The organism is Emergencia timonensis (genome assembly GCF_900086585.1).
In the GTDB taxonomy this organism is placed as follows: Bacteria; Bacillota; Clostridia; order Peptostreptococcales; family Anaerovoracaceae; genus Senimuribacter; species Senimuribacter timonensis.
Window position 1 is genome coordinate 1,439,724 of the sequence record NZ_FLKM01000008.1, and the last position, 115,343, is coordinate 1,555,066.

Sequence of the window (115,343 nt, forward strand, 5' to 3'; positions counted from 1 at the left end):
GTTAGCGAAGCTGGCCCTGCGAAATGTAAGAAGACAGATGAGCAATTACTTCGTTTACTTTATGACAGTGATTTTGACTGTGGCTTTGTTATTCGCCTTGTGCAACATGATTTTCAGTCCTCAGCTGAATCTGGATGCGGAGAGTAACAGCGGCATGAAGAATGGCTTGATGGTGCTGATTGCCTTTGTCTTCGTCATCGTAACCTTTGTACTGGGGTATGCTGCGTCCTTCCTGCTCAAATTCCGCAAACAGGAGTTTGGCATGTATCTGACCCTTGGCATGACGAGAAATAATATCCTTCTGATTTTTTTGACAGAGACTTTGATCATGGGCATCGTTGCGCTGGGGACGGGCATCCTGCTGGGATTATTTTTCTATCAGGGTATGGTGGCGATCATGATGAAGCTGATGCAGCTGGAACTCACCTTTGCGTCGTATTCTGCCAAAGGCCTTTTGGTCACCATCGGACTTGTCATCGCGATTTTCCTGCTTTCCGCATTTACCTCTTTCGTCTATTTGGAAGTCGTCAACATTTACGACTTACTGCACGGAGCGCAAAAAAGTGAAAAGAAGAGCCGTCATCCAAAGGTTTGGGTCTTCATCATGGCGGCATCTCTATTGATAATGATCGGGGCGGCCATGGATTTCATTGGATTAATTGAAATTCGGTATTCCAGCAGTAAGGGAAACCTGGATACCGAAATCATGCTGGACCTGCTTATCATAGCCATTGCTCTGATTTTCCTCCATATAGGCGTTGCAAAGAGTCTGATTCCGTTTCTGTTTAAGAAAAAAACCTTTTGCGGCAGAGGCACGAACACCTTCACCCTGAGGCAGCTCAGCGGCACCCTCAGCGTCAATTCTGTCATGGTCGGATTGATGGCATTCCTTCTGACAGCGGCAATCTTCGTCTCTAACTGCGCATTTTTCTTAAAAATACTGGAAAGAACAGGGCACGAAAGATCTAACCCCTTTGACGTAACCTATGTTGAAAACAACGATACAGACAGAAAGACTGATCAGGCCATCCTGCCGGAGGAGGCAGAGCCCATCATCGACAACTACGCAAAAATAGAAAAGAAGTGCACCTATACCACCTATAGAGATGAAACCAACGAGCTAGCAGAACCTTTGGACACCTGGTATGAGAAAAACGTCCTCTATGTGTGTACGAATATCTCGCAGTCTGACTTCAATGCACTCTGCAGAGCACTGGGATATCCGACAGTGAATCTGGGCGGACGGTTTCTGGTAGTGACAAATTCGACGCTCGCCGCTGAGACAGATTATTCTTCTGTCACCTTACATTTCGGCAGCAAAGATTACCCTTATGGCGGCAAAAGGGAAGGGCAGTCGCCTCTGCCTGATTCCATTTATACTGTGGTGCCTGATGAGGCGGTGGAGTCTTTGGAGGGGCAGGAGAAAAAAGTCGTCTATGTCTTAGAGCAAAAACAATACGACGCAGAGGGTCTTCAAGAAGATCTGACTTATCATTATACATACACAGATGAATATGGAGAAAATACAAATGATACCTGTGACTACAGGCTGAAAGAAATGGATCGGCAGGTGGGGGACAGTGAAATTGCTATCTTCATCATCGGCGCCCTTTACATCGGCATTGTGTTTCTGCTCATGGTCATGGCGATTCTGGCGCTGAAGATCATGTCGGGATTGACGGAGGACAAGCGCAGATACCGGATGCTCTCCTGCCTGGGGGTCAGTGAAGGTGAACAGAGGCAGACGCTGCTGCGCCAGACGGCCGGCTTCTTTTTCCAGCCACTGATACTGCCCGTTTTGTCCAGCGTCCCCATGGGATGGCTGTTCGGCAGGCTGCTGCAGCTGCACGGCTGCGCAGGACAAGTGGGAGAAATGTATCTTACAACTTTTCTCATCGCTCTGGTCATCACGATCCTCTACCTATTATATTTCATCGCCATCTATCAGATTGCCAAGCGAACTGTGGTGCAGAAAACAAAATGCTGAAATTACATAAGAATAATTGCTATTTCATCGGAATATTGTTAAAATTAAGACAAGCGAACAAATTAAGGAAGGAGATGTTCCTATGAAATACGCATTTACCCACGCCAATTTGCTGGATGGCAGCAGGGATATGGAGGTGCGCCCGTCCATGACGGTGCTCGTAGAAAACGACAAAATCGTATCCCTGAAGGAGAAGGGCAGCGTGCCGGAGGGGTTCGAAGAAATCGACTTACAGGGCAGATACCTGATGCCAGGTCTGATCAACGCCCACGTCCATCTGCCGGGAACCGGGAAACCGACCAATGCCAGCGAAGCGTCTGACTTGGCGGCAAAGGTGGACAAATCCAAGCTGATGCAGACGGTGCTCAGTTCCGTAGTGAAGAAGAATATCCTCACTTCTCTCAATGCAGGGATTACGACCATCCGCTCCGTGGGTGAAGTCAGTTATCGAGATCTGGCGAACAGAGATATGATCAACATCGGGAAATATGTCGGACCGCGGGTTCTGGCCTGTGGCTACGGCGTGACAGTCCACGGCGGCCACACGGATGGCCTGATGGGGATTCCCTGTGAAACGCCGGAAGAGTGTGTCAAAGTCATCCGAGACAATGCGGCCAAGGGGGCGGACTGGATCAAAATCTTCGTCACCGGCGGGGGCTTTGATGCAGCCGTAAAAGGGGAGCCAGGCGTGGTCAGAATGCCTTATGAACTGGCAAAGGCCTCTTGTGATGAAGCCCACAAGCTGGGATTCAAGGTTGCATCCCATACAGAGAGCACAGAAGGGGTGCGCATTGCCCTGAAGGCAGGTGTGGATACCATCGAACACGGTGCACGGATGGACGAGGAAATCATCCGTCTTTATAAAGAAAACGGCTCCGCAGTGATCTGCACCATCATTCCGGCTCTGGCCATTGCCAGACTGCCGGGAGAGATGACCAAGATGACAGAGGTGAATCAGTATAACGCAGAGGTGGTCATGGAGAATATCATCGAAAGCGCCAAACAGGCTTTGGCAAATGATATTCCTGTGGGTCTGGGCACCGATGCCTCCTGCCCGTACATTACCCACTATGCTCTGTGGCGGGAGGTGTACTACTTTGCCAAATTCTGCGGCGTGTCAAACGCTTTTGCCTTGCACACCGTGACCCTCAGAAACGCCGAAATCCTGGGACTCTCTGAAATCACAGGTTCTATTGAAGACGGCAAGTGTGCGGATCTGATTGTGACAGAACAAAATCCTCTGGAAGACCTGACTGCCTTGAAAGACGTATCTCTAGTCATGGCCCGCGGGCATTTCATCAGAGAACCGAAGGTGAAGCGGATAGATTACATAGATCAGGAACTGGATAAATTGCTTTAAAAAGACCAATACTGAATAACGGAAAGGCGGTGCGTGTGCGCCGCCTTTGATATTGCGTCAAAAGTCAGTCTTTACTTGCGTGAAATAGAAACGTATAATAGAAAGTAGACTAGGGTACCAGGGGGAGGATTTATGATTACGGATTCATTTATTCGTGCTTTAACAATAGATAAGACCTATCGAAAGGGCATGCAGATTTTTCTGGAAAAAGACAGGATTTTGGAGTTCAATACCGAAGCAGATGAGGAAGATCCTGATCGCAAGCATATTGATGCATTGGTCAGGGGATCAGACAGGCGGTACTACGACGTCAGTTTAACCTATAACGAAAGAACTGACCAGTTGGAAGAGGAATTTTGTGAATGTCCGGCATTTTCTAATTATGACGGCATCTGCAAGCACTGTGTGGCAGTTCTCAGAGAGTATATGAATCATCAGCAGGGAACCACCCGTCTGGCATCTAAGGTCAGGCAGACATCCTGGGATGGCAGCCGCAGCAATTTTGCTGTCCATAAGCCCCAGACGACTTATGCCATCAAAAACCTTCTCAATATGCAGATTCAAAAAAAGACCGCGCCGATCTTACAAAAAGATGCTTTTGGACGCGTGCGCCTGCTGCCGTCCTTTAAGGTGAATAGGGAGAATCTGGAGACAAAGATTCAGGTTTCCTTTAAAATCGGCATTGACCACATGTATGTTCTGAAGGACGTTTCTGAATTTGCTGAGAATATGGAGGCAGCCGCCAACTTTGCCTATGGCAAGAGATTGCAGTTTATCCATTCTGTAGAGAGTTTTGATCGGGAATCCCAGCCGTTGGCAGAGTTTTTGGTAAAGTGGGTCAAAGATTGGGAGAAAAAAGAACAGGGGAATTCTGTTCTTTACTATACACGGACGATTCCCAAGGTAAGGGAACTATCCATCAGTGGAGCAGAGCTGGAAACCCTTCTGGATATCATGGGAGAGGATACTTTTGAGCTGGAACTGAGCGATTCTGCGGTCAGAGAATGGCGTGTCAGTGAGAAGATTCCGGAGATGGATCTATATATTACAGGCAAAGAAGGCGGCATCGAAGTCGCTACCGATGCCAATCCTCTGGTGAGGGGGCGGGAGCATTATCTCTATTTTGCAGAGGGCGAGATTTTCAAGGTGCCGATCAAAGATGTGAAAGCGATTGACCGCCTGCTTTTCTGCATGGAGAGAAAAGTGAACAATCCGTTCTTTGTCGCAGAAGACGACATCCCTATTTTCTGCCGGGAACTGTATCCCACTCTGAAGCAGCAGTTTCTCTGCCATATAGAGAACTTTGTTGAAGAGGACTACGGCATCGCAGAGGCAGAATTTAAGATTTACCTGGATGCACCGGAGAAAAACGTGGTAACAGGGAAGATTGAAGCTGTTTACGGGGACAAAAAATACAACGTTTATGACCGGCAGACTGATTACGAGAGCCGGGATTTTGTGAAGGAAATTGAGACTGCCGCTCAGATTGTCCCTTATTTTGAGCGCATAGACGAAAGCAGACAGGAACTGGTCATCAGTAAGGATGAGGATACTCTTTACAGCCTGCTGACAGAGGGAATTGACGAAATACAGCAGTTAGGCCAGGTCTATGTCTCGGAAAGCCTCAAAAGAGTCAATATCAGATCGACGCCGACGGTATCCATCGGCATTTCGTTATCCGGCGATTTGCTGGAGCTGTCGTTGACAGCAGGCGATATCTCGCGGGAAGATTTGATCGATATTTTGGGAAGATACAACAAAAAGAAAAAATTTTACCGCTTGAAGAACGGAGATTTTGTACAGATAGAAGACGATGGGATCACCACCTTGGCAGAACTGCGGGAAGGGCTGAACCTGACTGCAAAGCAGCTCCGGCAGGAGACGGTGCTGCTGCCCAAGTACCGTGCACTTTACTTGGACAGTGAATTGCAGGCAAAGACCTCTCTTTCGGTGGATCGCAGCAGAGATTTCCGCGCTTTGATCCGCGACATGAAGACGGTGGACGACAATGATTTCGAGGTGCCGGCGACCTTGTCGAAGACCTTGAGAGAATATCAGAAGAAGGGCTTCCTGTGGCTGAAAACTTTGGCGCACAATGGATTTGGCGGAATTCTGGCTGACGATATGGGGCTTGGGAAGACGCTGCAGATTATCGCCTATCTGCTGTCAGAACAGGAAGAGAAGGAAACTGCAGACAGCCGCCCATCGCTGATCGTCTGTCCGGCATCCCTGGTGTACAACTGGGAGAGTGAAATCCATCGGTTTGCACCTGCCCTAAAGACGCGGTTGATCATCGGAACTGCGGCGGGACGCCAGACTTTGATCGAGGCCATAGAAGCCGGGGAGGTTTGCATCACGTCTTACGAACTGCTGAAGCGGGATATCAAGATTTATCAAGAGGTCGCCTTTGGCTGCCAGGTCATCGACGAAGCGCAGTATATCAAGAACCACAATACCCAGGCGGCAAAGTCTGTAAAGTCAATTCACGCTGGCTTCCGCGTGGCACTGACGGGGACGCCTGTTGAAAACAGACTCAGCGAGCTTTGGAGTATTTTCGATTTCCTGATGCCGGGTTTCTTACATTCCTACGACCGATTCCGCAAGGAAATGGAAAACCCTATCATCCAAGGGCAGGACGAAGAAGCGATGGAGCGGCTTCGCAAGATGACCCATCCCTTTATCCTGCGGCGGCTGAAAAAGGATGTGCTCAAAGATCTGCCGGATAAGATTGAAAAGAATATGTTCACCAGAATGGACGGCGAGCAGCAGAAGTTATATGACGCCCACGTGAAGCAGCTGCAGATGTTCTTAGACGGGGCCAGCGACGAGGAGCTTTCAATGTCGAAGATCCAAATTCTCTCGCAGCTGACCAGGCTGCGCCAAATCTGTTGTGACCCGGCTCTCGTCTATGAAAATTATCAGGGAGTATCGGCCAAGACCCAGATGTGCATCGAACTGATCAGCAATGCAGTCAGCGCAGGACATAAGATTTTATTGTTTTCACAGTTTACCACCATGCTCAGCGATTTGGAAGGGAGACTTGAGCAGGAGGGCATCTCCTACTACATTTTGACAGGAGCGACCAGCAAAGAGAAACGGAGCAGAATGGTGAAAGCTTTTAACGAGGACGATACCTCTGTCTTCTTAATTTCCCTCAAAGCAGGGGGCACCGGATTGAACCTGACGGCCGCAGACATGGTCATTCACTTTGATCCTTGGTGGAACCTGGCGGTGCAGAATCAGGCGACGGACAGAGCCCACCGCATCGGTCAGAAAAATGTGGTGACCGTCTATAAGCTGATTGCGCAGGATACCATCGAGGACAAAATTTTGGAACTGCAGGAGCGCAAGAAGGATCTGGCTGATCAGATTCTCACTGGCAGGGCTATGGAGAGTGTTGACTTTAACCGAGAAGAACTGATGGATTTATTGCGAAAATCATAAGGAGGAACGATATGAGCATTGTTAAGAATGAACCGAAGATTAAGTTTGCACTGATTGCAGCGATTCGCGAACAGTTGGAACAGAGAGCAGCCTGGCTTTATCTTCTCTGCGACGAGGCGCGTAAGAAGGGGCTTCAGCCCATGGACTTTGCACCGGAAGCCATCCGCCGCTGTGGAATTGGCGAAGGCAAGTTTTTGATTAAGAAAGGTAAGACCGATAGTCTGAAAGGCCTTCGCAAGACGTTGTTTTCTCTGCCCGCCAGAAAAGTCTTTGAAATGGATGTGATCAAAAGCACCGATGATGAGCTGGAGCTGCATTTTCATTACTGCCCGCTGGTCAAGGCCTGGCAGAAATGCGGCTGCTCTGACGAGGAAATCGCCATGCTCTGTGACATCGCCATGTGTGGCGATCGGGGTATCGGTGAGGCCTACGGCTGTGAGCTGGAGCTGACAAAGACTATTGCAGGCGGAGATGATATCTGCCATCTGAGATATCACAAATAGAATTAGTGTGGCAGGAATGGGCGGAAAATGTTATAATAGTTTCACAATCTTACGACGTTGCCGTTTTGCCCCAAGCTTGCTTGGCTAGGCAAAACGGACAGCGGAGTGAGTGAAACGAGCGTAGGAGTATTGCGTAAGCAATACGTTGTCGCAAAGAAGAAACCATTGAATCATGAATTTCGATTGAATTTTTAAAGGAATATTCATGATATAATGAGGATAGATTTTACGAGACGAGAAAGGAAGAGATAAGATGATTCAGATTGAAATGTTAAATGTAAAAGGCCAGCCGGTTCAGGGCGTGCGTATTGTAGCACCTGGCGGAGAAGGGCATCCGAATATGCTGGTTCTTCTCTGCAAGAAAGGTTACATCATGTGCGGCTATTTAAATCAGGGAACAGCAGAAGCTGTTAAGGATGCGGCAGCCGTTGTTGGCGGAAGCACTTTTGATGAAATTCTGGCTAATCCGGTCAAGAGCGTTTCTCCTGAGGCAGAAGCTCTCGGCGTCGCTGTCGGTATGACTGGTGCAGAGGCTTGCGAGAAGCTTAACGCATAACAAATCTTAGCTGCCTGCTGGAATCAGTGTGGCAGCTTTTTTTAATAGGAAATATCGATTTCCTATTAAAAAAAAGGGTGTGCAGAGGGGAATCCCCTCGCCGCCCTCAGGAGGGTGCTCAGCCTGAGTAGCAGGCGCCGAAGGGAACCTAGGGTTCCCTAGCGGAGTGGTGCAGCCACTTTTTTTGTATACTAAGATAGAATGGAAAGAGGTGAGCCTGAAGTGAAACTGGTAATTGCTGAAGCTCCATGCAAGGTCTGTTAGGGCAAAACTGCATGGAGTGAATCGATGATTTGCCCAAACGACTTTGCATTTTAATTGAATGATACTAAATTAAAAGGAGCAAAGTCAAAATGAAAAATATCAATTTAATAATGAAAGAACTTCACAATTTTCTGATTTTGTGGTCGACACAATCATTGTCACTGCTCGGAAGTTCGATGACCAATTTTGCGCTTGTGATGTGGACCTATCAGGAAAAGGGTTCAGCTTTAACGACGGCGCTTTTATCCGTCTGTTCCTACGCGCCTTATATCGTGATGAGTATCTTCGCAGGTGCACTGAGCGACACATGGAATAAAAAAGTGACCATGCTGGTCAGCGACAGTTTTGCCGCTCTTTGCACAGTAATGGTCCTCGTATTGCTGAAGTCTGGACAACTGGAAATCTGGCACCTCTATTGCCTCAATGCCTTGAACGGATTGATGGGCACGGTACAGCAGCCGGCTGGAGATGTGGCGATCAGTTTGATCACACCGAGGGAACATTATCAAAAAGTGAGCGGACTGCGTTCCTTCTCAAACTCACTGGTTAACATTCTGTCGCCTGTGGCAGCGACGTCTATTTTCGCAGCTTTTGGGCTAGATGCAGTGATCTACTTTGATTTGTCTACCTTTACTGTAGCCTTTATAGCGCTCTGCTTCTTTGTGGATATTCCCATAGTACAGGAAATAAAGGACAAAGGGAATTCTTTGATTGAGTCGGCAAAGGATGGACTGCGATACCTGAAAGAACACCGCGGGATTTTGGACTTGATTCTCTTTCTGGCAGGCATTAATCTGACAGCGTCTATGTACAACGCAGCTTTTCCCGCCATGCTTCTCTCACGGAGCGGGGGAGGAGAAAGGGCACTGGCCATTGTCAACGCATCGGTGGGAATCGCCATGCTTGTAGGAAGCCTCGCTGCATCTGTGCTGCCAGAACCTAAGAGCAGGGTTCGCATTATTTGCAACACCTTATTCTTGTCCATGAGCACGGAGAACTTCTTTTTGGCCTTTGGCAGTTCGGTTCCTGTCTGGTGTCTGGGTGCAATCTTAGGCTGGATCTGGGTTCCGATTATGAACGCAAACATGGACGTGCTCTTTCGCAGCTATATCCCGGTGGCAATGCAGGGACGAGTCTATTCGACCAGAAATACACTGCAGTTTTTTACCATCCCGGTGGGATACCTTTTTGGCGGTGTACTGGTTGACAAGGTTTTCGAGCCGTTCATGGCCATGCAGCAGCCAGACAGTCTATGGCTTACTGCATTTGGCAGCGGCAAAGGTTCCGGTGCGGCCATGTTCTTTATGATCATCGGCATTCTCGGTGTTGTGACTTGTCTTATTTTTCGAAATGACAGTCATATTTGGAAACTGGAAGAGTGAATAAATATAGGAGCGCCTGCTTGCAGGATGCTCCTTTTTTCATTCATAGAAAATTGCGTTTTTATAATTTCTTATAAATTGAAAAGTGGTTTATGCAGAGGGGAATCCCCTGGCCGCCCTAAGGAGGGTGCTCAGCCTGCAAAGCAGGCACCGAAGGGAACCCTAGGTTCCCTAGCGGAGTGGCGTCAGCCACTTTTTTATGTCAGAAATTAGTATAATAATTTCACGGTGTATCCCTAGAAAGACTTGACAAGTATGGTAAAATAGAAGGGCTGAAATGAAAAAAACGGAGGTTAGGATGAAATTGACAAATCTGCAAGGGGCGGAGCTTATAAATGTTTTAAAAAGTACGATGGGGTCTTTATGGTTGATCACTCTCGAGAGTCAGGAAGTTGAAATTCTGCAGAATGTCATGATACCGGAATTAACCGGCAGAGTGATGGATTACAAAGAGTTAATTGCCATTTATCTGCAGGAATATGTTTACCCTTCAGATAAGGAAAAATGGCAGGCGTGTATGTCTCTGTCGGCTTTAAAAGAGATGTGTCAGTCTGCGTGCAGGGAAAAGGTCTTTGAGATGCGGTTTCGGAATCAATCTTTTGGATTTGAATGGCACCAGGCTTTCTTACACGTATTTGAAGACGAGAGCGGAAAGCCGGATCGTATACTGCTGTCAAGCAGATATATCAATGAATTCAAGAGAGGCGAAATCATTGCCAAAGCTGTCGAGACCGAGTACGATTATGTCAATTACATAGATGCAGATACGAACAGCTATGTGATGTACGCTTCGAATGTGCAGTCGGGAACACCGATGCCTCCGATCACGAGTAACGATTATGAAATGGAAGTGCAGACCTATAACCGCATCTATGTTCCCGCAGAGCAGCAGGAGGAACTGACTGAGAAAATGATGCTTGCAAACATTTTGCCAATTATTGAGGAAAAGGGAGAATGTATCATATATGGTAATATGCTGGAAGATGGCGTTTTAAAAGACAAAAAAATGCGCTACAGCTATTTTGACCGAGAAAATAACATCCTGGTAATGACGAGAACGGATATCACAGAAATCAAAGAAGAAAAACGTCAGAAGCAGCTTTTGCAGGATGCGCTGAACGCTGCTTCTGCCGCCAACAAGGCAAAGTCAGAGTTCCTATCGCGGATGAGCCACGACATCAGAACGCCCATGAACGCCATCATTGGAATGACGGCGATTGCAGGCGCACATATTGAGGAACAGGATCGGGTTGCAGACTGCCTTGCAAAGATTACTTCCTCATCAAGGCTTTTGCTGGGACTGATTAATGAAGTTCTCGATATGGCAAAGGTGGAAAGCGGCAATATTGTTTTGGCGGAAGAAAAGATCGACATGGCTGGCATGACGCAAAGCATTATTAACATGATTCAGCCGATGATTGACAGAAAGAAACAATTTTTTGAAGCCCATATCGAAGATGTGAAGGATGAAATGGTCATTGGAGATTTGCAGCGTTTGCAGCAGGTGCTTCTCAATCTGCTCTCCAATGCGACAAAGTACACGCCGGAAGGCGGCCATATTCTCTTTGAAATTAAGGAAAAGCCTTCTATGCAGAGAGGAATGGGCTGTTATGAATTTTCCGTATCTGACGATGGTATCGGCATGACTCAGGATTTTTTGGAAAGGATATTTGAACCCTTTGAAAGAGCTGATGACGAAGCAATTCGTTCCATTCCGGGAACTGGTCTGGGTATGGCAATCAGCAAAAATATTGTGGAAATGCTGGATGGTACAATTCAGGTTGAAAGTACCTATGGAAAAGGGTCAAAATTTACAGCCACTTTCTGTCTCAGACTGCAGGAGCAGCCAGAGTGGAATACGGCATCCCTGGCCGGGCTTCCAATTTTGGTAGTGGATGATGATGAAATCGTCTGTGTGGATGTATGTGAAAGACTTGAAAAAATGGGCATGGACGGCGAATATACTCTTTGCGGAAGAGATGCGGTAGAGAAGGTGGTGTCCGCGCATTACAAGGGCAGAGACTACTTTGCCGTTATTATAGATTTGAGGATGCCAGGGATGGACGGCATAGAAACCACGAGACGAATACGCGCACAAGTGGGTAAAGAGGTGCCGATCATCATGATTTCGGCCTATGATTGGTCAGAATTCGAGGATGAAGCCGTTAAAGCCGGGGTCAACGACTTTATCGTCAAACCTTTGTTCCAGTCCAGATTGGTTTACAAGCTGAATCAACTCGTTTCCAAACAGTCAGAGCCTATTTCAAAGGGATTTAATTCTTTGCCGCAAGGCGAGTATGGCGGAAAGCGAATCCTCTTGGCAGAAGACAATGCTCTGAACCGCGAAATCGCTACAGAACTGCTCTCTGCTGTCAATCTCGATGTAGAGGTAGCGGAGAATGGTCAGATTGCCGTGAATATGGTGCAGGAGAAACCAGAGGATTACTACGATTTGATCTTCATGGATATGCAGATGCCTGTTATGGACGGCTGCGATGCTGTGAGAAATATTCGAGGATTGAACCGCAAAGATGTGAAGCGGATGCCCATCATCGCTATGACCGCCAACGCTTTTTCTGACGACGTCGAAAAGACAAAGGCAGCGGGAATGAATGAACATTTGTCAAAACCAATCGATATGGAAGTGTTGAGCCAGACATTGGCTAAGTGGCTGTTGTAAAGGATATGGGGTGAAAATACAACTGGTAAGAATTTCTTACCAGTTGTTTGTTTATTCCATAGGAAATATCGTCCGTAGGACGTATTTCCGCGTTGCTTATATTAATCTAGTAATTGCCCTTTTCTATAAGACTATTCTAAATAATCGGGGTTCTGGTAGTAAACGCCGATTTTGAAGTTGGAAATCTCATCGCTGATAAAGGATTTGAAGATTTTGATCATTTGCTGACTTCTTCACCAGGCTTTGCGCAGTCTTCGATCATAATGGAGTAGAGTCTGCCAATATCCATGAAACCAGGAATCCTATATTTGCTATTTGTTATGGTATCAAACTCACCAGGTTTGATGCCATAGATTTCTATGATTTCATCGCTGACCTGTTCGAAGGAGAGGCAGTGGTTGACCTCTGCATCCTACAGCTGCTTGAGTACGCCGTCCTTTCCAAGGGCATCGATAATCGCACCTCTTTGGTTATTCGTTCTACGTGCCGTGTCCTCGATGAGAGAGCATACGTAGAAAAAATCATTTTGCTGTTTGTCAGTCATAGATTATCTCGCTTTCTTTGAAGGTAAGGCAGTCAAGTGCTGCTAGCGTGTAGAAGCTGATTTGATGGGTAGGATATCGAAATTCTGCAAGTGCTCAAAATTGTTTTTTTTGATTTTACCAAATATGAAATCGTTCACATAATTCCATATGGTATCATTGGCCATGGGGCCTTCTACGATGTCATGACGATGGGTTTCTCTACTTCTGCAATGAGCTACAAAATCTAACCATTCATCTGTCAACTGATCAAATCTCAAAATATTTAATGAATTGTCAGGCTCATAATCATATGAATTGATAATGGGCGTGCCGTCACTGCGGTTGGCGCAGCGTATGGCCTGATCAAGCTTGTTGGTGCAGTAAAAACCCACGAGGAATCTTTTGTGTATTTTGTATAACGGATTTTAGGAATTTCAACGATTTTCTTACTGGCGTGGTATAGGATCATTAAATTGACTCCTTTCAAATATCATGAATTTGAGTATATTATACCAAATTAACAGTCTATAAAAAAGTTTCATAGTATTATATGTAAAGAAGCGAATATAAAATATTCGTTGACAAATATGTGAAGGAGTGCTATGATAAAAATATGAAAAGTCTGAAAATTAAAAAAGGGATTGATAATGACAATCCCTCCTTCTTTACAGTATAAAACTATTTTTCAATCCACTAAGTGAGGCACCTAGACACAGTTATCATACCATATAATTAATTTGCAACGCAAGTGGAAGATATTGGAGGAATCAATGAGGCAGAAATCCCATCTCGCACATATCGCAAATATTGACGGAAAACGAGTAGAACAGACAGTTAAAGAGCACTCCCTACAAACAGCTGCATATACTGCCAAGTGCTTAAAATCAGCAGGGCTATATTACACTGGCCTCTTTGCAGGATTGCTACACGATTGCGGAAAGACAAAGATAGCTATGACCGAATACCTTGAGGCATCATTCGAGGGTAAAGGACCGCGGCGTGGAAGCGTAAATCACACCTTTGCGGCGGCAAAGCTTATTATGCAGCGCTATTGGGAAAAAGCAAAGACGCCGCATGAGAAACTAGCCTGTGAGATTCTTGCAGTCGCAATAGGATCACATCATGGTCTCTACGATATAGAAGATTCCACGGGTCTTAAAGAGGAGAACGGTCTTTCCCATAGAGCAGATTGTGATGATGAGGAAATCAGTTATGTAGAGACAATCAATAATTTCTTTCAAGAAGTAGCGGATCAAGAAACAATAGATGATTATTTTGCTAAAGCTTGTGAAGAAATCCTCGCTTTTGTTAAGAAAATGGAAATTTATGCTTCAGAATATGAAGCATCTGGTATGTCTTTTATGTTTGGACTTCTCGCACGATTGATTACATCAGCTGTGATAGAAGGAGACCGCCGCGATACCGCTGAATTTATGAATGGTAAATCAATCGACTTGCTTCAAGCAGATCAGAAGTTCTGGCAGAGACAAATAGAATATATGGAAGGACAGTTGAAAAATTTCCATTCGGACACTCCATTGAATAAAGTGCGTTCAGACATTTCTAATCAGTGCAAAATTTTTGCAAAAGAAAAAGGCGGTATCCATAGACTGACCGTACAGACGGGTTCTGGGAAAACTCTAGCATCGCTCAGATATGCACTGGCTCACGCTGCAGAGTATAACAAAGAGCGGATCATTTACATTATTCCCTTGCTTAGCGTCCTAGATCAAAATAGCAAGGACATACATACATATATAAAAGATAATCAGTGTATTCTCGAACATCATTCTAACCTTGTTAAAACGATAGAGGATCAGGAAGAATTGGACAAGCGAGAATTAATGACTGAAACTTGGGATGCGCCTGTGATAATTTCAACGTTAGTACAGCTTTTAAATATCCTGTTTTCACATAAGTCTACAGCAATTAGGAGAATGAATTCGCTATGTAACAGTGTGATTATCATTGATGAGGTTCAATCTCTTCCACTGAAATTTGGAGAATTGTTTAACATGGTTCTGAATTTTCTGGCAGAGCATTGTGGCGTAACCATTATTCTCTGTTCAGCCACACAACCGGCATTTGAACAATTTAAGTGGTCATTACATTTAGCAGAAAACATCGATCTGGTTAAAATTAAACCAGAATATGAACAAGTTTTCAGAAGAACCTCAATCATAAACAAAATTACGCCACAAGGAATGACTCTTGATGAATTATCTGACTTTGCGGTGGAAAACGTAGAAAATAAGGATTCCCTCTTAATCATCTGCAATACAAAAAAGACTGCGAGGGAACTGTACAAAAAACTCAAATTGGTGAAGCAGGATGACTGGGATATTTGCCATCTTTCGACCTCCATGTGTAAGGAACACAGAAATAAGGTGCTGAATCGGATCGGTAAGACACCTGGACTTAATGAAGAACGTAAGGTAATCTGCATCTCAACACAGTTGGTGGAGGCGGGCATAGATTTTTCCTTTGAAAGTGTTATTAGAATTTGGGCAGGACTTGATAGTATTGTTCAGGCGGCTGGAAGATGTAATCGTAATAATGATTGGGAAAAAATCTGTCCAGTATATATCGTCAACTTGCAAAATGAATCCCTTGGATCTCTGGAATACATCAAGGAAGGACAGAAGACCTTAGAATCGGTTCTTCATGAAGTGGAAAATCAGAGAAATCAAGATTACTTATCTCCAGCCTTTACAGAAAGATATTTTAAACGTTTGTATTCGTCTGTTTATAGTGAAAAAGAAACCCAATTTATTGTAAAGGTACATAATCAACCACTTTCCATCCGCACCATGCTTTCAACAAATGGAGGTCTAAAATGTAACAAGCACTATTATTTAAAACAAGCTTTTAAAACAGCTGGTGAAAACTGCAAAGTCTTTGATGATGATAAATCAGATGTCATCGTTGCTTACGATGAAAAAGCTAAGGAATATCAACTCAACCTTACATCAGCGAAAGCAGAGAATGACATACAATATGTTAAGGAACAGCTCAAAAACTTGAAACCGTATACTGTGAGCTTATTTGAAAATGAACTACGGGCATTACGGGAAGACAATAAACTGGAAGAAGTGATTTTTCCTGGTGTGATTTTCTTAGATAAATCGGCTTATTCAGACGAATTAGGAGTTTGTATAGGTGAGTATTTTATAGATGATGGTATTTTAATGAGTTAGTGAAAGGAGGAGTTATATGATCCATGATAATTTTGTGGAATTTAAGGTTACGGGAGAATATGCACTTTTCTCCGATCCTGTAAATCGGGTTGGGGGAGAAAAGTTTACCTATCAAGTACCTACTTATGAGGCGCTGAAAGGTATTATGCACAGCATCTACTGGAAACCGACAATCATTTGGATTATCGATTCTGTTCGAGTTATGAATCAAATTCAAACAGAGTCTAAGGGAATCAGGCCTATTAAATACAGTAGCAATAAAAATGATCTTTCATATTATACATACCTGAAAGATTGCTGTTATCAAGTAAAGGCTCATTTTATTTGGAATGAGAACAGACCTGAACTTGCAAATGATCGAAATGAAAATAAACACCACATGATAGCAAAGAGGATGATTGAAAGAGGAGGGCGTCGTGACATCTATCTAGGTACCCGTGAATGCCAAGGGTATGTAGAGCCATGCCGATTTGGTGAGGACAGGAGTGCTTATGATGAAACAACAGAGTTGGATTTTGGCATGATGTATCATGGCATAACCTATGCCGATGAGGCATATTCGGAAGAAACGAAAGGGAAATTATCCGTTAGGCTTTGGCATGCTGTCATGCGCAATGGAATCATCAATTTTGACCGGCCAGAAGACTGCCTGCATCGTCAAATAAAGGAAATGGATATGAAACCTTTTGGAGAGGAATACGACAATTTTGTGAGTGTCGATGTGACAGGAGGTGAGTGCGGTGTCCTGGATGAAGATGCTCTATGATACTTATGATCAAAATGAAGGCGAGATAGCTAACTTCAAGAGAGAAAACTATCTGTGCCCAATTGCACATATGACAGCGAGTTCTCAAATAGAAATTACTGTAGATATACAGGGGGAATTTCATAGCGCAAGGCAAATAACAGATAGAGGAGATGCAGAGACTATTATACCTGTTACGGATGAGTCAGCGGGAAGAGCTAGTGGTATCGCCCCACATCCGCTGTGCGATAATCTGACTTATGTAGCTGGCGATTATGTAGAGTATATAAGTGTTAAAAAAGATGTCGAATCTAGTAAAGGAAGGTTTGAGGAGTACATCAAAGCTTTAGAAAAATGGCAGCAATCACCTTACACATGTAAGAAAATCCAAGGCATCTATCAATATGTGACCAAAAAGTCAATGATAAAAGACCTGATTGGCGCTGGAATTATCGTCCTTGATGAGACTGGACAGCTATCAAAAGAGAAAATTGCAGGGAGATCTTACGACAAATGTATTGTGCGTTTTCGTATTCTAGGATCAGGGCAGCCAGAAGAATGCTGGCAGGATAAATCGCTTTTTCAAGCATATCAGACATACTATCTGGAACAGAGGAAGGAGTATGGCAGGTCGGATATCTGCTATCTGACGGGAAAGCAGGCTGTTACATCTGAGAATCATCCGAAAGGGATTCTGCCGGCGAGTTACGGTGCGAAACTTGTCTCTGCCAATGACAATACAGACTTTACTTTTAGAGGGCGTTTTAGAACAGGCGAAGAAGCATATGCCGTCAGCTACGAGGCAACGCAGAAAGCACACAATGCTCTGAAATGGCTGGCAAAAATACAAGGGTATATTGTAGGTATGCAGGATAAGAGAACTTATATTTGCTGGAACACCAAAGGGAAAAAAGTCGTACAAATTGATGAATTAGGCTATTTGACGGATGATGAAGATGATCGGCCATCGACCATGCCGGAGTATAAGCAAAAATTGCAAGAACTTATCGAGGGATATCGTGATCAATTTGATGACACAGATGAAGTTGCTTTGATGGCTCTTGAAGCGGCAACCACGGGACGGCTATCCATCGTATACTACAATCAGTTGTTAGCTAATGATTACTTTGAGCGAATTAGAGATTGGCATGAGCACTGCTGCTGGCAATTCACAACCTTTGATCAAGCGGGAAATCCAAAACAGGAGATTAAAACGCCAACCATTAAAAGAATGGTGGAATACACCTTTGGCGTTCAGCAGGGAGACTTTGTAAAGGTTAGTGATAAATTGATGATCATGCAGTATCAAAGACTTTTTCACTGTATTGTTGATAAGCAAAGCATTCCACATGATTTTGTCGAAGCAATTTTCCATCGTGCGTGTCAGCCACTGGGATACTCTTTTGGCAATAGAGAGCGACTGCTTTCAATAGCTTGCGCAATGATTGCAAAGTACTATTATGATAAGAACGATAAGGAGGGAATAAACATGGAAGTCGATAAAAACATAAATGATCGGGACTATCTCTATGGCAGACTTTTGGCAGTATACGAGAAGCTGGAAAGAAGCACATATGGAAAGGATGAGAAAAGAGAGCCTAATGCGATTCGCTTGCAGACAGTTTATGCGCAGCATCCTGCTTCTACCAGGCTGATTATTGAGAATGCATTGAATCCGTATTTTCAGAGGCTGAGTCCTCAGTCCAGGGAATTTTATAGAAAGGAAATCGAAGAGATTTCTAATAAGATTTCCCTGGATATGGAGAATAAGCAACTTGGCTATAAATATCTGATCGGCTATTGGGCTGAACGAGCAGATTTACGAAAAAAGAATGATGACGCGAAGAAAGTTGAGGAGGAGTAAAAATGAGTATTTTAGAGAACAAGATTGATTTTATCGTTTTAGCTGCAGTAAAAGACGCAAATCCTAACGGTGATCCGTTAAATGGCAACAGACCGAGAAGTACATATGACGGCTTTGGAGAAATTTCCGATGTCTGCATCAAAAGAAAATTGCGTAATCGTCTTCAGGATGAAGGGCAAAGAATTTTTGTGCAGTCAGAAGAGCGTTGCGACGATGGATTTACCAGTCTTAGTGACAGGGCTAAGAAAAGCTTGCCAGAAAAACTCTCTAAGGATGAATTTGCACAGAAAGCTTGTGAAGCATGGTACGATGTTAGAGCTTTTGGACAAGTTTTCGCATTCAAAGGTGCGGGACCAAAAGAAGGTGTTTCTGTAGGCGTTCGTGGACCCGTATCCATACATCAGGCGAAAAGTATCACTCCTGTGGAAATCATCAGCCAGCAAATTACGAAGAGCGTTAACAGTGAATCTGGTGACAAAAAAGGTGCAGATACTATGGGGATGAAACACAGGGTGAATTTTGGACTCTATGAAATAAAAGGCTCTATTAATGTGCAGTTAGCCGAAAAAACGGGATTTACGGAGGAAGATGCGGATCTGCTGAAGCAGTGCTTACGTTCGCTATTTATCAATGATGCTTCCTCAGCCCGACCGGATGGCAGCATGGAAGTGATAAGTGTTTACTGGTGGAAACACAATAATAAAATAGGACAGTATTCATCAGCAAAAGTACACCGCTCTTTGGAAGTTAAACTGGTGGACGAGATGTCGATACCAACTTCAATTAATGATTATGAAATTAAGTTGGAACCTTTAGAAGGGCTAGAACCTGAAATTATAGAAGGTATGTAATATGGCTTACAACGAATCTGACTATCTCATGCTTTCTGGCATCCAGCACTTTGAATTCTGCCGCAGACAGTGGGCTTTGATTCACATCGAGCAGCAGTGGGCAGAGAACTACCGAACCACTGCCGGTGAATTGATGCATAAACGGGCTCATGAGGAAATATCTGTGGAGAAGCGGGGCAAGCTTTTGATCATGAGAGGGCTTCGCATCGCCTCGGCAGAGTTAGGTGTATCAGGCCAATGTGATATTGTGGAGTTTCATCAAGTGAAGTCAGGTATCACGATTTCGGGGTACGATGGCAATTGGGATGTGATGCCTGTAGAGTACAAGCGCGGCACAGAAAAAGAAGGGCGTGAAGATGAGGTTCAGCTTTGCGCCCAGGCCATGTGCCTGGAGGAGATGTTTCTGACTGAAATCCCCAAAGGCTATTTATATTACGGGGAAAATAAACGGCGGACTGAGGTTCTATTTGATGAAGAACTGCGGCTACATGTGAAAGAAATCTGTCACGAGATGCACGGGTTATATCAAAAAGGTTATACACCAAAGGTAAAGACCAATAAAAAATGCCGATCCTGTTCGCTAAAAGACCTTTGTCTGCCGAAACTGAACAAAACGCTTAGCGTGGAAGAATATATCAAGGAAAGGCTTACTGGAACGGGTGGCGGAGAATGAGAAAACTGTTGAATACGCTTTATGTAATGTCAGAGGACGTTTACCTTGCTTTAGATGGAGAAAATATAGTCATCCTGCGTGATGAAGAGACCGTTGGCAGGTTCCCGTTACATACTTTGGAGAATATCGTAAGCTTTTCTTACAAAGGTGCTTCGCCTTATTTGATGGGTGCATGTGCAGAGAAGGGAATTGATCTCAGCTTTTATTCTCCGAGAGGACGATTTCTGGCGAGAGCTTCGGGGCGGTCATATGGCAATGTACTGCTTCGAAAAGAGCAATATCGAATATCTGATGATTTGAATCGAAGTGTGCTATATGCGAGGAACATGATCTTAGGGAAAGTTTTTAATTGCAGATGGAGTTTGGAACGTACAATCCGAGACAATGGAATGAGAGTGGATGCGGAACGTATCAAAGAGGTTTCCCAAGAATTGAACGAGGGTCTGGAACAAATCAGAACTTGTGAAGATTTGGATACCCTTAGAGGAATTGAGGGTGAATTAGCCTCTCGCTATTTCTGTGTGTTTGATGAGTTGATTATCAATCAGAAATCGGATTTTGTATTCCGTGGACGCAATCGGAGACCACCGCTGGACAACATCAATGCGCTGCTTTCTTTTGGATACACTGTTCTTGGCAATGAATGTGCAGCGGCGCTGGAAAGCGTGGGTCTCGATCCATATGTTGGATTTTTGCATCGGGACAGGCCGGGCAGACAATCGCTGTCATTAGATTTAATGGAAGAGCTGCGTGGTATCATGGCTGACCGATTTGCTCTAACTTTGATCAATAAAAAGATAATTAAAGGAGAGCATTTTGATTATCAAGGTGATAGTGCCGTTTTGCTAAGTGATGAAGGAAGAAAGCAGTTTTTTGCAGCATGGCACCAGCGTAAAAAGGAAACGATTACGCATCCGTTCCTCAATGAAAAGATCCCCTGGGGGTTGGTGCCATATGTACAGGCGATGCTTTTGGCACGAACAATTCGAGGCGATTTGGAGAGCTATCCGCCGTTTTTGTGGAAGTAAGGAGGGGGTTATGTTAGTCTTAATTACCTATGACGTGTCTACGCAGGATGGTGCCGGAAAGAAAAGGCTGCGTAAAGTTGCCAAGGAGTGCGTGAACTATGGTCAAAGAGTGCAAAACTCAGTATTTGAGTGCATACTTGATGCATCACAAGCCTTACTGCTGAAAGACAAGCTTTTGTCAATTATTGATGAGACGCAGGATAGCCTCAGGTTTTATAATCTCGGAAACAATTACGAGACAAAAGTGGAACATTATGGAGCTAAAGAAAGTTATAAAGCAGAAGGCGTTTTGATGGTATAACCTAGGTGCGAAAGGCAAGTGAACATGAAATCCCTGGGTCTTTCGCACCTGTATTCTTGTAAGTTTAATTCCATATGTGGAAATATATGTTACATATGGTTTGTCCAAATCTAAAAGTAATACAAATTAATGGGAATTTCTTTAGGAGATTGGCGTTAATTTGCAGTCGCACTCCGCATGGAGTGCGTGGATTGAAATCAGATTCCAAAAGCGAGACTTTTATCAAAAGTCATGGTCGCACTCCGCATGGAGTGCGTGGATTGAAATTCCCAATTACTGGAAACTACCCTAAAAGGTGTAGTAGTCGCACTCCGCATGGAGTGCGTGGATTGAAATACCAAAACTGATTAGGACAATTAGACAAAGTATGTCGCACTCCGCATGGAGTGCGTGGATTGAAATCAATATTTTTTGACCTGCCCATAACCATACATCTAGTCGCACTCCGCATGGAGTGCGTGGATTGAAATTGAGTTTAAATCGTCGCTCATTGCAATCATTGATGTCGCACTCCGCATGGAGTGCGTGGATTGAAATAAAAACCCACTTAAAAAACTCATTAAATGTGTCTTGTCGCACTCCGCATGGAGTGCGTGGATTGAAATATAATTTCCCTCCTTTTAGGCTCCTGCCCTTACTACGTCGCACTCCGCATGGAGTGCGTGGATTGAAATATGAAGCTGATGGGGCTTGGCACTTTGACATTGACGTCGCACTCCGCATGGAGTGCGTGGATTGAAATAGCGTTGCCATCGTATGAGAAGAAGGAGGTAAAAGTGTCGCACTCCGCATGGAGTGCGTGGATTGAAATCATGATTTTACCAAACCGCAACCCAATCCGATATGGTCGCACTCCGCATGGAGTGCGTGGATTGAAATGACCTCATTTTCAATCTTTAACAGGTATTTAATCGTCGCACTCCGCATGGAGTGCGTGGATTGAAATCATTGATGGTTTATCAAAAGAAACGGCTGCAAGTGGTCGCACTCCGCATGGAGTGCGTGGATTGAAATTTTGGTGCCCAGACGGTAGCCGCCAACTTTTGAGTCGCACTCCGCATGGAGTGCGTGGATTGAAATTTAAGCAGCATGGACTCTATGTTGTCTACCTTTACCTGGGTCGCACTCCGCATGGAGTGCGTGGATTGAAATCATTTCTTCCAGCAATTGTTCGATTTGTGCCTCATAGTCGCACTCCGCATGGAGTGCGTGGATTGAAATTACGGCTAATGCTCCCGCCTTTTTTACACGCTGGTCGCACTCCGCATGGAGTGCGTGGATTGAAATATTTCTGAGGAAGAAAAAGTGGAATTTACAATGCACGTCGCACTCCGCATGGAGTGCGTGGATTGAAATATTTAAATCGTTAAAATATCCTGCATCAAACTTATGTCGCACTCCGCATGGAGTGCGTGGATTGAAATACGTCTATTCTTTAGCATATCATCAACGAGAGGGTCGCACTCCGCATGGAGTGCGTGGATTGAAATACCTGCTTATACAGATATTGGACATATCCGCAGACTAGTCGCACTCCGCATGGAGTGCGTGGATTGAAATAGTGCCAGCCCGCTCATGTCTCCGTAGTAGATGGGTCGCACTCCGCATGGAGTGCGTGGATTGAAATGTTGTAGTATGTAACGCCTCCATTATCGTGGATCATTGTCGCACTCCGCATGGAGTGCGTGGATTGAAATCGCTCCAACTGTGCGTGCCTGCCAGCTTCCTGCATGTCGCACTCCGCATGGAGTGCGTGGATTGAAATCTCCATAGTCCAGCTTCAGCGGAATTCTCCCTTGGTCGCACTCCGCATGGAGTGCGTGGATTGAAATGGTATTAAAATTGGTAAGTTCAAGAACTGAGGCTTTGTCGCACTCCGCATGGAGTGCGTGGATTGAAATCTAATCTGTGACAATGCACTTAGACCTATATATGTCGCACTCCGCATGGAGTGCGTGGATTGAAATCCAACCGTCCATTAATACAGATGGGGCACCTCCCCTGTCGCACTCCGCATGGAGTGCGTGGATTGAAATCCGAAGCATCTGAAAATGAATCTTGGGAACTCGTAGGTCGCACTCCGCATGGAGTGCATGGATTGAAATCCACTACGGAAATAGGCTGGCTTGAAAAGCTGTGGGGTCGCACTCCGCATGGAGTGCGTGGATTGAAATGTTTCCGTAGTTAAAGGCTTACTTGCAGTATTCGCTGGAGTCGCACTCCGCATGGAGTGCGTGGATTAAAATTTTTGTATAGCAATATTTAAACGGTACGATTGTGTGTCGCACTCCGCTTGGATTGAAATATCATCCAGTTTATACAGCAGCACCAAATCACCTTTGCTACACTCTGCGCAGAGCAGAAGCATACATACCACCATATTGTGCTATATTAGAATACGAAATAGAAGGCATGGTATTAACTAACTGTTGGAACAAAATAGACACGCCTTTCACCAGATTTTCTTGCGTTTTTAAAAAATCTTTTTAAAGATGAATTGATTTTATGATCAATTCTTTTTCTATATCCAGTGACTTTCCTCTATCTCTTCCGCATGAAATCCTCATGTTTTGTAAACACTATCCATACGACAAATTTCGACAGCGTAGATTGTTTGGCATTTACGGTTGATGACAGGCTTGAGCTGTTCAATTGTCGTATTGGGCAAACTTTTTCTGCAATTATCTAAATGAAATGCAGACGAATGTCAATAAGCGTGCCTATTAGTTCAATTTTATCATTACGATCAAAATTGTATTGTTTTATGTATGAGAGGTGCATGGTATACGTATTGTTCCCCTTGTACAAGCGAGATAATCAAATTTTATTATTAAAATTATGGAGGTATGTATTTTGAAGATACAAGGAATAACAGAAAACGTCGTCACTGCAGGCGTTTCAGATTTACAGGAACCGAAAACAGAAGGGATTCCGGCGCTGCAGGGTGATTTCAAGCAGCCGGGCAATGCGGGGATAGCGCAAAACAATCAGTCAAAATTAGCACAATTGCAGAACAGTGATATTCCAGCAGGTCTATTTGAAATGCTGCAGAACAAGCAGAATCAGGCAGGCTTACAGGAATTCGAGACATTACAAAGCAGTCCGCAGGTTGATATGGGTAATATCAAATCCAGGGATTTGGGAAACATGCTTTCAGGAGAATTAGTGCGTTTAGGTGAAGCCGTAGCAAAAGCACAGAATCCTAATGTGGACTTTGGTGATCTGCCGTCCAGGGCTTTGACAGAGATGGGCAAAGACGTCATCAAATCAGAGTAGAGGCATCAATATGAAAAAAACGGGATTCCATTATTGCTGGCTGGTATTGGCTGGTATCATTTTAATACGAGGATTTGCAGGCGGCGGTATCAACATGACCTCGGGGCTGTTTTTAGCTCCAGTAGCGGCAGACATCGGAGTTGGAATCGGCAGCTTATCAATTTATCTTAGCATTACGTCCATCGTCATGGTATTATGGCTGCCTACGGCAGGCAAGTTAATCAATAAATACGACATACGCATTATGGCCGTAATCGGAGCTGTTCTACAGGCTTTGTCCTTTGCGGCTATGGGTTTGATGCATCATGTTTACGCCTGGTATCTTTTGGCCGTTCCTGGCGCTATGGGTGCATCCATTCTAGTCAGTCTGCTGGGTCCGATTTTAATTAACCGTTGGTTTACCAAAAATGCAGGCCTGATGCTGGGTATTCAGATGGCGTTTGTTGGACTTTTTGGCGCAGTGCTGCAGCCGTTTACGTCGGTGCTCATCGCTGCCGATGGCTGGAGATATTCCTATTTCATAATCGGCGGACTGACTTTCGTCGTCGTCATTGCTGCGGCAATATTGCTTTTGAGGAATAAACCGGAAGACAAAGGCTTGCTGCCCTATGGAGCGGAGATTGAAGATGGCAGTACTGGTGCCGAAGTGAAAGTCAGTAATCAGGCTGCAATCGAAATTTCCGAGAAAGAAGCAATCCATTCCGCATCCTTTTTCCTGCTTCTATTCTTTATGATTGCCATTACCGGAGTCGGTGTATTCACGCAGCACATTCCGACCTTTGGGGGAACGAGAGGATTGACCATAGAAGAGACCGGTCGGGCGCTGGCCTTCGCATCCGTTGGGAACGCCATCGGTTCTGTGGCTATTGGTGTAATCTGTGACCGCATCGGCAGTCTGAAGACCTGCTTTGGCATCATCGGTCTGGGCTTGATTACAGTAGTTGGCTTTTTAATCAGCGGTCATAGTTTCTTCATCTTTGGACTGCTGACCTTTATTCACGGCCTGGTGACATCAGGAATCATGGTTCTGGCGCCGATTCTGACAATTACGTTCTATGGGAAAAAGGACTATGAGAAAATCTATGCCAAAGTCTCCATGGGCGCACCGCTGGCCTCAATTATACTCATTCCGGTCTATGGCTTTATCTATGATTTGACCAAAAATTATACGATGGTCTTGATTGGTATGATTGTTCTGCTCCTTCTGGCGGCGTTCTGTATTGCGCTGGGGTGGAAAAAACGATGCACCTCTGCAGGATGTCCTGCTTTTAGAACAAAGTAATCCTTTTCAATGTGGTTTAGATTCTCCTAAAAATGGTATATATCATACAGCAAATTATCAAAATTTACTAGTTCCATCCATGGGTCAGCGGAAAACTGCCTCGTGGAGGGAACTTTTATATCCTCGATTGGGCAGGACTGGTTGGAATGCTATGCGGTTGAGCAGCTATATTCAATTACTAAACCAGATACGTCAAGGGAGGGTTACCAACAAAATCAGGAGAGGAACTGAGGAGGAATAGTATGCTCACATTGAACAATGTATGCTGGAAGCCGGAAGATGGCGAAGCAGTTTTAAAAGGAATCGATCTAAAGATTCCTGCCGGAAAGCTGACCGTGGTGACGGGACCAAATGGAGGAGGGAAAACTTCCCTGGCAAAAGTGATTGCAGGTCTCAATGCAGTCACTGAGGGGACCATTTTGCTGGACGATATAGATATAACAGATAAAGATATCACAGAGAGAGCACAGCTGGGCGTCAGCTACGCGTTTCAGCAGCCAGTAAGATTTAAGGGCGTTGCCGTTAGAGACCTTTTGGAACTGGCAGCAGGCGGAACCATCAACGAAGAAAATGTCTGTAGCATCCTGGCGAAAGTCGGGCTTTGTACAAAGGACTATATCGACAGGGAGGTCAACGCCAGCCTGTCAGGCGGCGAGATCAAACGTATCGAGATTGCATCAGTTTTGGCCAGAAAGAACAGCAGGCTTTTGATCTTTGACGAACCGGAAGCAGGTATCGACTTGTGGAGTTTTTCCGGTCTCATCGATACCTTCGAAGAGTTAAAAAAGGAAAAAGATAAGTCTCTTCTAGTCATTTCGCACCAGGAAAGACTTCTGGAAATCGCAGACGAAATCGCAGTTATTGTAGACGGAAAAGTGCGCATTGCAGGGCCAGGAAAAGAAATCATGCCGCAGCTCATGGAGGGCGAAAAATCAGGATCATGCCCGATGGGAAAGGAGTGGTAATCATGGATAAATTGACAGTAGATCTATTAAAGGCAGTATCAGAATACGTAGACGGCGGTTATACCGGCGCCTTTAACATACGTGAAAATGGAGGCTGTGCAGGCAGACAGTCCACCGATAATATTTTGATAGAGGGAAAAAAAGACGGCAGCGGATTGGATATCTACATCAAAGCAGGCACGAAGGGGGAAAAGGTCTTTATCCCGGCATGTGTGACGAGGGGCAGCGTCAGCGATTTGGTGTACAACGATTTTCATGTAGGGGAAGATGCTGATGTGACCATCATTGCAGGCTGCGGCGTACACACTGATGATGAAGGAGAAGCGGTTCACAACGGAATACATAGGTTTTATCTGGAAAAAGGCGCCCATGTACTTTACGAAGAAAAACATCTGGGAACTGGAGAGGGCAGCGGCCAGAAAAAAATCGATCCGGTGACTCATGTGGAGCTGGCGGAAGATGCAGTTCTGGAGATGAATACCATTCAGCTGGGCGGCGTGGACCACTCGACCCGAACCACCGGCGGCAGTCTCGCCGATCGAGCGAAGCTGCTGATACACGAAAGCATTATGACCGACGGCGATGAATACGCCATGACTGATTTTGACGTAGATATGAACGGAGAAGATTGTGCGGTAGATCTGATATCCAGATCCGTCGCCAAAGGCAATTCCTATCAGGAATACCATTCCCGCATCAAAGGCAATAACCGCTGCAGCGGTCACTCCGAATGCGACGCTATCCTCGTAGGAAAAGGCAGAGTCAATGCGGCGCCGGAACTTTACGCAGGACATTTGGACGCTTCGCTGATTCATGAGGCCGCCATCGGCAAGGTGGCCGGCGAACAGATTCTCAAGCTGCGTACCCTAGGGCTGACAGAAGAGGAAGCGGAGAAAAAGATCATAGAAGGGTTCTTAAAGGGATAATGACAAAAGAATTGGATTTGACTTTTACCAAAGTGATGACAGACTGGTATGCAGAAAATAAAAGAGACCTGCCCTGGCGCATAGACAAGAACCCTTATCACGTTTGGGTTTCAGAGATTATGCTGCAGCAGACCAGGGTAGAGGCGGTGCGGGACTATTACATTCGTTTTATGAACGAACTGCCTGCTGTCAAAGACTTGGCGCAGGCTGATGAACAGACTCTTCTGAAACTTTGGCAGGGCTTGGGTTATTACAATCGCATCCGCAATATGCACAAGGCTGCCACCGTGATTGAGCAGGATTTCGGCGGGGTTTTCCCTAAAACCTACGAAGATATTAAAGCCCTGCCAGGCATCGGCGATTATACGGCTGGAGCCATTGCCTCTATCTGCTTTGACAGAAAGGTTGCTGCAGTGGACGGCAACGTACTAAGAGTGATGAGTCGACTCTGTGAAGATTACGAGGACATCAAAAACGCCGCCATGAAAAAGCGAATGGCAGCTTATCTGCAGGCTCTTTATCCCAAAGAGAACTGCGGCGATTTTACCCAGGGGCTCATTGAGCTGGGTGCTTTGATTTGCGTACCCAATGGGCAGCCAAAGTGTCACGCCTGTCCGGTCAGTGGCTACTGCAAAGCGCGGGCAAATGGTACGATCAGCCAGCTTCCTGTCAAGAGCAGCAAAAAAGAACGCAAGAAGATCAAAAAGATTGTTTTTATCCTGCAATGCGGTGATAAAATCGCAGTCCGGAAACGCGATAAAAAAGGCCTTTTGGCTGGCTTATACGAATTCCCAAATGTAGACCAGGAACTGACGGCTGAGCAGGCTGTAAAACAAGTGGAAGATTGGGGCTGCCGACCGCGGGATTTGCAGCGAAAAGCAGAATACAAACACATCTTTACCCATGTGGAGTGGGAGATGACAGGCTATTATTTTTCCTGCGACAGCGAAAATGAGGATTTTCAATGGGCAAACCAAAAAGAAATGGCAGAGGAGATTCCTCTGCCCTCCGCATTTGGATATTTCATTTGACTTGTGCATAGACATAGAATAGACAAATGTTCTGCACAAATTGATTTAATGGGAGTCCGTTATGACAAAAAAACAAAGAATCATGTTCATTACTGCAGGCGCAATTCTATTGCTGGCCTGCAGTTTTTGGCAGATAAATAAAATAAATGAATACAGCAGTCAATATTTTCTCGACCACACGATAATCAACGGCGTCAATTGTTCCAACATGACGTTGACGGAGGCGAAGGAAACTTTGACAGAGCGTTGGAATGGACATAATTTTAAGATTATGAAAAACGGTGAGACCCTTGGCGAGATACAGGATCTCAATCTGACTTATGCTATAGATCAGCAGCTGAAACGAGCGATGAACGAGCCGCTGTTTAAACGTGTTTTTCACTATGTGACGAAAAAGAAAGAAGTGATTTCAATCACAATGACAGTGGCGGCAGAGAATGATCACTTTAGGAAACAAATAGAGGAGATGGATTTTCTTAATCGAAAGAGCACGGTTAAGACCAAAGACGCCCACGTCGACTTGTCCAATCGAAAGTTCGAAATTGTCAAAGAAGTGCAGGGGGACAATATCGACAAGAGCAGATTTAAAAGAGCGGTTTTGAAAGCCATCGCCGCTGGCAATTTTACTTTAGAATACAACGCGTCTGACTATTATCAGCAGCCCAAGATTTACAGTACAGATCCGGCTCTGAATGATTACAAGGCATATTGCGAAAAGAATTATTCCCAGATCATTACTTATCGCTTTTACAATAAAGGTTATACGGTGACGCCGGCGGAGCTGAAATCTATGATTACTATTAAAGAGGGAAAACGGCAGGTGGACGAAAAAGCAGTTGAGAAATTTGTTTCTCATCTGGCCATCACCTACGACACCCTGGGAACTGCCAGAAAGTTTCAGTCTACATATAAAGGAACGATAAGTGTAACAGGCGGCAGTTATGGTTATCTCATCGATCAAAAGAAGGAATGTCAGGCGCTGATCAAAGATTTAAAAAGTGAAAAGGATGTAAGCAGAAAACCGATATACAGCCAGATACCATATTATACTGGCGGCGGTACCAACGATATCGGCTCCAGCTACGTAGAAATCGACATTTCCAATCAGCATCTGTGGCTCTATCAAAAAGGCCGTGTCGTGATAGAAAGCCCCATTGTCACCGGAAGTCTGGCCGGCGGTTATGCGACGCCAAAAGGTGTCTACTATCTGGTCTATAAGGCAGAAGGCGTTAATCTGCGGGGACGGAACAGCGACGGCACAGCTTATAACTCGCCTGTAAAATACTGGATGCCTTTTTATCAGGACTACGGCATGCACGATGCGTCCTGGCGGGGAGATTTTGGAGGAGACATCTACCGTACCAGCGGTTCACATGGCTGTGTCAATATGCCCAGCAACTCTGCCGCCATCCTGTATGCGAGGATCACGGCTGGATACCCAGTGGTTGTTCATTGACAGAATGAGGGGATATGCATTTCACAATAATTTATTTGCATAATATGGCTTTCTTGATTATAATGAACGCATCGATCATACGGCTTTGCCGCAAGGAAGCGTTCATTGAAACATGTGCTTAGATGTTATGTTCAAAGGAATGCACATGTTATAATAGTTCCACGATCTTACGACGTTGTCGAGCGGTAGGAACTATTGAATCATGAATTTCAATTCTATTCTCAAAGGAAGATTCATGTTATAATAAACGCATCGATCTTACGACGTCGTCGCAAGGAAGCGTTCATTGAAACATGTGCTTCGATGCTATGTTCAAAGGAATGCACATGTTATAATAGTTCCACGATCTTACGACGTTGTCGAGCGGTAGGAACTATTGAAACATGAATTTCAATTATAAATTTAAAGGAAGATTCATGTTATAATCAATATATACAAAAGGACAAGGGGAGAGGGAATATGAGAAAAAAGTTTATCGCATTAGTATTGATTGTCGTCTTTATGTTTACCGTGACAGGTTGTGGCTCGATCAGAACGGTAGAAGGACCGGATCTGAAGAAACCGGTCTTTGTCAAGGAACTCATTTACACTGACGAGATGAATGTGGATTTGTCCTATATACAAGACTACAACTGGGACAAAGAAATTTCCAAGGTTTCCATTGTCGACGGACCAAAGGGAGTGACCTGCAAGGTCTATGACAACGAGGAGTATCAGGAGGACGAGAAATACACCCTGATAACAGTCCATCTGGGCATAAACAGCAACCGGACTGATGACGAGGGAAATTTGCCAGAGGATATTGCCTTCAACAAGGTAAATATCACTTGGGACGATGGAAGCGAAAGCATTGAGGACGTGGGGTCGATTGTCATATCCTCAGATGATTTTGATTCCGATATGGTCGATGAAAGCGGCGGCAGCGAAATGGGCGAGAGTTATATCAGTTTAGAACCGGCAGAAAGAGATGTAAAGATTACAGGCTTGAAATTTAGGGTAAAGGATGCCGAGCAATATTTTACAGATATTACTTTCAACGAAACGCCGCTAAAAGAAATCAGCATTAGACGTCCTTTGGAGTTATATGAAGGGGAATCGACAGATATCTCCGTAAATACTGGCAGCAATATGGACTATGGAAATATTTCGGTGGCGGCAGACGTCATGGAAAAGACAGAAAAGGGAGAGAAAGTCTACACTACCATTTTCCTGGGTTGGAACTTATGGAGTGACGGAACGATCAGAGCGTACTTAAAGTCGGTATTAGATTAGCAATTTAGAGACTGGATGAAAAGAAATCCAGTCTTTTTTGTGCAAAAAGTAAAACTGCCATTGACATAGTAAAACACATTCATATATTATATTCTATGTGTCGAAAGTGAACTAGTTATAGAAAGAACTAAAAAGTAGTAAAGGTAGGAGTAACGAATGAAACAAAAGCAAAACCGAATTTGGAACGGAATTGAGAAATTTGGCAACAGCCTTCCTCATCCCGTCTACATCTTCATTATTTTGACTGCCGTCGTGTTTGTCGTGTCAGCTCTATGTTCCAGTATAGAGTTTCCACATCCAAACACCGGCGAAGAACAGCACATCAGCAACCTGATGAGCAAAGACGGCCTGGTCTGGTTCTTACAATCCATGGTCGAGAATTTTGTAACCTTCAGTCCCCTTGGCGTAACTTTGGTAGCCATGTTGGGCATCGGTATTGCGGAGGAGACTGGCCTTGTAAAAACTGTCATCAAATCCAGCATCGCAGGGGCGCCCAAGTTTTTGGTCACAGCCATCGTCCTGCTGGTAGGCATCATGGGCAGTCTGGCCGGATCAGCAACCTTCGTCATCATACCGCCACTGGGCGCCATGATTTTCAGAGGGATGGATCGTCATCCAATTGCAGGACTTGCCACCGGGTTTGCCGGCGTTGCAGCAGGGCTTTCTGCCAACCTGATGGTTACGCAGACCGATATTCTGCTCTCTGGTATTACAGAATCCGCTGCGCAGATATATGATCCGAATTATACAGTAAACCCTACAGTGAACTGGTACTTCATGGCAGCTTCTACTATCATGCTGACCATCGTGGGAACTTTCGTAGTAGAGAAAATCATCGAACCGAGACTTGGCGAATACAAACGCGAAGAAGGGGAACCCGGTGCGATTGAGACAGAAGATACCACCCTGGCTGACGTAACAGCAGAAGAAAAATCCGGCATGAAGTGGGCCGGCATCGCAGTACTGGTATATCTGGCTGTCCTGGCAATTACCATCGTGCCGACAAACGGCATTCTCAGAGGAGAAGATGGCGCAATTATTGATTCACCGTTTTTCAGCAGCATGGTGCCAATCCTGACCATCTTTTTCCTGGTCGCTGGACTTGCCTATGGCATCAAGACCAAGGTGATTCAAAAGTCGGCTGACGTCGTACAGCTTTGGGGGAAATCCATGGCTGGACTGGCAGGCTTTGTCGTGCTCTGCTTCTTTGCAGGTCAATTCGTCAAAGCGTTTGCCCAATCCAATTTAGGGTTATACTTATCCGTAAAGGGATCTGAATTCCTCAGCGGAAGCAGTCTGACCGGAGCGCCTCTGATTGTAGGCTTTATCTGTATCACTATGCTGATCAACTTCATGATTGGCAGTGCGTCGGCAAAATGGGCGCTGATGGCGCCGATCTTTGTACCGATGTTCATGAAGCTGGGTTTCACTCCGGCCTTTACACAGGCGGCTTTCCGTATCGCGGATTCCGTAACCAATGCTGTTTCACCTCTTGAGCCGTTCATGCCGTTTATCATCATGACCGCGCTGAAGTACGACAGAAAGTCAGGCCTTGGTTCCATTATTGCAACCATGCTTCCGTTGGTAATATCCTTTGCAATCAGCTGGATCATCTTGATTTTGATCTGGTACAAGCTGAACCTGCCATTGGGACCGGGAAGCAGCATCTTGATGTAAGGAGTTAGAAATGTTAGCAGAGAAATATATTGAGACTTTAACAAAAGAATTAGAGAGCAGACGAGACGCTTTGACTGCCATGAGCCGCACGATCTGGGAGAATCCGGAAATCGGTCATCAGGAATACACAGCCTCAAAGCTTCTGACAGAAATGCTGGAAGACAATGGCTTTACAGTAGAAAAGGGCGTTTGCGAGATGGAGACAGCCTTTTCTGCCGTGAAGAAGTCTGGCAAGCCGGGTCCTGTCATCGCCTTCGTAGCTGAATATGACGCTTTGCCGCAGATTGGACATGCCTGCGGGCACAATCTGTTCTGTTGTTCAGCAGTCGGCGCGGGCATCGTACTTTCGCAGCTCCAGGAAGAACTGGGCGGGGAAGTCCGCGTTCTGGGCACGCCGGCAGAAGAGGGGACAGTACCAAACTACGGTGCTAAAGTTGTTTTTGTAGAAAAAGGTTACTTTGACGATGTGGATGCCGTGTTCACCGCTCACGGTGAAGGTGAAACGGTAATTGAACGTTCTCTGGTCGCAGCCACTATGATAAAAATAAAGTTCAAAGGTGTGGCAATCCATGCAGGCGGCGATCAAGTACACGGCAAAAACGCTCTGACTGCTGGAATGCTCTGTATCAATAATATGAACGCCATCCGCCAGCAGAACAGACCTTGCGACGTGGTCAACTCCATCGTCACTGACGGCGGACTTGCCGCCAATACCATTCCGGACAACTGTGAACTGCAGTTCAGTGTTCGTTCTGATACTTCGGAACATTTGAAGAGAGTATTGACCAATTTAGAGCATTCTGTGCAGGCCGCCGCCCTGGTCACAGGCTGTGAATACGAGATGGAAGCCGTTAAGAATCCGATGAGGGATACCAAATCCAATCACCAGCTGGGTATGGTGCTGGCAGAGTATCTTGACAGCATTGGAGCGCCTTATGTGCAGGCGGATTCCAGAAACTTCGCTTGGGATGTGGGCGATATCACTTATGTGTGCCCAACCTTGGGCTCATACTTCAAGATGGGTCCGGAAGAAATCATCTGCCATACCCCAGGCTTCCGGGAAGCGGCAGGCTCCCAGCTGGGCTTTGACGGCATGATGCTGGCCGCCAAGGGCATGAGCGTCGTAGCCTGCGAATATCTGGTCAATCCAGAGCTTCGTGAACAGGCTTGGAAAGAATTTGAAGCAACACGTAAATAATATAGAAACCGCAGAAGATGTTTCAACTGTGAGAGGAAATCTCCACAGGTGAGACATCTTTTTCTTTGCGCTCAGCAGATTCTATTTGCTGAGCGATGGGATTGTATGGACGTGTTTCATGAAATTGTCCCAGGATTCTGTTCATTCATTGTCAATCTAACCTTTCTGATATTAACCACCTCCAAAGAGACAATCTGCTATATTCGCATGGGATTTTTGAAGACCCCCCCGGATATTTTCCACGGCAAAGGGATGAAACCATCTTCCGCCTTCATTTTCATTTTTTTGCTTGTTATCGGCACATTTTTTGATTATTGTAAACCAATCCGCCTTCATTTTTGAATTCCGGCGTCCTGCCTGCGCAAAGGCGACGAATCTGGCTGATATCAAGGGCATTTGCAAAGGGAGTCATGCAGATAAATTCATAAAAATCAAAAATGAAGGCGGAAATGCACGCTTAAACAGCATTTTATGCCGTCACGCCCTGCTTTTTTGAAAAGTGAAGGCGCGCTATTTTATCTTCATGCATCTGTCGTGGAGAAGCTTATTGAAGCATGTGATGCAACTTTGAAAGTGTCCATCATCTCCTATGATGCGATTCCCTGAAGAATTTACGAATATGCTGCTCCCGGTTGCTTTTGTGGATTGTGGACGTCTTTGCGGTGGAGAAATTGATAAAAAAGTAACCGGAATCAGATATACCCCCTTGAAGCCTTTTGACAGTGAGCCGGTTACGCGAGTTCGCTTACTTAAGACATCATCATTTTTGAATCAGAGCGCCACAACGTAAAAAAATTAAGTGTTGACAATAATCCGAAATCGGATTATAATGATTTTTGTCCGAAATCGGATTATTGAAAGGTGAAGTGAATGGAAGATAAAATAACAGGAAAAATGATATTATACAATCAGTTTAGTAAAGAACTAGACGGCCTCTATCATCTCTATGCGCGAAAAAGCGGACTTTCAGATACGGCTTTTTGGATTCTCTACAGCGTAGAGGAAAGTCAGTCCGTTTATACGCAGAAGGAACTTTGTGAGGATTGGTCTTACAGTCGCCAGACCGTCAACTCCGCTCTGAAAAAGCTGGTGGAACAGGAAATTATAGAGCTGAGACCGTTACCGGGCAATCGCAAGAATAAGCAGATTGTTTTGACTGCCTCTGGCAAAGCCCTTGTGGCAGAGATTATTTCGCCGCTGATCGAAGCAGAGAGAAACAGCTTTCTCAAGTTAGGCGAAGAAGACGGAGAAGAATTCCTGAGACTGACCAAAAGCCATTTGGAATTATTTCACAGAGAAATTGAACAGATATTAAAATAGATGTCAAGCGTCTGCGACAAAGGCGCTGACACATAAAAGGAGAAGGGAAATGGAGAAAAAAAGAGAATACAGCTATCAGATCATTTTACTTATAAACGGCTGCTCCGCTTTGTAATATCACCGATTCTGATGATGATTTGCACCTCGTTATATAGCATCGTGGACGGATTTTTTGTTTCAAATTTCGTGGGCAAGACGCCCTTTGCTGCGGTAAATTTAATCATGCCCATCGCCATGGGTGTGGCAGCCATCGGCTTTATGATTGGCACAGGAGGAAGCGCCATCGTATCAAAGACTTTGGGGGAGGGGAAGCCGGATAAGGCCAATGAATATTTTTCCCTATTGATTTACACGGCAATCGGCATTTCGGTGACATTGTCGATTTTGGGCTTTATCTTTATCAAGCCGATTTCTGTTATGCTGGGCGCCAGTGGAGAATTGCTGGAAAACTGCATCGTCTATGGCAGGATTTTGTTTGTCTCAATGCCGGCTTTTATTTTGATGAACATCTTTCAAAACTTCTTTATTGCTGCAGAAAAGCCTTCTCTGAGCCTGAAGGTGTCCCTGCTAGCGGGAATTACCAATGTCATCTTGGACTTTATATTTATCGTCGTGCTGAAATGGGGCATCGCAGGGGCTGCATGGGCAACTGCCGCAGGAGAATTTCTCGGCGGTGTGATTCCAATGATCTACTTTCTTAGAAAGAACGACAGCCTCCTGCAGTTAACGAAGACGACCTTCAACGGCAGAATATTGTTAAAGGCGTTCACTAACGGCTCATCGGAGATGGTGACCAATCTTTCTCTCTCCATCGTAGGCGTATTGTACAATTTCCAGCTGATGAGGCTGGCGGGAGAGGATGGCGTTGCGGCCTATGGCATCATCATGTATGTGAACTTTATCTTCATGGCCATTTTCTTTGGATATTCTATCGGTACAGGTCCAATCGTTGCCTACCAATATGGCGCAGGCAACCACGATGAGTTGAAAAACGTCTTCCGAAAGAGTATAAAACTGGTGATTTCAACAGGTATTGTTTTGACACTGCTGGCAGAAATCTTAAACGTTCCATTGATTAAAATCTTTGCCAGCTATGATCAGGACATGTTCAATATGACCAGCCACGGCTTTCGAATTTATGCCATCGCTTTTTTAGTCATCGGTGTCAACGTGTGGGGTTCGGCCTTTTTTACAGCACTGAACAACGGTGTCGTATCGGCGGCCATTTCTTTTTTAAGAACGCTGATCTTCCAGGTAACTGCTATCCTGCTTTTGCCGGCAGTTTTCGGTATCGACGGCGTTTGGTTTGCTGTTGTGGCCGCGGAGATGCTGGCGTTATTGGTGACGACGACCTTCTTGGTTAAGAACAAAGATAAATATCAGTACAGCTGAATGAAGAGCGGCATTTGATATAAACCAGATAACCGCGCAAAAGAAAAGAGGATGTCTCTGCAGTCGAATTACGGCTAACTACAGACATCCTCTTCGTATGTTTTTGTCAGTTGTTTTCTGCTTCTGCTGCTTCTCTGAGGCGTTTTTTGGTTTCGCATTCAATCGGTGTAAAAGTGCCGTCCTCATTAGGGGTGAACACATAATGTTCTTTGAGGAAAATGATGTCCTCTCGGTAAACAGAGTCCAACTCCGCCAGAACTGCGGCACGAGCGACCACTTTTGCACCAGCCTCTTCTGCCAGCTTTTCCAAAGCATTGAGAGATTCTCCAGTTGCGATGACATCGTCGATGATGGCAACGCGTTTTCCTTTGATCTTCTCCACATCACAGCCGTCTAAATACAGAGTTTGTTTCTTCTGGGTTGTGATGGAATAGACGACTGCTTCTAAAACGTTCTGCATGTAAGGCTTCTTGGTCTTGCGGGCTACGACAAATTCTTTGCCGAGCAGACGGCTCATCTCATAGGTGAGGATGATGCCCTTGGCTTCTGCCGTCAGCAAAATATCGACTTCCGGTAACTTTTCGGCTAATTTTGGCGCTACAGCTTGTACTAATTCCGTGTCTGACACGATGCAGAAGCTGGCTAAGGCCATATTGTCTTTAATCTTTACAAAAGGCAGCTGCCTCTTGACTCCGCAGATTTCAAAATCAAAATGTGGGGGATGGTATCGCATGTTGAATCCTTTCTAACGTGAATGAATTTGTTTCGGGATTATTCTACCATATTTTCATCTTTTCGGCAATGGGTCATTGAGTTCTTTCATGACCGTGAGACGCATGGTGATATAACAGGCGAGTCCGCCTAATAGATTAGAAATCGGTTCTGCCAGGAACACGCCTTTGACTCCCAGACCGGCAATGTGAGGCAGCAAAAAGGTCAGCGGTGCCACGATTATCGCCTTTCTGAGGATGGAGAAGAATACAGCGTAACCAGCTCGATTGAGAGATTTAAAGGTGGCCTGACCTGCAAACTGGAAAGCCATCATGACGAAACCGAAGAAGTAGATATGCATTGAGGGGATAGCTGCCTTGACAAGATCTGTTTCCTGAGTAAAGATATGAATGAAAAACTGGGGAAAAAGAAAAAGCAGACCCCAGACGATCATAGTATAGAAAAAACCAGATCGGGTCATAAATTTGACAGCCTCTCGTACCTTGTCATATTTCTTTGCACCATAGTTATAGCTGATCACTGGTGCAGCACCGTCAGTTAGTGCGCCTACTGGCGTTTGGGCAATTTGACGGATAGAATTGATGACGGTCATAACGCCGATATAGATGTCGCCGCCAAAGGACTGCAGCATGGCATTACAGGCGACTTGTACCAGACTGTCGGTAAAAGACATCATGAAACTGGCCGTGCCCAGGAAAGATATTTTTCTGATACAGGCAAAATCCGCACGAAATCCTCTAAAATCCAGCTTTAGTTCAGCCTTTTTCGTAAGAAACCGCAGTACCCAGGCAGCGGAAAGAAACTGAGAGAGGACCGTGGCAATGGCAGCCCCTTTGACACCTAGGCGGAAGACAAAGATAAAGACGGGATCGAGGACGATATTGCTGACCGCGCCCAGAAGTACGGTCAGCATGCCGATTTTGGCAAAACCCTGGCTGTTAATATACGGGTTAAGTCCCAGCGAAGTCATGACAAATACGGTCCCCAGAAGATAGATGGTCATGTAGCCGGCGGCGTAAGGATAAGTTTCACCGCTGGCTCCGAACAGGTAGAGCAGGGGCCGCTGAAAGGTGATGCCGAGGATTGTCAGCAGGATACCTGTCCCCAGCAGCATGAAATAAGCGTTTATAATGATTTTTTTGGCCTCAGCAGTATCTTTTCGTCCCATGGCGATACTGCAAAGGGGTGCGCCCCCAATGCCGAAGAGGTTAGAAAAGGCTGCTATCATTGTGATGATCGGAAAACAAAGCCCCAGGCCTGCCAAGGCGACCGTACCTTCTCCCGGAATTTTACCGATGTAAATCCGATCGATGATATTATATAAGAGATTCAAGATCTGCGCTGCCAGCATAGGTGATGCGGCAGCGACGATATTTTGACGAACCTGACCGCCGGAAAAATCTATCTGTTTTGCTTTCAACATACCCATCTCCCTTCAAAACAGTTTTATCTTGCAGCCATATATTATATCACTTCTCATGTAGGAAAAGCAAATCGAGGACTCTTTATGTCCTGCTTCATAGGCCTCATAGCCGTTCCCATAGGAGAAAAGCCGTTGTCAATGGGACAATGCAGTGATAAGATTGAAGTAACATATTAGAAAAGAGGGTGTACCTATGAACAACGAACTGAAAATTGGATTTATCGGATTTGGCAATATGGCGCAGGCCATGGCAAAGGGACTGCTTGCAATGGACGTCTGTCAGAGCAGTCAGATCTTCGCCTGTGCAGCGCATTTTGACAAGCTGCAGAAGAACACGGAGGCGCTCGGCGTTACGGCGCTGCAGACGGCGGCAGAGGTGGCGGAAAAGGCGGATTACGTCATTCTGGCAGTGAAGCCCAATATGATAGAATCGGTCGTCGCACCGGTCGTAGATCTGCTGCAGAAAAAAGTGGTCATTTCAGTGGCGGCGGGTTTTGACTTTGGCAGGTACGAAGAAATCCTCAAGGCAGGGACGCATCATATCAGCACCATACCTAACACGCCGATTTCAGTAGGCGAAGGAATCATGATCTGCGAAGACAGACATTCTCTCAGCCAGGCGGAACTGGAAGACTTTGTGCGTATCTTCGGCAAAATCGCTCTGGTAGAAATGGTAAAACCTGCGCAGCTTTCTATTGCAGGCACTTTGAGCGGCTGTTCGCCTGCCTTTACTGCTATGTACTTGGAAGCCCTGGCGGATGCAGGCGTTCAGTACGGGTTGACCAGGGATGCCGCTTATCGTCTGGGAGCCAAAATGATCTGCGGCACCGGCAAACTGTATTTGGAGAACGGAACCCATCCAGGCGTTATGAAAGATGCGGTCTGTTCCCCGGGCGGTACGACTATCAGAGGGGTCGCCTCTTTGGAAAAAGACGGGTTCAGAGGCGCCGTTATCGGGGCCATTGATGCTATCGAGGGCTGATTGGCAGATAGAATGAAGCGTTGATAATATACATACAGAAAGTTACGATTCACGTCACAGTCATTTCTACCGCCACGGTGATTTTATACTTTTTGTGGGTAAAAATCCACTATTGGGATAATTTGCAAGGCCATTCTTGTGCAGAATAAGGGAAAGGGGTTTAAAAAGTACAAAACTATCGTGAAGGGTATTCTGAAAAACTTCTATTATTGACAAGAAGCACAAAAAAAGATAGTATGAAATTGGCGGAGATAAAAACACATCCCGGTAGGTAGTCCGGGAGCAGCTATTGGGGTATATAATCCAAAAGCTGTCAGTAACCTTCCTTCCAGGTCGTCCATTCTCACTTGCGCCACTTAAGGGAGGAATTTGTATGGACAATGTAACACTGCGCTTGAACGTGTTTTTTGAGGACCCCTTTTGGGTCGGCGTCGTTGAAAAGGTGGAGGATGGGAAACTGTCTGTCAGTAAGGTCGTTTTTGGCCCCGAACCGAAATCCTACCAAGTATATGATTACTTCATCAAAAATTACGATCAGCTAAAGTTCAGTCCAGCTGTGGAAACTGATGTAAAAGAGAAGCGGGTGAACCCAAAGCGTATGCAGAGGGAAGTGCATAAGAGCGTCGCAGTAAGCGGCATCGGCACCAAATCACAGCAGGCTTTGAAGTTGCAGCAGGAGCAGATGAAAACCAAGCGTAAGGCTAAAAGCCGTGAGCTAAAAGAGGCAGAGAAACAGCGCCGGTTTGACTTGAAACAGCAAAAGAAGAAAGAGAAGCACAGGGGCAGATAATGCCCCTGTCTCTATATGCAGAAAAGGAGGATTCATATGGGAGAGTTATCGAAACTTCCGAACATCGGAAAAGTGGTGGAGGAACAGTTAAACCAAGTAGGAATTACGACTGTAGATCAGTTGATAGATTTGGGCAGCAAAGAGGCTTGGCTGCGCATTAAGGCTATAGATGATTCTGCGTGTATCAACCGTTTACAGGGACTTGAGGGGGCGATTCAAGGAATCAAGAAGAACGACCTGCCAGAAAAGACAAAGGAAGATTTAAAAGAATTCTATCGAGAACACAAATAAAAATGGAATAAAACGACAGTTTACGCCAACTTCTGCCTGGGTAAAATATATAATATAAGGAAAAGAAAGGGCAGGAATTGGAAGATGAGAAGAGAAATGAACGCAAAATCCTGGGACCGCTTTGCTAAGATTTACGACGGTTTTATGGCAAAAGATGCGCTTGCCTATGAGCAGATGTATGATTTGATTCGCAGGAAAGTGAAGGATAAAACTGTGCTGGAATTGGCGACGGGTACGGGCCTGATTGCTGGACATATCGTAAAGAAGGCTACGCACATTGAAGCGACGGATTTTTCTGCTGAAATGATAGAAAAGGCCAAGAAAAATTACAACTCCACAAAGCTTCATTTTTCTGTGCAGGATGCCAGAACCCTGCCTTATGCCGATCAGTCCTTCGACGTTGTCATCATTGCTAATGCGCTTCACATTATGCCGGAACCAGAAAAAGCGTTAAGCGAAATCAAACGAGTGCTGAAGGATGATGGTATTTTGATCGCCCCTAATTTTACTGATGCAGACAGCAGTTTTAAGACTCGGCTCAGGCTGCGGTTCATGAGCGCCGCTGGCTTTAAACTGACGAGCAAATGGTCGGGAGATGCTTACATCGCTTTCTTGAGAAAGAATGGCTGGCTTATTGAATCAGCCAAGACGTTAAAAGCCGCCTTTCCGTTGACCTATGTAGAATGCAAAAAAGAAATGAATTCTTAATATAAAAAAGAAGTTGACATACATACTAGCGGTATGTATAATAAACATACCGCTAGTATGTAAAAGGAGGGTGTCAAGTGGCGAGGAATAAATATCCAGAAGCAACGAAGAAATTGATTATAGAGACTGCCGGCCGGCTGTTCCTTGAAAAGGGGTACGAACATACATCGATTCAGGATATCATTGATAACCTTGGAGGCTTGAGCAAAGGGGCGATTTACCATCATTTCAAATCAAAAGAAGAAATTATGATGGCAGTAGGCGACACATTTTATGCCAACTCAGAAATGAGAATGAAAGAGGTCTGTGATCGAACAGATCTTAACGGTAAGGAGAAACTGCAGGAAATCTTCAGAGTTTCTTTAGACACGCCGGCCCAGGTGGAGATGGCTACGATAGCGCCCGATATGCTGAAAAATCCACAGCTTCTCGTCATGTTTCTGAAGGATTCTGTACAGCGGGAAGCACCTGATTTGCTGACGCCGATTATAGAAGAGGGGATTCGAGACGGCTCCATTCAGTCAGAATACCCTAGGGAATTAGCTGAAGTGCTCATGCTGATTGGAAACCTTTGGATTAACCCGATGATTTATCCTGGCAGCACAGAAGAAGTTATCAAGAAGGTAGAATTTTTCAGATATTTAACTGATAAATTGGGACTTGAGGTCATCACTGATGACATAATTATTAAAATTAAAAACTTCTCTGAGGTCTTTCATGGGAATAAGGCCAAACAGTAAACAATCTGCCTTGTTCAACAGGGCAGAATCATTTTTAATTTAATACATACCGACGGTCGGTATTATTCGAGAAAGGAATTATGATATGGAACAAAACAAATTTTCTAAGGACTTTATTTTAGTAGTGATAGGTCAGATTATCTCACTCTTCGGCAACGCTGTCATGCGCTTTGCACTGCCCATGCATTTGCTCAATGTAACGGGGTCGGCGGCTTTGCTTGGAGTTGTTTCCGGTTTAGCCTTCATCCCACTGGCTATTATGTCGCCCATCGGCGGTCTAATTGCAGACCGAGTCAATAAGAAAAACATCATGGTCTGCTTGGATTTCTTTACTGCCTTTTTGGTTACCCTATTTGTATTACTGTATGGGGAAATCAATATTGTAACCATCATCTTGGTCATGTTATTCCTACTCTACGGCATTTCCGGCGCATATCAGCCGTCTGTTCAGTCCAGTATCCCTCTTCTGGTCTCAGAGGAGAAAGTGATGCCTGCCAATGCCGCCATCAACATGGTCTCTTCTCTATCCGGACTTCTGGGCCCAGCGCTTGGCGGCATGGCTTACGCCGCCTGGGGAATCATGCCTGTGCTTTATGTATGCATCGGATGCTTTATCTTTTCAGCAGTAATGGAAATTTTCATCAAAATTCCTTTTGCGAAAAGAGAAAGAAACGCCTCTCTGTTTCACGAGGCGAAAGCGGATTTGATAGAAAGTATTCACTATATCAGCAAAGAAAGATCAGAAATTGGCAAGCTGACACTTTGCTGCGCCTGCATCAATATCAGCCTGTCCGCACTGATGATTATCGGTCTTCCCGTCATCGTCATGCAGGTATTGGAATTTCCGTCATCACAAGACGCATCTCAGATGTACGGTTTCATTGAGGCGATTTTGGCGATGGGCGGTCTGGCAGGCGGTCTTTACGCAGGCATTTTTGGCAGTAAGATGGACATCAGAGGTTTCTGGAAAATGCTCCTTGCAGCAGGAATTCTGCTAATCCCGATCGGTATTGTTCTTCTGATAGACTGCAGCGCGTATACGGCATATGCAGTCATGGCTGTCAGCGGCTTGATTATCATGGCCTGCGCAACCATCTTTACGATACAGGCGATGTCGTACATACAGATTACGACGCCAGCACAGCTCATCGGAAAAGTTATCGCTTGGATCATTGCCCTATCCACCTGCGCACAGCCAATCGGTCAAGTTTTGTACGGATTCACTTTTGAAAAACTGGCAGGACATCTATGGATCATATTCTTTGTCTCTGCAGCAGTGACCGCACTCATTGCAGTCTTTGGCAAAAAAATCTGCGCGCAATTGAAATCGGTATAGAACCCAAAAAATAGAGAGGTCTGACGAATTGTCGGACCTCTCTTTCTTTTTATACTATACCATGTGCATTCCTTTGGAAATAAAATCGAAGCACATGATTCAATGAACGCTTCCTTGCAGCAAAGCTGTTTGGTTGATGCGTTCATTATACCACATTTTCAGCAAAAAATCAATTCTTGTAATAGTATTGGTGTTGGTGTAAAATTTGTCTCTACATGGGAGGGATGGATATGGATGAATTGTATTCAATTATCAGCGAACTGACAGAGCGGTACACAGGAGGAGACAGTACATCGGTGCGTTACGAAATCGCAGAACAACTCACTGAAGCGGTCTGCTACTGCATCGATCAGGTTTGGAATCACGATGGCTTAGTTCCGGAGAATCAAGAAGTACGAGGCATCTATGAAGCGGGCTGTCAAAGCGTTCTGCACAAAGTGGAAGAGGCGCAGCAGCTTTACAGCGAGATGATGAAAGACTTTGACGCCTATGGAAACCGAACCTTGCGGGAGACCATAGCTGACGGTATGGCAAAATTCTTTCTCTATTATGACGCGGACTATTGTCCGCAAGATCACATACTGACCTTAGATTATCCCGTTCTGTTGCCTTTGGAGGAGCTGCGGGGAATCGATCGGATTTTGGCCTATCTCAACTGTATCCGGCTGGAACAGAGCTTTATGAAGTTATTTCCCAGAGACTACGTCTTAAAGGTTCTGAGAAACTATAATCGAAGTTACACGATTTTGATCGTCAATCTGCCTGGAATCTTGCTTCGAAAACTGTTGGCCAATTTGCTGCTGGAGCTGCCTCTCTGGAAGACGGAACTGGAACAGCGCCACTATGAAAATCTGGCCCGATTGATACAGCGGCAAGGCAGGGATAACCTGGAACTGACCTTGTTTCGCCAGCTGCAGTCTCTAGCAGGCAGGTCGCCAGAAGTGTTTCAGTATCTGAAGAGAGAACTGGCCGATGTAGCGGCTCAATTTGTCAATGGGGCAAAGCACGATTGCCTGGAAAGGATGGTATAGATGAGTCATATTTTTGATCTCGTTCAGAGAGGACAGAGACAGCAGGAAGTGCAGACAGTTATGGACTGTAATCAGGTGTCAAAGGGTTTCGGGTTGGTTTTGACAGAGGCAGAGGCAAAGCAGCTGATGCAGAGCAGAGACGCCTCCCTGAGGGACAGCGGAAGAGTAGAATTTGGTGGTGGAATTCTGCAGGCGGTTATTTATGCATTCTGCGATTCGCCTTATATGAACCAGGCAGAGTATGCGGACAGTCTGGCACAGCTGCAGGAAATCTTTTATCTGTACAAAAGCGAAGCGCTCGATTTACTGACTGATGAAGAACTGCTCAGTTTTATGCGCAGACATTTTGACGAAACCTGCTATGGAGACATAGAATACCTCTCCGGCACCTGTCTCGAGCGATTTGCCAGAGCCATTCGCCAGGGGTACAAGACCCGCAGCGCAAAACAGGAACGTGATGAGTACCTGCTTCGTAAGGCGGACAGTGAATATTGTGATCTGGATGAAGAGGGGGGCTGGTCTGTAGAGCTGTTTCTGCAGGCCTTAGAGAACGAATTTTAAACTCTTCTTCATTCCATCTTCACCGATGACCGTGTTTGGAAAAATCTTCTGTACGGCAGTTTTATATTCAAAAGGATCAGCAATAGAAGGGCTGAAATGCGTCAGCCACAGTTCCTTGGCTGCAGCCTGTTCTGCTAGACGGGCTGCCTCAGAAAAAATCATATGAGTTCGTTCCTTTGCTTTTTCCAATTTCTCCTCTTCGCCATACATGCCTTCAAGGATTAAAATATCCGATTCCCTGCCATACTCAGCGATGGCGTCAACCGGTCTGGTATCAGTGGCGTAAGTGACTTTGAGACCTTTGCGGGCCGGACCGAGTACCATCTCTGGTGTGAACTGATTCCCTGCTGCAGAGACAGTCTCTCCTTTCTGCAGATGAGACCATAGCTGCATCGGAATGTGCAGTGATTGGGCCTTTTCCAGCAGGAATTGACCAGCTCGCGGCACTTCTATTGTGTAACCCTGACAGGGAATTCTGTGTTCCAACGGGAAATTCTGTATTTTCATTGCGCCCAAGGAAATCGGCGTGTCAATATGCCCTGTTTCTCTGACATAAACTTCAAAGGGCAGTTCTGGTGCGATGACCATGAGACCGGATAAAATTCGGCAGAGGCCGTTTGGACCCGCAATTGTAACAGGTTCTGTGCGATCTGCGTTGCCCATAGAAAGAAGCAGCCCTGCGATACCGCTGATGTGGTCAGCGTGAAAGTGGGTGATGCAGATCAGGTCGATGGACTTAAAACTGCAGCCAGCTTTGCGCAAGGCAATTTGCGTGCCTTCTCCGCAGTCGATAAGCAGTGCATGACCTTGGCATTTGATGTATAATGATGTTAAAAAGCGACTCGGGAGCGGCAGCATTCCGCCAGTTCCGACCAGGCATAAGTCCAGCATGGTAATTACCTCCAAAAGGATGTTTCTTATTTAATTTTACCATAACTGCTGACATTATGCTTGAAGAATTTAGGGTTCAGGCGGCGTGAGCACCCGAGCAGTTAAGCAACAAGCCGCGTACCGGCGAGTTTGGCGTAACGAAACAGAAGAAAACAGCCGAAACTGCGTAACGGGGCGGCATGATAACCCGGGCAGTTAAGCAACAAGCCGCGTACCGGCGAGTTTGGCGTAACGAAACAGAAGAAAACAGCCGAAACTGCGTAACGGAGCGGCATGATAACCCGGGCAGTTAAGCAGGAAGTGAACCACTAGGAGGCACTATGGAAGATAAAAGAGTTTTAATTTATGGAGATTCGAACACCCACGGATATCGCGTCAGCGATGGACTGAGATATTCTAAAGAAGAGCGATGGACGGGAATTTGTCAACAAATTACCCAGGGGAAGATAGAAATTTTAGAAGAGGGGCTCAACGGCAGAACGACTTGCTTTGATGAAGACGGTATGGAATTCAGAAATGGGCTGCAATATATACAGCCATGTATTCGCACCCACCTGCCTTTAGATATGGTCTGCGTCATGTTAGGCAGCAATGATTTGAAAGCAGCTTTTCGACTGACTGCGGAAGAAATCGCTGGCCAGGCGGCAAGGGTATTAGCCAGGGCGAGAGAGGTGGTAGAAAGCAAGTACCCGGACAGCCCGTGCGAGTATCTTTTAATCTCTCCCATTGAAGCAGGGCAGGAACTGTTGGATGGTCCTTTTGGCTGGGAATTTGAAGGACTGCTGACCATAAAAAAATCAAAGGAATTCGCCATTTGTTTCGCAAAGGAAGCACAGGATCACGACTTCCTATTCTTTGATGCGGCAAAATATGCAGCAGCTGGAAAAATCGACGGTCTGCACATGGATGCGGCAAACCACAGAAAATTGGGTGAAGCCATGGGCCGCTGGCTATTGGCACATTACGCGTAAGATCCGCCTTATTCCAGCCGAGGCCAAAGGCGGCGCCGCGCGCCTGTCCACAGTGCTGTCTGAATACATACCGCCGAAGCTAAGTGCGGGGCAGCATTTCCAGCTCTTCTAAATAGATACAGTTAGGGAAGTCTTTGTCTTCCTTTTTGACCAACTCCATGCAGCGGTCCAGATCCATCCAGATGACCTCGTCTACTTCAGATTTTTGCAGAGTCAGGCGGGCAGTCTTTACATCCCGCCACAGGCAATAGATATTACTGATCTGGTTATCCTTAAAGAGTTTTCCGTGAAAGACCTCCTGTATTTTGATGGTACGCTGACCGCAGAAACAGAGATCGTCACATGATACATCGGTAATCCCCAGTTCTTCTCTCAGTTCACGCAGGGCAGAGGTGAGAAAATCCTCTCCGGCAGGAATATGACCAGCGCTGGAAATATCATAACGGCCTGGGTTAGAGTCCTTATCTCTGCTGCGCTTCTGTAAAAGAACCTCTGTACCTGAGCTTGTTCTGCGTAGAATCCAAACGTGCGCAGTTCTATGACGAATGCCTTTCTCATGTGCAGTTTGACGATCGACCGTTTTTCCTGTGGGAAGACCTTTTTCATCTACAATATCGAGTATTTCCGTCATTTCAATCCTCGCTGTTCTCAATTAAATAATCTATAAGCTGACCGGGCTCTTCAAAGATGCCAAAGAGCTGTAAGACCTGGTCAGACATAAAACCTTCGGAGACGGTATGTTTTAGGAGCTCCACCAGTTTATCAAAATATCCGTTGACATTGAGCAGTGCAATAGGCTTGTGATGTCTGCCTAACTGCCTCAATGTAAATATCTCAAAGAATTCCTCCAGCGTACCAATCCCGCCAGGGACGACTGCGAAGCCATCGGACAGATCCTCCATGCGCTGCTTTCGTTCACGCATGGTATCTGTGAATATCATTTGACTGCAGTTTTGAAAGAGAATTCCGTCCTGCTGAAAGAATCGAGGTGCGATGCCGATGATTTCGCCGCCGTATTCTGCAGCACCTCGGCAGGCCGCACCCATCAATCCTGTGGCACCGCCGCCAAAGACCAGGCCGATCTGACGCCTGCCCATTTCTTTTCCCAATAAGTTAACGGCTTCAAAATATGCAGAAGCAAGGTGATCGCTGCTGGCACCAAATAGACAAAGTTTCATTACCTTCGTTCTCCTTTTCTATACTCGCTGACTATTTTATCACATATCGGCAGAGGATAGAATGATATCTTACAAATTTGTAAGGATTCTGTAAGTCATTTCTATGGAATCGAAATTTGTCGTAATATATAATATGTACAAAAGGGAGATACATAAAGGAGATGAAATTAATGAGCAGAAGTGGGAAAATTGCATGCGGCGCTCTGGCAGTAACTGTCATATGCGGGATATTGGGATTGATCGGTCTGGTTGTCTTTGGGGTAGACACTATTAATCAGACGGATGCAGTTCTGCCGGAGCCAGGGGACTTGATGCCGGCCTTTTATGCATTACTTGCGGTAATGGCTGGTTCCATACTTGTTATGATTGCCGCATTAGCAAAGAAAAAATAAGTTGTAGACGATATTTCCTATGTAATGAGAAAGACGAAGTGCTGTCAGGCAGAGATGCCGGACAGCACTTTTTCGTGTCTCCGCTTTCCATACGGTATCACTCCAGGGCAGCGTCTTTTTTTTCCTCTTTTTCCAAGCTGAGCAGCATAGACGCCCTTTCAAGCAGACAGCCCTGGGCAAAGGGGGAGAGGCGGAAAAAGGTATCTGTCAGTTCATTCATCTGTTCGCCGCCCATACGCTGCAGCGTCACTTGCTTAATAAACTTCTTTTTATCCAGTTCAAGGAGTACGCTGGTCCTCAAATGATAGAGCTCTGCCAGAGAGATGAGAATGTTTGCACTGATCATTTCTCTGCCAGCCTCACAGCTGCTATAGGAGGTACGCGAAATATGTAGGTAATTTGCTACCTCCTCCCGTGTATAAGCGGAAATTTTCCTGAGATAACCGATATTTTCTGCGATTCTTGCCTGCATTTTCATGTTCATTGATGATTCCTCCTGTCAGTTACATATAAATAATAGCGTTTATATATATAGAGTATCGTACTTCAAAAACGGTTTCAACTTCTGTCGAATTTTTTAGAAAAAAGTCGGAAAAAATAAGAACTTCCCTTCTAAGTTATAGAAAATTCCCCTGCTAGTTTATTTAAAAGACTGTTAACTACAAATAAACTAGTAGTTGTTAATAACTCGTCTGAGTAGGGGGAAACCAAGTGAAGTGTGATTACGAATTAAAGCATCTGGACTATATCGAGATGGGCCGAAGAATTAGAAAACAGCGAGAATTTTTGAATTTGACCCGAGAAGAACTGGCCGGTCAACTTGAAGTATCGAGTAAATTTATTGCTGATATTGAATATGGCGAAAAGGGAGTTTCAATTAAAAAACTATATTTGTTGACACAGGTGCTTGACGTATCTGCCGATTATATTCTAGCTGGGGAAGAGAATGTATTAGTAGAAGGCACTGAGAAAAGAAGGATTAAGGAAAATATACTGGAGCCTCTAAAACAGTGCAATGTGCAGCAATTAAGATGTTTGGAACAGATCGTCAGGTTTTATGTTGAGGCGTTAAAAGAAAAATGACGCTTCCAAGTAAAGAGCTGGAAGAGCGGAAAGATCTTCTCTGTGACCAGCTCGGCCTTGTAAAAGATGCGTTGTCCTTCTTCAGGGTTCCAGAAAAATACAAAGACGATTTGATACAGGAAATATTTATTGTTGCATACAAAAACATAGACAAAATAAACGACATCAGTAAGCTGAATTCCTGGCTTTATAAAATATCATACAGAAAGATGTTGTCATTCATGCAGAAACAGAGGGCATTGAACGAAAGAGAAGTTTTATATTCGCCCGAAGAATGGGAGCGAGAAGAATTTCGAGAGTCAGAGGCGATCTTGGTATGGGATATCATAGACGGCTATTTTGACGACAGCGATATTTATGAATTGGTAGAGAAGCTGAAATATCCAGCGCCGCAGATTATTCGGCTCCGCTTCGTAGACGGATTCATGCTGAAGGAGATTTCTGAAATGCTCGGTTTGAAGTATAACACAGTCAAAACAATAGAATACCGGGCATTTAAACAGTTGAAGCAGATGATTGAGAATGAGGGGAAAGAATCTGAGGACGATATAGAAGCATAGAGGAGAAAATATTTAACAATAACGTGGCACATCCTGGTGAATTATGGTAAGATTAAGATAACTTATCGTTATGCTGATTTCAGGGATGTGCTTTTTCTATGGACAAAATGAATCAAAGACCGTTGGAGCTTTTAAAGAACTTTTGCTATTACAACTTTATTCAGAGGGACTATCAGCGTGCTGCCCATTGCCTGAGCAGTGATATCCACTGGTTCGGAACTGGAGAAAATGAGGAGGTTCATAACAGGAGGCAGGCTGTTGCCTATCTGAAAAATGAAATTTCCTCCTTCCCCGAAAGCTATGAATTAGAATACATCGAAGAGTCTGAGAAGCTGCTTTTCGGTGATATTGGATCTGCCTACGCTAAAGTCAATGTGACGGGCGGAGGCTTATTTTTGCCATGCAGAATCTCAATGACCACATGTGTAGAAGAGGGCAGAACTGTCATCTGTTCTCTGCACATATCCCTTCCGGAGTTAATGCAGCAGAGTGGGACGTATATTCCTTTTTCCATGGCAGAAGGGTATGTAAAGGAGAAGGCTTTCGATTTCTTTAATGAAGCTATCTCCGGCGGTATGATAGGCGGATATGTGGAAGAAGGTTTTCCCTTTTACTTTGTCAACAAAGCGATGCTGGATTACCTGGATTATGAAAGTGAAGCGGAGTTCGTAACGGCTATCGGCGGTCTGATTAAAAATTGTGTGCACCCTGAAGACAGAGAAAAGGTAAGCTGTGAGCTGAAAGATCAGTTGGCTCAGGGCGACGACTATCAGGTAACCTATCGAATGCTGAAAAAAGATGGCAGTTTTATCTGGGTCGATAATAAAGGAAGAGCTTCGTCACTGCCCAATGGAAGAAGGGCCGTCTATAGTATCTGCATGGATATTACTCCGCTTATAGAGGCTAACGAGGATTTGGAGCGCCTCAATTGGGAGATACAGAATTTAATTAACGCCATACCCGGCGGCGTAGTAACCTTCAAGATTTTGGACAACCTTGTGGAATGTCTGTATTTTTCAGAAGGCGTCGCGCAGATGTGCGGCTACACCTCGCAGGAATACCGCCGTGAATTAGAAAAAAACGGACTGGGGCGCATGATCAATGAGAATGACCTGTATAGAGTCGTGTCCGCCATTGAGGAAGCTGTCAATAACGACAGCGGCATAGACCTCACCTATCGATTGAATGGCAAATCAGGCAACGAGACGGTGTGGGTAAACTTTCAGGGGCGGAAGCTGCGGGAAGAAGACGGTCGTCCGATCATACATGGCGTTATCCACAATCTTTCGCAGGAGTCGCAGCTTTATGTGGACTTGCTCAACGAAACGGATCGAATCATGTTTGTTGCTGATGCGCAGACTCGTGAAATTCTATACGCCAATGATACGGCTGCAAAATACAGAGGTCACGAAATAGGCAGTCACATCGGCGAATACTGCTATCGTTACCTCAGAGGTCAAGAAATGCCGTGCAGCTGGTGCGATGTCGATCGTTTGAATGACAATTGTCTCATTAGCAGTCTGGAAACTGATTTAGAGAACGGACGGACTTTCAAGGTGCGCGGCAAGCGCATAGATTGGCGCGGACGAGAGGCCTTTGTCAAGTACGCCGAAGATATTACTGAGCTCCTTACAGCACAGGAAAAGGCGGAGCGGCAGTCTGATTATCAAAGGAATCTTTACGATACCTTGCCGTGCGGAATCGTGCAGTTTAATACTAATAATGATGGTACTGTTTTATGTAGCTACGCTAACCGGATGTGCTATACCATACTGGGTATAGATGATTCCTCCTGCAGCTTGGTTGAAACCAATATGCTGGACTTTGTTGTAGAAGAAGATGAAGAAGAACTGCTCAGCCGGCTACAGAGAGTCTCCAATGCAGAGACACCGGAATTTTTTGAACATAGAATTGTAAGGACGGACAATTCTGATGCCTGGATCAGTGGGGTTATGACGAAAATTGAAGATATCGATGGTCAAGACCTGATTCAGAGCGTTTTTTATGATATCACAGAGCAGAAGAAGATCGAGAACGCACTGAAAGAAAGTAAATTAAGGAATACCATGGCCTTGGATTCTACAGGCTTAGCCATATGGACCTATGACGTTACCAATCAAACTTTCTGCAACACGAGCAAAGGGGCCCATATCATCGATTATGATGAAAAAATCGAAGGCTCTTACCGGACCGTAATCGGCAATGGCCACATAATGACAGAAAGCATCGACGATTATATAACCCTGCATCAAGCGATTGAGAAAGGAGAGCCGTATTCAGAAGCGATAATACACTTTAACCCTCACAAAGCGGACATTGAATGGCAGAAAATCAGGTATTCTACAATCTACGATGAAAAGGGAGCTGTCGTCAGCGCAGTTGGCGTCGGTGAAGATATCACGCCATTGATGGAAGCTGAAAATCGCTTTACAGAAGAGCTGCTGTATCGTCAGGCGCTGCGAGACAAAATCATCGCTTCTTATAAGCTGAATTTGACGCAGAACATTGTAGCCAGTGCGGAGACAGACTTTGAACACTTTGAGCACATTACAGGAGAGTCGGCAGATAAATACTTTGAAATGGTGTATGCGGATATTCCTGATCTCCATGAGCGGGAAAGATTCAGAAAGATGTTCAGCCGCAAAGCGTTGCTGCACAGTTATGCCAGCGGAACGACTACCTTGAACTTAGAGAATATAAGATATTTTAACAGTGACAAAAACCTGTGGCTTCTGACCACAGCCCACATCATGAAAAAGCCGGAATCCAGTGACATCGTATGTTTTATCTATTGTCAGGATATTACCTATGAAAAAATGCTGAAAAATATCATGGATACCATTATTCAGACCGACTACGATTTTGCGATTGCAATTGACGGGAGGACCGGTATGTCCACCCAGTTCAGTACCTGTGACGACTGTGAAGAGGAATCCATGGATCTGCAGTCAGATATGGCAAAATACGAAGACTTTGTAAAATGCCGAAGCAAAGCATTAATCGATGAAGAAAGCCGGCTCCAATTTTTACAGCAGACCAGCTTAGATGTGGTTTTGCAGAAACTGGCGGAGGAAGACAGCTACAATCTTACGTATACCATGCATAACCGCGCTCAAGACGTGCGATGCAAGAGTCTGCATTATTGTTATATAGACAGGGAATATCAGACTATTCTCTGCACGCGTTCTGATGTGACCAACATCCTGGCAGAACAGGAGCGGAAGAACAATGAACTGCAAGCAGCTCTGCATATGGCCAAAGAGGCAAATAACATCAAGTCTGACTTCATGGCCAGGATGAGCCATGAAATCCGCACGCCTCTTAACGCAATCATCGGTCTTGCCGAAATTCAAAAGCTCAATAAAAAAGATGCCGAGATGTGCAGTGACTGCGCAGACAAGACGTTGTCTTCGGCTGAATATTTGCTATCGTTAATAAACGATATTCTTGATATGTCCAGGATTGAAAGCGGCAAAATCATCTTGGCAAAAGAACCGTTTTCCTGTAAAGACATGATTGATGACATCAATGCAATGATCGCCTCTCAGACAAAGCTGAAGCATATTCACTATCAATTTATAAATAGTGTGCAAAATGATTATTTCTTCCGCGGTGATGAAACCAGAATCAAGCAGATTCTCTTAAATCTGCTGAATAATGCCATCAAGTTTACAGCTGATGGGGGCACGGTGAGACTGCAGTATGAAGTTCTTACAGTCATGAATGGGAAAGGACGGGTCAGATTTACGGTTTCTGATTCCGGCATCGGCATATCAAAAGAGTTTTTAAAACGGATCTTTGAACCGTTTACGCAGGAACACGATGGCACGATCACTGAGTACCAGGGGAGCGGATTAGGATTGGCGATAGCAAGAAATCTGGCCAGACTCATGGATGGCGATATTGCAGTAGAAAGTCAGATTGGGCAGGGCACGATCTTCGAAACAACGCTCTGTCTGGAAACCGCAGAAGGAATCACAGAACTGGAATCCGAAGAGTTCTGCCGGAAGAGCTACGCAGACTTTAAAGGAAAGGTTTTCCTTCTATGCGAAGATCATCCGCTGAACACCATGGTGGCGACAAAGCTCTTAGAAGCGAAAGGCGCCAAGATTATCCACGCTAAGGACGGCAAGATGGGCGTGCGTTTGTTCGAAGAGAGCGAATCAAGTACTTTTGATGTGATTTTAATGGACATCAGGATGCCTGTCATGGACGGACTGACGGCGGCAAAAAAAATCAGATCACTGTCTCGTCCAGACGCTGACACGGTACCGATTATCGCCATGACAGCCAACGCATATGCAGAAGATATTGAAAAATCCAAAGAAGCAGGTATGAACGCTCATCTGGCGAAACCCATTGAGGCACAGCTCCTCTATTCTACGATTGATCAGTTTTTACAGGAGTGAACCATTCAGATTGACTTTGCCAGAAAACGTGTTAAGATATAGTTCAAAAAGAGAATACAGGCTGATAGAATTCTAATGCATATCAGTGTCAGCCTTTGGTAAAATAAAAAAGAAGTACTGTCGGTATTGTGGACAAAAGGAGGAATTTATGAGTATTAAAGTTGCAATTAATGGATTTGGAAGAATTGGCAGACTGGCGTTTCGTAAAATATTTGGCGATCCGGAATTTGAGATTGTCGCCGTCAACGACTTGACAAAACCTGAAATGCTGGCCTATCTTCTCAAATATGATAGTGTGCAGGGGGCCTATAGAGGCCACACTGTAGAGCATAATGAGGAATTTATTACTGTGGATGGAGAGAAGATCAATATCTACGCGGAACCAGATCCGGCAAAACTGCCGTGGAAAGCTCTTGATGTAGACGTGGTTCTCGAGTGCACAGGCTTTTTCGCATCCAAGGCGAAATCCCAGGCTCATATCGATGCAGGCGCAAAAAAAGTTTTAATCTCTGCTCCCGCGGGAAATGATCTGCCGACCATCGTATACGGCGTAAATCATGAGACGTTGAAGAAAGACGATTTGATTGTCTCCGGCGCCAGTTGCACGACCAACTGCCTTGCGCCTATGGCAAAGGCGCTGAACAACTACAGAGAGCTGAGAACAGGCTTTATGACTACCATTCACGCCTACACAGGGGATCAGATGATTTTAGACGGACCGCACAAAAAGGGCGATTTTAGGCGTGCCCGCGCAGGAGCTATCAACATCGTGCCTAACAGCACTGGTGCGGCAAAGGCCATTGGCCTGGTCATTCCTGAGCTTGACGGCAAGCTGATCGGTTCAGCCCAGAGAGTTCCGGTACCATCAGGCTCCATCACCATTTTGGACGCCACCCTGAAGGACGACACCGAGAGCGTCAGTGTAGAAGGTCTCAACGCAGCCATGAAAGCGGCGGCGGACGAATCCTTCGGCTATTCTGAGGAGGAACTGGTGTCCAGTGACATCATCGGCATGTCCTACGGTTCTCTCTTTGATGCCACCCAGACCCTGGCCCAGAGATGCGGAACAAAGATCTACGAGGTCAGAGTGGTTTCCTGGTACGACAACGAGATGAGCTATACCTGCCAGCTGATCAGAACCCTCAGGTATATGGCAAAACTGCAGTAGAGATGCGGGTATCAAAGGGGCTGCCTTCACGAAACCAGAGGAGCCGACCTCAAAAGTCGGCTGAATCAGACCAAACGGCGCAAACGTCTATTTTTAGATAGCGTTACGCCGTTTTTTCGTTGGTAGAAGCAATTTAAAGTGAAAAGTGATTACTATATTGATCAGATTGGCTAAATTGTGGATGGACTCTTAACTATGTTAAACAAAAGTGCCACCTATACTCCTTTTTGCTATTAAAAACGGAGCAAAACGGTATATATGTCTCCTGGTTTTGCGTGCAAACGGCGTAAAGCATCTGATAAACAGTGTTTTGCGCCGTTTCTGCGTTGATCCAGGCAGCCACTTTTGTTCAAGAGGAGCGCGGTATCTTAAGAATTCTTAAGTGGTCTTTTTCTTTTATATTAGATATAATAAAGTTAGAAGAAAGAGGAGGTGATGAGATGGAAATAAAGGAATTGGAACCGAAAACAGAGCCTGAGGAAATCGAAGAAACAGAAAAGGCTTTGGTGGAACCAGATAGAAAGAGTTCCCTTGGCTGGAAGGGTTTGGTGGGCATTCCCATCGCCGCATATTTAGGACTGTCTTTTGTCATCGGTATATTGATGGTATTCCTTTTGATGGACATGGACGGCGGTCTTTCCCAAGCGATGAATCTTTCACTGTGGCTCCTAAACGGCCAGACTGTGATTATTTTTTTCTTGTGCAAATATTTGATACGCTGCAATAAAGTTATCAAACTGAAGTGGAGGCCGGTGCAAGGGACAGGCGGAAAAACCCTCATTGCGGTGCTGGTATACAGCCTTGCCATGATCGCTTTTGAATATGGCTTATCCGATATCATAAGTGATTTTGTCGATACAGAAGAAGCCAACCAGATGATTATAGAATATTTCCAGTTCGGCAACATTGCTCTTGCGGTAATATTAGTGGTGGTCGTAACGCCTCTGGCAGAAGAAATGCTCTTCCGCGGAACCCTTTTTGGCGGACTGCGGGAGCGGTATGGATTCTGGACGGCGGCAATCATCAGTTCAGCCGTCTTTGCCGTCATGCACCTGAACCCTTGGTCCATCGTATGTACCTTCATCATCGGCATGTTCTATGCGCTGCTCTTTGAAAAGACGGGAAGTCTGGTCTACTCCATGATCGGCCACGGCATCAATAATCTGATCGCTGTGATTTCTCTGGCTGTACCTGAAGTACCGTTTAGCGCGACCCTCGGTCCGGTCATATCCGCTGCTGCCATGGCACTGATGGTGACTGTATATATTAAAGTTTACAAGAGGCAGACTGGAGAGGAACTGGACATTCAAGTGTTCAAGGAGGACCTCTCTTATGTGGATGAAAAGTATCAGAGAGTAGGGCAGGAAGAAGAAGGGAATAGTAATGGATAGCAATCAATATACCTACATTATCTGCGTGACGCAATACATTTAGACGATACATTGATTCTGACTTCAAGAGGGCGATGGAATTGGATGATATACATGAAGGAGATATCATTCAAATGTTTACCTGAGGCTGATTATTTTAAAAAGGTGACATTTGTATGCATGGGTTCGTTTGTATGCGGGACACTTTTGAACATTTTGCTTGTACGTCAACTCAATATTTTCTTTTATCGCTTTAGATTCCCAGCCTCTGGCACTTCTTGACCAGAGTGGAGTGGTCCACCCCCAGCGCCTTTGCAGCTTTTCTCTTGGAGCCGCAGCGTTCCAGGGCGCTTTCTATCATCTGTCGCTCCAGAGACTCTGTGGCGGCTTTAAGCGTGCCATGACGAGAATTTGTCGATTGTACTTTCGCAGCGGGGAGGCCGAGAACTCTGGCAACTACATCGCCGTCAATCACGCCGGTGAAATTTATCACCACCATTCTTTCGATTACATTCTTTAACTCTCTTATATTGCCTGGCCAGGAATATTCCATCATCATAGCCATAGCCAGACGGGTCATGATGAGATTCTTGTTATACCTGGTATTGTACTTCTTTAAAAAGGTTTCCACCAACGGCTCGATATCTGCCTGCCGCTCCTTGAGCGGTTTCAAATCGATGGGTACTACGTTGAGCCTGTAATATAGATCTTCTCGGAAAGTGCCTCGTTCGATCCCGACTTTCAGATTTTTGTTGGTGGAGGCGATCAGCCTGATGTCTAAAGGAATGGGGTCTTTACCGCCGACGCGGGTAACCTCTCGGCTTTGCAGTACGCGCAGCAGTTTTACCTGTAAGTCCATAGGCATATCGCCCACCTCGTCCAGCAAAACGACGCCGCCGCTGGCAATTTCAAAGAGACCTGCTTTGCCGCCTTTGCGCGCCCCAGTGAAAGAACCTTCCTCGTAACCGAAAAGTTCAGATTCCAGCAGGTTCGCAGGGATTGCAGAGCAGTTCAGCTTGATAAATGGCTTTCCATTCCGTTCACTTGCCATGTAGATGGCGTCAGCGATGATTTCCTTGCCAGTGCCGCTCTCCCCAGTGATGAGAACCGTGACGTCCGTTTTGGCGACAGAACGAGCGACGGCAAAGGCCTCCTGCATACAGGCGCTTTCCATGACCACGTCGATGTCGTAAATCTGGCGATCGCGAAGATATGCAAGCTCAGCGGCGCCCTGTGTATTCTCTTTCCGCAGTTCTGCCAAATGATCCTTCAGCTCCTCCAGCCTGGCGACGTCTTTTTCCGTAGCAACTGCGTATTGAATCTCTCCGTTTTCATCAAAGATGGGAATGCCGGTGATGTGGACCTTCGTATTCGTTCGTTTTAGCGTTCCGACCTTTTCGCAGCGTCTGCCGCTCTTTAATACGTCTGGCAGGACGCCGCCGGTGTAGACTTGCTTCGTCTGGTCAGGGTTGAACACATTCATTCCCATAAGCTCTTCTCTTCTCAAATTGCCCAATTTCAGATAGGCATCGTTAACGTAAATGGTGTTTCCTTCCGCATCAGTAACGTAAATGGCATCGATTAAATTGTCACAAATCTTTTTAAAATCTATTTCTTTCATATAGAATGCTCCCTTCTAGTGAGACAGATGGCTGCCTTCTTTCTATCAAAACAGAGACAATGATTGCACCGAAAGGCTTTCGTGTTGTCTCAGTCTGCGTTATGCATCTGTTTCTAATTCCTCCATAAAACCCTCTGTTTCATCAAAACGGTGAAATAATTCAACATTCTTATTATAATGGTGCCATATTTCACCGCAAAAAGCAACCTAAATCATAAAAGGCATCTGCAAGAACGTAGAAAGCCAATCTCTTCAACTTTTCTTTTCCTTGCAATTCAGCCATCCTTCCCACAGTTACCAGGGAGTTATCTGAAAATTTGGCACAGCCCTTGCTTTATACAGAGGTGTCGAAAGACAGACAGAGAAAATGCAGATTATAATATATATGAACAATAATGGAGGGAAATAAAATGGCAAAGAAAAAGACAATTATTACGGCAGCCGTGACAGGCGCATGGCCGAAGAAGGAGAACAATCCAAACGTACCGATGACACCGGCAGAAATTGCAGACGACGTTTACGCATGCTGGCAGGCAGGGGCTGCCGTTGCACATCTTCATATGAGAGACGATGAAGGAAACGGCACCATGGATCACAACAAGTTCCGTGAAACCGTTGAGCTGTTACATAGCAAGTATCCTGACTGCGATATCATTTTAAATCTGACTACATCAGGAGATCTCAATGCCACTGACGAGACGAGAGTGGAACACGTAAAAGAATTGAAACCAGAGATGGCTTCTTTTGACTGCGGTTCCATGAACTGGATGCACAGCGGTCTGTTCATCAACTCTCCAAAATTCTTGACTGACTGCGGACTTCTGTTCCAGGAGACAAACACCAAACCGGAAATCGAGGCTTTTGATCCTGGCATGATCGCTAATGCCGCATATTATCTGAAAAAAGGCGTTCTTAGAGCACCCCTTCACTTTCAGTTCTGCATGGGATGTGCCAACGGAATTCCAGGTTCCACAAAGAATCTTGTATTTATGAAAGAAACTATGGATCAGCTTTGTCCAGGTTCCACGTGGTCCTGCTTTGGTGTAGGACACAGCGCTATGGAGATGCTCTACGCAGCGGTTGCTATGGGCGGAAATGTACGCGTGGGTATGGAAGACAACGTCATGTATTCCAAGGGCGTGCTGGCTGAAAGCAACGCGCAGTTCGTCGAAAGAGCAAAGAGAGTGATCGAAGAGTACGGCAATGAGGTAGCGACGCCTGATGAGGCACGCGAAATCCTCGGTCTCAAATAGTACCTAAAATTGCTCATGGCTGTGTTAGCTTCGGACTGCCCGTATCTTTGATACGGCATGCAGGTCTCATGCAAGAAACGCCCAAATCTTGATTTGGTGAGTTTTACTGCCACGTACTTCAAGTACGTTCCGGGACTCGCATCCTCGCTGCCTTGCCCTGAACAATTTATATGCACTATTTGTAAATCGCGTCTTAAATTACCTATATTCATATAGAAAAGGAGTCGATATAATGATTAACAATATAGCTGTACTGGGCGCAGGTACCATGGGCCACGGCATTGCGGAATTTTTCGCCATGAACGGCTATCCAGTGAACCTGTATGAACCATACGAACCCATGAGACTTTCTTGTCTGGACACAATCAAAGGAGAACTGGAATTCCTCGCGGAGAATGAGCTGATCAAAGCAGAAGAAGTCCAGGAGAGCCTGGACAGAATTACTTTGTTTGCAGACTTGGCGCCTGCTGTCAAAGATGTCGATTATGTCATCGAAGCTACCCGTGAAGATTTGACGTTGAAACAGGATCTCTTCGCTGATTTAGAAAAATATACGAAGCCGGAGACCATTTTGGCGAGCAATACGTCCTCCCTTGCCCTGAACAAGATGATTGAGAAGGTCAGCGACGAGAAGAAGGGCAAATGCATGGTATGCCACTGGTATAACCCGGCACACCTGATGCCTTTGGTAGAACTGTCCTTCTTCGGCAATATGGACGAAGAGACATTCAAGGAAGTAGAAGAACTTTACGATAGAGCCGGAAAACAGACCTGTCGCGTGCTGAAAGACGTACCGGGATTGGTTGCTAATAGAATTCAGCAGGGCGTCGCCCGTGAGGCGTTTTCCCTGATCGAGCAGGGCATTGCATCGCCGAAGGACATCGACAAGGCCCTCAAATTCGGCCCGGCCTTCCGCTACGCGACGACCGGACAGTTGGAAGTAGCAGACATGGGCGGCCTGGACATCTGGTGTACGGTGGGCGACAACCTTCTCGCCGATATGGACAACAGAAAGGAAGCCAATCCTGTTCTCAGAGCCAAAGTTGAAGAGGGCAAACTGGGCATGAAGAATGGAGCAGGATTCTTCGAATATCCAGCAGACAAAGTACAGGAGATTAAAAATGCTTTCAATAAGAAGCTGATTATTCAGCTGAAGGCATCGAAAAATTACATTGAATAACGAAATTAAATATCAACTTGGTGATACTGTGCCTCAGAGAGAAAATTTTCTTCTTGCGCTGCAGCATGTGATTTTCTTTGTGGCCTCGGCGGTGGTAATGCCTGTCGTCGTAGGCTATGCTCTCGGACTCTCTCAGACAGAGGTTGCCGATACGCTGCAGAGGACCTTTTTTCTCTGCGGGGTCGTTTCTATACTGCAGGCAGCCTTAGGGCACAGATATCCCATCATAGACGGCCCTGCCGGGCTTTGGTCGGGGCTTTTGATTCTGATGGCAGGCACGGTGGGTTCCTTGGGGAAAAGTGCTGAAATCCTTCGTACTGACCTGGAAACAGGGATGCTGATCGGCGGGACTGTCATCGTGTTGTTAGTAATACTGGGACTGATGAATAGATTGATGAAACTGTTTACTCCTCTAATTAACGGCGTGTTGATTTTACTCATGGTACTCCAAATCAGTCCCAGTATTGTTAAGGGAATGACTGGCATTACTGCGGATCATACGACAATTGATTGGAAGAGCTGCCTGGTGTTCTTTTTCACCATGTTTCTGATTCTCTTTCTCAATATGTTTGTTGGCGGTTTTATCAAAAGCATCGCCACCTTTATCGGCGTCCTGGCAGGTTGGGTGCTGGCCTATATCATGGGCATTACCACCCGGGCCGACCTGATGGCGGATGGCGTCATCTCTCTGCCAAAAGTGTTTGCATGGGGCAGGCCGACCTTTGACGTCGGAATCGTCGTGACTTGCATTATTGCAGCCTTTGTGCTGCTTTCCATGACCTTTGCCAGCATCAATGGCATGTCTGAGGTTGTGGGAGATGAAGTGGACAGCAAAAGAATGAACAAAACCATCGGTATACACGGCTTTGCAACAGTGCTGTGCGGAATCTTTCCCACAGTGGCTTTTATGCCTTACGTATCGTCTACAGGTATCGTCAAAATGACCGGCGTTGCTGCGAGAAAGCCTTTTTACCTTGCTTCTGTGCTGATGATGGTCATGGGAATGATCGCGCCATTCGGCGCATTCTTCTCTACCATACCAAACGCCGTAGGCTATGCGGCCCTGATTATGATTTACGCTCTGATTATGGGGCAGGGGTTCAACGAATTCCGAAAAGTAGACTTTACGAACAGAGAAAATTTTATTGTAGGAATTTCCATGCTGATTGGAATGGGCGTCATGTTCCTTCCTTCAGAGGCCTTTCGCGGTCTGCCGCAGGTGGCAGGTTATATTCTGTCCAACGGACTGATTGACGGCATGGCTATCGCCTTCTTGCTGGAACACGTGATACTCAAAAAAAGAGCCCTCTAATTTGAGGACTCATGGGCTTTGATGATGTCGAGAACTTCTTTTCCGTCGAGATCGTGGTCGTTTGCATATTCCATGACGGCGCAGATATCGTCGTAGTGGTCGAGGAACTTTTTGAGCGAGCCTTCGTATTTGTCTTCGGGATGTACCACAAAGGCGTCCGGATCGATTTCAATGTCGAGTTCTCTCATGCGATGGATGCTCCAGACGTAAATCAGATCCAGTGCAGGAATGATGTTTTTGCCTGTTTCTGTCAGATGATATTCGACGCGCAGAGGAATCTCGTTATATTGAATCCTTTCAACTAGGCCGTCGGCAACCAGTTCCTTGAGCTGCTGACTGAGAACCTTTTCGCTGATCGGAAATGTCTTCTTGGTTTTGGAAAAACGGATAAATCCGTAGTAGTTGATATGGTTTAAGATGCTCATCTTCCATTTACCTGAAATGCAGGATAGCGCGTACAGATATGGATTCGTGCCCTGATTGGAATCAGTCATTGGTTTGTCTCCTTTCGCGTTGTTTGTATTTATTGTAACACAATTTGGGGAGATGACAAGAGAAAAGTAAGTGGCTTACCAGTCGGTAAGTGTATAACGCGGCTGTTACCCTGTAACTGAAAAGTGCCTAATTGTCAGACAATTTTAAATCTGTTATCATCAAAGTGTAAAGATAAAAAATTAACAAAGATCAATTTTAACCGAATATATAATAAAAATTAGGAGGATTCCAAATGATTAAGAGAACTGTAAGTGATTTAAAGCCGTACGACGCTCCAGGCCATTACAACATGGTTGCCATGAGATATCACGGCAAAGAAGAGACTGGCGCAGAGAAATTCTGGATCGGTAAATCCACCTTCCTGCCAGGCGGCGGTGCAGAGTGGGCATACGATGACAACCCGTTAGAAAAGGTTTACTTCGTTCTGAAAGGCGAAATGACCGTAACTGACAAAGACGGCAAAGAATATGTGATCCACGAAAACGAATCCATCTCCTTCCCGCCGAACGAAGGCAGAGGGCTGGAAAACAGAACGAACGAAGTGGCGGAGATGCTTGTCATCATCAATTACCCAGCGTAAGACTTGCTGATTTTCCGTACTGCTTCGCAAGTTGCTGCTCTCGTGCTCGATTACGTACTTCAAGTACGCGCTCTCGCACTCCTTTGCAATGTGCTGTGCATTACGAAAAATCATCGGCGTCTTAAAATCCGGCGCTTTTGAAAAAAAGTATCACTCAAAATGATTTAAAAATAATAGAGGAGAAATACAAATGGTAAAGTTAGAGAAAAATTTCGTTGATACGATGTTCTCAGTTGAGGGCAAGGTTGCTCTGGTAACAGGTGCCACAGGCGCTCTGGGAAGAGTGCTTGCAAAGGCTTACGGCTATGCAGGCGCAAAAGTCATCCTGACAGGCCGCAGCATGGAAAAGCTCAACGCCCTTGTTGATGAATTCAAGGCAGAAGACATCGACTGCTACGCAGTTGCTGCAGACCCTGCTAACGAAGAAGATGTAAAGAAGCTGATCGCTGAATCCGTAAAGGCTTACGGCGAAATCAATATCCTTGCAATCTGCCACGGATATAACAAGCCTGCGAACATTCTGGATCAGTCCGTTGAAGATTGGCAGTACATCATGGATGCAGACTGCAAATCCGTTTACATCGTCTGCAAATACGTATCACAGCAGATGGTTGACCAGGGTAAGGGCGGCAAGATCGTCGTGGTTACATCCCAGCGTTCCAAGCGCGGCATGGCTGGATACACAGGATACTGCACATCAAAGGGCGGCGCGGACCTGATGGTTTCCTCCATGGCCTGTGACCTGACTGCCAAGTATGGCATCAACGTCAACTCCATCTGCCCGACCGTATTCCGCAGCGAATTGACAGAGTGGATGTTCGACCCAGAATCAGCGGTATATCAGAACTTCATGAAGCGCGAGCCAATCGGACGTCTTGCAGAACCTGATGATTTCGTCGGATTCGCATTATTCCTCTCATCAGAGGCTTCCAAGTTCATGACAGGCGGAAACTACGACTGCTCAGGCGGTTACCTGACTTGCTAATCAATTAGTATCAAAAGATGATGATAAAAAAGGAGAAAAAGAAAATGGGAAAGAAAGTATATGTAGATTTAGCACATCCGTTCAGCGCAGAGATTCCAAGATGGCCGTACTTTGACAAACCGGCAATCGACAATGCGCACACCATGGCAAAGGGCGGCGTTTTGACATCAAAGATCACTTGCACCATGCATACAGGAACACACTGTGACGCGCCGAGACACGTTATGGAATATGAGTTTGACGGCAGAAGAGCTCGTTACACCCACGAAATGCCAGTAGACGCTTACACTGGAGATGCAGTGGTTCTGAAGCTGGACGTTGAACCTTGGACACTGATCACTGGCGAGCATCTGGATGCTGCCTGCAAAGCCTGCGGATTTGACCCTGCTGACTTAGAAGGAAAAGTTCTCTGCCTGAACACCGGAATGCACCGTCTCTTCGATGACTCCAAAGCATATTACCACTATTCCATCGGTACAGGTGTTGACGCCGGAAAATGGTTCGTTGACCACAAAGTAAAATGTGTCGCTATGGACAGCCAGGCCCTTGACCACCCGCTTCACACAGCTATGGGCAACAACGGTATGACCAGAATGAACCTGCTGGGAGCAACTGGCAAACCGATTACAGAAGAATACAAAGAATTATTTGGCGAAGAAGCTTATGCAGAATTCGACAAAGAAGAATACATCAGAATCCACGGCCAGGCTGCTTATGACGAGAAGTTCGGCGATTTAGAAAACATCGGCTGCTGGGGAACCTGGGAACCATGCCACAAAGAAATGCTGGGCCACGGCATCGTCGGCGTTGAAAACCTGGGCGGAGACCTGGACAAAATCCCTGCAGGAAAAGTATTCACATTCTTATGTTTCCCTCTGAGATGGTACATGGGCGACGGTTCCATGGCTCGCTGCGCAGCACAGATTGACGAGGACCTTCTTTTAGATGTACCTGATCGTACATACGCTTACGGCGGAACTGGTTTCGGCGAAGCAGAAGGCAATGGAGACAGCTGTTTGGAATACATGCAGAAACTGTTCAACAGAAACAAATAATCATCGGTACACTGTAAAAGGAGCCAGCCGGCAGGACAGCTGATTTGGTTGTCCTGCTCGCTTTAGCTCCTTTTTCTTTGTGAAAAATTTATTTATTGTAAGTAGGAGAAATAGAAAGGCGGGATCGCGTATGAGTAATACAAAAGGTTCTTTAACTAATTTTGGTAAAGCAGGCTGGGGCACGATATTATATTGCTTATTTATGTTTTTCTTTTACGTCGGTATGATTAACGACGGAACCAATGTGTTAGCCCCTGCAGCAGCAGAAAACATCGGCGTAGAGCCAGGCACCATCATCCAGTGGAACGGCTATGCCGGCATGATTGCGGTCATCGGTTTTATCATCGTAGGACAGATCAACAAAAAGATCGGCGCTCGCGCAACTTCGGCGATTTTTACTATTTTGGCGGGTATTATGTATATTGTGTGCGGTAATGCAACAAGCCTTCCAGTCTACGTCATCGCCATGGTGCTCTGTGCGACTGGCATGATGTCAGCAGGCTATATTGCAGGCGGCACATTGGTTGCAACCTGGTTCCCGAAGAGAAAGGGCATCGTTATGGGTTACACCACCATGGGACACAATTTCGCATCTGCGTTTTATGTCGCCATTCTGACCGGCTTGGTAGCAGTTTTCGGCTCCATCAAAGGCGGCAGCGTACCTATCGGCATTGCAGCAATCATTCTGGGCATCATCGGGGCGATCTTTGTCAGAAACACGCCGCAGGAAAGAGGACTGAACCCCGACAATGTATCTGACGAGGTTTACAAAAAAGAATACTACACGGCATCTGACGATTCTAAAGAAGCAGGCGGTTGGACGACAAAGGCGCTGCTAAAGACCAAAGAACTGTGGTTTGCAGCCATCGTGACAGGCATGTTTCAGATCTGTTCGGTCGGTGTCATGCAGCAGCTGGTGACGAGAAATATCAGAGACTTTGGCATGAGCCAGGCGGGCGCGCTGACGCTGATGACCATCGTAGCGCTGATCGGTGTAGTCGGTTCCTGGCTGATCGGTGCCATCGATCAGAAGATTGGCACGAAGAAGACCATGCAGGGTTTTGGCATTTGGTATGCAATCGCACTGGTAATCAACGTTCTTTCTGGCGGCCACGTAGGCATCCTGTTCTACCTGTCCATCTTCATGATCGGCATGGGTATCGGCGGCTCCGCCAACTTCACGACGTCACTGCCGACTTCCATCTTCGGAAGACAGGGCTTTGACCGCGTGAATTCCGTCATTTTCCCGATTCAGGGCTTCGTCACGGCATGGTGTTTCGTTATAAACGGTATCGTAACAAACGTGATCGGGAATTTGAACTATGCTTATCTGATTTTCGCAGGGGCGGCGATCATCGTATCTATCGCAGTTTCCTTTATCAACGAGTACAAGTACAACAAAGACCACCAGGTGGAAGCGGTATACGAAGAACTTGAAGCAGATGCGGAAGCGACTTTTGAGAAACCAAAAAGAGCGTAGAAAAGGGTGAGACCTCTGAAAAGGAGCTGTCACACTAATGAAAGAACGGCGTAAAGCATTATTTTCTAAGTGCTTTACGCCGTTTGTAATTAAATTCAGGGGGTCAATTTTACCGATTTTAATAGAATCGCAGGTGTGTCGTAATTTCTTTCAATTAAAGTTGTATTGGTGCTGTTTATCTCATAAATTTCTTCAGCAGCACCGGGGTAATGATAGTGGTCACAATGACGACAAGTACCACAGGCGAAAATAATTGTCCACTGAGCAAGCCCATGTGATAACCTTTTTGCGCGACAATTAGAGCGACTTCACCTCTGGAGATCATCCCGATTCCCACGTTCAGCGATTCTCGTCTGCTATATCGGCAAATCCAGGCACCGAGCCCGCAGCCCAGCACTTTTGTTAAGACGGCGATTACCAGAATGAAAAAAGAAAAGATCAACATGGACTTTGTCATTCCGTTAAGCTCTGTTTTAATACCGATGCTGGCAAAGAAAATCGGTGAGAAAAACAGATAGCTGGGCACGGTCATTTTACGGGCGATATCAGACTTGACCTCAAAGGTGGAAATAATCAATCCTAAAAGATAGGCGCCTGTGATATCAGCGATTCCAAAGTATCGTTCTGACATAAAAGAGATGATTAACACCAGCGCCATGACGTAGATGGATAATCTGCGCCGATCCTTAAATTCCTCCACCGTGGGTTTTGAGGCAGTGATGACCACTGCCAGGACGCCCATTAAAATGATATAGAGTCCTATTTTGATCAGGATGCTGATAATGCTGATAGACGGGTCTTTCAGACTGCTGACGACAGTCAAAATGATGATGCCGATAATGTCGTCGAGAACAGCGGCTCCCAGAATAGCGCTGCCGACCCGGCCGTTGAGCCGTCCCATTTCACGCAGGGCTTCGACCGTGATGCTGACCGATGTAGCCGTTAAAATGACGCCCATAAATACTGCTCGCAGGACCTCATTAAAATCAGATGAATCCACGTGGAAATAAAAGTAATAGCATGCTGCGCCGCCAATTAAAGGCAGGAGGACGCCCATAGAAGCGATGACTACCAGAGAGACTTTATTTTTCTTGATTTCCGAGATGTTGGTATCAAGTCCCGCAATGAACATCAAAAGAATTACGCCGATTTCGGCGGTCTTTGCAAGAAAATCAGTTTCTTCAACCCAGCCCAATACCGATGGCCCCAGAATTACACCGGCGATGAGAGCGCCCACCACTTGGGGCATGTTCACTCTTTCAGACAGGCCGCCTAGAAGCCTTGTCGACAGAATGATGACAGCGATCATTAGTAGATAGTAGTAACTAGTCATTTTAAATACCTCAAACTTCTTTAAATAAATATCACAGAATATTTATAATTCTCTACAAAGAAGTATTCTACCACTAATAAAATGATTTGTACATCTCATAAGTTACAAAAAAACTTGGAAATATTTAAGAAAATCCCAATATATTTCTGAAAATTCTTTGACAATGGAATAATTATGTAGTAAAATATATATGAAAATAATCTGAGAATCTCGGAATTAGTTTCTAAGATTATAGTTAATACTATGCGCCAGAAATATAAGCAAAGAAAAAACACATTGGGTAATACCCAATGTGTTTTTTGTAGAAAAAGAAATACTACCAGGAGAGATAAAATGAAAAAATCAGTTTTGATTACAGGCGGTTCCAGAGGAATCGGCGCCGCCGCCGTCAGAAAGTTTATTGAACAGGGATATGAGACTGCCTTCTTTTATCGGGAGAGTGACGAAGCCGCCAAGGCTCTGCAGGAGGAGACAGGCGCGGCAGCAATTCGGTGTGACGTAGGGGACCGCTGGCAGATTGGGGAAGGCGTCAAAGCCGCTAAGACTTGTTTAGGAATTACGGCTTTCGATACTCTAGTATGCAATGCAGGTCTCAGCGTATCGGGACTGTTTACAGATCTAAGCGACGAAGATTGGAGCCGCCTGCTAAATGTCAACTTGAATGGAATTGTTAATGTGACAAGAGAGATTCTGCCAGCCATGGTTAGTGAGCGGAAAGGTCAGATTGTCATGGTTTCTTCTATGTGGGGGCAGACCGGCGCATCTTGTGAAGCTGCGTACGCAGCAACGAAGGCTGCTGTCATCGGTCTTGCCAAGAGCCTTGCAAAAGAAGTAGGTCCCTCCGGTATCCGGGTCAACACGGTATCGCCGGGTGTAATTGACACTGATATGAACCGCTGCTACAGTGCAGAAACCATGGGGCAGCTGGCAGAAGAGGTTCCTTTGGGACGGATCGGCAGTGCGGAGGAAGTGGCCAAAGCCATTTATTTCCTGGCATCAGAAGAAGCCTCTTATATTACGGGACAAGTGCTGGGAGTGAATGGAGGCTTTTATATCTAAAAAAACTGTGGTATACTAGCAGAATAGAGATCAATAAGGGAGGGATTATGGATAACGTATTGAATATTTTACAAGGTATTCTCGAGGCAATCGGAGATTTTTTCAAAGGCCTGCTGGGCGGTATTACGGACATATTCAGCGCCACCGACAGCACGGAACTGATATATACTGCCATCGCCAGATGGGTGTTTATCTTCCTTGCCGTTTTTGTGTTGCTCAAATCAATTTTGTCCTTACTGCGTTCGAAAAATCCTTCGGAAGTGTGGGCATATCTGCATTTGAGTACAGGGGAAAACCTGCCGATCACCCATTGGGAAAATGTGATTGGCAGATCGAAGAGTTGTGACATCAACATTGATGATCCGAGGGTTTCAAGAAATCACGGCACCTTGTCCAGAGATAACAAAGGGGTCTGGACCTATCGTGACCTGGGCTCCACCAATGGAGCATATATCAACGGCGATAAGGTTGTGCCCGATGAACCGGTGGAAATTGAGCCGGGCGACAACATCGACATCGGCGTGACCGGATGCACGCTGTTCCCAATCAGCCTGGAGGAACGCAGAAATAACATCGAAATGAGAAAGATGGACACCATTCTGCTGTCACCGTGGCTTTCGTTAATTGCACTTACCATCTTTCAGTTTATGACCTGGCTGCAGCTGAAATTTGCCCTGAAGGATGACTTCGTACCGTCTATTACCATGGCTTTTATCGGCATCAGCGCTCTGATGTGGGGTTATGTGATTTTGCTGCGCTCCATGAGGAGAAAAGGTTTTGAGATGGAAACCATCGCTTTCTTTCTGTCTACCTTGAGTTTGGCTGTGACGGCAAGTAAATACCCAGAGGCTGTATTCAAGCAATTCATCGCCATCGCTGTGGGAGTTGTTTTGTTCTTCTTTATGTGCGCATATTTGAGGAACTTGAATCGGGCAAAGGCGATTCAGAAGCTGATGTATATTGCAGCGGCGGTATTGTTATTGTTTAATCTGATCTTTGCTACGTCAAAATTTGGCGCAAACAATTGGGTCGAGTTCGGGGGAATCTCCTTTCAGCCGTCTGAAATCGTCAAGCTGGCCTATATCTGGGTTGGTGCGGCAACTTTAGATCAGCTTTTTGAAAAGAAAAATTCTCTCATATTTATGATATTTTCTGGCTTCTGTTTCTGCTGTCTGGCGTTAATGGGAGACTTTGGAACGGCGCTGATCTTCTTCGTCACATTCCTGGTCATTTCTTTCCTCAGAAGCGGAGATTTTACAAAACTGATTTTAATCGTGGGCGTCGCCTTTGTCGGCGGCTTGATGGTACTTAAATTTAAATCCTATATCGCAGAACGTTTTGCATCCTGGGGTCACGCCTGGGATTACGCTGATGTCGGCAGTGGATTTCAGCAGACGAGAACCATGTCTGCAGCGGCCAGCGGAGGCCTGGTTGGCGTCGGCGCAGGGAAAGGCTGGCTCTCAGATCCCAGCATCCCGGCCTCAGATACCGACTTGGTATTCGGAATGCTGACAGAAGAATGGGGATTGATCATAGCGATATTGGCAGTGCTGTCTATTATTACTTTATCAATTTTTGCCGTCAGATCCATATGGGCGGGCAGGTCTACTTATTACACCATAGCAGCGTGTTCCGCCATGTCGATGCTGCTATTTCAGACGATCCTTAATGTTTTTGGCTCTGTAGATCTTCTTCCGTTAACTGGCGTAACCTTTCCATTTGTCTCCAACGGCGGAACCAGTATGATGGCATCGTGGGGACTGCTGGCATTCCTAAAATCGGCTGATACCAGGCAGAACGCCAGTATTGCCATCAGCCTGTCAGAGAAAGGACTTGCGGTGGAAGGAGATGATGATATATGAAAAAACTAGAAAAAAGAGCCATTATCTGTCTGGCCTTAGCTGCAGTGCTATTCTTGGGAATCGGGGTTTTTACCTATCGTTTTGTCGTATATGGTTCAGACTGGGCTACTTTCTATGCCAACCAGCACATCTACACGGAAGGAAGGCTGGCCGTGGGCAGTATCTACGATATTAACGGCAAACTGTTGACGGAAAACAAAGACGGCAAGATCAAATACAATGACGATGAACTCATCAGAAGAGCCACTGTTCACGCTGTCGGTGATATGAACGGAAACATCGCAACCGCGGCGAGAAGCGCTTTTAAAAGCCGTATTGTAGGTTATAACGTGTTGACAGGAACCTACAGCATTACCGGAAACGGAAATGATCTGACACTGTCTATCGATGCAGACGTCAGCAAAGCCGCCTATCAGGCTTTGAACGGACGCAGCGGCACTGTTGGCGTATATAACTACAAAACCGGCGAGATTATCTGTATGGTCAGCTCTCCTGGTCTGGATCCTGAAAATCCGCCTCAAGAGGAGACCTCCGGCATGTATATCAATAAATTTCTTTCCTCTAAGTTGATTCCAGGCTCCATCTTCAAGCTGGTCACATCTGCGGCAGCGATTGAAAACCTGGATAATCTGGATTCGTGGAGTTACTACTGCACAGGTGTCAGCTATATCAATGGGGAAAAGATTACTTGTACGGCAGCCCACGGCACAGTCAACTTTGAAAGCGCGCTGGCGCAGTCCTGTAACTGCGGATTCGGAGATTTGACCAGAAAAGTCGGCGCCACTTTGATGGGCGAATATGTCAACAAACTGGGGCTGCGTACCTCTTATGATATCGACGGCGTAGAAAATGCGAAGGGCTCTTTTACCTTCCCGACTGATGCGCCGCTGAATCTGGCTTGGGCAGGCATCGGCCAGTATGACGATGAGTTGAATCCGTGTTCCATGATGGTATACATGGGAGCGATTGCAAATGGAGGCAAGTCGGTGGTGCCAAAGATGATTCACTCTGCCCTTTCCAGCGCTGACGAGACAGATCGAATGATTGAAGAGTCAACAGCGGATAAGCTGACTTCAATGATGAAAAATAACGTGGTATCCAACTACGGCGAATCTAATTTCCCCGGTCTGGACATCTACGCAAAGTCCGGTACAGCGGAAGTTTACGGTAAAGAACCGAACGCCTGGTTTACCGGATTCATCAAAAATGAGGATGCGCCATACGCGTTCATCGTGTGTATTGAAAACGGCGGTTACGGAAGTTCCGTGGCAGGACCTGTGGCTAACAGTGTGCTGCAGGCTATCGTCAATAAGTAAATAGGAAAGAGAATCCCGGTCAGCTTTAGGCGGCCGGGATTTTTGATTGCGGGCAATTCTTAATAATTCTTAATTTGGTATCTGATGTATTGATTTACTATAAAAATCGGATTATGATGATGATAAATAAAATGCAGGAGGATATTTATGAAAGAACGCAAAGGTAAACGTACCGCTATCGTATTGGCTGTCGTAGTTACTGCAGCAGTCATTGTTTCTGCATTTGTTCATGCGGGGGAGGACGACTTCTTGACGGATCCGGCGAGACTGACTGCCAGCTGGCAAGTGGAAGAAGTCTGGCAGAACGGCAAGCGGGTGAACAGGTCTCTGATTTTGATCGACATCGACAAAAATGGCGGATTTCGTCTCGACAACGATGATCGAGGGGATGAGCAGAGGGGGAAACTCAAGGAAGTGGACGGACAGCTCCGTTTTTTCGGCGATGATGGATGGATTTATGACATTCACGGCAGGCAGCGGCAGTTGGTCGTAACTGCCCGGAAGGGGGGAAAAGAGGAAACGTGGATTTGTCAGCGGTATAGCTATTGCCGCGATGCGTTGCGGACAGAAGAAGAGCAGCAGGAAGTCTTCTTTCAAATCTGCAAAAGAGCTCTAAACATCGAAGATGATACCGAGAGAAATCTTTATTTTTTAATTATGAACATGATGGATAGTGGATGTCCTGAAGGAAAAGCGATAACTGCAGCCAAAGAATTTTGTATCAGAGGCAGGGCCTTTGTCTGGTATGCAGAGGAACATGGCATTGTCGTTACAGATGAAGCAGTGCAAGAATACAAGCGTGAGTTTGCCAAAATTATGAAGGAAACTCCACAGGCCTTTGAAGGCTATGATGTAGGTTTGAAGAAGGTAGGAATGACCTATGAGGATTATGTACAGGTAGAGGCAGAAGCCCATCGCTGGGATGTGTATGAGAGCGCCGTCTATCGTAAATACTTGGCGGAGCAGGAGGATCTCGGGGAAGATGTGGTCAGAAGATTCCATCATACTAAGGCATACCAGAAGTTGAAGGTGGAGATGAACGATGCAATAGACAACATCAAGAAAATTCTTAATAATTCTTAATTCGACCGCTGATATATTGACTTTAACATAGTATAGAGCGTAATATACTAAGTAGAAAAGGCAGGAGGGTGATGAAGATGGCAGATAAGAAAAAACAAGGATTGATTTTATTGGCTGTGCTCGTCGCAGTAGCAGTCATCGTCTCCGCATTCATACATGCAGGCGAGGACGATCAGATCACCGACCCGGGCCGTCTTGCGGGAGTGTGGCAGCCGAAGGAAATTTGGCAAGGCGGAAAGCTGATCAGCGAAGAAGGAAATACCGCGAGCCTCGCCATCGACAAAGAAGGCGGATATCGCTTTTGGAACGGATATGGACAGGATCAGACAGGCAGGTTGCAGGAGAAGAATGGAGAGCTGCGCTTTGACGGAAAAAACGGCGGCAGCTACGTTTTACATGGAGAGAAGAAGCAGCTGATTGTAACTGCCAAAGTGGGAGACGAAGAGGAAACTTGGATTTGTGAGTGGACAAATTATTACGGCGATACCCAGCTCACAGATGAAGAGCGGCTTACAGCCCTTTATACTATTCAGAAGAAAGGCATGGATATGAAGGATCAGACATGCGGTTGGTTTTATACCGCCATCGCAGGCAACTTGTTCACTGGGATGCCGGAGGGAGAGGCCGTTACGCAGGCGAAAGACAAGTTTATCGAGGATGCTGCTTTTACCTGGTACGCAAAGGAACACGATCTTGTCGTCACAGACAAAGAGCTGGACAAGTATATGGACGATCTCATCTCCGAGGCAAAAGGTGCAGATAATTTCCAGGTGTATGAAAAGGCACTTCAAAATGCGGGTCTGACCTACGAGAATTCCATCAGAGGAAATGCAGACATTTATCGTGAACGCTGCATTGTGAACAAGCTTTATGAGGAGCATTTCAATGATTGGGATGCCTTTGCAAAGGACGTGGTCAATCGGTTTAAGCATACGAATGCGTATAGGAGTCTGAAAGTGGAAATGAACGATGCAGTGGAACAGGCAAAAGAAGAGATTTAAGTAAGCAGACATTGCTCTGGACGATTGGAACCCTGGACTGCCGGGGTTCTTTTTGTTGTGAATTTTCCGGGTTTCGCATATACTATAGACATAGAGACAAGTGTAATTTGTATTATGTGGACAAGCACCTGCAGGTCAGGGAGCTGAAGGCCGTATCGCGCTTTGACCAAATGAAGGAAAAGAGCGATAAGCAAATATTGCTATTCGCTGGAACGGGATGCATCCTGTTCCATTTTTTTCTAGCATTTGAAAGCATCTGCGACTTGTGTTAAAATTTGTTTAAGAATTTCGTAAGAAATAGCATCACCGCTTTGTAATATTTAAGGATTAATATAAACTTGTAAACGAAAGGAGAAAGGTTTTATGAACATATTGGTTTGCGATGACGATAAAGAAATTGCTGGCGCCATAGAGATCTATTTGAGAAATGAGGGGTATACGGTCTTTAAGGCTTTTGATGGAGTGGAGGCACTCTCCATCGCCAGGGGGCAGCAGGTTCACTTAATCATTATGGACGTCATGATGCCGAAGATGGACGGCGTGCAGGCGACAATGAAAATCAGAGAAGAGAAAAACATACCAATTATCATGCTTTCAGCAAAGTCAGAGGATTACGACAAGATCACCGGTCTTAACGTAGGCGCCGACGACTATATTACAAAACCTTTCAATCCATTGGAGCTGATTGCCAGAGTCAAATCCCAATTGCGGAGGTACGTAGACCTGGGCAGCATGGAGAAAAAAAGTGGGGTTTACAAAACAGGGGGACTTACGATCGACGACGGAGAGAAGACTGTGACCATTGATGGAGAATACGTTACAGTAACGCCGACTGAATTCGGTATTCTAAAACTTCTGACGGAGAATGCAGGGAAAGTTTTCTCTATGGAACAGATTTACGAAAATGTGTGGAACGAGCCGGCATACAATCCAGAAAACACCGTAGCTGTCCATATCCGAAGAATTAGAGAAAAAATTGAAATTAATCCTAAAAATCCAAAATATTTGAAGGTGGTGTGGGGAATTGGATACAAAATTGAAAAAATATAAAGGCACGGTCTGCTTTGCCAGCAGCGCCATATGTGTAGTTGCCGTAACAGTATCTATCATCGTGGGGTGCATGTTGGCATTGGCTTACAATCTAAACTACGCATGGGAAACGGAAATTGACGCAATCAGTGAAAATATCTCTATCCTATGGATGGTAGAAGTGGCCGCAGTGCTATCGGCAATCATCATGCTGATTCTGGCTATGTGGAAAGTGGGCGCCAGAGACGAAGAGGGGAACATCAGTCTCAATTGGTTCGACCGTTTGTTTACTGACTTACAGGTCGTAGGGGGCGGTTTCGCTGTGTTCTTCACTGGTATGCTCTGTATGCTTCATGTGGATGTTTTGTCCAGAAGCGGCTGGTATGAGGGGCTGTTAAGTTATCTGACAAAGAGTCAGCTGAAAGAATACAACGATTGGTACAAAGTCTATGATTCGGAGTTTGAACCGAAGTGGCTGGAAACCTTCTTTGCCATCTTGGCTACGGTAGTTCTGATATCCATCACATTGATTGTGATTCTGTCTTTGGTGAAAAAGATTAAAGCAGGCGCTTTTTGGAGGCATACGATTATCGGCAAGGTTTGCTGTTACATCTACGATGCCGCAAAAGAGAGCGAAGGCATCTTTTGGAAGGTGATGGCTGTTCTGATCGGATGTTGTCTGTTGTCGGCCACCTGGTTCGGCATCATACCGGTATTGATTCTGATCTTCATTTTCGTGCCAAAATATGTACGCAAATACCAGTCTATCAAGAGAGGTGTAAACGAAGTAAAACGGGGAAACCTGGACTATAAAATTCCGGTAACAGACAATGGAGAACTGGATCGTCTGGCCATGAGCATCAACGAAATATCTGAGGCGACCAGCCTGGCTGTCCAGAATGAACTGAAGAATCAGAGGATGAAAACGGATCTGATTTCTAACGTCTCTCACGATTTGAAGACGCCTCTGACCTCCATGGTATCCTATGTGGATCTCTTAAAGACAGAGGGTTTGAGCAGTGAAAATGCGCCGGAGTATCTGAACATCATAGAGGAGAAGACGAAGAGACTGCAGAAGCTGACAGAGGATTTATTCGAAGCTGCAAAGGCTTCCAGCGGGGCAATTCCGGTGGACATCAGCAGAATCGAAATGACCTCCATCGTCAACCAGGCTTTAGGGGAACTGGAAGAACGATTGGCGGCAAACGATTTAGATGTGATCTTTACCAACAAAGCGGATACCGTCTTTGTTATGGCTGATGGTCAGCTTTTGTGGAGAGTGATAGAAAACTTGCTGGTTAACGTAAGCAAATATGCCCTGCCTGGCAGCAGAGTCTACATGGACATCGTGGAAAAAGCGGGCATGATTGTCCTGGAAGTGAAAAATATGTCCAAAGAGCAGCTGAATATCAGCGCCGAGGAACTGATGGAACGTTTTAAGCGCGGCGACGAATCTCGAAACACAGAGGGCAGCGGCCTGGGCTTATCTATTGCCAAGGATCTGACAAAGCTGATGTGCGGCTGGTTTGACATCACGATCGATGGTGATTTGTTTAAGGCCAGCGTCGCACTGAACAAAGCAGAGGCGCCAGAGCCAGAAATGACAGTATAACAAATGATGCAGGGGCATGAGAATTCATGTCCCTCTTTTTTAATGTAGGAAATAGGAATCTTTGATTCCGTCATTTCTGCGTTTTTTAGGAGCACTCCCGCAGATTGCAGTGGAGCACCGTAAGGGGAAATATCTTCAGAATTAATCACTATACTAATTTGCCGATTTGTATTATAATATCTATTAGTATAGTGATTTTTTTCAATTACATTTATGGAGATAACAGAATGAAACAATATTACGCAGCAGATTTAAGAAACCAAACGGAAGTTACAGAATTTTTTATGGTCAAGAGTGCCGGCATCAAGGTTGGCGCCAATAAGAAACAGTATTTTGACGTACTTCTGGGAGATAAGACCGGCGAGGTCAACTCCAAGAAATGGGATATTGCTGAGAGTGAAATAGAGATGCTTACGCAGATGAAGGAAGGCGACATTATCAAAGTCAGAGCCCAAGTCACGGACTGGCAGGGACAGACCCAGCTTCGAATCGGCAGAATCCGCATGTGCAACGCCGATGATAAGCTGGATATTTCAGACTTTATCAAAGCTGCACCCGAAAAATCAGAGGATATGTACGACTTTATCTATCAGGTTGCAGACGAGATGAAGGACCAGGATCTGCGCAAGCTCTGCACCAAAGTTCTCGGCGACAATAAGACTAAGCTGATGTATTATCCGGCGGCCTCAAAGAACCATCATGCAGAATACGGCGGACTTCTTTACCATATAAAGAGAATGCTGATGACTGGCCTGCGCGTGTGCCAGGTCTATACTTTCCTGAACCAGGACATGGTGGCGGCAGGGGTAATTCTGCACGATATCGAAAAGCTGAACGAAATTGAGTCAAACGAATACGGCATTTCACCTGGATATTCGTTTGAAGGACAGCTGCTGGGTCATATTGTGCAGGGAATCAAGCTTTTAGACAAGGTCACTGAGGAGCTGGGGTTTCCGAGAGAGAAAGCTTTGATGCTGGAACATATGATTCTTTCCCACCATTACGAGCCGGAGTTCGGCAGTCCTAAGAAACCGCTGTTTCCGGAGGCAGAAGTTTTGCACTACTTAGATATTTTAGATGCCAGAATGTTTGATATGGAAAATGCTCTCGAAGGGATTGCGCCAGGGGAGTTTTCTGATCGAGTCTGGACACTGGATAATAGAAGATTATACAAGCCGATGGATTAAGAAAGCGGAGGATGTGGAAGTGATTAAATTTGACAAAGATGTGCTTTTAACCCTGAAGACCTTGGAAAAAGAAGGATTTGAGACTTACGCTGCAGGAAACTGTGTGAGAGATTTAGTGAGAGGCTTGCCAGCCTATGATTGGGATCTGGTGACAAAGGCCACCATGGGAGATTTGCAGAAACTCTTTCCAAAGGGAGAAGTCATAGACGGAGAATTGCCCGTAATGCGTATCGACTTTACATACGAAGTAAAAGGAAAAGACGAGGACGAGCCTTCTCATCTTGAAGGAGCCGTACTGGATATTCACCATATGGAACACGGTCTTAGAGAGGAATTGGAAAATAGAGGGTTTACCATCGACGCCATGGCGGATAACCCAGAGAGGACCTTTGCTGACCCCTATGGCGGAAGAGAAGACATCAAGAAAAAGCTGGTGAGAACGATTTACGATCCTGATCGGATGTTCAAAGCGGAGCCGATCAGAATGATGGAGGCGGTCAGACTGGCGGCAGAAATGGACTATGATCTTCAGAAGGAGGTATATGAAGCTATCCGTGTCAACTGGCAGCTTTTGATGGATTACGACGTCAATGCTATCAGAGTGCAGCTGGAGAGGCTTCTTGTTTCTGACCATGCCGGCAAGGGACTCAATATGCTGGGAGGTACAGGCCTGATGGCTGTCGTACTGGGTGAAGACGTGTCAAACAAAATGTCCAAGGCAGATATGCAGGCTTTCCATACGGTCTGCAAAAACATCGACAAGACAAAGCCGGTTCGTGCGCGCCGGCTGGGACTTCTGTACACGGCGCTTTCCAAGAAGAGAGGGTATGCCGCCATTGAACGTCTCAACTTTGATGAGAAGACGAAAAAACAGCTGCTCACCGCCATCGATGAGATGATCAACATTCACTTTCTCATCGATGATCAAACCTTCAAACGCTATCTCCACAAGCACGGTTTGGAAATGTACAACTATCTGCACAATTTGTCAAAAGCGCAGCGTATCGTCTATGATCAGCCGTCCAATAAGATCGAAGCGCGTAATTATTTTATGCAGGTCATTCAGAGCAACCATGAACCTGTCTTTACAGAAGACCTGGTCATCGATGCCAACGATATCATGGAGGCAGGCATTACTGATTCTCCGGAAAGGGCAGAAGAGCTGCTTGATTTGGTTGTCTCTGAGGTGCACAAGAATTCGAAGAACAATCAGAGGGATATCTTGTTGAAAGCAGCCAAGAAGTATTCTAAAAATAAGTTTGCTGCAAAGACGAGATACGTCAAATGGATTAAGTAAATGGAAGAAAAACAGGGCATTATAACAGAAATCATTTTTCATAACGAAGATAACGGATATACAATCGCAGTGATGGAGACAGAGGCCGAGTATTTTACTGTGGTCGGCTGTCTTCCTTCCTGCGTAAAGGGGTCCAGTTACAAGCTGCGGGGAACCTTCAAAGTCCATCCTACCTATGGGGAGCAATTCGCTTTCACCGAATTTGAAGAGATGCTTCCTACAGGCAAGGCCGGAATTGAAGGTTTTTTGGCTTCGGGCGTTATCAAGGGAATCGGCCCCAAAATGGCAGCGGCCATCGTCAATCTGTTTGGCGAGGAGACCTTGGAAATCATGGAACATGAGCCGGAAAAACTGTCCCGCGTCAGTGGTATCGGACCCAAGAAAGCGGAATCTATCGCGGAGTCTTTTGCCGCCCATCGAGAATTCGCTAATGTCTCTATGTTCTTCCAGGAATACGGTGTCTCGGCCGATTATGCGCTGAAGCTTTACAAGATTTATGGCGCCAGCGCTACAGAACTGATTAAAGAAAATCCTTATCGCCTGGTTGAAGAGGTTTATGGTATCGGGTTTCGAAAAGCGGACACGATTGCAGAGAAGATGGGGATCGAAAAGGAAAGCACCTTTCGCATTCACAGCGGCATCAAGTATGGGCTCAGTTACTATGTAGGAGAGGGAAATACCTATATGCCCCAGCAGGAGCTTTGCGAAAAAGTGGCTGAACTCCTGGATGTTTCTACAGAGTTAATTTATGAGAATATGGTAACTATGGCTTTTGAAGGGGATATTCAGATTGACAGCCTGGATGGCCAGACGGTGGTGTATCTCTATCTGTACTATCTGGCTGAACAGAAAGTCTGCAAGAATATTGCCGCCATTGCGGGAGCCGGTCTGAAAGCGTTGTCGGTGGATATCGACAGCATGATCAAAATGACAGAGGGAGAGACAGGGATTATCCTCTCTGAACAACAGATTACTGCTGTCAAAAGCTCTCTGACCAGCGGTGTATCCGTCATCACAGGCGGACCAGGTACTGGTAAGACGACGATTATCAATACCATTATCAATATTTTTGAGCAAAGTGAGTTCAAGGTCGCCATTGCCGCTCCTACGGGACGGGCAGCAAAACGAATTACAGAAACCAGCGGACATTACGCCTCCACAGTACATCGTCTTTTGGAATATTATTATTGTGAGGGTGAGGACGTGATGAAATTTGGGAAGACCAGTGAAGATCCTCTCAACTATGACGTCGTCATCGTGGACGAGGCTTCCATGATTGACCTGATGCTGATGCAGGGGCTGACCGATGCGATTAAGCCGGGCACTCGTTTAATCATTGTAGGCGATTACGATCAGCTTCCTTCCGTAGGTGCAGGCAACGTCCTTCGCGATATCATCGAAAGTGAATATGTCCATACGGTAATCCTAAAAGAAATCTTCCGACAGGCAGAAGAGAGCATGATTGTTGTCAACGCCCACAGAATTAACAAAGGAGAATATCCTTTTGTCAACGGAAAGGACAAGGATTTCTTTCTTATGGAAAGACCTTCAGAAAAAGCGATACTGGATTTGATTTTAGAACTGATTACCAAGCGGCTGGCAGCTTATTATGAAGGAATCGTTCCCGTCAGGGATATTCAAGTTTTGACGCCAGTGCGCAAAGGTGCGCTGGGCAGCATTTTTCTCAACAAGGAGCTGCAGCAGGCCTTGAATCCGCCGCGGGACGATTTGATGGAGCGAAAGTTCGGCGAAAAGTTATTTCGCGAAAACGACAAGGTGATGCAGATCAAAAACAATTATCAGATGGGCTGGAAGAAACGGCGAGACTTTTCAGAAGGACAGGGGATTTTTAACGGCGACGTGGGTTTTATTGAGAAGATAGACAAAGAATTCAATCAGATGACAGTTATCTTTGACGAAGACAAATACGTAACTTATGATTTCTCCCAATTGGATGAATTAGAGCTGGCCTACGCTGTGACGGTACATAAAAGCCAAGGAAGCGAATTTCCTATCGTAGTGATGCCCATATCCTGGTTCCCGCCGGTACTGGCTACTCGGAATTTGCTGTATACGGCTGTTACGAGAGGAAAGCAGATCGTCGTTCTTGTCGGTTCAGAAGGTCGCATGAATGCCATGATTGACAATAACCGAATCAAAATGCGGTATTCAGGTCTCAGATACAGGCTGGAAAATTTGTTAGAGGTTGGGCGATGAACGAAAGAACTGTGAACTTTAGAACCATAGGCAATGCGGCTTTGGATTTACTTTTTCCGCCGTCGTTGTATTGCAACTGCTGCGGAAATGTTATCGATGAGAGCAGGACCTACAACCTATGCGATCACTGCATTGCTCACATCAGGTGGGACGGTTCTCCGGTCAAAGATCTTGGCGGACTGAAAGTGCTCAGATGTACGGAGTACGGCCTTTACGAGAGAACCCTGATCTTTGCACTGAAATATAACGGCAAAACCTATATTGCCAGGGACATTGCCCAAATTATGGCGGATCGGCTGTCTTTGGCGGAAATATCTTTTGATGTCATCGTGCCGGTGCCCATGTATGCGGCAAAGGAACGAAAACGGGGCTTTAACCATGCCGCTCTGATTGGTAAATATCTAGGCCGCCTGGTATCAAAACCGCACCTGGCTCACGGGCTTTTGCGCATGGACAATACTCTGCCCATGAGAGGACTGAGTCCCACAGAACGCAGTCAGAATGTGAAAGGAAAGTTTGCAATCAACGAAAAATATGTTAAAATGCTAAAAGGCAAGAAGATTCTTCTGCTTGATGATTTCTATACCACTGGCAGCACTGCCTTGGAGTGTTATTCCGCTCTTAAGCGTGCCGGTGCAGCAGATGTGTATCTGCTGGCTTTTGCTGCCAGGTGAGATAAGGAGGCATTTCCAATAGATTTAACTTTGACGGCATTGCAGTTGTCTGGGTCTGTGGTTGAAAATCCAAGCCAGTTACGGGCAAAGGGATCCACGTAAGCTGACCGCAGGATGCGGCAGTGATCATGGCGTAGCTTAGATGTAAGTCCTCGGGAAAATCCCGGTAAAGGCGAGTGTGGGGGCAAAGACCAGGTCAGCCAGACAACTGCAATGCCGTTTTTTTATTTTTGCTAAATCAAAGAAAAGATTATGTATAATTTTTCTGAAAACTATGGTATACTGTTATCAATAAAATAACTTATGGCCGCAAGGCCCTGAGGCAACTAAGGAGGTCATCAAATGAAGGTAATCATCACAGGTAAGAATTTTAACACCTACAAACATTTACAGGACACAATGGAAAAGAAATTTGATAAATTAGGAAAGTTCTTTTCAGACGACATTACCGTAAATGTAGTATTATCTCAGGAGAGAGGCAAGGACAAGATTGAAGCGACGATAAATGCCAAGGGAGCTGTATTCAGAGCAGAAGAAGTCGTTCCAGATATCTATGAGGGGATCGACAGAGTCGTTGATAAGCTATCAAGTCAGATGTCGAGATTTAAGGGGAAACTTCAGAGAAGATACAATGACAACAAGTCAGTGAGATTTGAAACCCTTCCAGAGATGGAGGAAGAAGTGGAAGAAGTTAAGGTAGTGAGAACCAAGAAATTTGAGCTTGCACCGATGACTGTAGATGAAGCGATCCTCGAAATGGAGATGCTTCAACACGATTTCTTTGTTTTCCTGGATATGGAAACTGATAGCGTGAATGTCGTATATAGCAGAAAGGATGGGAATTACGGGGTTTTAGAAACAACATACTAAAATTACGAGCTGCCGGGAGGCAGCTCTTTTTTGTGCATTGGTAAATTTATGCATTTTTTTCAGCGCAACAAAGAAGAGTGTGCAGTGTGGCATAAGCCACCTTTTTTGTGCCCGCCCCCTTGAATTTTTGAGCCGTTTACTGTAAAATTAATCTAATACGTATAAGGGGATAGATATATGAAGGATTTTTTTGACAACATAATTGCAAGTATTGGAATTAACGATGTTTTGGATATTTTGATCGTATCCTTTATCGTGTATAAGATACTTGGATTTATCAGGGAGACGAGAGCCCAGCAGCTGGTAAAAGGACTGCTGGTATTAGTAGTAGCATTTTTCCTGTCAGATATTCTGAACCTGTATGCACTGAACTGGATATTGAGGGGAACTATGACACTGGGCGTCATTGCTTTGGTCGTAGTATTTCAGCCAGAGCTGCGCAGGGGATTAGAATATGTGGGGAGAAGCAAGATTGTGAAAGCGCCGTTTGGGCAGCTGGACAAAGAAAAAGCAAAAACGGTGACAGATGAGTTTGCAAAAGCCGTGGACTCTTTTTCCAGCACCAAGACAGGGGCGCTGATTATTTTAGAACGAGAGACAGCACTTTCTGACATCGCAGAGACGGGGACAGAAGTCAATGCGGATATCACATCAGAGCTTTTAGGCAATATCTTTTATGAAGGCGCGCCCCTTCACGACGGCGCAGTCCTTATCAGGGGCGACAAGATTTTTGCTGCAGGCTGCGTGCTGCCGCTTACTGGGAACAAGAATCTGAATAAGAGTCTGGGGACAAGGCACAGAGCCGGTATTGGGATTACCGAGAATTCTGATGCCATTGCAATTATCGTCAGTGAAGAGACCGGGATTATTTCTATGGCAGTCGATGGAAAGCTGACCAGGTTTTTGGACACAAAGACCGTAGAAAAGACACTGTTAAACCTGTATCTTTCAAACAACGAAGACGACTCCTTTAAGTTCAGCAAAATATTCGATAAGCTAGGGAGGAAGAAAGATGCTAAATAACAAAAAGTTTAATATCGTCCTCTCCCTTATCATAGCAGTTGGGTTATGGGCATATGTTATCGGTGAGACAAATCCCACCGATACGAGGACTTTTAGGGACATTCCCATCACGTTCGTAAACGGAGAAGTTTTGGCCAACAGCAACCTTGCGGTTCTGGAGGCCAGCGCGGATACGATGAATGTTACTTTGAGCGGAACCAGGAGCAACATCAACAAAATCAGCGAGAAGGACATCACGGCTGTGGTTGATCTTGCCGATGCAGCGAAAGGGACGAATGAATTAAAAATTAACGTGAGAGTGCCAGACAACGTTGAGATTGAAGATAAGAGTATTAACAAGGTCACCGTTGTCGTTGAGAATAGCAAATCAAAAGAAGTCGATATTGACGTCGACTATCAAGGAAACTTCGAAAGTGAAGAAGAGCCGATTACTGTAGAAATGAGCCGGGAGTCAGTCATTGTCAGCGGGCCGTCTTCGCTGGTCAACAAAGTTGTCAGCGTAAAGGCTGTTGTCGCTGAAGGTAAGGTTACCGATAAGCTGAAAACCATCAAAAGTCAACTGAAACCTGTTGACAAGAGCGGCAACGAAGTGGAAAAGGTAAAACTGTCAGCCGAATCTATTTCTGTCACCGCAGAACTTGCAAAGACGAAGACGGTGCCTTTGATCGTGCCGATTAACGACGACGCAGAAGATACGCTGGAAAAAAATACTACAGTGCCGAAGACAATAACCATCAAAGGCAAGAGCAGTGATTTAGAGAACATTGAATCCATTAAAACACAGGAAGTGGATATCACAGAGATCACTGAAGATACGACGATTGACCTAGTGCCGATTTTACCGGATAAGATACAGATATCAGACAACTCAAGTTCTCTGGTTCTGATCGTCAAAATTCAGGCCCTTTCCAGCAAGACCTTCACCTTTGATGAGGGCGATGTGGATTTAACTGGCCTGGAGGATGATCTGAAGGGACAGGTCAAAGCTGGAAAAATAGAAATTGTGGTCAAAGGAACCGAGGAGGCCATGGCAGCGATCAAAAAAAGTGACCTGCGCCTTTCTGCTGATTTGGGAGACCTGGGAGAGGGGACGCATCAGGTAGATTTGACCGTCACATGTGGAAAGACGTACACGTCCATGGACATCAGTCCGCAAAAAATTAGAGTAACGATAGAATAGAGGTAGATATGGGTAGATTATTTGGTACGGATGGCGTGAGAGGTGTCGCCAACGCAGAACTGACGCCGGAGCTTGCTTTTAATTTGGGAAAAGCAGGTGCGTTTGTCCTGAGAAAAGAGAATAAAAGGCCGGTTATTGTCATAGGAAAAGACACTAGAGTATCGGGAGATATGCTGGAAAACGCTTTGACGGCGGGGATTTTGGCTGTAGGCGGCAATGTGATTAAAGCTGGAGTCATTCCGACGCCGGCAGTTGCATACTTGGTCAAGTATTATCAGGCTGACGCCGGCATTGTGATTTCGGCGTCTCACAATCCTTTTGAGTATAATGGCATTAAATTTTTTAATGGAGACGGATTTAAATTGGACGATACCATCGAAGAGAAGATAGAAGATATTATTATCAGAGATATCGATCCTAACAGTCACATGGCAGGGGATGAATTGGGCAGATGTTTGGAAGCAGAAGAAAATGCAACGGAACTTTACTGTAATTTTCTTTTGGAGAGTATTGATGTGAGACTGGACGGCATGAAAATCGTTTTAGACTGTGCCAATGGTGCTGCTTATAAGACAGCGCCGGCAGTTTACAAAGCTCTGGGGGCTGAAGTCGTTACCATCGGCTGTGACCCTAATGGAATTAATATTAACGACCAGATCGGCTCCACCCATCCGGAGAAACTGCAGCAAAAGGTGGTAGAAGAGAAGGCTGACATCGGTCTTGCTTTTGATGGAGATGCGGACAGATTGATCGTTGTAGACGAAAAAGGCCTGGTCATCGACGGGGATAAGACGATATGTATCTGTGCCAAGATGCTGAAAGATGCCGGGCAGTTAGCTGCTAATAAAGTTACTGCAACAGTGATGAGCAACATCGGCTTTCACCAGTACATCATCGGGAAAGTCGGCGCAGAGGTGGATGTAACGGCTGTCGGCGACAGATATGTTCTGGAATCCATGCTGAAGACTGGCTGTGTGCTGGGCGGAGAACAGTCGGGACATATCATCTTCCTGAACTACACGACCACAGGAGACGGCACGTTATCTTCCCTGCAGTTCATGAAGGCAGTAAAAGCATCAGGAAAAAAACCTTCTCAGCTTTCTGCAGAGATTGAAATTTTTCCACAGGTTTTAGTCAATGCAGATGTAACAAATGAGAATAAAAAGAAGTACATGGAGGATCAGGAGGTTCAGGCGGCAATCGAATCCATAGAAGCAGAGATGGAAGGCAGCGGCAGAGTTTTGATCAGACCATCGGGAACAGAACCTTTGGTCCGGGTTATGATAGAAGGGGAAGATATCGAGCAGATTCATCAGATGGCTCAGGAATTGGCTGATTTAATCAGCAGAAAATTCAGTTAAGGAAAGGTTAAATTATGTGTGGAATTGTAGGATACGTCGGGAATGATAACTGCAGAGATATTATCATCGACGGATTGAAAAAATTAGAATACAGAGGATATGATTCAGCAGGAATTGCCCTTATTGATAAGGGCAGCATTGCTGTTAGGAAACAAAAAGGAAAAATCGAAAATTTGGAGAGAGCCATTGCCGGTGAAAAGCTGTATGGCACGACGGGAATCGGACATACCAGATGGGCTACGCACGGTGTACCATCCGATGAAAATGCCCATCCTCACAGCAATCAAGATGAAAGTATTGCCATCGTGCACAATGGCATCGTGGAAAACTATGTGGAACTGAAAGAATGGCTTATGGCTGAACACGGTATCCACTTTAAGACGGAGACGGATTCAGAAGTCATCGCGCAGTTGATTGGCGTACTGAACAAGGGTTGTCTGGAAGATGCAGTTCTTGCAGCAGTGGATAAGATGAAAGGCGCCTATGCCTTTGCCGCCATTTCTAAGGATGAGCCGGGAAAAATAGTAGCATTTCGTAAAGATGCTCCGCTGATTGCAGGCCTGGGCAAAGGCTGTAACTTCATTGCATCGGATATTCCGGCGCTGCTGAAATATCTGGACAAAATCTACTTGATTGAAAACGGCGAGATGGTTATCTGCACGCCAGAGAAGATTCAAATTATGGATCAGAAGAAGAATCCGATCAAGCGGGATGTGCTGCAGGTCACCTGGAGTCTGGAAGACGCCGAAAAAGAAGGTTATGAGCACTTTATGCTGAAAGAAATCCACGAACAGCCAAAGGCCATTCGCGAGACTTTGATGAGAAGACTGGATGACGACGATCAGATTAAGTTGGATGGAATCTCTTTGACCTTAGAGGATTTGGAGAATTTCAATAAAATCTATATTGTGGCGTGCGGCACGGCTTACCATGCAGGTCTGGTTGGAAAATACGCCATTGAAAAGATGGCAAGAGTGCCGGTGGAAGTGGACGTGGCATCTGAATTCAGATATCGTGACCCTTTTGTCGACGACAAGACTTTGTTCATCGCCATCAGCCAGTCGGGTGAAACCCTGGATACACTGGCGGCGCTTAGGGAAGCCAAACGCAAAGGGGCCAGAGTGCTTTCCATCGTCAACGTGGTGGGCAGTTCTGTCGCCAGAGAGTCTGACGACGTGTTCTACACCTGGGCGGGACCGGAAATCGCGGTAGCTTCAACCAAAGCCTACACGACCCAGTTGGTCTGCATGTATCTGATCGCTCTCTACATGGGGAAACTGAAAGGGACGATCAGCAAAGAATATTATGCGGAGATGATTGCTGAACTGAAAGCAATTCCTGAGAAAGTGGAAAAAATAATCGAGAAGGCCGGCGAAGTGGAAGAACTGGCTAAATTCCTCTACAACAGGGATCAGGTCTTCTTTATCGGACGCGGCATTGATTCCGCCGTCGCCTACGAAGGCTCCTTAAAACTAAAGGAAGTCTCTTACATTAATTCTTTTGCAATTGCGGCGGGAGAACTGAAGCATGGAACAATCGCTTTGATGGAACCGGAGACGATCGTCATCGCCCTGGCTAGCCAGGACAGACTGTTCGATAAGATGTACTCCAACATCGTTGAAGTAAAAGCGAGATTGGCCCATGTGGTTTCCATCGCCAAAGAAGGTAATACGAAGATTGAACAGGAGAGTACGGAAGTCATCTACATTCCGAACTGTGCTGATGAAGTGACACCGCTGTTGACTGTAATTCCGCTGCAGCTGTTCGCTTATTACGTTGCAAGAGAAAGAGACGAAGACATCGACAAACCGAGGAACCTGGCTAAGAGTGTTACCGTCGAATAGGAGCTGTTTATGAAACATGGTTTTTTAAAAGTAGTCATTATGCTCATCGTCATTTCCCTCTTTATGGCTCTGACTGGATGCGGAAACCGGCAGCGAGTGGTGTTGGCTGTAGTCAATCCGCAATTCCTCCTAAAGGGAAAAGCGGATCAGATTTTGCTCACTGTGGATACAGAGGTCAAAGGCTCAGGCAGAGCGGAGCTTTATCTGAATACTCTCAATGCCTTGCAGGAGAGCAGACTCAAGGGAAAGGACGGCGTCGCCACCGCATTTAGAGATGATTATACTGTAATCAATGTAAACGAAAAAAAGGGAGATGTCATTGTAGACTTTTCCAGCAGAAATCTGACAGGAAGCGCTGTGGAAGAGCAGCTTTTGATTTCCCAGATCGTGGAGACTCTGATGCAGTCATATGACGAAGTAAAGTCCGTTTCTTTTACTGTTGACGGTGAAGAAGCAGAAACCTTGATGGGTCACGTGGATATTACAGAGAGCTTTACTGCGCCTCTGGATATAGAGTAAATTAACAGAAGAAGAGGAATTGATATGCGAGAATACGAGATCAGAGACATCACACTTGCGCCTTCCGGGCATCAGAAAATCGAGTGGGTGAAAAATAATATGCCGCTGCTTCGCGGCTTAGAAGAGGAATTCGTCAAGACAAAGCCTTTTGAAGGTGTCAAGATTTCTCTTTCAGTTCATTTGGAGGCAAAGACTGCTTACTTGTGCCTGGTATTGGCGGCTGGCGGCGCCAAGATGTCGGTGACGGGAAGCAATGTGCTTTCTACCCAGGACGATGTGGCAGCAGCCCTTGCGGACAGCGGATTGGCAGTTTTTGCTTATCATGGCGCTACGGCGGAGGAATATGACAGACACATCGAAATGTGCCTGGAACAGAAACCGAACATCATCATCGACGACGGGGGAGATTTGGTCGGATTGATTCATACGAAACGTCCGGACCTGGCAGAAGAAGTCTGGGGCGGCTGTGAAGAAACGACCACTGGCGTCATCAGGCTCAAGGCCATGGAGAAAGAGGGAATCCTTAAATTCCCTATGGTAGCGGTCAATGACGCAGATTGCAAGCATCTCTTTGATAACCGTTATGGCACGGGACAATCTGTCTGGGACAGCATTATGAGAAATACGAATTTGATCGTCGCATCAAAGACTGTGGTTGTCGTGGGTTATGGCTGGTGCAGCCGGGGCATTGCCATGAGAGCAGCTGCTTTGGGAGCAAAAGTCATCGTCACGGAGATCAATCCTGTCAAGGCCATCGAAGCGAAGATGGACGGCTACGACGTGATGACTATGGCAGAAGCTGCGCCTCTCGGCGATATTTTCGTATCTGCTACAGGCTGCTGTAAGACGATTACAGTGGATCACATGCTGAAAATGAAGGATAGAGCAATTCTAAGCAACGCAGGACATTTTGACTGCGAGGTGGATATGGCCGGACTGGAAGCTGCTGCTGCAGAAAAGAAGGAGACTCGCAAAAACATCATGGGCTACCGGCTTTCAAACGGAAAGTGGATTAACGTCATCGGTGAAGGCAGGCTGGTCAACATCGCTGCTGCTGACGGACACCCGGCAGAGATTATGGATATGAGTTTTGCCGTACAGGCTTTGTCGGCTATGTATATCAAAGACCATCACGAGAAATTGGGCAATCAGGTTATCGATGTCAGCGGCGAAATAGACGATTTAGTTGCCAGGAGAAAGCTGGCAGCCTGGGGGATCGAAATCGACCAGCTGACGGAAGAGCAGGCTGCTTATCTCTCCAGCTGGAATGTATAAACTAAGAAGGTGATTAGTAATGACTTATGAAGAAATCAGAGAGCAGGCGGCACATGCGGTGACAGAGCTGCTTGCAGTAGCAAAACTGAACAAAGGTGACATCTTTGTCATTGGCTGTTCGTCCAGTGAGATAAAAGGGGCGCATATCGGAAAAGGGTCCGATATCGATGCCGCCAAGGCCGTCTATGAGGGCGTAATGCCGATTCTAAGGGAGAAAGGCATCTTTTTGGCAGCACAGTGCTGTGAGCACCTGAATCGCGCTGTTATCGTCGAAAAAGCTGCTTTACTGCCAGGGATAGAAATTGCAAATGTAGTACCGCAGCTCCACGCTGGCGGATCTTTTGCCATGACCGTCTATCAAAATGCGGAGCATCCTGTAGCTGTGGAGGAGATTAAGGCAGACGCAGGCATGGATATCGGTGATACGCTGATCGGCATGCAGCTGAAAAGAGTGGCTGTTCCCGTACGTATTTCTGTGAAGAAGATTGGAGAAGCGAATGTGGTGTGCGCTAGAACCAGGCCGAAATTCATCGGCGGCAGCCGCGCAGTCTACGACGATGTCCTATCCGGCGGAGATATCAAAAGGTAATGGTTCTGGTTCCATGGAAGAAGTCAGTCGTGTTATCATCGCATAATATTTAAAAATAACCATAGAATTCTGTAACAATTTTGCCTCTTTTCTCATACTGTATATTAAAAAATATGAAAGAAGCAGGTGAATTACATGTCAAATAATTGTGGTTTATTTAATGGTGAAGGCGGCGGTATTGATACCAGCCTATTATTCTTCTTCTTACTGTTAGTTATCATTTTCTGTAACTGCTATAACTAGAGAGAAGCACCAATATAAAAAGGACTCCGAAAGGAGTCCTTTTTAACGTGGGGTTATAGCCATTTCATCTTGTAATATCCGTTGCCGCCGCTGTACTTCTGCACTTTTACATAATAAGTTCCTGGCGCAAGTTTTTTGCCGTAACCGTAGGTATATGGCTGAACTGTGCCTGATGGAGTATAAGAAGAGAAACTCTGTGATCCGAAGGCATAGCTGCTGCCCGCTTTGTAGAAGGAAACTCTCAATCCGCCGTTGGAGCTAGCCAGTGTTGATATACTGAATTTCACTGTCTGCGATTTTGTAATCTTGAATTTATACCAGTCGCCAGAAGTACTGCTCTGAGAGGCTGTGATAATTCCTTTCTTTGTGCCTTTTTTATAGATGGACTTTGCCTTTGACTTAGTGCTGCCGCTTTTTTCTGTAACCTTATTGTAAGTTGTTCTGATTCCATATATTGGATCACTAGTTTTTACGGCGATGTAGTAAGTGCCTTTTCCTACACCAAAATAAGTCGTATAGTTTTTGCTTGCATAAACAGATTGATAATCACCAGAGATACTTTTTTTCTTGGAATTCATCAACTTTACGCTGTAGGATGGACTATATGTGCTTGCTGTGGAAGGGAAGGTCACTTTCATATAACCTGTTCCAGGGGCTGTTATTTTGTAATAAGACACCTTTCCATTAGGGCTTGTTCCAAAGAACTGTGTGCCAGACTTGAGCGTTCCGCCAGCCGGTGCATAGGATACGCTGAAAGCGGTTTTATAGGTACCAGGTAAAGTGGTCGAAAATTCAAGGTAGTAGGTGCCGCCCTTGCTGACTTCACCAAAAATAACTCCTTCTGGTGAAGAGGATGAGATGTACTCATAGGAGCCGATTGCTCCCGCCTCTGCAGTTGCGCCATTTTTTAGCTTTATATAGCTGCCGTACTGATAGTCTATGCCGGCAAGATCAATTTTAAAGGTGCCCGCTTTTGGAATGTAGACTGGAATATAGGTCGTCGAATTTTGGTCGTAAGATACTGTCCAGATATCGGCTTTATCTTTGCTGTTCAGACTGACGGCATTGATTCGGTCAGTTGATTTTGCCTGCATTTCCTGAGAACTTGCAGCAAAGATGGATTCTGTACCGGCGAAAACCGTGGTAAAGACCAATGCCAAGGTTAATGCCAAGCTTAATAGTTTACTTTTCTTCATTGCTTTAGGTCCTTTCTTAAATCATTTTTAAAATACGCTGGACGAGACGATCCAGCGTATTTATCTAGTATTAGTTTATTTCCATTGAATCTGATATTGGCCGTTGCCATTACCATATTTTTGAACCTTGATATAATATGTGCCTTTTGCAAGTTTGCCGCCGTTATAATCTGTATAAAGATTCAATGTTCCTGCCGGATCGCCATAATAGAAATCGTAAGAACCGAAGGCTTTAGTCTTTCCGCTGCTGTATACAGAAACTCTGATTCCGCCAGATGAACCGCCTGTTAAAGTTTTCACTGCAAGGTTTACCTTTTGCGAACTGTTGACTTTGATCTTGTACCAATCTGCGTTGCTGCTGGTCTGTGTAACTAAAATTGTTCCTCTCTTTGTGTTACCCTTAAGCAGAGATTTCGCCTTTGAACGGCTGCTGCCGCTATTCTCGGTAACTTTTGTGAAATTAAGCTTAATTCCGTAACAACTATCTGTTGTAGATTTGACTGCTACATAGTATGTTCCCTTTGGTACCGCAGCGTAGGTAGTAAAGTTTTTGCTGTAATTTACTTTCGTCACGTACTTTAGTAAATTCTTGCTCTTCTTGGAATTCATTAGCTTAATGCTGTAAACTGAATTGTTTCCGGCCGTACCGTGTGGAAATTGAATTTTGATATAACCAGTTGAAGGTGCAGTAATCTTATAATATGTATAAGAACTACTCGTTGCTGAGCTAAAGTACTCTTTGTTTTTGGTCGGCGTAACATTGCCGGATGGGGCATACAGTGCATTAAATTGAGATGTGCATTCCGTAGTGCTGTTAGTGTAGAACGCAATGTAATAGGTGCCTGCTTTTTTTGCTTTTACATAGAATGATTCTGCACTGCCGTCGTATGACTGATATAGATTTTTCGTTGCAATTGGTGTTGTTGCAGTCAGCGAATCGTATAACGCTACTGTTGTATTAGCTCCGGCGACAATATTAAATTCAAATGTGCCTGCTTTTGGTAATTTGATTGCTCCTGCAAAGGGATTGTCTTTACTATACTTTACATTGTAAGTATCGGCAGGTGTTTTGCTGTTCATATTGGTAGCCGTAATAGAACCGTCTTCATTGACGGCAAATGTGGATAAGCCTGTTGAAGACGCGCCACTAATGGCTCTAGTGGAGTCTGCAAAAATGCTTTCAGTTCCTGCAAATACTGTGGTTAGAACAAGTGCCAGTGTCAATGCGACACTAATGATTCTTGACTTTTTCATAATATTTGTCCTTTCTTAACCTTAACTATTTTCCTGTTAAAATTATTATACGAAGATATCTAAAAAAGCACAATAGATATTTGAAATATTAACTAAAAATTAACTAATTTCACTATTTTTACTATATTATTGTAATTTCTAAAATGAGTGGTAAAATAGTAATTAAGAATAAGAAGTACTATGCAATATTTTATATTAATTAAAGGAGAAAAAAGTGAAAAAGAAAAGCAGAATTGCCATTATTTTGGCTATGTCATTCATTATTTCCATACTGCCTGTAAATGTGATTTCCGCCTTTGGTGCTACAGGTGAAGCACCGAGTAATTTACAGGTTGATGAAGGGTGGAATGGGATCTATCTCTTTTGGGATAATATAGATAGGGGTAATAATAAAGGCTTAAATTATTATGAACTCTATGTTAAAGCACCTGGAGAAAGTGATTACGAATTGCTGTCAAAAGTCAGTGACAGTGATAAAGATCAAAAGGATTTCTGGCAGTCACTGGACCCTAATAAAACACAGTTTCGATATATTCACAGGCCGACAGTGCCCGGCACATATTATTACAAATTAAGGGCGGTCTACGTAGATGACATATTCAGCGAATGGATTTATGGTGATATAGATTATGCCGCCTTAGAAAATCCAAAGATTAAGGCATCTGCTTTGAATGGTTCATCGATAAAGGTATCATGGAATAAAATTAAAAATGCCGATGGATATTATATTTACAAAACCGTTAAAAGTACTCGACGTCCGTTTCCTGAGGTGACAATCGCATCGGGGAATACTACTAGTTGGATAGATAAGGATATTAAAAAAGGTGTAAAATATGAATATCAAGTAATTCCGTATATTTATGTAGATGGAAAGGCTATTTCTAACATGGGGTCAGACTATGTAACTGGCGCTGCAGGGGTTGCAAAGGCAAAGATTACGTCTTTGACTACATCTGCCGGCAGTGCCACAATCAAATGGTCAAAGCTTTCAAACGCTAACGGCTATGAAGTTTTTAGAGCAGAAAGTGCCTCGGGAACATACAAAAAAATTAAAACAGCAGCAGGCTATGCAGCTACCACCTTCACAGATCAGAAGAAAACATATGGGAAGACATATTACTATAAGGTCAGAGCCTATACTAAAGTTAATGGAACAAAATATTATGGTGATTTCAGCAGTAGTAAAAGTATTAAGATATCGAGCAAGACTTTGACGCAGCGACAGGCAAGAAAAGCTTACCTTGCATTGAAAAATCAAAGCTTGTATTTTCCAAGCACATTGATAGTCAATAAAATTTACTCTGGCAAAATTAATGGTCAAAAGGTAATCATGATTGATTACAGTGCAGAAAATGCGTATGGCATTAGGACAAGAGATTATTTTACATACTGGCCGTCAAACGGATATTGGAATCACGACTATTCACTATTAGCGTTAAAGAACAAAGTTACTCTCAACAAGAGTAAAATCATTCATTGGAACTAAGAAAAGCACGCTCGGCAATGCCGAGCGTGCTTTTTGATGTAGAAGTTATCTGGTGGCGTTGGTAGGCAGGGTAGGCTGTGAATAATAGATATATACATATTTGATGTTGTAGAAGTCCACCGCCATGATGTTCTGTGTATTGATTTCCTGCAGAAGGATGTAATTGAGGCCGACACCGACTAAGTAACCATAACGATCTTCGATGACCGTAGAACCGACAATCTGCTCAACACGGATATATTTTCCAATCTGTGTTCTGAGAAAACCGTTCATGTACTGCAGGTTTTCATAGTTGATCACTTCTTGATAACCCGGCGGAAGAAGAGGATTGTTTGGAACCTGAAATTCTGGTGCGTTTGGCAGGACGCCTTCCGGCTGTACTGAACTGCCGCCTGTGGATGGTCTTAAATTATTGGCGCCGCCGGGCATAGCCGGATTATCGAGATCGAGACCCTGTGCAGCTGCAACGCCGGAGGCCGTAGGGATATTTGACGTACCAGGTACAGGAGCAACGTTTGCTGTAGCAGAGGAAGAAGGCATAAATCCTGTCATCTCCTCATAGGAAATTCCGTCAATCGGTCTGTAAGCCAAGTCGTCGAATTGGTTGTTGCGGACGGAAACCGTTCCGCATCCATTTGCACTGTTGCATGGCATAATCATAAAAAATTACCTCATTTCTATATTTTTTCTCTTTATTGATTTATCATCATGTATCTGCATAGTATGAAGTCGGAAGGTAGAAGCAGTGGTCGCCTATCCGGTTATGGATAACGCCTACATTGGTTGGAAAGTATGTTGGACATTTGGTACTATAGGGGTTGTGAAAGAAGAGTGATTCATCAACACCCATCAATCGGCCTCCTCCCATTGCCCAGTCTACAATATCAAAATGCTCCTGTGTAGGATTCATATTATAAACATTTTGCGGGTTATAAACACCGCCGACGCTTTCTCTCATGCAGACGAACTGTCCTGGCTGCGTGATGATGTTTCTCACGTCTCCGCCCTTGCTGACACGGGCAAACTCGCCGTAGCTGATGGTCGCCCGGTTCATAATGACAGTTGCAACTGCTCTCATTCCATCTTCACCTTCGCCTCCTGCCTCGCACTGTATCAGGCGGGCAAAGAGTTCTCTGGTGTCATAAGCCATGATTTTCACCTCAAGGTTAAAAGATTTCACTAACATAATATGCAGATTCGACAAAATGTGGTATACTTTTATTCATATAGACATAAAAAGAAGAAGGGAGACTGAGATTATGTTATTTGGAGCTTTTGCTGTTTTGATGATTATTCCGGTGATTTTGATCTTTACGATTGGAATCCCTATCGTCATAGCAGTATGCGTCTACAAAGATGCAGATAAAAGAGTAGACTGCAGTCCGTGGCTGTGGGCGTTGGTCGCAGCTTTGGTGCCGAGTTACCTGGGATTGGTAGTGTACCTGGTCATCAGACGGGACTATCCGTTAAAGAGCCAGGCAGCGCAGAATTACCAGAGAAATCCACAGGAAGAGGGTACCTATTATCAGGAGAATTACGATCAGCAGGTGCAGCCGCAAAAGACCGGGCTGCCAACATGGGCAAAGGCCTTGATTATTATCGGCGCGGTAATTATAGGAATCTGCATCATTTCTTTGATCGGTACTGTATTGTATTCTGTCTTTGGTTATGATCAGGGAATCTCGTATTACCATAACTTTTAATTATAGAAGATTGTTTGTACTTAAAAAACAGGTAATCCGGTTACGCCGGAAAACCTGTTTTTTTTATAACATAGGAAATATCGTCCAAAGGACGTATTTGCGTATGTTTCATCGTTCGCTCCGTTCACTCCTCCAGTCGCTAACGCGCCTTTCGCTGTCCGTTTCGCTGGTTGACGTTTACGGCTGAGCGACGCTCCGTCATGCACTTGTTTTTTATTATGAAATATCTAAAAAACGCTTTAATTCAGTGAGCATCAGTGCAACTTCTTTTTTCTTTATTCTATATAAAATGTTGTTCTTTCTTCGTATAGAATAGAGCATATCTGCTTCTTTTAATATTTTCAAATGTTGTGAGATGGACGCAGGCGTAATATTCAGAAGAGAGGCTAACGCTTTGTTGGTCAACTCTCTGTCCAGAAGCAGTTTCACAATCGAGAGCCTGGTGGGATCGCTAAATACACGGATGGATTTTGCCATGTTGTCAAAAGTGGTAGACATGTCCGGCATCAGCATATTTCGATAAAGGCTGATGCGATTGCCATAGATATTGATCATCAAATGCGGATAAGTAAAGGCAGACAGAATAATCTTTATCTCTTTGATTTCTTCAGACTGCACTTTGAAGTCGATCTGCTTCCTCATGATGAGGGTGTCAGACTCGTAAATCAGGTCATCGTGGAGAGAAGCGATAAAATTGGCCGGGTCTGCGGCAGCAAACTGTGCCTTTTCTTTGATTGCAGCGCCGCGATAAAAGGCACAGGTTTTTTTCCAGTGTTCTTGAAAATAGACGTTGTAATAAAGGGTGATAATGTCAATCATCTCTTTTCGAACTTCATCTACATGCCGGATGAAGTATTCTGCGTTATCACGGCTGACATACTGATACAAGTCATATAAGTCGTACTGATCTAAGTGTTCGGGATGCAGCAGCAGGTCATAGATGTTATCATCATTGCCTAATAGGGTTTCTCCAAGAAAAATATAGGCAAATTGTTCCCGCGGCAGATTATCCAGCCTTTCGATGACTGAGAAAAAATCATCGAAATAACCTGATCGTTCCGCGCAGGGCTTTGTAAAGTTATCAATTAAGTCCATAACTAAGTCCCAGTTTGCATAGCGGCTGCCAAAATCGACAATCTGTCTGATTAATTTTTTCTCGACGTGGCTGATGACGTGATCATACCAGTCGATACAATTGACGTGATGGCTGGGGTCTGTAATCACGTGGAGGCTGCAGACCAGCTCCATGGCGCAGCCATACTGAAACGAAACTTTGACCTTTCCTGGCAGGCTCTTTTTTATCACTGGCATGTCAATTCCTCCTTTTCCTCTATTATCTTCTATTCTTGCACAAAAAACAATACAGATATAGCTAATTAAGTGATGAACTAATCCTTTCAATGGTATTGCAATAGACAGATAATTCTGATTTAATGAAGGCGAATTCATTAACCGGTTGATAGAAAATGGAGGATCAATGGAACATGTTAGTAAATAAACAAAAAATCGCAGGTGGTTGTTTTGAGTATCTGTCACAAGAACAGATTCACGTCATTCACATGGCGTCTTTAGAAATCTTAGAGCGTACCGGCGTTGTAGTCCTGGATGATGAGGCGCTCGCACTTCTTGCAGAAGCAGGCGCCCACGTAGAGGGAAACCGAGTGAGAATTCCCGCAAAGCTTGTTGAAGACGCCATCAAAAGCGCGCCGCCAAAGATCACCCTCTGCAATGTGGATGGGGAGAGAAAACTGCACCTTTACAGAAACAACGTCTATTATGGCCTGGGAACAGATCTGCCGAAGTTCATCGACCCCTATTCAGGTGAAATCAGAGACACGGTACTGAAAGATGTAGAGGATGTCGCCAAGATTGCCCAATACGCAGTCAACATCGACTTTGTTGCAAATTTAGGTTTGGCAAGTGATGTCAGCCAGGATGTTGTGGACCTATATCACTTCAAAGCGATGAGAAGTTATTGCGGTAAACCGAACTGGATTACGGCTACTGATTATGGGAACATGAAAGCCCTTATCGACATGGCGGCAGTCAATGCAGGCGGTTATGACCAACTGCGGCTCAACCCGACCATCGGCTTATATGGCGAGCCGATTTCACCACTGACCAACAGCAAAGAGGCGACACAGAAACTGCTGCTCTGTGCAGAATATGGCATTCCTGTAACTTGGGCCTCGGGCATTATCGCAGGTGGAACGGGACCAGCGACCTTAGCGGGAACCATTGCCTTAGGTAATGCAGAAGGGCTCAGCGGTCTTGTCATTCACCAGCTTAAGAATCCAGGCGCACCATTCATCTTTGGCCTTGTGGGGTCCACGATGGATATGAAGGCGTCCATCAGCTGCTACGGCGGAGCGGAACTGCCGATTATCCATGCCGTTGTGGGACAGCTGGCTAAGTTCTATAATCTGCCGTGTTATGGTACAGGCGGATGTTCAGATTCCAATGCCATTGACGTGCAGGCAGGGGTAGAGTCTACCTTCTCTAATATGTTGGCTGCTCTCAGCGGAACGAATCTAGTTCACGATAACGCCTATTTGGGCGCCGGTTTGATTGGCAGCTTGGAAATGATTTTGATGAACAGTGACATCGTCGGTTATATCAAACGGATGGAAAAAGGGATAGATGTCAACGAGGAAACCTTATGTCTGGATCTGATTGACCAAGTGGGGCCAGGCGGCCAGTATATGACGCAGACGCATACCTTCCAGCATTTCAGGGAGGAGACTTACTATCCGGAATTTATGAACCGAAAACAGTATCAGGCTTGGCAGATCGCTGGCAGCGAAGATATCCGCACTGTTTTAAACAAAAAAGCACGGGAAATCATCGAATCTGATTCGGAACTTTTCGTTGATGAAGCAGTCATCAGAGAATACGATCAGATCATCAGACGCAGAGAGAGGGAAATTGCTGAGGGCAAGCATCACAGAGAAGATTTTTAAGGAGATGAGAACATGTTAAACAAAATTGCAGACGCAGTCAAAAATTATGAAATTGATGCCATAGAGACTTATGTCAGTGCGGCACTTACGTCTGGCATCAGCGCTAAGGAGATCCTCGATGAGGGACTGGTGAAGGGCATGGACGACATTGGCAGAAGATTTTCTTCTGGGGAGGTCTTTGTGCCAGAGGTTTTGATGGCGGCAAATACTATGCAAGCTGGAATGGACCTCATAAGGGAGGAGTTGGTCGCTTCTGGTGATGACCAGTCAAGGGGCCGTGTGATAATCGGAACGGTAAAAGGCGATCTCCACGATATCGGAAAAAAATTGGTTGGCATGATGTTCGAAGGAGCCGGTTACGAGGTCATAGACTTGGGGGTGGACATTCCGGCAGAAATCTTTGTGGAAGAAGCAAAAAACTTGGACGTCGACTTTGTTGGCATGTCGGCCATGCTGACTACGACCATGACGGAGATGAAACAGGTGGTAGACCTGTTGAAGACGCAGAATGTCAGGGCGGTTCCGCTGGTTGGCGGCGCTCCTCTGACTGCTGAATTTGCAGCATCCATCGGCGCTAACTACTCCCACGATGCCGCCAGTGCAGTGGATTTAATCAAGAGTTTATAGAACATGGGGGCAGGTTTGCGATGGAAAGCAAACCTGTCTACGCAAAAGAAAGGAGTGAAAAGAAATGCTTACATTGGTGGACAATATCATCGTCGTAACGGCGGTAATCGGCATTCTATTTGTAGCAGCATATTTTTCTAAGACCGTACAGGACATGGAAAGCTACTTCGTCTGCAACAAGTCTCTGCCTTGGTCTCTGACAGTAGGGACTTTGGTATCTACCTGGTACGGGGGCGTAGGCACTTTGGGTTCGGTGGAATGGTTCGCAATTTATGGACTTTCCATGTTTCTCATGTGGTGTTTTACCGCCCATGCGGCCAGAATTCCTCTAGCCTTGTGGATAGGGCCGAAGATGCAGATCAGAACGGACATGACCGTGCCGGATGTATTGAAACGTTCCTACGGTAAATCGGTGGCTATCATCGGTGCAGTTCTGATGTTGATATATACTTGTCAATTCGGCAATGTAACCTCTAGCGGATTTGTCGGCAAAGTGGCATGGGATGCTCCGTTTCTGGTAACAGGCGGTATCGTCATGATTTTGGTGGTTCTCATCGCAGTGGCAGCAGGATTGATGGGCGTGGCAGTTACGGATATGATCATGTTTTTCTTCCTGGGCGTGGCTGTAGCTATTACGGTTCCCATTCAATGGGGCGCTATGGGCGGCTGGGATGCGGTCACTGCAGCTATGGCGGACAAGCCCGGCATCCTCGATCCTGTAGGCGGATTGACAGTGACCAAAGCACTGTTCTTTATGATCATCGCCCTGACTGTTTATGCTGATCCGGCTTTTTATCAGAGATTCTCTGCTTCGGATTCACCAAAGGCGGGCAGACGCGCTATGCTGACCTGCCTTCTGATCTGGGTGGTCATGGACGCAGTGTTGTGCGCAACCGGCATGATGGTCAATGTGGTTCACCCGGAGATGGACCCGGGGCAAGGGTATGTGGCCCTGGTGCTTGAGACCCTTCCTGTAGGCCTGCGCGCTTTGTTCGTCGTCGCTTTGATCGGTTCGGCTATCTCTGCACTGGATAGCTATTTATTATGCGGAGGCACCCTCTTTGCTTATGATATCTATGGCAAGCTGAGAAAGAACCCAAGTCAGAAAGAATTATTATTGCTGACGAGGGCTTCCATCGTTGTTCTTGGCATCATCGGTCTGGTCGTTGCATCAAAGTTCACCGTGGCTATGGATTTGTTCGGTTATGTCTCGGCAATCTGGGCCGCCGGCGGCGTGATTCCTGTGGCAGGTGCGTTGATTTACAAGGGGCAGAAGACCCCAGTCGGCGGATTGCTGAGCATGCTTGGAGGCAGCCTGGCCTATATTTATACACTGATTTGGCCGCTGACCTTTGTAGACGACCCGCTGCCGCTCTGTTTCCTCGTGTCTCTGATTCTTTATATTGTCGGCAACCGCATTGGAAAACCTGTTGAGACAGCAGAAATCCAGGCGGCATGAAAGGAGCTTCATCATGGATAATAAGAAAAAAGATAAGATAGAATGGCTGGGAATGGATGGTCTGTTAGTCTTCGGATACTTTCTGCTAGTCGTTATTATTTTCTGTTCCTTTAAGTTCAGAATTGACTTTCTGACTGCATGGGTTTTCCCCCTGGTGCTTCTCGCCATTGTTTTGACAGTTACCGTCAATTACGCCAGGACCTTGGGCAGCTTCATCAAAATGCAGAATCAGAAGATAAGGGAAGGTAAGAGAAAATGAGCAGGGTTATTGCAGCGCTGAGGCAGAAAATGCAGAAAGAGGAAGCCATGAAAATCGCTGAAAAAAAGGGTGACTGGCTTTGGAACATCGTGTTCTGTAAAAGTCCTCTCAGCGAAGTTCGGCTCATTTATATCGAGTATGTGCTTTTAGATATTGAAACGGTGTCTTCTCCTACTCTAATGAATAAGATACGTAAAAAAGCTTCGCAGCCTGTCAGGAAAAAGCTGAAAGTATTGGTCAACGGCAGCACTGGCGGCGTATCTTTAGTAACAGATCAAAACTTACAGATTGAGGAGATAGAACTGAATGATGAGGCAGAGATGCAGAACAAGGCTTTTGACGATGCAGAAGCCGACAAGAGGGCAAAAGTGCTGGCGCATAAGATCACCCATCGGGCTATGGGCGGCATGCATGAAGCAGAAATCGTCGGTCGTTTGTCAATCTACCGTCCTTTCTGGGTTGCCTTTTACGGCGATATGAAACAAGGGAATCGAGTGCGGTATATCACCATCGCTGCCGATGGAGGACAGCACCGGAGAGCGCGATGAAATAACTATTTAAAGATCAAGTAAACAATACTTCTTTTCACGGCAAACGCATGATAACATTTTTTGATTACTGTAAACCAATCCGACTTCATTTTTGAATTTTGGTGTCATACTTGACTACTTAAAGAGTATTTTCGGTCCGCAATTCCTTCTTCCTAAAAAAATATACGGAACTTTTACTGCTATCTATGGAATTGCGGACTGAGAAGGCGGACTTCTTGGACATTATAGTCCGCAATCTTTTATTTCAGAAAAAATATGGCGACCATTTTTTAAATATAGGTTGGTTGCGGACGGTAAAAACTGATAACTCGGTTTTTTACCGAAAGGCTGCAGCAACGCATCAGTTTCTTTTCATCTTACGAGAATTCAGAGATATTTTTATGGTATAATATTTTATATTAAGTTTGCTCTGTCATATGAAAAGGAGGAACATGTGGACAAAGGAATTAAAAAACTCAGTATTGTGTTATGTGCCCTATTAGTTTTATTGGCATTCCTTGTTGTAATCAGATATTTTGTCAATCACCCTAGGTCCATCAAAGAAGGTGACAATAAGTTTGACCTGGAAGTATACGATTTGGAAAAGGAAGGTCTGATAGGTTTAAAGAGCATTATTGAGAAGTCACAGGATCAAGATATGTCAATGGTTTATAATGTGGCTTACTTTCAAATAGAAGTCGACAAAGAAGCAATCGTGCAGTCCTTTACGCTTTCACTAGATACATATAATGATAATGGAGAATATATGGGACTTTGGGATACGAGTATTCAGCCGATAAAAAAGAACTATCTTATTCCAAACCAGGGGAGAGCGATGATAAAAAAATAATTCATGAAGAAAATAAAAACAGCACTCTTGAATATCTCGATGAGCAGATTCGTAAGATTCCGTTAAAAGAGCAGTTGAAAGTCTGCAAATTGGAGAGATATGTAATTCAGTATAAACCTTATACTATGATAGAGTCAGGGATGCCGATTTTTGATGGACGAGAAAGCAAGGTGTTTCCTGTTTTAGACAGAGCCTCCTATTGTCGGGGAGAAGGCGGAATCAGTGATGGAAAAACGAATGTGGTATTTTGGCTTTATGATGGGTCGAGCCAGAAGAAAGACGCCTATCTCTACGTATTCCCTCCGTTAGAAGAAAAAACGGCTGTTGGTAACCGAGAAACAAATATGAAATGTGATTATTACATGATTGACGGCAAGATGAAGTTTACCAGAAATTATGGGCAGAGTTGGTTTGATGGAGATATTACAAAAGAGGAATTAGATGAAACACTGACCTTTTACCATTTTCCTGTCGCACTGCCGATAGAGTCCATTTTTCTGCCGACGAACAAACGATTGCCAATTGCCCTTTTTTACGGTGAAGAGCCGAAGCTGAAGATTTTGCCGGCAAATTCTAATGAATGGAAGACGGTAATCATTCCACATACGACGACACACGATTTTGGGCGAGGAATCACAAAGAGAGCGATTGGTTTTGTATCAGAATCTTTCGGTTATGCGGCTCTTGGAACAGATTGGACGATGAGTACAGGTGAAAGCAAACGGTGTTATCTGACTTTTGATGGCGGCGATACCTGGACTCAGAAGCCTTTGCCCCTGGATTGCAGTACAAAGACACTGATTGATCTATGTATGCTCAATGAAGAGGTAGGCGTGGTTTCTCTAAATGACGGACAGTGGGAAAATTTTCCTCTGATTTATGTGACTAGAGACGGTGCAGAGAATTGGAAACAAATAAAGCTGCCTTATGATGATTTGGGTGAGGGCTTCTACTTGATTGACATCGTTTCTTTTAAGAAAGTAAATGGAAAATACACCTTAATCTTGGGGCAGGAAAATGAGAGTGTAAAGCAGGCCGTCTTTACTTCAGAAAATTTAACGAAAGGTTGGAAGTTTTTAGAGATTCGTGAAGAAAAGATTCACACAGTAGGTTGAGAACCAAGAACTTCCATGCACAAAGACTAAACCAGTCCGACTAAGAATCAGTTACGGACAAAAAGAGGATTTTGCAGACAGGGCATCTGTCGGCGAAATCCTCTTTGTCTTTTAATGATTGTGCGGTTACCTTTTCTTTGTCGCTCCTAAGTTTTCTTTGATGGTACATAACGTCCCGTACCGTTTTGAAAAGTCTACACCCAGGCTGTTGCCGACAAATTCCAGAACGTTATCATAATACGTAGTGACGTAGTAATTATCCTCGATATGTACGCAGCTGCATTTTTTCAGACTTCGAATGACCTGCTGCAGAGGATATTTCCGCTGGGTCTTCAGCTCCAGAAGGCGAGTCAGAGTGAGCGCCACGAAACAAGTGGAAAAGTGGGTGTACATATGGTCTGCTCTCGACACGTAATCAGGTCTGGCATGGAAGGTGCTGTTGATCAATCTGAAAGAGTTTTCTATCTCCCACAGGCCTGTATAAACATCGACGATTTCTTCCTCGCTCATATCCAGTTCACTGGTTAACAGCATATAGTAGCCGTCGTACTTTTCCTCTTCCCGCAGGCTCTTTTCGTCCAGATACAGTCCCTGTCTGTCCTGGATGACTGCCCCTGTTTTTTTATCGTATTCGAGATTTTTTACGTACGTCGCCGCGCCATAAGTGGTGGCTTTGTTGTATTTTTCGGGAGAGGCGATGATATCCTTTGATTTCAGAATGACGTCTTCTCTTTCGGCAATCGCCCATCTTGCATGGATGTCATTATAAAAGACGATTTGTTTTTCTTTGAGCAAAACAGTCTTTTTCTTGCCGTCAGGCGTCGTAATGCGAACCTCTCGCTTGCAGACCCGCGATTTGATTTTGCAGTCTTTGCCCAAAGGTCTATAGCCGTCTTGGTTTAGGACATACTTTTTGATTTCCGGTTTTGCGTTGCGAATGGTCTGGCTTATGATATAGCCGTTTCCGCCGGAAAGCACGCTGTTGTAGAGAACATCAGCGTTGTTGGATCTGTTGTCGTCTACAATGACGACCTTGTCTACGCCGAAGTTATAACGGGCCTTCTTCAGCGCTGGTTTTAACAGAGGCACGTCGCCTCTGACCCGCGGGAAAAGTTCATATGATACAGGAAGTCTGTTTGTGTCGACAAAAAGCCCCATCTGAATAATCGGGTCCTCTCTATATTCTCTGGATACGCCTTTTTTTTGTAACAGATCTTGCTCGCTGACCTCGAAGTAATGGTTGGTCACATAGTAATACATCTGAGTTGTATCTTTGCCGTAATTTTCACAAATACGGTCGTGAATCCAAGATTGCAGTTGATTTTTGTATTGATGAAAATAGGGAAAAGAGTGATATAAGTCGTCCAAAGTAAAATCCGTCTTGTCAAATAGACGATCCTTTTTTCCATAAATCTGTTTTTCTGATCCTGGATAAAGTATACGCCCATATACGAGAAGTTTCATGATGCTGTTGAGGCTGTAATCGATGTCCACGGTTCTCTGGCGCCCTCTGAAGAACACGTCCAGCTTTAACTCGTGATAAAGGGCAGAGAGAGCGGCATAACCATAGTTTTTAATTAGGTCGACACCTTGATCTAAGGATTTGGCTGGATTAATCGTCAGATAGGTCGGCTTCGTTTTTGTACTGTATTCTTCGGTCATCTGCTTTGCAACTTCTTGGAAATGGGCGATGGGATCATCGTATTGCTTTTGCAAATCCTCTAAATAACCCACATTCATAATGCGTTTTGTCTTAGAAACCTTGGTTATTGGATCTCTATAGGACTGTACGATACAAAGATTGGTACCATTCTTTCTCTTTTCTTTTATTAAAAACACGAGCTCCTCCTTTCTTGGATAAATCTGTCACCCATATTATATTATAAACAACTGCAAAATGCCACAGAAATATTCATAAAAAAAATAGAAATATTACTAAGCAATCCTTTGAATTTCAACGGATTGAGGAAATGCAAGAAAAAAGGATGACAGAAAAATCTGTGAAAAGAGTTTGTCTCGTCAAAAGAAAGATGCTATTATGTGAATTGTAAAGAGGAGCTACATAAGAGTATTGGAAGAAAAGGTAATCGACAGCCAATACATTGACCACTTGTAAATATAAAATAATAAAGGTTTATAGAAGTGGTTTGTAGTCATTATTCATTATTGTTTTATAATTGAAAGGAGCATATTATTATGGATTTTAAACTAAGCAAGGAGCATCGCGCATTACAGGTTAAGGCAAAGGAATTTACAGAGCAGGTACTTTTCCCTTACGAAATGGAATGTGAAGAAAACAACGGTATCACTCCAGAGACTCATAAATACATAACACAGCAGGTTATGGACTGGGGCTTCAACGCTACTAACCACTCCAAAGAGCACGGCGGACAGGGAATGACTTTATTTGAGCAGGCACTGTGCAGCGAACAGTTTGGTATGTCAACAGGCGCTATCTGGGATGCTATTCCACAGCCATCATTCCCAATGAAATTCGGTACACAGGAACAGATCGAAGAATATCTGATTCCTTCTAACCAGTGCAAACGTAGAGACGCTTATGCAATCACAGAAGCTGACGCTGGTTCCGATCCAACTCAGTGCCAGACTACTGCTGTTAAATGCGACGGCGGATACAAGATCAACGGAGAAAAATGGTATGTAACTGTTGGTAACGTTGCTGACTTCCTTCTTGTTCATACACATATCGATGGAGATCCAGAAAAGGCTACAGTATTCTTCGTAGAAAAGGATGCTCCTGGCGTAAGCGTTAAGAGAACACCAGAGTTCACTCACCACTTCGCATTCAAACATCCAGAATTCACTTTCACAGATGTAATCGTTGACGAATCTAAGATTCTGAAGGGAATCGGAGAAGGCTTCAACATGACAAAGGACTGGTTCGTAGAAGCTAGACTTGGAATCGCAGCACGTTGCGTAGGCGGAGCTGAGAGAGTTCTCAACGTAGCAAATGACTGGGCTGCAGAACGTATTCAGGGCGGACGTCCAATCAGAGAATATCAGGTAATCGAGCACATGATCGCTGATATGACTATGGAAATCATGGCTGCTAAGAGCTTACTGTACAGAGTTTGCTGGGAAATCTCAGACCCTGATATGGATCGTAAGCTGAAGCATGCAAGAGCATCCGCTATCAAACTGTGGTGCTCAGAAATGGTTAACCACGTAACTGACAAGGGTGTTCAGATCCTGGGCGGACGTGGATACATGAGAGAAAACCCAGTTGAAAGACTGTGGAGAGACCAGAGAGTTGACAGAATTTGGGAAGGAACTTCCGAGATTCAGAGAAACGTCATCGGCGGACAGATCAAAAAACGTGGCGTAGAACTTTACACTGGATGGGATTACGAAAAATAAATAACGAGTGTGCATGAGGTCGCTTCGCTCAGCCGTAAACGCCAACCAGCTAAAGCTGTGGCGTTCTGGCATGAGACCTGCATCAGCGCTGGTTTGACCAGTCGCTGTGCTGGGGCTTCCTATACACTGATGTCGCCCATAAGGGGCGGCGCTTCGTAAGATACGTTCTTTGAAACACACGGAAATACGTCTATAGACGATATTTCCGTGTGTTATAAATAACTGTATCACAACCGTGAGGCTCAAATTCTCACAGTAAAAGGAGGTTTACATGTTACCTTTAGAAGGAATAAGAATTCTTGATTTAACAACACTTTCCGGCTACTGCGGGATGGAATTGGCTGATTATGGAGCAGAGGTTATTAAAGTAGAAACACCAAGTGGAGGGGATCCTCTTCGTGAGCTGGCACCGCTGAAAAATGGCGCTAGTCCCCATCATGTTTTTCGCGATCGCGGCAAAAAAAGTGTGACTCTCAATCTAATGCATCCGGAAGGAAAAGAACTCTTTAAGAAATTAGTAGCGACAGCCGATGCTGTTCTGGAAAACTTTACCCCAGGCACCATGGAAAAACTTGGCTTGGGTTATGAGGACTTATCAGCAATCAAACCATCCCTCGTATACGGACGCGTTTCAGCATACGGTTCTACGGGACCTGAAACAGATATTCCGCAGTCTGACTTAATTGCGCAGGCAAAGAGTGGTGTTATGCATTTTACCGGGTTTCCGGAAAACCCGCCGACTAGAATCGGATTTTCAATCTCAGAACACTACGCTGCCAGCTTCCTTGCGTCTGCTGTATGCGTAGCTATTTATTATGCAAGAAGTACAGGAGAAGGACAGATGGTGGAAACCTCTCTCTGCGGCTCCGCAATTGCTGTATCGGAAGATAAAGTCATTACTTGGGGCGCAGATGGTGAAGACCCTATGCGTACAGGAAATGCACACCCTCTGATCAATCCGTATGACATCTTAAAATGTAAGAACGGATATGTTGCAATGGGTATTTCGTCCGATGCACAGTGGACGAAATTCTGCAAAGCGTTCAATACTCCAGAGTGGGACGAAGATGAAAAGTACTGCTCTAACTTAGTAAGAGGATACCATTATTTCGGAGATCTCAGAAACAAGATCGAAGATTTGTTTTCCAATTATACAATGCAGGAAATCGCAGCGATTTGCGATGAAAACCTTATTCCAGGCACGATGTGCAGTACGACAAGAGAAGCGTTAGAAGAACCGCAATTGCAGGTTAGAAATATGATCGTTTCACTGGAAGACGAGAAGATCGGCAAGCTGGAGATGCCTGGCAAACCGGTAAAGTTTGTCGGTGAAGAGGAAGAACCTCTGAAAGCAGCACCGAACCTTGGAGAACATAACGCTGAAGTTTATGGTGCCTTAGCAATTGATTCTGTAGAACTCGCGCACCTGCAACAACAAGGTGTCATCTAGGAAGGAGTATAAGGCATGAAAAAGAGACCTCTCGAAGGAATTAAAATTCTTGATTTTTCTCAGGTTTTGTCTGCACCATTCTGTGGCATGTTGCTTGCGGATATGGGTGCAGAGATTATAAAAGTAGAACGACCAGGTAATGGTGATATTTCCCGTGAATACGGACCATATAAAAACGACATCAGTCTGTACTTCTGCCAGTATAACAGAGGCAAAAAGGGTGTGGCTGTCGATATGCGTTCAGAAGAAGGCAAAAACGTGGTCATGGATTTGGTATCTAAGGTGGATATCGTCATTGAAAACTTCAAGTCCGGCACATTGGAAAAACTCGGGATAGGCTATGAGGAGATGCTCAAGGTTAATCCAGGATTGATATACGGATCCATTGCTGGCTTTGGTACCTACGGTCCTTTATCCCATCTGCCGTGTATGGACATCATCGCAGCTGCGAGAAGCGGTCTGGTGAGCACCACTGGACAGGGCGCAGATGCACCGATTAAGCCAGGCTTTTCCTTATGCGACACATGGGCTGGATTGCAGCTGTTCCGTGGTCTTACCATGGCGCTGCTTCACAAGCAGAAGACCGGCAAAGGCCTTCGTGTAGACATTGCAATGTTAGACTGCGCATTCTATATGTGCGAAGCGCCTGTATTGGAACATTCTCTGACAGGAGAATTTACGCCGCGGACAGGCAATCATCATCCGTGGTATGCTCCATGTGGAGAGTTTGTTACAAATGATGGAAATGCAGTCATCGCCGTGACCCGCGAGGAAGAGTGGACGCAGCTTTGCGAAACGTTGGGCTTGTCCGCCTTAGAGCAGGATCCACGGTTTAACAATAATGAATCTCGTGTCCGCAACAGGGAGGCGCTGATAGCCGAATTGGAAAAGGTGACCTCTGCAATGGGAAGATACGAAATCGAAAAGAAATTATGCGAAGTTGGTGTTCCGGCATCAGCTGTTCAGACTTTAGCTGAGTTTGCAGGTAATCCGCAGACGAAGGAGTTAAAAGTTATCACCGAAATCAATCAGCCGGGAGTAGGCGATTATACCGTCGTCAATACACCGATTCGCTTCAGCAAAACACCGGTAGATCCAAATGGTGTAGCAGCAGGATTCCCTGGCGCAAACAGCAAAGATATTCTCAATGAATTGGGATACAGCCAGGAAAAAATCGACGAGTTGATTGATAGCGGCGCAATTTATCAATCTGTTTAATGCTTAAAATAGTGGCGAAATATATATAAATCTGTCTGATGTTTGAATGTTTTGCTATAATAGTAAGAGTTCAAACATTAGACGGATTCATACAGAAGACCTAATCTTAGAAAGGACTTAACCCGTGAAACTAATTTCTCCAGATACAACGAAATGCGTGAAGTGTTATGCATGTACGGAGGTATGCCCCATGAAGGTCATCGGAATATCCGCCAGCGGATTCCCTGAGCCTAAAAGTTATGCATACCGTCTTTGTATCAATTGCGGCTATTGTGTGGATATCTGTGTTTTTGACGCTTTACATCACAAGGTCAGAAAACAGCGTTCTTCAGATCCTGGAGCAGCAATTAGAAGATATGAAGAAATGAAGAAAAAAAGAAAGAGTGAGCAAGAGATAAAGTAATTGTATATTCTTTTGCCCTGTTCGAGTCAGATATAGAATGGAGAAACGGATCTGTGCAGCCGCAGCGCTGCTCACAGATCCCATCTATCTATACCTGCTGTAGCCCAGTTCTTTGTATCACTGGTAATTAGATTTCTCTACTCGCCCATCTTAGAAATGCGAAGTGTTAGGCCGACTGCACCAGGCAGTGGCTGACACGAATATTAGTTATGACTCTTTTGTGAAACACAAGGAGGTAATATGGAAAATTTAAATAAAAAAGACCGCGGGAATATAGAGATCGGACTTATCATTGTCAGCGTGGCAGTACTCGCTGTATTTATCATTTTTATGGTCTTAAATCCAGAGACGACAATCCGTGGAATCGGCGGATTCTTCAACAAGATGATTTCAGGATTAGGACCTGTCTTTGAAGTCGTCGCCTTTGTAACATTTCTGATCGGCCTTTATCTTGGTCTCGGTAAGTACGGAAAAATCAGGCTGGGCGATTGCAAGCCGGAATATTCCACTTTCAGTTACTTGGCAATGATGCTGCTGGCATCCCTCGCTTCCGCAGCCCTTTATTGGTCCTTTACAGAATGGGCATTTTACTACGAAGCACCGGGACTCGGCATGGAGCCTCACAGCACTGAGGCGTTAGAATCATCCCTTGGTTATCAGTTCTTCCACTGGGGAATGGTAAACCAGGCGATGTACACCGTAATGGGCGTAGCCATCGCATACGGCGTATATGTCAGAAAGATCAAATCTTTCCAGACCAGCGCAATCTGCTGCTCTATGCTGGGAGAAAAAGTCAAAGGAAAATCAGCAATCGGTAAAGTCATCGACTTCCTGGTCATCTTTGGCGTATTGGGCGCACTGAGTTCTTCTCTGGGCCTGGCAGTTCCTCTGGCAGCAGGCGGATTAAAAACGTTATTTGGAATCGAGGCGACTCCGGTTGTGCAGATTGGCATCATCGTTGTCATTGCCCTCGTATATACCTTCACATCCTATCTCGGAACAGAAAAAGGTATGAAGGTCATCAGTAATGCGGCCGCTGGTCTGTGTATCGTGTTCCTGCTTTATGTTCTGTGTGCAGGACCGACGACCTTCATTCTGAAAAATATCGTAAACTCTTTAGGACATATGATTTCCAAGCTGCCGAGAATGAGCTTGTTTACAGATCCTATTGAAAATACAGGTTTTGCTGAAAGCTGGACCATTTACTTCAACGCATTCTACCTGAACTATGTAGCGATGATGGGTATCTTTATCGCCAAGGTTTCCAAGGGCAGAACCATCAGAGAAGTTGCAGTTGCAACAATTTTCGGAATGACAGCCGGCGGCTGGTTTATCTTCGGAATTAACGGCAGCTTCTCCATCAAGACCTTCTTAGATGGAAGCGCTGATGTTGTAGGACTGGTTAACAGCGGCGTAGGCGATGCTGCTATCTACAGCATCTTGAAAGTTCTGCCAGGCGGAGCAACCTTGCTGCCATTCCTGATTCTGCTTTTGATCGTGGGATTCGTAGCACCGTCCATGGACTCTGCATCTCTGGCTTTGGCAGAAACCGTTACAAAGCGTGGAACACCGAAGATGGCTCTGAGAATCTTCTTCTGCGTACTGCTTGCGATCATTCCGATGGCAATCATCTTGTCAGGCGCTGGATTCGACCCGATCAAGCAGGTGGCAATCATCATATCTGCACCGTTCATGGTCATTCTGGTCGGTGTAGAGATAGGGCTGTTCAAATGGCTCAAACATGACAGCCGTTCAGGATTGCATGCGAAGAATATCGCACTGCAGGAAAAAGAAGATCATGAGGCTTTCTTGAAAGAAGAGGCTGAATTACAAGGTGAAGAGGAAGAAACTTCCGAAACCGCTTAATTGATTTAACATATGACACTCCATAGTGCCGGAAAGGGGATCGAAAGCAAGTGGTTTCTCTGTCCGGCACTTTGTGACGCATCGGGGCAGCCTTCTCGATGTTATATATATAAAAAGGAAGGTAAGTGAAATGAGAAGTGATTGCATTTTCTTTTGCCCTATCCGCGTTCGCTATAATGAAGTGGATCAGCAGGGCATCGTATACAATGGACATTATGTGATTTATACCGATATTGCATTTGAGGAGTTTTTCCGCTCGAAGGGGTATCCGTATAAAACCCTCGTCGAGGAGCATGATTCTGAGGTCTGCCACAAAAAGTCCACCTACGAGTTTTTTGCAAGTGCCTATGAAGGCGATTTGATAGAGGTCGGCATGCGTGTGCTGAAGATTGGAAACAGGAGTATGACCATCGGTTTTGAAATTTATCGCGAAGGCGAAGACGACGTCATCGTTACCTGCGAAACCGTCTATGTGGGATACGACACGAAAAACAGAGCCAGCAAGCCGATATCTGACTTAATGCGTCAGCTCTTAGGCGCATAAAAAGAAAAAATTACATAAACATTACCCATAAAATAGACCGTGCACTGACGATCGTTAACGACGTTGGTGTACGGTCCTTTCCTTACTATCACTTATTTAGAAGTCCGGAACAGCAGCTTTTTCAGCGATGCCCAGTGGAATGGGATCAGCGGGTACAAGTAAGAATGTCCGCTTACCGTCTTCGTAGCGGCAACGATGATAAAGCCGATAACCAGGCCGCCGCCAAGTCCCCAGAAACCGAACAGCATACTTCCTACCAGCATAATCACTCTGATGAATTTGATGCCGTAGGACAATTCGATGCTGGGCTGCGTAAAGGATGCCAATGCGACCACCGCCATGACTAATATGGTCTGGGGAATGAACCAGCCTGAGTCGATGGAGAATTGGCCTAAAATCAAAGCGCCGATGACAGACAAAGAGGTCCCCAAAGACTCCGGTGTATTGAGAGAGGCCAGTTTTAGTCCGTCAATGGCAAATTCCAGCAGAATGAACTGCCAGAAGATAGGAAGCGCGTAAGGGTCCTCAGGAATGATAAAATCCATATCCAACGGAGCGCCTATGTGGCCTTCCACTATCAAAAGATAAACTGGTGAAATGAAGAGAATGACCAGCATGTTGATAATGCGGATTAATCGCAGGTAGTTTCCTGTAATAAGAGGGAAGTAATAATCGTCAACGTCCTGGGTGAAGTCAAAGATTCCCACTGGCAGCAATACCACAGTTGGGGAATTGTCGAT

Annotated in this window: 99 protein-coding genes and 1 CRISPR repeat array (2 of these 100 cut by a window edge); of the genes, 81 read left to right on the forward strand and 18 right to left on the reverse strand. The window is 45.2% G+C overall.

Annotated features, from left to right (window positions below; translation table 11 throughout):
- The 7 genes from BN6539_RS07920 to BN6539_RS07950 form a co-directional block, all read left to right on the forward strand.
- On the forward strand, positions 1-1,987 hold the 3' portion of the coding sequence (locus tag BN6539_RS07920) for an ABC transporter permease (RefSeq protein WP_067536197.1). Its footprint begins 2 nt before the window's first position; only the last 1,987 of its 1,989 coding nucleotides appear in the window; only part of the start codon is in view: it crosses the left edge, with 1 base visible at position 1; the stop codon is at positions 1,985-1,987.
- Positions 1,988-2,069: 82 nt separating this feature from the next.
- Positions 2,070-3,347, forward strand: a complete 1,278-nt coding sequence (locus BN6539_RS07925; RefSeq protein ID WP_067536199.1) for an amidohydrolase family protein — start codon at positions 2,070-2,072, stop codon at positions 3,345-3,347.
- 132 nt (positions 3,348-3,479) lie between these two features.
- On the forward strand, positions 3,480-6,791 hold the full coding sequence (locus tag BN6539_RS07930; protein WP_067536201.1) for a DEAD/DEAH box helicase: 3,312 nt from the start codon (positions 3,480-3,482) through the stop codon (positions 6,789-6,791).
- 11 nt (positions 6,792-6,802) lie between these two features.
- The gene (locus tag BN6539_RS07935) at positions 6,803-7,294 is read left to right on the forward strand and encodes an L-2-amino-thiazoline-4-carboxylic acid hydrolase (protein WP_067536203.1); all 492 of its coding nucleotides are present in this window, start codon (positions 6,803-6,805) and stop codon (positions 7,292-7,294) included.
- Positions 7,295-7,547: 253 nt separating this feature from the next.
- The gene (locus tag BN6539_RS07940) at positions 7,548-7,850 is read left to right on the forward strand and encodes a YunC family protein (protein ID WP_067536206.1); all 303 of its coding nucleotides are present in this window, start codon (positions 7,548-7,550) and stop codon (positions 7,848-7,850) included.
- Between the two features lie 353 nt (positions 7,851-8,203).
- The gene (locus tag BN6539_RS07945; protein WP_067536209.1) at positions 8,204-9,496 is read left to right on the forward strand and encodes an MFS transporter; all 1,293 of its coding nucleotides are present in this window, start codon (positions 8,204-8,206) and stop codon (positions 9,494-9,496) included.
- Between the two features lie 298 nt (positions 9,497-9,794).
- Positions 9,795-12,176: a hybrid sensor histidine kinase/response regulator gene (locus tag BN6539_RS07950; protein ID WP_067538167.1), complete on the forward strand. Its 2,382-nt coding sequence runs from the start codon at positions 9,795-9,797 to the stop codon at positions 12,174-12,176.
- 412 nt (positions 12,177-12,588) lie between these two features.
- Here BN6539_RS07950 and BN6539_RS23215 read toward each other — a convergent pair whose 3' ends face one another.
- Together BN6539_RS23215 and BN6539_RS23425 are read right to left on the reverse strand one after the other, a co-directional pair.
- The gene (locus BN6539_RS23215; protein ID WP_317870209.1) at positions 12,589-12,720 is read right to left on the reverse strand and encodes a hypothetical protein; all 132 of its coding nucleotides are present in this window, start codon (positions 12,718-12,720) and stop codon (positions 12,589-12,591) included.
- A gap of 42 nt (positions 12,721-12,762) precedes the next feature.
- A complete protein-coding gene (locus BN6539_RS23425; RefSeq protein ID WP_369907417.1) occupies positions 12,763-13,092 on the reverse strand; it encodes a DUF3990 domain-containing protein in 330 nt (109 codons plus the stop codon).
- A 378-nt stretch (positions 13,093-13,470) separates the two neighbouring features.
- On the opposite strand from BN6539_RS23425, the gene BN6539_RS07965 reads away from it, so the two are divergent.
- The 18 genes from BN6539_RS07965 (at position 13,471) to BN6539_RS08055 (ending at position 37,154) form a co-directional block, all read left to right on the forward strand.
- Positions 13,471-15,897 (forward strand): CRISPR-associated helicase/endonuclease Cas3, encoded by a 2,427-nt coding sequence (locus BN6539_RS07965; protein ID WP_067536211.1) that lies wholly within the window; start codon positions 13,471-13,473, stop codon positions 15,895-15,897.
- Positions 15,898-15,913: 16 nt separating this feature from the next.
- Entirely contained in the window at positions 15,914-16,663 is a 750-nt protein-coding gene (gene cas5c, locus BN6539_RS07970; protein ID WP_067536214.1) for a type I-C CRISPR-associated protein Cas5c, read from the forward strand.
- A complete protein-coding gene (cas8c, locus tag BN6539_RS07975; protein WP_067536217.1) occupies positions 16,647-18,506 on the forward strand; it encodes a type I-C CRISPR-associated protein Cas8c/Csd1 in 1,860 nt (619 codons plus the stop codon). Before cas5c ends, cas8c begins: the two co-directional genes overlap by 17 nt.
- A gap of 2 nt (positions 18,507-18,508) precedes the next feature.
- On the forward strand, positions 18,509-19,357 hold the full coding sequence (gene cas7c / locus BN6539_RS07980) for a type I-C CRISPR-associated protein Cas7/Csd2 (RefSeq protein WP_067536220.1): 849 nt from the start codon (positions 18,509-18,511) through the stop codon (positions 19,355-19,357).
- Position 19,358: 1 nt separating this feature from the next.
- Positions 19,359-20,030: a CRISPR-associated protein Cas4 gene (gene cas4, locus BN6539_RS07985; RefSeq protein WP_067536223.1), complete on the forward strand. Its 672-nt coding sequence runs from the start codon at positions 19,359-19,361 to the stop codon at positions 20,028-20,030.
- Positions 20,027-21,058 (forward strand): type I-C CRISPR-associated endonuclease Cas1c, encoded by a 1,032-nt coding sequence (cas1c, locus tag BN6539_RS07990; RefSeq protein ID WP_067536226.1) that lies wholly within the window; start codon positions 20,027-20,029, stop codon positions 21,056-21,058. Before cas4 ends, cas1c begins: the two co-directional genes overlap by 4 nt.
- Before the next feature lie 10 nt (positions 21,059-21,068).
- Positions 21,069-21,359, forward strand: coding sequence for a CRISPR-associated endonuclease Cas2 (cas2, locus tag BN6539_RS07995; protein WP_067536228.1), 291 nt, complete (start codon positions 21,069-21,071; stop codon positions 21,357-21,359).
- A gap of 165 nt (positions 21,360-21,524) precedes the next feature.
- Positions 21,525-23,605: a CRISPR direct-repeat array (repeat unit 33 nt; unit sequence GTCGCACTCCGCATGGAGTGCGTGGATTGAAAT).
- Between the two features lie 607 nt (positions 23,606-24,212).
- Complete coding sequence (locus BN6539_RS08000) at positions 24,213-24,635, forward strand: hypothetical protein (protein WP_067536232.1); 423 nt, start codon at positions 24,213-24,215, stop codon at positions 24,633-24,635.
- 10 nt (positions 24,636-24,645) lie between these two features.
- Positions 24,646-25,917 (forward strand): MFS transporter, encoded by a 1,272-nt coding sequence (locus tag BN6539_RS08005; protein ID WP_067536235.1) that lies wholly within the window; start codon positions 24,646-24,648, stop codon positions 25,915-25,917.
- 242 nt (positions 25,918-26,159) lie between these two features.
- Entirely contained in the window at positions 26,160-26,882 is a 723-nt protein-coding gene (locus BN6539_RS08010) for an ATP-binding cassette domain-containing protein (protein ID WP_067536238.1), read from the forward strand.
- Positions 26,883-26,884: 2 nt separating this feature from the next.
- Positions 26,885-27,808 carry a SufB/SufD family protein gene (locus BN6539_RS08015; RefSeq protein WP_067536241.1) on the forward strand — a complete coding sequence of 308 codons (924 nt, stop codon included), beginning with the start codon at positions 26,885-26,887 and terminating at the stop codon, positions 27,806-27,808.
- Positions 27,808-28,839: an A/G-specific adenine glycosylase gene (gene mutY, locus BN6539_RS08020; RefSeq protein WP_067536242.1), complete on the forward strand. Its 1,032-nt coding sequence runs from the start codon at positions 27,808-27,810 to the stop codon at positions 28,837-28,839. The genes BN6539_RS08015 and mutY overlap by 1 nt, the downstream gene beginning before the upstream one ends.
- A 61-nt stretch (positions 28,840-28,900) precedes the next feature.
- Positions 28,901-30,295: a L,D-transpeptidase family protein gene (locus BN6539_RS08025; RefSeq protein WP_067536245.1), complete on the forward strand. Its 1,395-nt coding sequence runs from the start codon at positions 28,901-28,903 to the stop codon at positions 30,293-30,295.
- A gap of 459 nt (positions 30,296-30,754) precedes the next feature.
- Positions 30,755-31,567: a hypothetical protein gene (locus tag BN6539_RS08030; protein WP_067536247.1), complete on the forward strand. Its 813-nt coding sequence runs from the start codon at positions 30,755-30,757 to the stop codon at positions 31,565-31,567.
- A 156-nt stretch (positions 31,568-31,723) separates the two neighbouring features.
- Entirely contained in the window at positions 31,724-33,244 is a 1,521-nt protein-coding gene (locus BN6539_RS08035) for an AbgT family transporter (RefSeq protein WP_067536250.1), read from the forward strand.
- 10 nt (positions 33,245-33,254) lie between these two features.
- The gene (locus tag BN6539_RS08040; protein WP_067536254.1) at positions 33,255-34,442 is read left to right on the forward strand and encodes a M20 family metallopeptidase; all 1,188 of its coding nucleotides are present in this window, start codon (positions 33,255-33,257) and stop codon (positions 34,440-34,442) included.
- A gap of 870 nt (positions 34,443-35,312) precedes the next feature.
- Entirely contained in the window at positions 35,313-35,762 is a 450-nt protein-coding gene (locus BN6539_RS08050; RefSeq protein WP_067536260.1) for a MarR family winged helix-turn-helix transcriptional regulator, read from the forward strand.
- Positions 35,763-35,876: 114 nt separating this feature from the next.
- A complete protein-coding gene (locus BN6539_RS08055; RefSeq protein ID WP_334292978.1) occupies positions 35,877-37,154 on the forward strand; it encodes an MATE family efflux transporter in 1,278 nt (425 codons plus the stop codon).
- 106 nt (positions 37,155-37,260) lie between these two features.
- Here the strand turns inward: BN6539_RS08055 and BN6539_RS08060 are convergent, their stop codons facing one another.
- Together BN6539_RS08060 and BN6539_RS08065 are read right to left on the reverse strand one after the other, a co-directional pair.
- Complete coding sequence (locus BN6539_RS08060) at positions 37,261-37,887, reverse strand: phosphoribosyltransferase family protein (protein ID WP_067536266.1); 627 nt, start codon at positions 37,885-37,887, stop codon at positions 37,261-37,263.
- A gap of 54 nt (positions 37,888-37,941) precedes the next feature.
- Positions 37,942-39,309, reverse strand: coding sequence for an MATE family efflux transporter (locus BN6539_RS08065; protein ID WP_067536269.1), 1,368 nt, complete (start codon positions 39,307-39,309; stop codon positions 37,942-37,944).
- A 193-nt stretch (positions 39,310-39,502) separates the two neighbouring features.
- Between BN6539_RS08065 and proC the strand changes: the two genes are divergently transcribed.
- The 8 genes from proC to BN6539_RS08105 all read left to right on the forward strand — a co-directional run bounded on the left by proC (position 39,503) and on the right by BN6539_RS08105 (position 45,748).
- Entirely contained in the window at positions 39,503-40,291 is a 789-nt protein-coding gene (gene proC / locus BN6539_RS08070; RefSeq protein WP_067536272.1) for a pyrroline-5-carboxylate reductase, read from the forward strand.
- A gap of 373 nt (positions 40,292-40,664) precedes the next feature.
- On the forward strand, positions 40,665-41,081 hold the full coding sequence (locus BN6539_RS08075; RefSeq protein WP_067536275.1) for a YjdF family protein: 417 nt from the start codon (positions 40,665-40,667) through the stop codon (positions 41,079-41,081).
- Between the two features lie 36 nt (positions 41,082-41,117).
- Entirely contained in the window at positions 41,118-41,372 is a 255-nt protein-coding gene (locus tag BN6539_RS08080) for a TfoX/Sxy family protein (RefSeq protein ID WP_067536278.1), read from the forward strand.
- 84 nt (positions 41,373-41,456) lie between these two features.
- Positions 41,457-42,080 carry a class I SAM-dependent methyltransferase gene (locus tag BN6539_RS08085; protein WP_067536281.1) on the forward strand — a complete coding sequence of 208 codons (624 nt, stop codon included), beginning with the start codon at positions 41,457-41,459 and terminating at the stop codon, positions 42,078-42,080.
- Positions 42,081-42,157: 77 nt separating this feature from the next.
- On the forward strand, positions 42,158-42,820 hold the full coding sequence (locus BN6539_RS08090; RefSeq protein WP_067536284.1) for a TetR/AcrR family transcriptional regulator: 663 nt from the start codon (positions 42,158-42,160) through the stop codon (positions 42,818-42,820).
- Between the two features lie 85 nt (positions 42,821-42,905).
- Positions 42,906-44,156 (forward strand): MFS transporter, encoded by a 1,251-nt coding sequence (locus tag BN6539_RS08095; protein ID WP_067536287.1) that lies wholly within the window; start codon positions 42,906-42,908, stop codon positions 44,154-44,156.
- A 230-nt stretch (positions 44,157-44,386) separates the two neighbouring features.
- Positions 44,387-45,187, forward strand: coding sequence for a DUF6179 domain-containing protein (locus BN6539_RS08100; RefSeq protein ID WP_067536290.1), 801 nt, complete (start codon positions 44,387-44,389; stop codon positions 45,185-45,187).
- Positions 45,188-45,748 carry a DUF6323 family protein gene (locus tag BN6539_RS08105; RefSeq protein WP_067536294.1) on the forward strand — a complete coding sequence of 187 codons (561 nt, stop codon included), beginning with the start codon at positions 45,188-45,190 and terminating at the stop codon, positions 45,746-45,748.
- Here the strand turns inward: BN6539_RS08105 and BN6539_RS08110 are convergent.
- Positions 45,731-46,639: a ribonuclease Z gene (locus BN6539_RS08110; RefSeq protein ID WP_067536297.1), complete on the reverse strand. Its 909-nt coding sequence runs from the start codon at positions 46,637-46,639 to the stop codon at positions 45,731-45,733. The two genes, BN6539_RS08105 and BN6539_RS08110, sit on opposite strands and share 18 nt — an antisense overlap.
- Before the next feature lie 320 nt (positions 46,640-46,959).
- Between BN6539_RS08110 and BN6539_RS08115 the strand changes: the two genes are divergently transcribed.
- Positions 46,960-47,610 (forward strand): GDSL-type esterase/lipase family protein, encoded by a 651-nt coding sequence (locus tag BN6539_RS08115; protein WP_067536300.1) that lies wholly within the window; start codon positions 46,960-46,962, stop codon positions 47,608-47,610.
- A 79-nt stretch (positions 47,611-47,689) separates the two neighbouring features.
- On the opposite strand, the gene BN6539_RS08120 is transcribed toward BN6539_RS08115, so the two are convergent.
- Together BN6539_RS08120 and BN6539_RS08125 are read right to left on the reverse strand one after the other, a co-directional pair.
- The gene (locus BN6539_RS08120) at positions 47,690-48,241 is read right to left on the reverse strand and encodes an NUDIX hydrolase (protein ID WP_067536303.1); all 552 of its coding nucleotides are present in this window, start codon (positions 48,239-48,241) and stop codon (positions 47,690-47,692) included.
- A 1-nt stretch (position 48,242) separates the two neighbouring features.
- The gene (locus BN6539_RS08125; protein WP_067536306.1) at positions 48,243-48,788 is read right to left on the reverse strand and encodes an LOG family protein; all 546 of its coding nucleotides are present in this window, start codon (positions 48,786-48,788) and stop codon (positions 48,243-48,245) included.
- Between the two features lie 170 nt (positions 48,789-48,958).
- Between BN6539_RS08125 and BN6539_RS08130 the strand changes: the two genes are divergently transcribed.
- On the forward strand, positions 48,959-49,180 hold the full coding sequence (locus BN6539_RS08130; protein ID WP_067536309.1) for a hypothetical protein: 222 nt from the start codon (positions 48,959-48,961) through the stop codon (positions 49,178-49,180).
- A 97-nt stretch (positions 49,181-49,277) separates the two neighbouring features.
- Here the strand turns inward: BN6539_RS08130 and BN6539_RS08135 are convergent, their stop codons facing one another.
- Positions 49,278-49,664 (reverse strand): helix-turn-helix domain-containing protein, encoded by a 387-nt coding sequence (locus BN6539_RS08135; protein WP_067536311.1) that lies wholly within the window; start codon positions 49,662-49,664, stop codon positions 49,278-49,280.
- Between the two features lie 227 nt (positions 49,665-49,891).
- On the opposite strand from BN6539_RS08135, the gene BN6539_RS08140 reads away from it, so the two are divergent.
- The 5 genes from BN6539_RS08140 (at position 49,892) to BN6539_RS08160 (ending at position 57,791) form a co-directional block, all read left to right on the forward strand.
- Entirely contained in the window at positions 49,892-50,263 is a 372-nt protein-coding gene (locus BN6539_RS08140) for a helix-turn-helix domain-containing protein (protein ID WP_067536314.1), read from the forward strand.
- A complete protein-coding gene (locus tag BN6539_RS08145) occupies positions 50,260-50,823 on the forward strand; it encodes an RNA polymerase sigma factor (protein ID WP_067536317.1) in 564 nt (187 codons plus the stop codon). Before BN6539_RS08140 ends, BN6539_RS08145 begins: the two co-directional genes overlap by 4 nt.
- 98 nt (positions 50,824-50,921) lie before the next feature.
- A complete protein-coding gene (locus BN6539_RS08150) occupies positions 50,922-55,232 on the forward strand; it encodes a PAS domain-containing protein (RefSeq protein WP_067536320.1) in 4,311 nt (1,436 codons plus the stop codon).
- A gap of 148 nt (positions 55,233-55,380) precedes the next feature.
- The gene (gene gap, locus BN6539_RS08155) at positions 55,381-56,400 is read left to right on the forward strand and encodes a type I glyceraldehyde-3-phosphate dehydrogenase (protein WP_067536324.1); all 1,020 of its coding nucleotides are present in this window, start codon (positions 55,381-55,383) and stop codon (positions 56,398-56,400) included.
- 440 nt (positions 56,401-56,840) lie between these two features.
- Positions 56,841-57,791: a CPBP family intramembrane glutamic endopeptidase gene (locus BN6539_RS08160; protein ID WP_067536328.1), complete on the forward strand. Its 951-nt coding sequence runs from the start codon at positions 56,841-56,843 to the stop codon at positions 57,789-57,791.
- Positions 57,792-58,023: 232 nt separating this feature from the next.
- Here the strand turns inward: BN6539_RS08160 and BN6539_RS08165 are convergent, their stop codons facing one another.
- On the reverse strand, positions 58,024-59,391 hold the full coding sequence (locus tag BN6539_RS08165) for a sigma-54 interaction domain-containing protein (RefSeq protein WP_067536331.1): 1,368 nt from the start codon (positions 59,389-59,391) through the stop codon (positions 58,024-58,026).
- Positions 59,392-59,801: 410 nt separating this feature from the next.
- Between BN6539_RS08165 and BN6539_RS08170 the strand changes: the two genes are divergently transcribed.
- From BN6539_RS08170 to BN6539_RS08180, 3 genes are all read left to right on the forward strand, one after another.
- Entirely contained in the window at positions 59,802-60,644 is an 843-nt protein-coding gene (locus BN6539_RS08170; protein ID WP_067536334.1) for a BKACE family enzyme, read from the forward strand.
- A gap of 232 nt (positions 60,645-60,876) precedes the next feature.
- Entirely contained in the window at positions 60,877-61,824 is a 948-nt protein-coding gene (locus BN6539_RS08175) for a 3-hydroxyacyl-CoA dehydrogenase family protein (RefSeq protein WP_067536337.1), read from the forward strand.
- Complete coding sequence (locus tag BN6539_RS08180; protein WP_067536340.1) at positions 61,817-63,136, forward strand: uracil-xanthine permease family protein; 1,320 nt, start codon at positions 61,817-61,819, stop codon at positions 63,134-63,136. The genes BN6539_RS08175 and BN6539_RS08180 overlap by 8 nt, the downstream gene beginning before the upstream one ends.
- Here the strand turns inward: BN6539_RS08180 and BN6539_RS08185 are convergent.
- On the reverse strand, positions 63,133-63,630 hold the full coding sequence (locus BN6539_RS08185) for a winged helix-turn-helix transcriptional regulator (RefSeq protein ID WP_067536343.1): 498 nt from the start codon (positions 63,628-63,630) through the stop codon (positions 63,133-63,135). The genes BN6539_RS08180 and BN6539_RS08185 overlap by 4 nt on opposite strands.
- A 233-nt stretch (positions 63,631-63,863) precedes the next feature.
- On the opposite strand from BN6539_RS08185, the gene BN6539_RS08190 reads away from it, so the two are divergent.
- The 4 genes from BN6539_RS08190 to BN6539_RS08205 all read left to right on the forward strand — a co-directional run bounded on the left by BN6539_RS08190 (position 63,864) and on the right by BN6539_RS08205 (position 67,731).
- Complete coding sequence (locus BN6539_RS08190; protein ID WP_067536346.1) at positions 63,864-64,211, forward strand: cupin domain-containing protein; 348 nt, start codon at positions 63,864-63,866, stop codon at positions 64,209-64,211.
- Between the two features lie 190 nt (positions 64,212-64,401).
- On the forward strand, positions 64,402-65,196 hold the full coding sequence (locus BN6539_RS08195) for an SDR family NAD(P)-dependent oxidoreductase (RefSeq protein WP_067536349.1): 795 nt from the start codon (positions 64,402-64,404) through the stop codon (positions 65,194-65,196).
- A 44-nt stretch (positions 65,197-65,240) separates the two neighbouring features.
- A complete protein-coding gene (locus BN6539_RS08200; protein WP_067536353.1) occupies positions 65,241-66,251 on the forward strand; it encodes a cyclase family protein in 1,011 nt (336 codons plus the stop codon).
- 130 nt (positions 66,252-66,381) lie between these two features.
- A complete protein-coding gene (locus tag BN6539_RS08205; protein WP_067536356.1) occupies positions 66,382-67,731 on the forward strand; it encodes an MFS transporter in 1,350 nt (449 codons plus the stop codon).
- A gap of 175 nt (positions 67,732-67,906) precedes the next feature.
- Here BN6539_RS08205 and BN6539_RS08210 read toward each other — a convergent pair whose 3' ends face one another.
- Complete coding sequence (locus BN6539_RS08210) at positions 67,907-69,064, reverse strand: cation:proton antiporter (RefSeq protein ID WP_067536360.1); 1,158 nt, start codon at positions 69,062-69,064, stop codon at positions 67,907-67,909.
- Between the two features lie 333 nt (positions 69,065-69,397).
- On the opposite strand from BN6539_RS08210, the gene ymfI reads away from it, so the two are divergent.
- The 19 genes from ymfI to BN6539_RS08305 all read left to right on the forward strand — a co-directional run bounded on the left by ymfI (position 69,398) and on the right by BN6539_RS08305 (position 92,062).
- The gene (ymfI, locus tag BN6539_RS08215) at positions 69,398-70,123 is read left to right on the forward strand and encodes an elongation factor P 5-aminopentanone reductase (protein WP_067536363.1); all 726 of its coding nucleotides are present in this window, start codon (positions 69,398-69,400) and stop codon (positions 70,121-70,123) included.
- A 47-nt stretch (positions 70,124-70,170) separates the two neighbouring features.
- Positions 70,171-71,985, forward strand: coding sequence for an FtsW/RodA/SpoVE family cell cycle protein (locus BN6539_RS08220; protein WP_227142608.1), 1,815 nt, complete (start codon positions 70,171-70,173; stop codon positions 71,983-71,985).
- On the forward strand, positions 71,982-73,301 hold the full coding sequence (locus BN6539_RS08225) for a penicillin-binding transpeptidase domain-containing protein (RefSeq protein WP_067536367.1): 1,320 nt from the start codon (positions 71,982-71,984) through the stop codon (positions 73,299-73,301). The genes BN6539_RS08220 and BN6539_RS08225 overlap by 4 nt, the downstream gene beginning before the upstream one ends.
- A gap of 147 nt (positions 73,302-73,448) precedes the next feature.
- Positions 73,449-74,384: a hypothetical protein gene (locus BN6539_RS08230; protein ID WP_067536370.1), complete on the forward strand. Its 936-nt coding sequence runs from the start codon at positions 73,449-73,451 to the stop codon at positions 74,382-74,384.
- A 77-nt stretch (positions 74,385-74,461) separates the two neighbouring features.
- On the forward strand, positions 74,462-75,385 hold the full coding sequence (locus BN6539_RS08235; RefSeq protein ID WP_067536373.1) for a SurA N-terminal domain-containing protein: 924 nt from the start codon (positions 74,462-74,464) through the stop codon (positions 75,383-75,385).
- Positions 75,386-75,748: 363 nt separating this feature from the next.
- The gene (locus tag BN6539_RS08240; protein WP_067536376.1) at positions 75,749-76,435 is read left to right on the forward strand and encodes a response regulator transcription factor; all 687 of its coding nucleotides are present in this window, start codon (positions 75,749-75,751) and stop codon (positions 76,433-76,435) included.
- A complete protein-coding gene (locus tag BN6539_RS08245) occupies positions 76,410-78,026 on the forward strand; it encodes a HAMP domain-containing sensor histidine kinase (RefSeq protein ID WP_067536379.1) in 1,617 nt (538 codons plus the stop codon). The genes BN6539_RS08240 and BN6539_RS08245 overlap by 26 nt, the downstream gene beginning before the upstream one ends.
- Before the next feature lie 227 nt (positions 78,027-78,253).
- Positions 78,254-79,213 (forward strand): 3'-5' exoribonuclease YhaM family protein, encoded by a 960-nt coding sequence (locus tag BN6539_RS08250; RefSeq protein WP_067536382.1) that lies wholly within the window; start codon positions 78,254-78,256, stop codon positions 79,211-79,213.
- 19 nt (positions 79,214-79,232) lie between these two features.
- Entirely contained in the window at positions 79,233-80,510 is a 1,278-nt protein-coding gene (locus BN6539_RS08255) for a tRNA nucleotidyltransferase/poly(A) polymerase family protein (RefSeq protein ID WP_067536386.1), read from the forward strand.
- Entirely contained in the window at positions 80,511-82,727 is a 2,217-nt protein-coding gene (gene recD2, locus BN6539_RS08260; protein ID WP_067536389.1) for an SF1B family DNA helicase RecD2, read from the forward strand. It abuts the gene before it with no gap.
- Positions 82,724-83,401: a ComF family protein gene (locus BN6539_RS08265; RefSeq protein WP_067536393.1), complete on the forward strand. Its 678-nt coding sequence runs from the start codon at positions 82,724-82,726 to the stop codon at positions 83,399-83,401. The genes recD2 and BN6539_RS08265 overlap by 4 nt, the downstream gene beginning before the upstream one ends.
- 342 nt (positions 83,402-83,743) lie before the next feature.
- Positions 83,744-84,271, forward strand: coding sequence for a ribosome hibernation-promoting factor, HPF/YfiA family (hpf, locus tag BN6539_RS08270; protein ID WP_067536396.1), 528 nt, complete (start codon positions 83,744-83,746; stop codon positions 84,269-84,271).
- Positions 84,272-84,448: 177 nt separating this feature from the next.
- On the forward strand, positions 84,449-85,294 hold the full coding sequence (cdaA, locus tag BN6539_RS08275) for a diadenylate cyclase CdaA (RefSeq protein WP_067536399.1): 846 nt from the start codon (positions 84,449-84,451) through the stop codon (positions 85,292-85,294).
- Positions 85,284-86,474 carry a CdaR family protein gene (locus tag BN6539_RS08280; RefSeq protein WP_067536402.1) on the forward strand — a complete coding sequence of 397 codons (1,191 nt, stop codon included), beginning with the start codon at positions 85,284-85,286 and terminating at the stop codon, positions 86,472-86,474. Before cdaA ends, BN6539_RS08280 begins: the two co-directional genes overlap by 11 nt.
- A gap of 8 nt (positions 86,475-86,482) precedes the next feature.
- A complete protein-coding gene (gene glmM / locus BN6539_RS08285) occupies positions 86,483-87,835 on the forward strand; it encodes a phosphoglucosamine mutase (protein ID WP_067536405.1) in 1,353 nt (450 codons plus the stop codon).
- Between the two features lie 14 nt (positions 87,836-87,849).
- Entirely contained in the window at positions 87,850-89,679 is a 1,830-nt protein-coding gene (gene glmS / locus BN6539_RS08290; protein WP_067536409.1) for a glutamine--fructose-6-phosphate transaminase (isomerizing), read from the forward strand.
- A gap of 9 nt (positions 89,680-89,688) precedes the next feature.
- Positions 89,689-90,198, forward strand: coding sequence for a GerMN domain-containing protein (locus tag BN6539_RS08295; protein ID WP_067536412.1), 510 nt, complete (start codon positions 89,689-89,691; stop codon positions 90,196-90,198).
- 24 nt (positions 90,199-90,222) lie between these two features.
- Entirely contained in the window at positions 90,223-91,473 is a 1,251-nt protein-coding gene (locus tag BN6539_RS08300; protein ID WP_067536415.1) for an adenosylhomocysteinase, read from the forward strand.
- A 19-nt stretch (positions 91,474-91,492) separates the two neighbouring features.
- Complete coding sequence (locus BN6539_RS08305) at positions 91,493-92,062, forward strand: TIGR01440 family protein (RefSeq protein WP_067536419.1); 570 nt, start codon at positions 91,493-91,495, stop codon at positions 92,060-92,062.
- 296 nt (positions 92,063-92,358) lie between these two features.
- Here the strand turns inward: BN6539_RS08305 and BN6539_RS08310 are convergent, their stop codons facing one another.
- Complete coding sequence (locus BN6539_RS08310) at positions 92,359-93,501, reverse strand: hypothetical protein (RefSeq protein WP_067536423.1); 1,143 nt, start codon at positions 93,499-93,501, stop codon at positions 92,359-92,361.
- Between the two features lie 75 nt (positions 93,502-93,576).
- Positions 93,577-94,755 (reverse strand): hypothetical protein, encoded by a 1,179-nt coding sequence (locus BN6539_RS08315; RefSeq protein WP_067536426.1) that lies wholly within the window; start codon positions 94,753-94,755, stop codon positions 93,577-93,579.
- Between the two features lie 214 nt (positions 94,756-94,969).
- Here BN6539_RS08315 and BN6539_RS08320 point away from each other — a divergent pair, with 214 nt between their 5' ends.
- A complete protein-coding gene (locus tag BN6539_RS08320; RefSeq protein ID WP_067536429.1) occupies positions 94,970-96,241 on the forward strand; it encodes a fibronectin type III domain-containing protein in 1,272 nt (423 codons plus the stop codon).
- Between the two features lie 45 nt (positions 96,242-96,286).
- Here the strand turns inward: BN6539_RS08320 and BN6539_RS22295 are convergent, their stop codons facing one another.
- Together BN6539_RS22295 and BN6539_RS08330 are read right to left on the reverse strand one after the other, a co-directional pair.
- Positions 96,287-96,901, reverse strand: coding sequence for a hypothetical protein (locus tag BN6539_RS22295; RefSeq protein ID WP_067536433.1), 615 nt, complete (start codon positions 96,899-96,901; stop codon positions 96,287-96,289).
- A 46-nt stretch (positions 96,902-96,947) separates the two neighbouring features.
- A complete protein-coding gene (locus tag BN6539_RS08330) occupies positions 96,948-97,427 on the reverse strand; it encodes a cell wall hydrolase (protein ID WP_330385062.1) in 480 nt (159 codons plus the stop codon).
- A 73-nt stretch (positions 97,428-97,500) separates the two neighbouring features.
- On the opposite strand from BN6539_RS08330, the gene BN6539_RS08335 reads away from it, so the two are divergent.
- Complete coding sequence (locus BN6539_RS08335) at positions 97,501-97,944, forward strand: hypothetical protein (RefSeq protein WP_067536439.1); 444 nt, start codon at positions 97,501-97,503, stop codon at positions 97,942-97,944.
- Between the two features lie 216 nt (positions 97,945-98,160).
- Here BN6539_RS08335 and BN6539_RS08340 read toward each other — a convergent pair whose 3' ends face one another.
- A complete protein-coding gene (locus tag BN6539_RS08340) occupies positions 98,161-99,255 on the reverse strand; it encodes an ArsR/SmtB family transcription factor (protein WP_067536443.1) in 1,095 nt (364 codons plus the stop codon).
- 173 nt (positions 99,256-99,428) lie between these two features.
- Here BN6539_RS08340 and BN6539_RS08345 point away from each other — a divergent pair, with 173 nt between their 5' ends.
- The 7 genes from BN6539_RS08345 (at position 99,429) to BN6539_RS08375 (ending at position 105,744) form a co-directional block, all read left to right on the forward strand.
- Positions 99,429-100,904: a trimethylamine methyltransferase family protein gene (locus BN6539_RS08345; protein WP_067536446.1), complete on the forward strand. Its 1,476-nt coding sequence runs from the start codon at positions 99,429-99,431 to the stop codon at positions 100,902-100,904.
- Between the two features lie 12 nt (positions 100,905-100,916).
- A complete protein-coding gene (locus BN6539_RS08350) occupies positions 100,917-101,531 on the forward strand; it encodes a corrinoid protein (protein ID WP_067536449.1) in 615 nt (204 codons plus the stop codon).
- Between the two features lie 64 nt (positions 101,532-101,595).
- Positions 101,596-102,990: a sodium:solute symporter family protein gene (locus BN6539_RS08355; RefSeq protein ID WP_067536452.1), complete on the forward strand. Its 1,395-nt coding sequence runs from the start codon at positions 101,596-101,598 to the stop codon at positions 102,988-102,990.
- A gap of 13 nt (positions 102,991-103,003) precedes the next feature.
- Positions 103,004-103,249, forward strand: coding sequence for a hypothetical protein (locus tag BN6539_RS08360; RefSeq protein WP_067536456.1), 246 nt, complete (start codon positions 103,004-103,006; stop codon positions 103,247-103,249).
- Positions 103,246-103,797 carry a hypothetical protein gene (locus tag BN6539_RS08365; RefSeq protein WP_067536459.1) on the forward strand — a complete coding sequence of 184 codons (552 nt, stop codon included), beginning with the start codon at positions 103,246-103,248 and terminating at the stop codon, positions 103,795-103,797. Before BN6539_RS08360 ends, BN6539_RS08365 begins: the two co-directional genes overlap by 4 nt.
- A 436-nt stretch (positions 103,798-104,233) precedes the next feature.
- Positions 104,234-104,629 (forward strand): hypothetical protein, encoded by a 396-nt coding sequence (locus tag BN6539_RS08370; protein WP_067536463.1) that lies wholly within the window; start codon positions 104,234-104,236, stop codon positions 104,627-104,629.
- Positions 104,554-105,744: a WD40/YVTN/BNR-like repeat-containing protein gene (locus BN6539_RS08375; RefSeq protein WP_067536466.1), complete on the forward strand. Its 1,191-nt coding sequence runs from the start codon at positions 104,554-104,556 to the stop codon at positions 105,742-105,744. Before BN6539_RS08370 ends, BN6539_RS08375 begins: the two co-directional genes overlap by 76 nt.
- Positions 105,745-105,870: 126 nt before the next feature.
- Here the strand turns inward: BN6539_RS08375 and BN6539_RS08380 are convergent, their stop codons facing one another.
- Positions 105,871-107,583 carry an IS1634 family transposase gene (locus tag BN6539_RS08380; RefSeq protein WP_067536469.1) on the reverse strand — a complete coding sequence of 571 codons (1,713 nt, stop codon included), beginning with the start codon at positions 107,581-107,583 and terminating at the stop codon, positions 105,871-105,873.
- 357 nt (positions 107,584-107,940) lie between these two features.
- On the opposite strand from BN6539_RS08380, the gene BN6539_RS08385 reads away from it, so the two are divergent.
- The 6 genes from BN6539_RS08385 (at position 107,941) to BN6539_RS08410 (ending at position 114,603) form a co-directional block, all read left to right on the forward strand.
- Complete coding sequence (locus BN6539_RS08385) at positions 107,941-109,122, forward strand: acyl-CoA dehydrogenase family protein (protein WP_067536470.1); 1,182 nt, start codon at positions 107,941-107,943, stop codon at positions 109,120-109,122.
- Between the two features lie 271 nt (positions 109,123-109,393).
- Positions 109,394-110,572, forward strand: coding sequence for a CaiB/BaiF CoA transferase family protein (locus BN6539_RS08390; protein ID WP_067536474.1), 1,179 nt, complete (start codon positions 109,394-109,396; stop codon positions 110,570-110,572).
- 15 nt (positions 110,573-110,587) lie between these two features.
- Entirely contained in the window at positions 110,588-111,790 is a 1,203-nt protein-coding gene (locus BN6539_RS08395; protein ID WP_067536479.1) for a CaiB/BaiF CoA transferase family protein, read from the forward strand.
- 124 nt (positions 111,791-111,914) lie between these two features.
- On the forward strand, positions 111,915-112,193 hold the full coding sequence (locus BN6539_RS08400) for a 4Fe-4S dicluster domain-containing protein (RefSeq protein ID WP_074038086.1): 279 nt from the start codon (positions 111,915-111,917) through the stop codon (positions 112,191-112,193).
- 240 nt (positions 112,194-112,433) lie between these two features.
- The gene (locus BN6539_RS08405) at positions 112,434-114,059 is read left to right on the forward strand and encodes a BCCT family transporter (RefSeq protein WP_067536484.1); all 1,626 of its coding nucleotides are present in this window, start codon (positions 112,434-112,436) and stop codon (positions 114,057-114,059) included.
- A 130-nt stretch (positions 114,060-114,189) separates the two neighbouring features.
- Positions 114,190-114,603, forward strand: a complete 414-nt coding sequence (locus BN6539_RS08410) for an acyl-CoA thioesterase (protein WP_067536487.1) — start codon at positions 114,190-114,192, stop codon at positions 114,601-114,603.
- A 92-nt stretch (positions 114,604-114,695) separates the two neighbouring features.
- Here the strand turns inward: BN6539_RS08410 and BN6539_RS08415 are convergent, their stop codons facing one another.
- On the reverse strand, positions 114,696-115,343 hold the 3' portion of the coding sequence (locus BN6539_RS08415) for a spore germination protein (protein ID WP_067536490.1). The gene runs 771 nt beyond the window's last position; 648 of the gene's 1,419 nt are visible here — the last part of the coding sequence; its start codon lies beyond the right edge, outside the window; it ends in the stop codon at positions 114,696-114,698.

Coding starts and splice junctions, on each gene's coding strand:
- BN6539_RS07945 (WP_067536209.1), top strand. CDS start 8,204: ATGAAAAATATCAATTTAATAATGAAAGAACTTCACAATTTTCTGATT.
- hpf (WP_067536396.1), top strand. CDS start 83,744: ATGAAGGTAATCATCACAGGTAAGAATTTTAACACCTACAAACATTTA.
- BN6539_RS08030 (WP_067536247.1), top strand. CDS start 30,755: ATGAGAAAAAAGTTTATCGCATTAGTATTGATTGTCGTCTTTATGTTT.
- BN6539_RS08040 (WP_067536254.1), top strand. CDS start 33,255: ATGTTAGCAGAGAAATATATTGAGACTTTAACAAAAGAATTAGAGAGC.
- BN6539_RS23215 (WP_317870209.1), bottom strand. CDS start 12,720: ATGACTGACAAACAGCAAAATGATTTTTTCTACGTATGCTCTCTCATC.
- BN6539_RS08195 (WP_067536349.1), top strand. CDS start 64,402: ATGGTAAAGTTAGAGAAAAATTTCGTTGATACGATGTTCTCAGTTGAG.
- BN6539_RS08130 (WP_067536309.1), top strand. CDS start 48,959: ATGAGCAGAAGTGGGAAAATTGCATGCGGCGCTCTGGCAGTAACTGTC.
- glmM (WP_067536405.1), top strand. CDS start 86,483: ATGGGTAGATTATTTGGTACGGATGGCGTGAGAGGTGTCGCCAACGCA.
- BN6539_RS08105 (WP_067536294.1), top strand. CDS start 45,188: ATGAGTCATATTTTTGATCTCGTTCAGAGAGGACAGAGACAGCAGGAA.
- BN6539_RS08300 (WP_067536415.1), top strand. CDS start 90,223: ATGCGAGAATACGAGATCAGAGACATCACACTTGCGCCTTCCGGGCAT.
- BN6539_RS08360 (WP_067536456.1), top strand. CDS start 103,004: ATGGATAATAAGAAAAAAGATAAGATAGAATGGCTGGGAATGGATGGT.
- cas8c (WP_067536217.1), top strand. CDS start 16,647: ATGAAGATGCTCTATGATACTTATGATCAAAATGAAGGCGAGATAGCT.
- BN6539_RS08010 (WP_067536238.1), top strand. CDS start 26,160: ATGCTCACATTGAACAATGTATGCTGGAAGCCGGAAGATGGCGAAGCA.
- cas5c (WP_067536214.1), top strand. CDS start 15,914: ATGATCCATGATAATTTTGTGGAATTTAAGGTTACGGGAGAATATGCA.
- gap (WP_067536324.1), top strand. CDS start 55,381: ATGAGTATTAAAGTTGCAATTAATGGATTTGGAAGAATTGGCAGACTG.
- glmS (WP_067536409.1), top strand. CDS start 87,850: ATGTGTGGAATTGTAGGATACGTCGGGAATGATAACTGCAGAGATATT.
- BN6539_RS08050 (WP_067536260.1), top strand. CDS start 35,313: ATGGAAGATAAAATAACAGGAAAAATGATATTATACAATCAGTTTAGT.
- BN6539_RS08340 (WP_067536443.1), bottom strand. CDS start 99,255: ATGCCAGTGATAAAAAAGAGCCTGCCAGGAAAGGTCAAAGTTTCGTTT.
- BN6539_RS08095 (WP_067536287.1), top strand. CDS start 42,906: ATGGAACAAAACAAATTTTCTAAGGACTTTATTTTAGTAGTGATAGGT.
- cas2 (WP_067536228.1), top strand. CDS start 21,069: ATGTTAGTCTTAATTACCTATGACGTGTCTACGCAGGATGGTGCCGGA.
- BN6539_RS08225 (WP_067536367.1), top strand. CDS start 71,982: ATGAAAAAACTAGAAAAAAGAGCCATTATCTGTCTGGCCTTAGCTGCA.
- BN6539_RS08035 (WP_067536250.1), top strand. CDS start 31,724: ATGAAACAAAAGCAAAACCGAATTTGGAACGGAATTGAGAAATTTGGC.
- BN6539_RS08185 (WP_067536343.1), bottom strand. CDS start 63,630: ATGACTGATTCCAATCAGGGCACGAATCCATATCTGTACGCGCTATCC.
- cas4 (WP_067536223.1), top strand. CDS start 19,359: ATGGCTTACAACGAATCTGACTATCTCATGCTTTCTGGCATCCAGCAC.
- ymfI (WP_067536363.1), top strand. CDS start 69,398: ATGAAAAAATCAGTTTTGATTACAGGCGGTTCCAGAGGAATCGGCGCC.
- BN6539_RS07950 (WP_067538167.1), top strand. CDS start 9,795: ATGAAATTGACAAATCTGCAAGGGGCGGAGCTTATAAATGTTTTAAAA.
- BN6539_RS08005 (WP_067536235.1), top strand. CDS start 24,646: ATGAAAAAAACGGGATTCCATTATTGCTGGCTGGTATTGGCTGGTATC.
- BN6539_RS08065 (WP_067536269.1), bottom strand. CDS start 39,309: ATGTTGAAAGCAAAACAGATAGATTTTTCCGGCGGTCAGGTTCGTCAA.
- BN6539_RS08280 (WP_067536402.1), top strand. CDS start 85,284: ATGCTAAATAACAAAAAGTTTAATATCGTCCTCTCCCTTATCATAGCA.
- BN6539_RS08230 (WP_067536370.1), top strand. CDS start 73,449: ATGAAAGAACGCAAAGGTAAACGTACCGCTATCGTATTGGCTGTCGTA.
- recD2 (WP_067536389.1), top strand. CDS start 80,511: ATGGAAGAAAAACAGGGCATTATAACAGAAATCATTTTTCATAACGAA.
- BN6539_RS08170 (WP_067536334.1), top strand. CDS start 59,802: ATGGCAAAGAAAAAGACAATTATTACGGCAGCCGTGACAGGCGCATGG.
- BN6539_RS08100 (WP_067536290.1), top strand. CDS start 44,387: ATGGATGAATTGTATTCAATTATCAGCGAACTGACAGAGCGGTACACA.
- BN6539_RS08200 (WP_067536353.1), top strand. CDS start 65,241: ATGGGAAAGAAAGTATATGTAGATTTAGCACATCCGTTCAGCGCAGAG.
- BN6539_RS08315 (WP_067536426.1), bottom strand. CDS start 94,755: ATGAAAAAGTCAAGAATCATTAGTGTCGCATTGACACTGGCACTTGTT.
- BN6539_RS08355 (WP_067536452.1), top strand. CDS start 101,596: ATGCTTACATTGGTGGACAATATCATCGTCGTAACGGCGGTAATCGGC.
- BN6539_RS08390 (WP_067536474.1), top strand. CDS start 109,394: ATGTTACCTTTAGAAGGAATAAGAATTCTTGATTTAACAACACTTTCC.
- BN6539_RS08240 (WP_067536376.1), top strand. CDS start 75,749: ATGAACATATTGGTTTGCGATGACGATAAAGAAATTGCTGGCGCCATA.
- BN6539_RS08210 (WP_067536360.1), bottom strand. CDS start 69,064: ATGACTAGTTACTACTATCTACTAATGATCGCTGTCATCATTCTGTCG.
- BN6539_RS08220 (WP_227142608.1), top strand. CDS start 70,171: ATGGATAACGTATTGAATATTTTACAAGGTATTCTCGAGGCAATCGGA.
- BN6539_RS07935 (WP_067536203.1), top strand. CDS start 6,803: ATGAGCATTGTTAAGAATGAACCGAAGATTAAGTTTGCACTGATTGCA.
- BN6539_RS08345 (WP_067536446.1), top strand. CDS start 99,429: ATGTTAGTAAATAAACAAAAAATCGCAGGTGGTTGTTTTGAGTATCTG.
- BN6539_RS07925 (WP_067536199.1), top strand. CDS start 2,070: ATGAAATACGCATTTACCCACGCCAATTTGCTGGATGGCAGCAGGGAT.
- BN6539_RS08080 (WP_067536278.1), top strand. CDS start 41,118: ATGGGAGAGTTATCGAAACTTCCGAACATCGGAAAAGTGGTGGAGGAA.
- BN6539_RS08310 (WP_067536423.1), bottom strand. CDS start 93,501: ATGAAGAAAAGTAAACTATTAAGCTTGGCATTAACCTTGGCATTGGTC.
- BN6539_RS08250 (WP_067536382.1), top strand. CDS start 78,254: ATGAAACAATATTACGCAGCAGATTTAAGAAACCAAACGGAAGTTACA.
- cdaA (WP_067536399.1), top strand. CDS start 84,449: ATGAAGGATTTTTTTGACAACATAATTGCAAGTATTGGAATTAACGAT.
- BN6539_RS08160 (WP_067536328.1), top strand. CDS start 56,841: ATGGAAATAAAGGAATTGGAACCGAAAACAGAGCCTGAGGAAATCGAA.
- BN6539_RS08350 (WP_067536449.1), top strand. CDS start 100,917: ATGTTAAACAAAATTGCAGACGCAGTCAAAAATTATGAAATTGATGCC.
- BN6539_RS08395 (WP_067536479.1), top strand. CDS start 110,588: ATGAAAAAGAGACCTCTCGAAGGAATTAAAATTCTTGATTTTTCTCAG.
- BN6539_RS08265 (WP_067536393.1), top strand. CDS start 82,724: ATGAACGAAAGAACTGTGAACTTTAGAACCATAGGCAATGCGGCTTTG.
- BN6539_RS08365 (WP_067536459.1), top strand. CDS start 103,246: ATGAGCAGGGTTATTGCAGCGCTGAGGCAGAAAATGCAGAAAGAGGAA.
- BN6539_RS08335 (WP_067536439.1), top strand. CDS start 97,501: ATGTTATTTGGAGCTTTTGCTGTTTTGATGATTATTCCGGTGATTTTG.
- BN6539_RS08175 (WP_067536337.1), top strand. CDS start 60,877: ATGATTAACAATATAGCTGTACTGGGCGCAGGTACCATGGGCCACGGC.
- cas1c (WP_067536226.1), top strand. CDS start 20,027: ATGAGAAAACTGTTGAATACGCTTTATGTAATGTCAGAGGACGTTTAC.
- proC (WP_067536272.1), top strand. CDS start 39,503: ATGAACAACGAACTGAAAATTGGATTTATCGGATTTGGCAATATGGCG.
- BN6539_RS08015 (WP_067536241.1), top strand. CDS start 26,885: ATGGATAAATTGACAGTAGATCTATTAAAGGCAGTATCAGAATACGTA.
- mutY (WP_067536242.1), top strand. CDS start 27,808: ATGACAAAAGAATTGGATTTGACTTTTACCAAAGTGATGACAGACTGG.
- BN6539_RS07940 (WP_067536206.1), top strand. CDS start 7,548: ATGATTCAGATTGAAATGTTAAATGTAAAAGGCCAGCCGGTTCAGGGC.
- BN6539_RS08085 (WP_067536281.1), top strand. CDS start 41,457: ATGAGAAGAGAAATGAACGCAAAATCCTGGGACCGCTTTGCTAAGATT.
- BN6539_RS08190 (WP_067536346.1), top strand. CDS start 63,864: ATGATTAAGAGAACTGTAAGTGATTTAAAGCCGTACGACGCTCCAGGC.
- BN6539_RS08025 (WP_067536245.1), top strand. CDS start 28,901: ATGACAAAAAAACAAAGAATCATGTTCATTACTGCAGGCGCAATTCTA.
- BN6539_RS08135 (WP_067536311.1), bottom strand. CDS start 49,664: ATGAACATGAAAATGCAGGCAAGAATCGCAGAAAATATCGGTTATCTC.
- BN6539_RS08385 (WP_067536470.1), top strand. CDS start 107,941: ATGGATTTTAAACTAAGCAAGGAGCATCGCGCATTACAGGTTAAGGCA.
- BN6539_RS08125 (WP_067536306.1), bottom strand. CDS start 48,788: ATGAAACTTTGTCTATTTGGTGCCAGCAGCGATCACCTTGCTTCTGCA.
- BN6539_RS08110 (WP_067536297.1), bottom strand. CDS start 46,639: ATGCTGGACTTATGCCTGGTCGGAACTGGCGGAATGCTGCCGCTCCCG.
- BN6539_RS08205 (WP_067536356.1), top strand. CDS start 66,382: ATGAGTAATACAAAAGGTTCTTTAACTAATTTTGGTAAAGCAGGCTGG.
- BN6539_RS08115 (WP_067536300.1), top strand. CDS start 46,960: ATGGAAGATAAAAGAGTTTTAATTTATGGAGATTCGAACACCCACGGA.
- BN6539_RS07930 (WP_067536201.1), top strand. CDS start 3,480: ATGATTACGGATTCATTTATTCGTGCTTTAACAATAGATAAGACCTAT.
- BN6539_RS22295 (WP_067536433.1), bottom strand. CDS start 96,901: ATGATTATGCCATGCAACAGTGCAAATGGATGCGGAACGGTTTCCGTC.
- BN6539_RS08150 (WP_067536320.1), top strand. CDS start 50,922: ATGGACAAAATGAATCAAAGACCGTTGGAGCTTTTAAAGAACTTTTGC.
- BN6539_RS08120 (WP_067536303.1), bottom strand. CDS start 48,241: ATGACGGAAATACTCGATATTGTAGATGAAAAAGGTCTTCCCACAGGA.
- BN6539_RS08145 (WP_067536317.1), top strand. CDS start 50,260: ATGACGCTTCCAAGTAAAGAGCTGGAAGAGCGGAAAGATCTTCTCTGT.
- cas7c (WP_067536220.1), top strand. CDS start 18,509: ATGAGTATTTTAGAGAACAAGATTGATTTTATCGTTTTAGCTGCAGTA.
- BN6539_RS08295 (WP_067536412.1), top strand. CDS start 89,689: ATGAAACATGGTTTTTTAAAAGTAGTCATTATGCTCATCGTCATTTCC.
- BN6539_RS08075 (WP_067536275.1), top strand. CDS start 40,665: ATGGACAATGTAACACTGCGCTTGAACGTGTTTTTTGAGGACCCCTTT.
- BN6539_RS08165 (WP_067536331.1), bottom strand. CDS start 59,391: ATGAAAGAAATAGATTTTAAAAAGATTTGTGACAATTTAATCGATGCC.
- BN6539_RS08235 (WP_067536373.1), top strand. CDS start 74,462: ATGGCAGATAAGAAAAAACAAGGATTGATTTTATTGGCTGTGCTCGTC.
- BN6539_RS08305 (WP_067536419.1), top strand. CDS start 91,493: ATGACTTATGAAGAAATCAGAGAGCAGGCGGCACATGCGGTGACAGAG.
- BN6539_RS08410 (WP_067536487.1), top strand. CDS start 114,190: ATGAGAAGTGATTGCATTTTCTTTTGCCCTATCCGCGTTCGCTATAAT.
- BN6539_RS08405 (WP_067536484.1), top strand. CDS start 112,434: ATGGAAAATTTAAATAAAAAAGACCGCGGGAATATAGAGATCGGACTT.
- BN6539_RS07965 (WP_067536211.1), top strand. CDS start 13,471: ATGAGGCAGAAATCCCATCTCGCACATATCGCAAATATTGACGGAAAA.
- BN6539_RS08060 (WP_067536266.1), bottom strand. CDS start 37,887: ATGCGATACCATCCCCCACATTTTGATTTTGAAATCTGCGGAGTCAAG.
- BN6539_RS08330 (WP_330385062.1), bottom strand. CDS start 97,427: ATGTTAGTGAAATCTTTTAACCTTGAGGTGAAAATCATGGCTTATGAC.